Below are 113842 nucleotides of genomic sequence, written 5' to 3'. Positions count from 1 at the left end.
CTTGGTCGTGGCAACAAGATCACGCAGCGCGGTCGTTTCCGGCAGGGTCGAAAGCCAGTATTTGAGCGGCTCTTTGTCACCTTCGGGCCATTCGACAAGCAACCATTCTTCGGCGTGCGGATGTCCGAGATTATAGTCTCTGGACGCGACACGAAGACGAACAGCGGTAAAGCGCGACGCAAGATCGGTATTGCTGCCCTCCCGCCATATGACGGTCTGCCACGCGTCTATCGGCAGACTTTCCGCAAGCGCCTTGGCTGAAAGAGGTTGATGATCCGCGCTTCGTTGCATCAGCGACGGCGGCCGACCCTTTCCGCTCCAGGTCTTGGGCGGTAGCGGTCCTTCGCCTGGGCGCCAAACACTGAGCGTCGGCTGGACACCCACGACATAGCTGAGGCCCAGCTCGGTCAATCCTCGGCGGAACCCGCCGTCTGCGCCGTAACCGGCGTCGGCAAGGATCACGCCCGCCGGCATCTGCGTCTCTAGCGCCGCACGTACTTGTTCAAGCGCGATCTGTGGCTTGGTTTGAAATAGGATCTCGTCCGGGATCTTCGCCTTCTTCCGGCGCTCTGGATCATTTGCCCAGATCTCAGGTAGATAAAGCTGCCAGGCAACCGGTAAGCTGGCCCCCTCATTCGCAATCGAAAGACTGACGGCAACCTGGCAATTGTCCTGCTTGCCGAGCTGGCCGCAATATTGGCGTGCGACACCGACGGAATGCTTCCCCTTCTTTGGAAAGCCAGTGTCGTCGACAATCCAGGCGGTGATCGCACCGCCACGCTCGATCATGCGCGGCAAGGCCCAATCACGAACGCGCGCCAGCAGTGCGTCATCCGACCAAGGCGCTTGTCCCACGAAATGCAAAAGCGATTGATGCTTGGCCGAAACACGTGATGGCGCCGTAACGGCGGCCAGGGGCTCCACGCTTTTGCGCGCCACCGGCATCATCAAACCCGTACAATAATCCCGCAGCGGCTCTGCCCGATCGGCATGGCCTATGACCTCGACCAGTGCTTCCAAATACCCATCAAACGCGGCTGCTTCGCAACCGTCCTCGCTGACCATGGCGCCCATCCATCGCTGTGAATCGCCAACCTATCACAACCAGGTCGCCTACGAATCCCCCTCCGCGCGCTTTCGTGACTCAGTAAGACTAGAAAACTAGGCGGCCTCGAGGCCCTTCAGGGCCTTCGCGAAGGCGTCCTTGACCGGCTTGGAAACGTCGGCCGCCGCCCTGGCGGTGAGCGCCTGGATGTCCTTGACTTGCTCGACACCCATTTCAAGGCGCTTGCGCAGAAAGATCCTGTGCAATTCAAAAACTTCGGACAGCGACTTCACACGGACCAGAGCCTCAAGGTGCGAGAAGTCAGCTTCGGCGTTCGCGCGCAATGCCGCGATCATCTTCAGCGACAACTCGTTGCCGGCCGACTTCGCGGTTTCGGCGCTCGACTCGAGCGCCTTCTGGGTCTCTTCAGCGCCTTTGAATTTTTGAAGCACCTCGTTCGTTTGCTCCATACCCTTGTCAGCGACGGCGCGAAGTTGATCGGTAGCCTTGTCGGGATTGAATGCCGCAAATTCGGTGGCTTCGGTTGCGCTGGACTTGTCAGTGGGTTTGGACATTTCTTGAACCTCCGCTTGAAGATGGTTTCCCGCCCGCGACAGCACATTGGGGCTGATGTGTGACAGTGGTATGTGCACTGCACCAATCTGGTGCGGCGTGCCGGCTCGGCCGCTGCAGATCGGCTTCGCGCGGACGTGCCAGTGATCAAATGGGTTACGGGTAATGACGTGCCGTCATGGCGCGTGCCGACCTTCCCTTTGCCGAGAACGGTTTCAGATCGGACCGTCGCCGGCCTCGAATTTCTCGGGCGCTCTCCGGGCCCCCGCTCGATCCATGATCGAGATTGCTAGACAAGCAGGCCTTCCTCTCTGGCGGCTGCCTTGAAGGCGATGCGGGCATCGGCAGGCGTCAGCTCTCCGGCCAAGGCGGACAAACAGACGCGTACGGCCTCGTTCCATCTGGGACCGTGCTTGGTCCACTGGAGCAGCTGATCGGCTGCATCTTCGACGCTGCTGCACTCGTAGCGAATACCTGGGGTGCTGGTATTTATCACGACAGGTGGCGAAAACCTATGAAGGGACACCGGGGGCGTCATTCATGTAGATCGAAAATAACGAACGCGGCGAGAAACATGGGTCTCCAAGACGATGCGGCCAGACCCACTAAGGGCCTGCCTCATGTTCAGGCGGATACGCATACGGCACTGATTTCGCGGCCTCCCGAGGCCGTCGTGCTGACCGAGCCAGGTTCTTTCGGGAAAAATGGGCCGCCCCGAAGTGGCTCAGTTTCACGACGAGGGTTAGCGCCGCAAACAGAGATCGTCCGATCCCCAAGCCGCATGTCGACGGCCATCAGCTCACTTCGTCTCTTTAGAAAATGCGCATTGGTTTGCACTGCTCCGAATGCGGCTTGATAGAACGACGCAGCTCCCTGCTGCCCACCATGCTCCACAAAAATCGTCAGTGAGAGTGATATCCCAACACCGCAAACCGACTTTTGAGAACGTTCCCGTCTGAAATGCCATGCTGCTGAGGGACTACTTCATGGGCATTCGCTGCCGACAAATCGATCTGCCGCATGGCCAAAGCTTTTCGCAATGCTTTGGCCATGGACTGGGAACGCCGGAGAGCATCATGGTTCATCCCTTCTGTAGTCAGTGTCAGTGCTCGCGTTGCTGACGGCCACCCACGAGGGTCAAACCGTAAGGATTGTGCATTCACCATTCCAGGAGGAGCGAGCGGCAGGCTGCACAGCCTGCCAAGGCAATAGCTAGATCGTGACGTAGATCAACAACTGCTCGCGTCAATTGCGAATCAGGTTTCCCAAAAACTGCGAGAGTGCCCGCCGAGCGCCGTTTCAAACGTCAGCTACGGGCGCGATACAAAGGGCACAGGCTGAACTTCGCTGCCAGAGGCAGGGCTTGTCGACCGTTCGATCGAAAGTGCGAGATGAGGAGAAGACCCATCAGCCTGCAGAGCGGCTAGGCGCTCGGCTACCTCCCTGTCAGCCAAAGTCAGGCGATGATTTAGACGAAGGTAATCCGTCCATGTCGGAGTGCGGAATGTCTCAGTCCAAAGAGTCGGATTCTGAAGATTTCGCTGCAGCGTCCAATTGCGCGCACCGGCACGGGTCTGAACGCGCCGCCTTTCGCGCATGCAGCGCAGAAACGCCTCGATATTAGGTTCGGGGATCGAGTACTCCACCTTGACCACGATTGGACCGCTCCTCGGCCGGAGAGTAAGGGCCAGTTCTGGTGGGATGAAGTCGGCAGCCCCTTGATCCGATTCTTCCCATAGTCGTATCGGCAATACCTTTCCCGCTGCTGCAACCAGCAACAGTGCCACTGCAGCACCTTCCAAAGCCCACGTCAGGGAATAGTTCTGCGCGACAGCTCCCCAGATCCAGCTGCCGGCTGCCATACCGCCGTAGGTCAAAGCGTAATAGATCGACAGAGTGCGACCAACGACCCACCTTGGGCTTGCCAACTGCACACACACGTCGGTTCCGGTCCAGGTGACGACCCAGCCTGCGCCACCGATTGCAAGCGCGATCGCCGCCACCGTCACGGATGATGTGACGGCCAGCAAAAGGCAACACGTTGCGCAGGCAACGGACGCCAGCGTGACCAATCGCTCTTGGGTCGCAATGCGTCTCAAGTAACCATTGCTAATGCCTGCGACAAAGGCACCTGTGCCGAAGCCGGCCAACAGGACGCCGTAAACAAGTGGCCCACCCGCCAGCTGATCGCGGACGAGGAGGGGAAGGAGAGCAAGGATCGAGATGCTAGACAGCCCGAACAGGGTTGCACGCACAATCGCCACTCTGATCTCCGAGGAGATCGCGGTGAAGCGCATGCCATCATGAATGGCGGTCGCCATGCGCTCGCGCGGAAGAGGCGAAGAGCGAACCTGCCACTTGGTGCGCAGGACAGCGCTCAACGGGACCAGGTCGCTCAGCGCCGCCAATGCAAATGCTGCCAGCGGGCCAAGGAAGGCCAAAATAACACCGCCCAGTGCGGGACCTACGCTTCGGACAATATTATATCCCACCGACATCAGTGTCACCGCAGCGGGTATCTCGCGCTTTTCCAGGATATCACCGACGGAGGCGTGCCAGGCTGGATCATTCAAGGCAAAGCCGCATCCGGCCAGAAAACCCAATCCGAGGATCAACCACGGACTGACAAAGCCCAGACCGACAGCGAGAGCCAGCGTCGTGGACGCCAGTGCGATCAGGCAATGTCCGGCAAGCATCACCCCGCGGCGGCTAAAACTGTCTGCAATGGCTCCAGCAAGGATCGACAAGAAGAAGGCGGGCAGTGTAGATGCAGCCTGAACGAGTGCCACCATCAGGTCGGAGGCTGAAATCGTCGCCATGAGCCAGCCGATAGCCACGCTCTGGACGAGCCAGCCGAGGCTGGAAATCTGCGTGGCTGTCCAGATCGAGCGAAAGACCGGGTTCTGAAGAGGCATCAGTGTGGTTGCCGCAAAGGGCGGGGAATCTTCACGCCGCATGACTATCTCACCTCCACCAAGTCGTTCTTCGCTCACCTGCCGACAGCTGGGCGCTTCGCGCACAGCTGCGTCACAACCAAGCTCCGTCATCGCGCTCTCAACACAGGAGATGTCGCATCACCATGCTGATGCGCGATAAGTCCAGTTGGGTGTAAGCCGGTCGAGGTCGCGCAGCCCGATGGATGCGGTCAGTTCTGCCCTGCGACTCTCAGCTTTGGATGGTGCTAGCGCCCCGATGGCCGGCTTGTCAAACGGCCGCAGGCTGGCAGCGCCCATCGGCTGGATCCGCAGCAAGAACGGAAACCGCCTGCTGCTACGGGCGAGCCGCTTTCACCCCTTGGGACCGGACAAGGCCAGTGAGGTTCAAGGAGCAGCGTCTCGGTCGCTCAGCGCCTTCTTGATCTCTTTCAGCGTGCCGGCCCCGCTTTCGAACAGCGCCATGATCTTCGCGGCCAAGGCCTCGCGTTCGGGGCTGTCCGGCGGGAAATGGCCGCCTAGCTCCGCGAGGGCCTTGCTGAGCATTGCCAATTGCTCTGGACGAGCAAAACTGTTATGCGGCATGGCGAACCTCCCTCAACGCGCCTCTAGCCATCCACGAAGTCCCAGCAGCAGAAGTGGCCAAAACCTATGCTTGCACCTTTCCGGTGCCCGACTTGCAGGCGGCGAGCCACTGCATCGCGGAAGTTTCATCCTCCAATATGGCGACCCGTTTCGCAAAGCCAAAAAAGGCGTTGCGGGCAGCACTCACAGGCTTTCGCCCATCATAGGCATCATAGCACGTCCTAAGGGCGATCTCGTGGACTCCGTCCCTGCGATCGTCTGGCCATTCAGTGAGGAAATCGATGGCGTCCGCGAGGTCCGCAATCTCTTGTACGATGTATGTGTCACGTTTCACGAACAGCGGGGTGCCGAAAGCCTCAGCGTTCATTCTTTCCTCCCGATCTGCTGAACAGCTAATTTGTGCGAACAGATGCATCACCGGAACCCGCTCACGATAGCTGAATGTGTTGTCAAGGCGATGACGGTTCAACACGAAAGCGGCGGCTTGCGGAGTTGTGATCGAGAAGTCCGCAGGTGCAATTCGACGAATCTTACATGAGGCTGCGGAATCACGTCTGTGACCCGACGGTGCAGGGTTCGTTTGACGACGTGCTCTTGCACATATATTCTGGCCACATGGTCATTTTATGGAGACGCCGATGAAAAGCATCACCGTAGTGGAGGCGAAATCCCGCTTCTCAGCTTTGCTGGCGGAAGTCGAAGCTGGCGAAGAAATCGCCGTCACCAGGCACGGCAAGGTGATCGCGCGCCTTGTTCCCGACCATCCCCGCGTGGCGGCCGACGCCTTTCGTGATTTTTGGGCAGACGCCGATGAAATCGATCTGGTCGCGCCTGACGACAAGCAGGCTGAACATGAGACTTCGTTGGACGGTTAGATTGTGACGTCACTCTACCTTCTCGACACGAATATCCTGATAGCGGCTATGAAAGGTCGAATCGAGGTGCGTGGACGATTGGAGTCCGAGCAACTGAGCGCCATGCGGCTCTCTGCCATTGTGTGCTGGGCGAACTAGAATTCGGCGCCGAGAACAGCGCTTATGGCGACCGCAACCGCGCTCGCTTGGCCGCGCTGGCTCAACGGCTCCCGTTTGTCGGAGTCGACTACGACACAACGCGACATTATGCGAAGGTTCGAGCATTTCTGGAGCTTCAAGGAACGCCAATTGGGGCCAACGATACATGGATTGCCGCGCAAGCGTTGGCGATCGACGCCACGCCGGTCGCAGACAATGAGCGCGAGTTTTCCCTCGTGCCTGGACTGGCACTCGAAAACTGGTTGGAACATGGGCAACCGTGACCTTGTCTATCCTAGGAAACCCGACTGCAGTGACGGTTCGGGCCTCACTCACCTGCCAAGCCAATATCCGCCGGGTCGGGAACCGCCGCCTCGAAAATCTCAAGATAGCTCTTACGTCTCTGGGCTCTTGTGGAGGCGCGCTTGCGAACCTTCCCGCCGATAATTTCCTTTAGCTTCTCGGCCGTTGGCTAAGCGCCGTTCATTTTTGGCGAAACGCTTGGCGATGATCCGGGTAACCGTGGAATGGCCCAAACCGCTTCGCAATAGTTTCGCAATAGCGAGGTCGCTCGACCAATTCGGAATGATCCGGCATTGTTGGTGACGTAGCCGGTGAACTCGGTGAAATAGCCCGTGATGGGAACATGGACCAGCGAGGCGCTTCGAATGGGGCCGGAAACTGCGTACGCCACCGCCGGAAACATCCGTGCTATCGGGGTGGCAAGCTCACCCGCGCAGGGAGTCGAGGGTTTTGAGGCAGACTTGGATGCGTCAGAGACTTAAGCGGCTGCAGGTGAAGCAAACCTTTTGGAAGTGCTTTGCTTTGGCCGGACGCACACATTGTCAACGAGCCGGATGTCCCCCAGCCATGCGGCCACGAGGATGCGTGTCGATCTGTCCGCGGCGTCGAGCGGCGCGAGGTCATCGTCGGCCCGCAGTTCAAGATACTCGACTTCTTTGTAGCCGGCCGCCAGGATTGCCTGCCGCGCCTCAATGAGTACGTCGTCGGCTGTCGCCCCTGTCGCCAGCCGCTCGGCCAACGCGAACAGGATTTCCGCGAGGCTCGGCGCCGCCTGTCGCTGTACGGACGAGAGGCGAAGGTTGCGCCACGACATTGCCAGACCGTCGGCTTCGCGCACCGTCGGGCAAGCGACGATCTCGATCGGAATATCGAGATCGCGCGTCAGCCGGCGCACGACGTGCAACTGCTGGAAGTCCTTCTCTCCGAAGAAGGCCAGATCGGCGCCCGTCTGCAGAAAGAGCTTGGCTACGACAGTTGCCACGCCGTCGAAATGGCCGGGACGGTACGCACCGCACAACCCATCGCTCACCCCGCTCACCGAGACCGCGGTGGCGAAACCTTCCGGATACATTTCAGATGCATCGGGTGCGTAGAGCATATGGGCACCCAGCGGCGCGAGCTTGGCAGCGTCCTCGTGCTCCGTTCGTGGATAGGCGGCAAGGTCAGCCTCATTGTTGAACTGTCTCGGGTTGATGAAGAGTGTCACGATCACCCGATCCACGCGCTCTAGAGCGGTTTTCCCTTAATCGGAGTCGTTTGTTTGCAGTGAACGGCTTGTTCTGATTCCCTGATGGAAGTGATTTGCGGAAGGAGCAGCGGCATGGCACGAGCTTACAGCCTGGATTTGCGGACGCGTGTTATCGAGGCGATAGAGGCAGGCCTGTCGACCCGAGAAGCGGCACGGCGGTTTGCGATCGGGATATCGACGTCTGGTGCATGGTATCGGGCCTGGCGTTCGAGCGGCAATCTGGAACCTGGGCGGCAGGGCAAGCCGAAGGTATCGAAGCTGGACGCGCACGAGACTTTCATTCTCGCCTTGGTCGAGACCGATGAGCGGGACATCACGCTTGCCGAGATCGTCGATCGCCTTGCGGCAGAGCGCGGGGTCAAAGCCAGCCTGACGACGGTCCATGCGTTCTTCGCAAAGCGTGGCATCACGTACAAAAAAAGACAGCGCACGCGGCCGAACAGCAGCGACCGGATGTTTTGGCAGCGCGGGAAGAGTGGTTCGAAGGCCAACTCGATCTCGATCCGAGCCGCCTGATCTTCATCGACGAAAGTGGCCTCAATACCAAGATGGCCCGGCTACGAGGCCGCTCTGCGCGTGGACAGCGTTGCCGGGCGGCTGTTCCTCATGGGCACTGGAAATCCACGACCTTCACGGCCGGCCTGCGCCTCGACGGGATCGTCGCGCCCTGGCTCCTGGACGGCGCCATGGATGGCGAAGCATTCCTGGTCTACTTGCGCCGCGTCCTCGTGCCGACGCTTCAACCCGACGATGTCGTCGTGATGGACAACCTGCCTGCTCATAAAGTGGTCGGTGTCCGCGAAATCATCGAGGCTGCGGGGGCTTCCCTTCGCTATCTTCCGCCCTACTCCCCGGACTTTAACCCCATTGAGATGGCCTTCGCCAAGCTGAAGGCTTTACTGCGAAAGGCAGCAGCCCGGTCCATCCCGGAATTATGGGACGCCGTGGCCGTCGCCATCGATCGTTTCCACCCCAAAGAATGCGAAAACCTGTTCGCCCACGCCGGCTACGATGCCTAACCGTGATTATCCAGAAACTGCTCTAGCGCCGCCCGCACCAGGCTGAGATGGCCTTCATCCAGCGCGCCCATCGTCGGCACGACGGCAACCTTGAGGCCTTCGCGACGCCAGGCTGAAACAATGCTGCGCAATTCCGCGACGGTCCGGACGATCGGTATGCTCACGCTGCCTCTCCTCCTTTGACGGTCTTCGGCGCATCGCCGAAGACATGCTCGGCCGCAGGAAAATGGCGCTCGCGTATATCCTGCGCATAAGCCGCGATCGCCGCTTCGGCAATTTGTCCGAGCTCTGCGTAACGCTTGACGAATTTCGGGCGGAAGTCGCCGAACAGGCCAAGCATGTCGTCGACCACCAGGATCTGCCCGTCGCACGCCGGCGAGGCGCCGATTCCGATCGTCGGGACGGCCACCTCTTCGGTGATCCGCCGGGCGAGCGGCTCAAGGCACCTTTTCCAGAACGACCGAAAAAGCACCGGCCTGCGCCACTGCCTTGGCATCGCGCCGGATGCGCTCACCGTCCTCGCCCCAGCCCTGCACAGGATAGCCGCCGAAAGTATTGACCGCCTGCGGGGTCAGGCCGACATGGGCCATGACCGGTACGCCACGCGCGGCGAGAAAATGGATCGTCTGCGCCATTGCCTCGCCACCCTCGATCTTGATGGCCGCACAACCGGTCTCGGCCATCACCCGGGCTGCGTTTCGGAAAGCCTGCCCGGGACCTTCCTCATACGAGCCGAACGGCATGTCGACGACCATGAGCGCACGCTTGAGGCCACGCCGCACCGCCTTGCCGTGCAGGATCATCATGTCGAGCGTCACGCCGAGAGTCGAAGGCAGGCCGTGGAGCACCATGCCGACGCTGTCGCCCACCAGCACAACATCGCAGTGCGGATCGATGAACCGGGCGACCGGGGTCGTGTAGGCTGTCAGGCAGACGAGCGGAGCCTGGCCTTTACAGCAAGCGAATGTCCGGCGGCGTGATCGCCTTGGTCTCAGCAGATATGCTCAAGCGAAGCCTCCTTCCCTAGCGTTATCCATCGCGGGTGTCGCCTTTGGCATATTTTTGTGCAACTGCGAAGAGCAAAACGGCTACCTCTCGGGATTGGCGCCGAAAGGCATGCCCACGGACCATCGGTGCAGTCCCAGCCCCGACTGCACCCTTGCCAGGCGCATTCATTCAGCTCCAGCGCAACGATCAAGTTGGATGATAGGCGATCCCGCACTATGGCGGTACTTTCGCCGACAACCGCAGTGCCGATCAGCTTCGCCATCAACGTGATATGGGCGGGAAGCGTTGCTACCAACCGCGGTGCAGGACGAGCATCGCAATAGTCTTGCCTGGGCTTTATTGCTTTCCGCGGCAACCGCCACTATGTAGCGACGCTTCCCCGACTGTCTTTCAAGCCATCTGGAGAGTTTCATGACGGAAGAAGCCAAAAACAACATCGACACTCTCATCGAGCTCACCGCCGATGTCGTCTCAGCGTATGTGTCCAACAATCCGGTCCCGGTAGCTGATCTCCCTGCCCTGATCAGCCAGGTCTACGCGGCACTCAAAGGCACTGCCGGCGCCAGCGTTTCCGCAGAAGAAGCGGAGGCTCTCAAGCCTGCGGTATCGATCAGGAAGTCGGTGACACCGGACTACATCATCTGCCTTGAGGACGGCAAGAAATTCAAATCGCTGAAGCGCCATCTGTCGACCCATTATGGGCTGACGCCGGACGACTATCGCGCCAAATGGGGTCTGTCGGCGGATTATCCCATGGTCGCGCCGAATTACGCCGCAACGCGTTCGGCGTTGGCCAAGACGATGGGGCTCGGCCGCAAACCGAAAGAGCCGGAAACGCCGGCGCCAACGAAGCGGACCCGCAAGAAGGTCGCAGCTTGATTTCAGAAATCGAGGTTTTTCTGGAGCGCGCAAGCTGCCATCGGCACCATCTGCATCTGCCCGGAATGTGAAAAGGCGGGGTCCAGCCCCGCCTTCCCTTTCAAACAGCTTTGGCTTCCCAGCCTGGATGCACCTTGTCCATCGGCTGTTGCCAGGACGCTGGAGAAGATTCAGCCAGCTTTGCTGAGGCTGCCAGCAGAGGACTTGCCAGTGCGGCGGTCCTGTTCGATTTCATAGTTGATCTTCTGGCCATCGGCGAGGGTCGAGAGCCCCGCTCGCTCAACGGCGGAAATGTGAACGAAAACATCCTGACCGCCATTGTCAGGCTGGATAAATCCAAATCCCTTACTGCTGTTGAACCACTTCACGGTTCCAGTCGCCATATGCGTGTTCCTTTGTAACAATTGCAACGTGGGCAGGCCGTCCGGCCAGTCCCGATTCATAACCGAACTTTGGAGTTGGGCGCAGCAAAAAACGAAAAATTGCAAGGCCCGGTAGATCGGCGGCCGGCAGCTCGCTCACTGCAATGACCCTATTGTCAGCAAGCACGTCCTGCGCTCTCGCTCTCGCGCATGGCCCAGAACGACCCGCAATCTGAAGCCCGGGCGGTCTCATCGCTCCGAGGAATTGCAAATCCAGGCCTAGCGCTGCCGGGCCGACGTAGTGAATGTGGCACCGACGGCCACCGGTCCACCAAAAAGCCATCAGCACCACCAGGCCGCGGCGTGTTTTTCCATCGGCCTCTCTCCCAGACGGGGTTGGTTACGGTGTCACGACTCGCAACTTGGCTGCTTCATAATCGAACGAAACGCGGTTCCGCCCACGTTGTTTCGCTTCAAAAAGGCATCGTGCGGCAGTGCGGAGGACATCCTGAGTATCTGCACCATGAGGGATTTCCGCACCACCGATGCTGACGGTCACCTTCACGCCGTCTTGTTGCCCTTTCACGCCAGGAACCCGCTCGATATGACGACGGATCTTCTCCGCAATGGTCTTTGCATGCTCTTTGCGGATGTGACGTAGCAACACCCCAAACTCTTCCCCGCCAAGGCGACCGATCCCGTCTCCTGGGCGCGTTGTATAGATGAGCGCCTTCGCAATCCGAACCAGAGCTTCGTCACCCTTGGCATGGCCGTGCTTGTCGTTGATTGACGAGAAGTGATCGGGATCGATGAGGAGAAGGGTGTCGCATTCCCCTTCATCGCGGCTTCTATCCATCCTTGCGATGAATTCACCGCGACTAAGAAGTCCTGTCATCGGGTCATGACTGGTGACGAAGGTGAGCCTGCTATGCGTCTCTTTCAGGGCTGCATGAGACTTCTCCAACTTGTCACATGTCTCCTGGATCGTTTCCGCCTGGGTGAAAATGTAGGCACTGACCGGCATCCCGATGAGGATGGGAATGAAGGTGCATTCCACCCAGCTCAGCCAGTCGATCGGCATCTGCAGCGCAAGCCGAGCCGTAAAAGACAAACCGAAGGTTGCGACGACTGCAATTATCGTCACGACTATTGATTTGCCCAGAATACGCCTGCGACGCGGTGTCATGCGGTTCCTTTAGATACTGGCGCTGAACAAGCTCTTACGAAGTCCATTAAGATTATTTCGGACGCGAAGGGCAAGGAAGCGCAACTGTCGCCGTACAAAGGTTGATGCAGCGAGCCAGTTGCCGGCGGCGCGGCTAATTTTAGCGACGGTTAAAATTCGAGTTTTTCGAATCTGCCGGCGTTAGTTTTCGGATGCTACCCAGCCTTCACAGATGGTGAGCGTGGAATATGCGTGGTCCAGGCTGGATTAGAGATATACGGCAGGCTGAGGCTCAGCACCTGCGAGATCGAATAGCTTGGCTTGAATGCGAACTGATTTCTGCGGCCGCGTCCAAAGGCAAATCCAAGTTGCAAAACGTTGGTCACGAGCTTCGTTCGCAGAAGGTTCGACTGGTGGCACGCCTCGAACAATGCATAGCGTGTGCGGCTCTAGAGCAGTTTCTGGATAATCACGGTTAGGCATCGTAGCCGGCGTGGGCGAACAGGTTTTCGCATTCTTTGGGGTGGAAACGATCGATGGCGACGGCCACGGCGTCCCATAATTCCGGGATGGACCGGGCTGCTGCCTTTCGCAGTAAAGCCTTCAGCTTGGCGAAGGCCATCTCAATGGGGTTAAAGTCCGGGGAGTAGGGCGGAAGATAGCGAAGGGAAGCCCCCGCAGCCTCGATGATTTCGCGGACACCGACCACTTTATGAGCAGGCAGGTTGTCCATCACGACGACATCGTCGGGTTGAAGCGTCGGCACGAGGACGCGGCGCAAGTAGACCAGGAATGCTTCGCCATCCATGGCGCCGTCCAGGAGCCAGGGCGCGACGATCCCGTCGAGGCGCAGGCCGGCCGTGAAGGTCGTGGATTTCCAGTGCCCATGAGGAACAGCCGCCCGGCAACGCTGTCCACGCGCAGAGCGGCCTCGTAGCCGGGCCATCTTGGTATTGAGGCCACTTTCGTCGATGAAGATCAGGCGGCTCGGATCGAGATCGAGTTGGCCTTCGAACCACTCTTCCCGCGCTGCCAAAACATCCGGTCGCTGCTGTTCGGCCGCGTGCGCTGTCTTTTTTTGTACGTGATGCCACGCTTTGCGAAGAACGCATGGACCGTCGTCAGGCTGGCTTTGACCCCGCGCTCTGCCGCAAGGCGATCGACGATCTCGGCAAGCGTGATGTCCCGCTCATCGGTCTCGACCAAGGCGAGAATGAAAGTCTCGTGCGCGTCCAGCTTCGATACCTTCGGCTTGCCCTGCCGCCCAGGTTCCAGATTGCCGCTCGAACGCCAGGCCCGATACCATGCACCAGACGTCGATATCCCGATCGCAAACCGCCGTGCCGCTTCTCGGGTCGACAGGCCTGCCTCTATCGCCTCGATAACACGCGTCCGCAAATCCAGGCTGTAAGCTCGTGCCATGCCGCTGCTCCTTCCGCAAATCACTTCCATCAGGGAATCAGAACAAGCCGTTCACTGCAAACAAACGACTCCGATTAAGGGAAAACCGCTCTAGTGTCGCGCCCACATGCGAGGGGTAGATCCGAAGATCGCCGTTGTGGCGGGACCCCGGCTCGCGGTCCGATTATTCACACGTCGCCGCTCGCTCAACAGGGCCAACGCACTGGGCTCACTTTAGGAAACGCTCTACGGCTACGATGCGATACGCGAAACGGACGGCGCCGAGCAGGGCACGAGCTATGCGACGAATGATCTCCTGGGCGAATGGCTGTTGGACCAAGACGCTGGCGAACGGTTCGTAAGACCGAACGACCTTCCCTTACTTCTACTTGTTTATAAACAGATAATTGGCATGTTTTCTTACTTTGTGCAAGGATTTGTGTAATCAAATCTCCGCCCTTTCAGGCATCGGCTTCGGAAAATATGCTTGCCGAGCGCTTTGATGGTGGCGCAAAGCCCTCGTATTCCGCAGGAGAGATCGTGCGAAGTTTGCATGGGCGGCGGCTGGGATTCCGAGGGCTGCCAAGGCGCTGTGTTTCCGTTGTACACAGCGTGCCGATCCGGTGGAGGTGGCCGGTTGGTTACTCATCTCAAGCAATGGTTTGCCGCCTCGATTGCCTTGCCAACGCCGATCATGCAGTCTGCCGGACGAACGGGCGAACCATCCTCGAGTCGAATAGATGGACCAGACAGACGACAGCTCAGAGTGGGGCAGCATCGACACCCTAGAGTTCTTTGGCCGTCATCTCTTGGCGATTTGTGTCACCTAACGATTAGCGAACGCTTCCAAAAACGACGCACTGTCCTTTGCCGCATACAACGGAACGCTGATCGACATCGGAGGCTCGGTCTGCTTTCTAACCGCAGGCCACGTACTGGCTGACCTTAAACAAAAGCTCGCCGACGTCAGAGTAGAGATCGTAGAGGTCGTTCTGGCCGACACATTCGCGAAGCGCCGTCTCAGCGACAAACCACTTCCGTTCGATATAAGGAACGAACCATTCCTCTTTGTCGATGAGGAAGACCAGGGGCTTGATTTCGGCGCGATTCCCCTGCGCCCCTACTACGTCAATCTTCTGGCAAAGAACGGAACGGGTGTCCCTGTCCCGCTTCTGCGGCAAGGCTGCCCGACGAATGTACTCCAAGGCACTATGGGTGTTCCTGCCGGGCCGAAACCCGTAAGAGACATGCCAGAACTGTGCCTCGAAGATCGGCTCCAGAAGAATCTTGACCGCGCCTTGTACGACGCGGTCTCTGATGGTGGGGATGCCCAAGGGCCGGAATTGCCCAGGTTTCCCGGCCTTTGGAATGAACTTGCGTCTGGCCGGACTTGGCCGGTATGCGCCGCGGCGCAGATCCGCCTGGAGATCGACCAGAAAGCGATGTTCACTCCTGTTCCGAATGCGTCCCACCGTCATCCCGTCAACCCCAGCCGTGCGCCCACCTTTGTTGGAGGAAACGCGCTGCCAGGCGTGACGCAGCACACCCTGAGGTCGGTCAACCAACCCCACATGTCGCACCACTGGTCGTCGGGATTAGCCTTACTCCACTGATAGAGTTTGCTTTGAATGCCGAGTACCCAGACTTTGTCTGTCCGATGATCCATGTCCACAGATCACTCCTCCGTCGTTGCAATCCCATCGCCTTCCTGCTTCCCTTCGCCATGTGCGCGGCTTTCCCGTGCTCCGACTACTACGAAAGCTCCGCCCTTGGGGCTGTCCAATATCTGGCCGTCGCAGCGAGCCCGGCTTCCAAACCGGGCAGACAATCCAAGTTCCCGTGTTCCGACTTCCAACCTTGTGCCGTTAGGCGGTGAGCTCTACCCCGTGCAATGCGGGAGATGGGGCATAGGAGCCAGTCCCATCTCGGGTCTCTTCGAGAACCCGGCAGTAAGAATAGACGAGCCTTACCGCCTCTGATTGCTCTTTCGTGCCTCCACGCCATCACGCTAATGGAAGCGATTTCTGTGTTTCGAGGCTTCTGACGCTCGCTTCGTTGTCTCGCCATAGGCATTGCGGTAGCCCGGCCTGCGGTTGATGGCCCGCATCCGGCACACTTAAGGCCAATCTGTTTATGCAACCCAACCGACGACGCCCGGTCAGGCTTCTCGGCCCCCTTCGATCCACTGCTCCTGTAAATCGGGCGGCATCTCAGCCGCCAGTTGAAAGTCGGCAAGCTTGAGAGGTCACGCTAACTCATGCGCACCTCCCGCGCCGCACGGCGCACCATCGATCCACAGGTATGGCCAGTCGCCCTCGATGGGTCTTTCAAGGAACGCTTTGACCTTGCCGTCGATCTCTTCGCACAGCCGCGAGACCTGGCTCTTGGAGATGCCGCTCATGCCCATGGCCTTGACCAGGTCGTCGACCGAGCGGGTCGAGATACCCTGGACGTAGGCCTCCTGGATGACGGCCGTCAGCGCCTTCTCCGCCATGCGCCGCGGTTCGAGGAAGCCCGGAAAGTAGGAGCCCTTCCTGAGCTTGGGGATGCGCAGCTCGACGGTGCCGGCCCGCGTCTCCCAATCGCGATCGCGATAGCCGTTGCGCTGAGCCGTCCGCAGCGGGTTCTTCTCGCCATAGGCGGCGCCGGTGGCGGTTCCCACCTCCAGCTCCATCAGACGCTCGGCGGCAAAGCCGATCATCTCGCCAGGAGATCGCAATCAGGGCTCTTCTCCACGAGCGCGCGCAGGTTCATCATGTCGGGGGCGCGCTCGCGAGCGGCTTCGTCACCGCCGAGCTACACCACTCAGCGGGGCACGACCGAAAAATCGCCTCAGATACAAGGCATGGTCCTGCATCCATCCCCATGCTACCTATCGTTGACCCAACATAGCCTGAGAGCTATATTCGGTAAGAGAGTCGGCATTCCGATAGTTCGATAGAGCGTTCGGGATAGCACAATCGAGTTGTTGACTTACCTCGTAGCCATCGCGCGACCCCTCTCGCAAATCTAATATTTCCGTATAGACGGAAGTGCGGGCGCCAACATTACGGAGTCAATTTCATGGGACGCGGTCTCGATAGCGTCATCGCATCCTTTCCGCAAAGACCGCGGGATCGCATCGATGCGCGGTATACGGAGGAGATCCAGGAGGTAGAAGGTCTTCGGGCACTGCGCCGGATCGCAGGCAAGGCCCAAGCAGATGTTGCGGCCGCTCTGAAGATCAAACAACCGTCTGTTTCGAAGATCGAAAACCAAGTTGATATGTACGTTTCGACGCTTCGCAGCTATGTCGAAGCCGTCGGCGGAAAGCTTGAGTTGACGGTCAGGCTGCCGAAGCAGCCGACCGTGCGTATCCATGCTCTCGGAGAGATCGCTGCCACGATCTCCGAAAATCTCGCCCCTCCCAAAACTTCTCTCGCCAAGGCCGGACACCGCGGATGACCCAACCAATCCGCAACCTTCCGCGAAGCTATCGCTACAGAACGCTGAAGGACGGCCGCAATTTTGAAAGGCGTTGAATTCCATGATTGGCATCGAAACACGAACCGCAGCAGGCATTCTCACGCTCACAGCGTTGCGCGGCATCGGGCCCGCCACGGCTGAACGCCTTGCGGAACGATTTTTGCTACTTGACGCAATCATCGGCGCCGAGCCTGCGAAGCTTCGATCCGTCGTCTCGGCTGCCGTCGCCGAAAGTCTTCACGAGCCGACTGCCATCGTCAACGCCGGTGAGAAGGCGCAGCGGGTGCTCGACGAGGCTCACCGTCGTGACGTGCGTGTGCTTTCCATCTTCGACGTCGACTATCCGGACGCCCTTCGCTCGCTCTCCGATCGTCCGCCCATCCTCTTCGTCAAGGGCACTTTGCCGCCCCGTCGGAGCGTCGCCTGCATCGGTACTCGCGAGCCCTCCGAGTTCGGCGAAATCGTCAGCGACAGGATCGTGGAAACACTAGTTGCTGCGAATTGGGCGATCGTTAGCGGTCTGGCGACCGGCGTCGACACACTGAGCCACCAAGCGGCGCTGCGCCATGGCGGGCAGACCATCGCCGTATTGGCAGGCGGTCTTGACGGAATCTACCCAAAACAAAACACCAAGCTTGCCGACGAGATCCTGGAGAGGAACGGCGCACTGGTCAGTGAGCAGCCTTTCGGCGTGCCGCCTTCGCCGCGTAATCTCGTTCAGCGCGATCGCCTGCAGAGCGGGCTTTCGATCGCGACCTTCGTCATGCAAACCGACATCAAGGGCGGGTCGATGCACACCGTCCGCTTCACGATCCAGCAGAACCGCTTGCTGTTCGCGCCAGTACCGCAGGGCCGCCATGCCGCAGAACCCAAGAGTCAGGGCATTCTCGCGATGACGCGGTTTTCGGCGACCCGCTTCGCTGACGCCGCGCGCGCCGAAGGCGACTATCGGCGCATCCTAGTTGAACGATATCGCAACGACCCCGTGGCTGTGCCGCTCGCCAGCAAGGAGGATTACACCTCTATGCTAGAGCTGCTGGAAAATCGAGTGGCTGGTGATGCAGCTCAGGACGCGCCGGTTCGGCCATCGTCGCCCGCGCAGATGTCGATGCTCTGACCATGCCGAACGTCTTCCTCTTCGACCTCGATATGACGCTGGTCGACAGCTCGGCGCTTGCGCATCTGCGACGCTCGCAAATGTGGGATGCCGTTCGTCAGAATATGAATCTGATCCGACCTTTTCCGGCGCAAGGCCGGGTCGCGCCGCATGAACTTCCTGCCCTGCTGCGGGCCGACGGACAAGCAGTTGGCATCGTTACGTCGTCGCCTGAATGGTACGCGACCACTGTTCTTCAACAGTTCCGTATCCCTTATGACGTGCTGGTCAGCTACGGCGACACCGAGAATCACAAGCCCGATCCTGCGCCGATCCAGGAAGCACTCCGGCGCCTTGGCATCGCCGCAAGTCGGGACTCGCTCTACATCGGCGATGATGTCGGAGACGTAGAGGCCGCCTACCACGCCGGATTGGCCTCTGTAGCAGTCCGCTGGGGGCCCACGTCGATCTTCGAGCTTTCGTCCAGTGCGCCCGACATTTTCGTGTCGAAGGCCTCGACGCTGCTACGCCAAGACCGCATCGGTGGGCGCGGCTACATCGGCGAAGCGCTGACCAGCAATTGGCCCTTCCACAGCCATTGGGGCTCTATTCTCCATTGCGACGACGAGCCCGTCGTTTATGCACTCGGCCGCTATTTCACGGCTTCCGATCCGCGGCATGCGACGAGTGCCTTGAGCGCGGCCGTGTTGTCTTTGAAAAATAATGACAGCCAGGCGCAAGTCCTCGGCGAATGCGTTGGCCGCGCCGTCGACCTTTTCGACTGGAAACCCGACTGCATCATCCCCGTACCCATGAAGCCGTCGCAGGAGCGCAACCGCTTCAAGGAACTGCTCGAAAGCGCTGCCGACCATTTCGACGAGGATATTGAGGTCGAACTCAATGGCCTGAAAACCGTCAAGGAGGTCGAAGGCTATAAGCAGATGAACGCGCTGGAGCGTGCGGAGGCCATAAAGGGTGCCTTTGACACGGATTACACTTGGGGTGGCGCCAAGATTCTGCTGCTCGACGATGTCTACACGACCGGAGAGACGACGAGAGAGTGTGTGCGCATTCTTAACGCCAACGGGGCCGGCGAGGTCCGGGTGATGGCGATCGCCAAGGATCAGCGCGTCTTCGCGCGCAAGACCTGTTCTGCCTGCGGGCGATCGATGAAGATACGCGAGAATCACGCGACGCACGTAAAATTTTGGGGCTGTTCGGGTTATCCGCATAACTGCCAGCACACGGAAGACTTCTAACCCTATCGGGTCTGGACACCTTGTCCGGACTCTCCGCCGCCTGGTTTCAGCCACCAGCGGGCACTGGACGTTGAACGCCGGTTGTCACAGCGCCATTTGCATGGAGCCGTGGCGAATGAAATCTGACCGCTTGTCCGATCGCGGTGCATGACTAGTCAAGCTTGGTTAAACACTGCGGATTATGACAGGATAGAGCAGGCAGCGACCTTGCCGGATCGCCGAACAGCTGTCACGAGGACGGTTGCCCTTACAGGGAGCGATCTGCCTCACTTCACAAGCCGCAAATTTCCCCTTCTGGGGGTTGTCAAAGCATTTGGCGTGGATGGCACGCCCATAGTCACAAGGCCAAAAAGAAGTTTGACAACCTCTGATTCAGGAACGGACAGGTTGCTCGAAAGTCGATCCACACCGGCCCCATCCTGACGGAGATTATCAAGGACCTTCTTCCACACCTGCGACTGCTCACGGCACATCTGCATTGGTTCATCCGTTCGCCAACCCCGCCGAGAAATCTCCATAAACAACTGCTGATAGGTCCACTTCGATACCAAACCGAGTTCATGAAGCCGATACGTCATTGCGGCCACTGAAACCGACCACGCTCGCTTAAGTTCGACAACTTTTGGCAGCCCTGTGATGCGACCTACCGCCCGTAGAGGACCTTCTGGCATAAGGAAAGCCGCAGCGAATTCGTTCGCTTGTTTTTCGGCCTCAAGACCATTTGGCGCCGCGTGCTTGTGCAAGACAAGATGCCCTAACTCATGGGCAGCGTCGAAACGGCTTCGCTCGGCAGACTTTTGGGAAATGAGAAATACGTAAGGTTTTTCCCCACGCCAGACTGAAAAGGCATCAACCTCCTTTCCATCCTCGCCTAGGGAAAAGACGCCCCCCCCTTCAACTCCAGAAGGTGCACCATGTTCTTGATGGACCGGTTGCCAAGGCCCCAAAAATCACGGAGGCCGGCTGCAGCACTTTGAGGTGTGTCTTCTCGCATATCGGGCACAGCAGAGACGGGCAGATCAAACTCTGTATCCAACCAGTCAGACATCAAGAACGCAATTGCCCCTGCGGCAATCGCCCCGTCTCGCTGGCGGGCCGTCATTTTGCTCATCGATCGGAAGCTGACCCCCTCTTCGCGCGGAATGTCCAGATCATCCGACAGAAAAAAGGAAAGGGGAAATCCCAAAGTGCGAGCAAGCTTCTTGGCAACATCCTCGCTCGGAAGATACTCCCCCGCTTCATAGCCCGTGACCGTACGTGGTTCGATACCAGTCTTTGCAGCGAGTTCTTTCATCGTCAGGCCGGCCCGCTTACGAGCCACGGTAAGCCGCGATCTATTAAACATTATGCCGCCTTGCGCTTCACCGGCACATCAATCTCGACGTCTTCGATCGGGTCTTCGACCGGCACTCCACCGTCCACACCCGGCAACGGAATGAAGATGCGCTCTCCCCAGTCAGTTATAATCCGGGCCGGTGACGGCGCGAAGCTCGCTGCGCCCGTCTTTTGCCTCCAAGGTTTTCACAAGCTCGCGATGGGACAGCAGGCCGTGCTGCAGATTGATGGCAGCCAGCGGCGCTGGAAGCTGGCGCAGATAGGTGGCCGGCGCGCCGACCAGGCTGGCGAGTTGGCCAAAACTCCAATGCGTGGGTGCAACAGGGGCATGCGCATCGGGCAGCATTAGCCACAGGCGCTCCCGATCGTCGCGGCTGGCGTCGACGCGGATCAGTTCGCTTTCGACGAGGCGGGTCTTGATGCGTTCGGTTCGCCATTTCACCGAATTATGGAGATCGGTGAGAGAAAGGTAGCGCTCGTCGGCCGGCCGATTGAACCACTCCGACGACACGCGACCGATACGCTGGCCGCGGCTGACGTCGACCTTGTAACCGGCACGCGCGTTACGGACGGGCGTGTGAAATTCCATTTGTGTCATGGTTGCTGCTCCGCGGCGGACGCCGGGAGCCTCTCTCCCGGACCTTCACCCGCCGCTGCAGGCCCGCCCGCCCTCTACCTCTGCCGGCATCCCCGCCCGCCGCCAGAAGCGCCGGCATTGCAGCAGAGTTTGCGCCAGGTGGCTGGCGCACGAAGTGTGAAGGCCGGCAAGGTCTGCTGGCCCTATTCGGCCCTCGGCAATACATGTATGAAACGAGCCGACGTCATGGCAGGCGCAGACCGCACCAAGCTCGGTATTGAGGGTGTAATTGGATGTCGAGCAGGTTCGTCCGACCCGTGGTGGTGCAAGTTGGCCGACATGACCGTGAGCGCGTCATTTTCGATGTGAACGACGCGGCCACGATTCTGCTCCGGAGCTTCCATGATCAGACGAAGAAGCGGAAACTGGCTATGGATGCATGCCTTCAGGTTCTGCGTGGCGAAGCCCACCCGCTGGTTGCCAGACGGGCTTTCGTTGTGGCGGCGTTAGAAGCGAAAATTCTGCGCAGTGATTGAGTTCCAAGATTATAATAGCCTCAATTACTTCAAAACCCCCACAAGAGCAGTAACGCAGACAAATAGATCGAACGAACGCTTACTCTTGTAGCCGCGATACATAGCTGCGTATCGAGTGCTGCGCTCGTCGCGCAAGATTGATTCGTTGGATCATCCGCCAAGCTCAGGTTTGCGGCGGAGGTCTTTCCGGTTGGTGGAACGCAACCCTGTCGTCGCCGCCAGAAGGGCCGCATTGCTTCTCCGGCACGCCGTCGGCGCTGCCCCCCTTGCGGATCTCCACGACGACGGGCTCGCCGTCGATGACCTGCATGAGGGCCTCTGGAGTTGTCGAAGAAGAAGCCGCCTCACGCACAAGCCGCAGGACATCGACCGCTTCGTGCCGCACCAGGCCAATGCCCGCATTTTTGATGCCGTAGGGAAAAACCTTGGCCTTGCCGATCGTGCTGTCGTCAAGACGATCGCCGAATACGGCAATTCTTCCGCCGCGACGATCCCGCTGTCGCTGTCACTGGCCACCAGACGAAGCCATTTCGGCCTGGCGAAAAAGTTCTTCTGGCGGCGGCGGGAGCGGGCTTGAGCGGCGGCGCTGTCGTCGTTGGAATATAGCCGAGCGGTGGCCGCCCACGGGCCAAAACTGTCCGAGTGAGATGGATGGCCGGTCGACAGGCGCTTGACAAAGCGGCGCCGTCCCGTTCAACTCCAGACATTCACCAGGGGGGTCCCGACAAGGGGCTGAGATACTGCTGGCTTTCGCAGCGCAGTGACCCGTTGAACCTGATCCAGTTCATACTGGCGTAGGGACGGTGCAAGCGCTTTGCGGGAGTTTATGCCCGAAGACCTGTCTCGAGCAGGTCGGCCAAAGCGTCTTTTCATCCTTCCGGCACAGAACTGGGTCTCCAATGCAAATGAGCAAAGGAGCCTCAAATGAATGCCTTGACCCCAGCGGTTTCCACGGGACCGCTGCCTGCCTCACGAAAAATCCACAAATCCGGCGTCCTCCATCCACAGATCAGGGTGCCGATGCGCGAAATCTCCGTCCACCCGACGGCGGGCGAACCGCCCGTGACGGTCTACGATCCATCCGGCCCATACACCGATCCGACGATCGAAACGAGCATTGAGAAAGGCCTCACACGGCTGCGGCAAGACTGGATCACGGCGCGCGGCGATGTCGAGGCCTATGACGGCCGCCATGTGCAGCCGGAAGACAACGGCTTCGCCGTGGGCGAGCGTCTGACGCCGGAATTCCCCATTCGCAACAGACCGCTCAAGGCCAAGGCTGGGAAGGCGGTGACCCAGCTTGCCTATGCCCGGGCCGGCATCATCACGCCTGAAATGGAGTTCGTCGCCATCCGCGAGAACCTTGGCCGCGAGATCCTGCACGGCAAGCTGCAACGCGACGGCGAAGCCTTCGGCGCGGAGCTTCCCGATTTCGTCACGCCGGAATTCGTGCGCGACGAGCTGGCGCGCGGGCGCGCGATCATCCCCGCCAACATCAATCATCCCGAGAGCGAGCCGATGATCATCGGCCGCAATTTCCTGGTGAAGATCAATGCCAATATCGGCAATTCCGCCGTCACCTCCTCGATGGCCGAGGAAGTCGAAAAGATGGTCTGGGCGATCCGCTGGGGCGCCGACACGGTGATGGATCTGTCGACCGGCCGCAACATCCACAACATCCGCGAATGGATCGTGCGCAATTCGCCGGTGCCGATCGGCACCGTGCCGCTCTATCAGGCACTCGAAAAGGTCGGCGGCATCGCCGAGGACCTGACTTGGGAAGTCTATCGCGACACCCTGATCGAGCAGGCCGAGCAAGGCGTCGACTATTTCACCATCCATGCTGGCGTGAGGCTGCATTACATCCCGCTCACGGTGGAGCGGGTTACCGGCATCGTCAGCCGAGGCGGCTCGATCATGGCGAAGTGGTGCCTGCACCATCACAAGGAGAGCTTCCTCTACGAGCATTTCGAGGAGATCTGCGACATCTGCCGCGCCTATGACGTTTCGTTCTCGCTCGGCGATGGACTTCGCCCCGGTTCGATCGCCGACGCCAACGACGCCGCGCAATTCGCCGAACTGGAAACGCTTGGCGAACTGACGAAGATCGCATGGGCGAAGGATTGCCAGGTGATGATCGAAGGGCCTGGCCACGTCCCCATGCACAAGATCAAGCAGAACATGGACAAGCAGCTCGCAATCTGCGGTGAAGCGCCCTTCTATACGCTCGGGCCGCTGACGACGGACATAGCGCCGGGCTACGACCACATCACGTCGGGCATCGGTGCCGCGATGATCGGCTGGTTCGGCACCGCGATGCTCTGTTACGTGACGCCGAAGGAGCATCTTGGGCTGCCGGACCGCAACGACGTCAAGACCGGCGTGATCACCTACAAGATAGCCGCGCACGCCGCCGACCTCGCCAAGGGCCACCCGGCGGCGAAAGTCAGGGATGATGCCCTTTCCCGCGCGCGCTTCGAGTTCCGCTGGGAGGATCAGTTCAACCTGTCGCTCGATCCCGAAACGGCGCGCTCCTTCCACGACCAGACTTTGCCAAAGGAGGCGCACAAACTGGCGCACTTCTGCTCGATGTGCGGGCCGAAATTCTGCTCCATGCGCATCTCCCACGACATTCGTGCCGAAGCGCAGAAGGAAGGAATGGCGGCGATGGCGGAAAAATATCGCGATGGCGGCAATCTCTACATGCCGGTGAGCGACAGCGCGCCCAAAGGACCAGGGCCGTCATGAGGGTGCTGGTCAAAGGGGCCGGCGTCGCCGGCCTCACGGCGGCCTTCGAATTGGCCAGACGCGGCGCGGCGGTCACCGTCGCCGACGTCCGGCACGGCCGTGGAGGCAATGCATCGTGGTTCGCCGGCGGCATGCTGGCGCCGTGGTGCGAGCGCGAAAGCGCCGAGCAGCCGGTGCTGGATCTCGGGCGCGGCGCCGCCGACTGGTGGGAGGCGGTGCTGCCTGGTCAGGTGACGCAGGCCGGAACACTGGTTGTGGCGCCGCCGCGTGACAGCGGCGAGCTGGACCGCTTCGCCGGCCGCACCTCGGGCCATCGCTGGCTCGATGAAGCGGAAATCGCGCGGCTGGAGCCCGATCTCGCCGGGCGTTTCCGGCGTGGGCTGTTCTTCCCCGGCGAGGCGCATCTCGACCCGCGCCGGGCGATGGCGGCGCTTCACGACAAGCTTGTCGCGATGGGTGTCGACATCAGCTTCGCCACGGACGCGCGGCAGCTTCCCGGGTTCGAGCACGAGATCGACTGCACGGGAATGGCGGCGGACGACGGAAGGCTGCGCGGCGTGCGCGGCGAGATGATGATCCTGCACACGCCTGATATCGCGCTATCGCGCCCCGTGCGGCTGCTTCATCCGCGCTTTCCGCTATACACGGTACCGCGCGCCAACCATCGTTTCATGATCGGCGCGACGATGATCGAGAGCGACGGCGCTGGACCGGTCACGGTCCGCTCTATGATGGAGCTTCTGGGCACGGCCTGCGCGCTCCATCCAGCCTTCGGCGAGGCCGGTATCGTCGAGACCGGCGTCGGTGTTCGCCCGGCCTTCTCCGACAATCTGCCGCGTGTCGAAGCGCGTGGAAACACCGTCGCCATCAACGGGCTTTATCGCCATGGCTTTCTTCTCGCGCCAGCCATGGCGCGGCAGGCGGCCGAACTCGTCTTCGCTGACGAACCCATGGAGCTTGCCTGATGAAATTGACCGTAAACGGCGAAGCGCATGAGGTTGCCGCCACCACGCTGGCAGAGCTGCTTGCAGCGCTCGACTATGAGGGCGATTGGCTGGTGACGGCCGTCAACAGCGACCTCGTGCACAAAGCCCATCGGGCGGAGTTCCAGTTGAGCGACGGCGACTGGATCGAAATCCTCTCGCCGATGCAGGGAGGCTAGCATGTTCGAGCTTTTCGGGACGCCACTGTCCTCCCGGCTGCTTCTCGGCACGGCGCAATATCCTTCGCCGGCCATCCTTGCCGATGCGGTCAAGGCGTCGGGCACGTCAGTAGTGACCGTATCGTTGCGCCGTGAGATGGCGGGCGGCAGGGCCGGCGAAAAGTTCTGGTCGCTGATCCGCTCGCTCGGCACGAGAATCCTGCCCAACACTGCCGGCTGCCACTCCGTCAAGGAAGCGGTCATCACCGCGAAAATGGCGCGCGAAGTCTTCGGTACGAGCTGGATCAAACTCGAAGTGATCGGCAACCACGACACGCTGCAGCCGGATGTGTTCGGCTTGGTCGAAGCCGCCCGCATCCTGTGCGAGGACGGTTTTGCGGTATTCCCCTACACCACCGACGATCTTGTTGTGGCCGAGCGGCTGCTGGAAGCGGGCTGCAAGGTCTTGATGCCGTGGTGCGCGCCAATCGGTTCCGCCCTCGGGCCGGTCAACAGTATGGCGCTGCGTTCGATGCGCGGACATTTCCCAGGCATCCCGTTGATCGTGGATGCGGGGCTCGGACGGCCGTCGCACGCGGCAACCGTCATGGAACTCGGCTTTGACGCCGTGCTCCTGAACACGGCGGTCGCCAAGGCGGCCGATCCGGTCGGCATGGCGCGCGCTTTCGGCAAGGCGGTCGATGCCGGTCGAGAAGCCTTCAGTTCGGGAATGCTCGAACCGCGCGAGGTCGCCGTGCCATCGACGCCGACATTCGGCAGGGCGGTTTTTTCATGAAGCTCGATCCCTTCTACCTGATCGTCGACAGCGCCGCCTGGATCGAACGGCTGGTGCCGCTCGGCGTGAAGCTCGTCCAGCTTCGCATCAAGGACAGGGACGAGGACGGGCTGCGCGCCGAAATGCGCCGCGCGAACGACGTCTGCGCGGTCCATGGTTGCCAACTGATCGTCAACGATTATTGGCGACTTGCCATCGAGGAAGGCTGCGACTTCGTTCATCTCGGCCAGGAGGATTTGGCTGCGGCCGATTTGTTGGCGATCAAGTACGCCGGATTGAAGCTCGGGCTGTCGACCCACGATCATGCCGAACTGGAAACGGCGATGGCCGCCGAGCCTGACTACATCGCCCTCGGTCCCATCTATCCCACTACCCTGAAGAAGATGAAATGGGCGCCGCAGGGACTTGAACGGATCAGCGAATGGAAGTGCCAAGTCGCGCCGATTCCATTGGTCGCCATCGGCGGCCTCAATCCTGAGCGGATCGACAGCGTCTTCGAGGCCGGCGCCGACAGCGCCGCGGTGGTCACCGACATCACATTGAATGCTGATCCCGAAGCGCGCACGCGAGAATGGATCGAAAAGACGGAGCGATGGCGCTGAGGCGAGAACCGCATGTGCTTGTCATCGGCGGATCGGACTCCAGCGGGGGCGCCGGAATTGCTCGCGATATCGAGACGATCTCTGCCATCGGCGTGCGCATCTCTCTGGCTGTCACCGCGCTGACGGTGCAGACGCACGAAGCCGTCATGGACGTCCATCATCAGCAACCCGGTCTGGTCGCCGATCAGATGCGCGCTGCGTTCCAGGCCAACAAGGTGGCGGCCATCAAGATCGGCATGCTCGCGACCGCCGAGATCATCGCTGCCGCAGCCGCAGTGCTCCGTGAAAATCCGCAGGGGCCGGCAGTACTCGACCCGGTTCTCACCTCCACGTCAGGCCGGGCGCTGCTGGATGCAGGCGCCATCGCTGCCCTGAAGCGTGATCTGATGCCGCTTTGCTGTCTGGTCACACCCAATCTCATCGAGCTGGCGCTCCTTATCGGCGCCGAGCAAGCGGTCGACGAGGATGAAGCGGTCTGGCAAGGCCAGGAGCTCTTGGCCGCCGGCGCGCAGGCCATTCTGATCAAGGGCGGCCATGCAAAAGGACTTCGATCGACGGATATCCTGCTGCGCTCCGGTCAAAAACCCATTCGCTTCGATGCGCCGCGTCTTGCAGTATCGATGCGTGGCACAGGCTGCATGCTGGCCAGCGCGATTGCGGCGCATCTTGCAAAGGCAAAGCGGCTCGAAGACAGTGTGCGCGAAGGCAAGCGGTTTGTGTTCGAGCAGCTTCAGAGGAATTCAACCGAATGACCGCAGCCCGCATGCCGAGTTGAGGCCCGTCGCCAGCTCGGCCGTTTGCAATGGGGAGACCGATATCTGGCTCCTTCGGCCCCGCGAAGGAGGGTCAGGCAGCGGCTTGCTTCAACGCTTGAACCGAGCGTTGCGCCGACTCCACCTCGACATTGTCGATCAGCCGCGTCTGGCCGAGCCAGGCGGCGACGAGCAGCCGCGCCGGTCGACCCGGCGTGGCCATCAGGGCAAGATTATCGCCGGCGCGAAGTTCGAGATACTCCACCCGCGAAAAGCCCGCAGCCAGGATCGCCTGTCGAGCCTCATGCAGCAGGCGCTCTACGGGTTCTCCGGAGCTTAGCCGCCCGGCAGTTTCGAACAGGATCTCTGCCAGTCGGGGCGCGGAGGGGCGCTCGGCGGCGGACAGTCGCGTGTTGCGCGACGACATCGCCAGCCCATCCGCTTCACGCACGGTCGGACAGGCGACGATCTCGATCGGAATATCAAGGTCACGCACCAGGCGTCGCACGACTTGCAGCTGCTGAAAGTCCTTTTCACCGAAAAACGCCAGATTGGCGCCGGTCTGCAGGAACAGCTTCGTCACCACGGTCGCCACGCCGTCGAAATGGCCGGGCCGGAACGCTCCGCACAGACCCTCGCTCACTCCGGCGACCGAAACCGTTGTGGCAAAGCCTTGCGGATATATGTCGGCTGCATCGGGAGCATACAGAATATGGGTGCCGACCGACGCGAGCTTGGCGGCGTCATCGTGCTCGGTGCGCGGATAGACAGCCAGATCGCCGGCACTGTTGAACTGTTTGGGATTGACGAAGAGCGTCACGATGACCCGGTCGGCCTTTGCAAGTGCGGCACGGACCAAGCTCAGGTGACCCTCGTGCAGGGCGCCCATGGTCGGCACAACGGCGACCTTGAAGCCTTCCCGGCGCCACGCGGCGACGATGCTGCGCAGTTCGGCAACGATCCGGACAATCGGAATGCTCATGCGGCTTCTCCTCCATTGACAGGACGTGGCACGTCGCCGAAGACGTGCTCGACCGCTGGAAAGCGGCGCTCGCGCACCTCGCTCGCATACGTCGCGATTGCTGCCTCGGCGGTCCCGGCAAGCTCGGCATAGCGCTTGACGAATTTCGGCCGGAAGGTTCCAAACAGGCCCAGCATGTCATCGACAACCAGGATCTGCCCGTCACAAGCCGGCGACGCGCCGATGCCAATGGTGGGGATTGCGACTTCCTGTGTGATCTGCCGGGCAAGCGCTTCGGGTATTTTCTCAAGCACGACCGCGAAGGCGCCCGCCTCGCTCACCGTGATCGCATCGCGCACGATGTGCTCAGCATCCTCGCCTCGGCCTTGGACGCGATAGCCACCGAAAGTATTGACCGCCTGCGGCGTCAGCCCGACATGACCCATCACCGGAACACCGCGCATGGCAAGAAACCGGATCGTCCCGGCAATACTCTCGCCGCCTTCGAGCTTGATCGCAGAACAACCGGTTTCGGCCATCAGACGGACGGCATTGCGGAAGGCCTGCTCGGGACTTTCCTCATAGGAACCAAAAGGCATGTCGACCACCATCACCGCCTTTTCCAGCCCGCGCCGCACGGCCTTGCCATGCATGATCATCATCTCGAGCGTCACGCCGACTGTCGAAGGAAGCCCATGGAGAACCATGCCGACGCTGTCACCGACCAGAACCACATCGCAGTGATCGTCGACCAGCTTTGCGATTGGCGTCGTATAGGCCGTCAGGCAAACAAGTGGCATCTTGCCCTTGCGCGCCGCAATGTCCGGCGGCGTCAACGCCTTGGCCGCTCCCGTTGCGCTCACCAGGTTTCCTTCCCTTGCGTCAACCGCGATGGAAGCGTTTGCCACAAATTTGTGCAGATGCGAAGAGAAAAATTTGCATCGCACAATAAAGCCGCGCGTCCGCCTTCCCACGCATTGTCGCAACCGCCGGGCAATACAAGGACTTCGTATCGAGCAGTGACCATCCATGTGATATCCTGCTCCATGGCCATTGGTTCGAAATCGCGTCCTCGCCACCTGCCGAAAAAGAGCTTTCCAGCCTATGCGTACTTGCCCGGCAGGCAGCCGCATCCCGTGCGCGATCCCGCTGGACATAGCTACCTTGTCGAGCCGATGCCGGTCGCCACAGATGCGGCGCTTGGCTCGGATCCATTCCTCTGGGGTCTCGACCTCTTCAATCACGGTTATTACTGGGAAGCACATGAGGCTTGGGAAGGTCTCTGGCAGGTTGCGGACCGAGGCGGCCCTTCTCGCGTGTTCTTTAAAGCATTGATCCTGTTGTCGGCAGCCCGCGTGAAGATACGTGAGGGCAAAACTGCTGCAGCGGTGCGCCACTCCCGGCGCGCCGCAATGCTGTTTCGTCGACTGAACGGCCCGTCGGAACATATTGTCGAAAACGCGCTTGGCCTCCCGCCAGCCATACTCGCCGACTACGCTGAAGCAGCGACAAGGCTGCCTGCCGCGTTGCGGGCCGTGCCATTTGGTCGGCCTCAACCAGTGTTTGATTTCGTCCTCGGATCAGATTGTCAGGGCCACTAATCCGCAAACAGTTGGGATGCAAAGAATGAAAGGTAAAATCCCGGACGGGGATGGCGAGTGTTGCGGAATGGTCAAAAAGCTCTTCCAAGCAACAAAATACGGCTGTGGGTCAGCAGCTAAAGCGGCTGAGCACCACATCCAGGCGCCGCTTGGCGGCTTGGGGCCGTCTCTAGACGCTCTCGGTTTTCTCCGACCTCCTCCTCCGGCGCGCGAGCAACGAAGTCTGGGTTGTCGAGCTTTTCGGAGAGTTTTTTGATCTCAGCCTCCAGACCACTGACCTGCCTCGCCAGTCGCATCCGCTCTGCTTTAAGGTCGATAAACTCGGCCAGCTCTCGCTCTGCTTCAGGCACGATTTCGCGGAGCGCGCAGCGCGTTGGCTGCGTTCAGAGTCAGACCGCTCGTCGGTAAGTCCAGAGCTGCGCGGGCGGGATATTGCGGACGACGAAATCGTAGTGTGACACGATGTAGCGGTCCGGCATCTTGATCACTGGCGACAATGGTCCGTAGGTGATTTGCATCACTGGCCTGCCAGCAGGGATGCGGGTCAGCAAATCCTCAAGCAAGGCGAGGCGCAGCTCCATCGGGAAGCTCAACATCGGCACCGCGCTTATGACACAGTCGAACTGTTCGGCATTTCGTTCCGCCAGCACTTCACCCAGCGAAAAAGCATCGCCCAATCGAAAATCTACGCACGGAAAACGTAGGGTGAGGCGATTGTAGAAATCCTTCGAATATTCGACCGAAACCAGCTGCTGTGGCTTCACGCCCGTGTCCAGGATAGCCTTGGTGATTACCCCGGTCCCTGCCCCAAGCTCGAGAACTGGCATTCCGGACGCTGGCCTGATCACGCTAGCCATGCGGCGCGCCGCATGAACAGAAGTCGGCATGAGCGCGCCCACTCCTTTTTTGTCCCTTTGCCAGCACCGGAAGAATTGCACTTCTTCCTCAAACTTCCGGCCGAGGCGCTCCTTCAAGCGAAAGACCATGTCTACTCCCTGCTACGGCTATTCATCCGCGTCGCTTTGACGGACGGACGTTTGGACAAGTTTTTCGACATTTACAAGCCGCTGACGGCGTTGAAACGGCGCCGGAGTTTACGTCGGCCGGAACGAAGACCGGTCGTTCGACTTCATCGGGACCGCCAGCACGGTTCGCGTCTGCATTGCCAGTCCTCATCGTGGGGTTCCTGTCTACGAAGGCTGGAAGGCGAAGTCCAAGCCGGCCACACTCTGTGGCCAAGCGCGGCGTCACCAGAGCGACAATTCGCAACTGCTCGGCACCAACGCAAATGGATCGAAGCCAACTCGACGGGAATTCGCTGATGGGGAGACCCTTGTCCATTCCCGCGCTTCGTGTCTCGCTGAAAACGGTCGTTGGCGTTGGATGAGATCACCGTCGGAAAAAGAAACTTGTCGACTGATCCCGTTTGCGCGCCGCTCCGGTCGGACGCTCAATCGCAAGCTTGGTGCGGGGTGGAAGCTCTCCCACATGCAATTCAACGAGACGCTGGTCCAGCTCCTTGTCCGCCGCTGTGAGCCGATGGTTCAGGCGAAGGTAATCCATCCAGGTCGGCGTGCGGAATGTCTCTGTCCACTGGGAAGGCTCCTGGAGATCGCGCTGAAGGTTCCAGTGCCGGGCACCGACGCGGCTTTGCACTCGCCGTCGTTCGCGCATCTGTTCCAGGAAGGCTTCGACGTTCGTCTCCGGGATTGAGTACTCGATCTTGACGACGATCGGCCCGCTTCTCGACTTCAAGTCCACCGCGACCGCAAGCGTTTCGAAGCCAAGAGGATCTTGGTCAGAATCTTTCCATTGACGAATGGGCAACAGTAACCCGGTGAAGGCGACAAGCAGGAGAGCGCCAGCGGAGCTCTCCAGCGCCACGGTAAGCGAATAGTCCTCAGCCACCGCGCCCCACAGCCAGCTGCCGGCCGCGATGCCGCCCGACGAGAGGGCAGAGTAGATCGAGAGCGTGCGACCAACGACCCACCTTGGGCTTGACAGTTGCACGCTCACGTCAAGCCCCGTCCAGGTGACGACCCAGCCAGCGCCGCCGAGCGCCAAAGCAATAGCCGCCACCGCCAGTGAAGGCGTCAGGGCAAGCGAAAGACAACAAGCCGCGCAGGCGATGCAGGCCAGTGTCGTCAGACGCTCTTGGGACAGCGACCGTCGCAGGATGTTGTTGCAGATGCCGGTGCACAAGGCGCCCGTCCCGAAGCCGGCCATCAGGATACCATAAGCGATCGGTCCTCCCCCCCAGTTGATCGCGGGCGACCAGGGGCAGCAGCGCCAGTATGGAGATGCTAGTCAGGCCAAACAGAGTTCCGCGCGCGATTGCCGCCTTGATCTCTCCCGACAGGGCCGTGAAGCGCGCTCCGTCATGCATAGCTGTGGTCAATGGCTCGCGCGGAAGAGGAGTAGAGCGCACATTCCATTTGCAGCGCCCAACGGTCCACAGCAGCGTCAGATAGGTCAGCGTCGCGATGGCGAAAGCCGTCAGTGGTCCGAAGGAGGCAACGACGATGCCGCCGAACGCCGGACCGATGCTTCGCATGGCGTTGTAGCCGACCGAGATCAGTGTGACCGCGGCTGGAACATCCCGCTTTCGCAGGATGTCACCGACCGAGGCGTGCCAGGCAGGGTCGGTGAAAGCGGCGCCGCATCCGGCCAAACAGCTGAATGCGAGGATCATCCATGGATTGTAGAACCCCAGCGCCACAAGAGCAGTCAGCATCGTCGACGACAAAGCTATCACGCACCAGCCGAGCATCATCACATTGGCGGCGGCTGAAACTGTCGGCAATGGCCCCGGCGAAGATCGACAGAATGAATACGGGCAGCGTCCTCGAAGCCTGCACCAGGGCGACCATCACGTCCGAAGTCGAGATGGTTGCCATCAGCCAACTGATCGCAACGGTCTGCATCAGCCAGCCAAGACTGGATACCTGGTTCGCCAGCCAGATAGGACGAAAAGTCGGACTCTCGAGCGGCGCAAACGTTGCCGACGAAACTGGATTGGCTTCCTCGCGCGCCACCCTGCTCATGGGGCTGAGCCTCCCCCCTCCGATTGTGCTGGAGATTTTCCTCTGGGTGTGAACGGTCGTTAAAAACTGCGGTTATTCGGTGCCGAGGATTGGGAGTAAGATTTTCGGGCATGAGAAAGGGGCGTTCACCGGCGCCCAGCAACGGCACCTCGGCTATGCCGAGCGAGCTGGAGCAGGCACGTTATTCCTGGATGAAATCGGCGACATGCCGATGCCCGCTCCAAGCCAAACTTCTACGGTGATCGAGGACGGAAGCTTCAACCGAGTCGGTGGCGAGACCCCCTGCAAGTTTCGTGCACGGGTCGTCTCGGCCACGCATCGCGACCTTGGTCAGCGTGGCGGACCATCGGGCTTCCGCGAGGACCTCGATTTCGGCTTGCCGTGTTGCCGGTGACAGTCCCGCCCCTGCGCGCGAGCGCCATGAGGACATCACCTGGCTGCTCGACCGATTTCTGGAAAATGCGGTGAGCCGGTCTGACGTGCGCATCCGCGGATTCAGCGCGTTGGCGCAGGAAGCAGCTCTTGCCCATCGCTGGCCCGGAAATGTGCGGGAACTGCGGAACAGGGTCGAACGGGCCGTCGCCTTGTCAACCAGCGAATGGATCATGCCGGGCGACCTGTTCCCGGAACGTGCGGCAAAATCAGAAAATACGACCTTCGCTCCGCTGGCCGATGTTCGTGACGCGGCAGAACGACGTCAGATCGCGCGGGCGTTGGACGAAACCGGCGGCCAAATCGCGAAGGCAGCCGCACTGCTTGCAGTCTCCCGGACTACTCTTTGGGAGAAGATGACGCGGCTCGGCCCCGCCGATCGGGCGCGTTCGACTTCCTGAACCTTCGGCAGCGCAGCATGTTCGGATTTCCGGACGTGAAGCAGGAGTTTCCCGTGTTTTCTCCACGCTCTTTCGATGAAAACCAACATTTTCTGCGGTTGGCACAAGCGTTGCAGAGCTCTTGGCGAAGAAGTTCGCCCAAAGGGAGGTTTGCATGGATCGTTGCAACAAGCTGGTCGACGTCGGCCGGCGTCCGTTTCTAAGGGGCGGGGCATTCGCTGCTGCCCGGATGGCCACGGCCGTTGCACTGCCTGTGCAAGTCCAGACCAAGGCTGCCCCTGGCCTGGCTCTTGTCGAATACCCCTCCAACAAGCTGGCCAACATTGCCGACTTGAAGCCGAACGAGCCGTTCGACGTCGGCTGCCACGATGAAAATGCGCCCGGCGTGTTGCTGAAACTTGGCACCAAGGTCGACGGCGGCGCCGGCCCGGATGGCGACATTGTCGGGTTCTCGACGACCTGTCCCCATAGGGGCTTTCCGCTGAACTACAACGCGGACGATCATTCCTTCAATTGTCCCGGCCACTATTCGCGCTTCGACGCCGATGCCGGCGGCAAGCAGATCTGGGGCCAGTCGACGGCCCAATCTTCCCCAGTACGCACTTCGCATCGATGCCAAGGGCGACATCTACGCCGAGGGTGTGGACGAGCTGCTGTATGGCCGCCTAAGCAACGTACTTTAAGGGAGGATCGGATCATGGCTTACAAACGTCACGTCGCCCGTCTGCCGATCATTCCGGCCGACGCCAAGAAACAAAACGTCACCTGCCATTACTGCATCGTCGGTTGCGGCTACCATGCCTACACTTGGCCGGCGAACAAGCAGGGCGGCACAGCTGCCGCTTCGAACGCTTTCGGGGTCGACCTTCCCAGCAGCAACCTGCCGAGACCGACGCCTGGTATGCAGCCTCGATGTACAACATCGTCAAGCAGGACGGGCAGGACGTGCATATCGTCCTCAAGCCCGATTCCGAGTGCGTGGTGAACTCTGGTCTTGGTTCGGTGCGCGGCGCACGCATGGGCGAACTGCGCTACTCAACCGCCCGTGGCTCGCAGCAGCAGCGGCTGACCAGCCCGATGGTCTGGCGTTACGGGCAGATGCAGCCAACATCGTGGGACGACGCCCTGGACCTCGTGGCAAGGGTCACGGCGGCCGTCATCAAGGATCAAGGTGAGGACGGTCTGTTCATTTCCGTGCTCGATCATGGCGGCTCGGCCGGCGGCTACGAAAATACCTGGGGCACCGGCAAGCTCTATTTTGGTGCGATGAAAATCAAGAACATCCGCAGTTACAACCGGCCGGCCTACAACTCCGAAGTCCATGCCACCCGCGATATGGGTGTCGGCGAGCTCAACAATTGCTACGAGGATGCCGAACTGGCCGATACCATCGTGTCGGTCGGCAACAATCCGCTCGAAACCCAGACCAACTATTTCTTGAACCACTGGATTCCGAACCTGCGCGGAGCTTCCATGGACAAGAAGAAAGCACAGCTGCCGGGTGAATCCCACGCCAGCGGGCGGATCATTTTCGTCGATCCGCGGCGGACCGTGTCGATCAACGCCGCCGAAGCCGAGGCCGGCAAGGACAACGTCATGCACCTTGCCATCAATTCCGGCACGGACATGGTGCTCTTCAACGCCTGGCTCACCGAGATCGCCAGCAAAGGCTGGGTCGACAAAGCCTTCATTGACGCCTCCGCGAAAGATTTCGACAAGGCGGCTGCCGCCAACAAGACGTCGCTTGAGGACGCGGCGAAGATCACCGGGCTGACGGTCGACCAGATCAGGCAGTCGGCGGCCTGGATCGCCGAACCCAAGGACGGCAAGCGCCGGCGGACGATGATCGCATACGAGAAGGGCCTCATCTGGGGCAACGAGAATTACCGGACCAACGCGGCGCTGGTGAACGTGGCGCTAGCAACCGGCAATGTCGGTCGCGAGGGTGGGGGATGCGTGCGCATGGGCGGCCACCAGGAAGGCTACGTGCGGCCGTCCGACGCCCATGTCGGCCGCCCGGCCGCCTACGTCGACAAGCTGCTGATCGAAGGCAAGGGCGGGGTCCACCACATCTGGGCCTGCGATCACTACAAGACCACGCTGAACAGCCACCAGTTCAACATGGTCTTCAAGAAACGCACCGACATCGTGAAGGACGCCATGAATGCCGTGCCTTATGGCGACCGCGATGCGATGGTGAAGGCAATCACCGACGCGATCAGGGCCGGTGGGCTATTCTCCGTCGACATCGACATCATCCCATCGAAGATCGGTGCTGCCAGCCACGTCTGGTTGCCGGCGGCCGAATCCGGCGAGATGAACCTCACCTCGATGAACGGCGAGCGTCGGATGCGGCTGGTCGAACGTTACATGGACCCACCCGGCTCCGCCAAACCGGCTTGCCTGATCGCCGCAGGCCTTGCCCAGCATATGGAGAAAGTCATCCACGAGGGCGGCGACGCCAAATATGCCGACCAGTTCAAGGGCTTCGACTGGAAGACCGAGGAAGACGCGTCCATGGACGGCTACCACCAGAACGCCAAGGGTGGCGAGAACGTCACCTATGAACGATTGAGGGCCATGGGCAACAATGGCTTCCAGGAACCGTCGACCGCGTTCATCAACAACGGCCGCGCCAACCTGGTCTGGCAAAATGCCTTTCTCGACCAGGACAGCGAGTTCGTCACGGATCGGTGGCCGTATCCGTTCATCCAGATCAGCCCCGACGACATGAAGGAGCTTGGGCTAAACAACGGCGCTCTTGTCGAGTTCAACAATGAAAGTGGCTCGACACAGGCGATGGCCTATCCAACGCCAACCGCCAAGAAAGCCGAGACTTTCATGCTGTTCGAGTTCCCGACAGGCGTAGTCGGCAATGTCATCAACGCCGGCACCAACGAACTGATCCTGCCCAACTACAAACAGACCTGGGCCAACATCCGCAAGATCTCGGATGCCCCCGAAAGCGTGAAGCACCTGTCCTTCAAATCCACGGAGTATCAGGCGAGCTAAGTTCGACGCTGCCGCGAGCCGACGCCCGCGGCAGCAACCGTGCCTTCAATCCAAAATGGAGAGTTCCTGCGTGAAACACCTGCTCGTCGGCGCCACTATGATTTTGGCGTTACTGCCGCCGGTCGCCCTGGCCCAGGATATAGAGGCCGGCAAGATGGTCTTCAAAAAATGTGCCGCCTGTCACAACGCTGATACCGATGCGAATAAAGTCGGACCAACCCTGAAAGGCGTGGGTGGGCGAGTAGCCGGGACCGTACCCGGCTATTCCTATTCGAAAGCCATGAAAGATGCGGGCGCGGCCGGTCTTGTCTGGGACGAGCCTAACCTCACGGAATATCTCGCCAATCCCAAGGCGAAAGTGCCGACGAACAAAATGGGGTTTCCTGGCCTCAAGAATCCCGACGACATCAAGAACGTCATCGCTTATCTCAAAAGCCTGTCTGGCTAGACGCCCTTTGGCGGGAGTGGTGCGTGAGCAAACGCAAGGAGGAGCGATCGTGTTTCATGCCGCGAACCGCGTTTTGCCAGCCGACTGCTCCGCAGCGCAGAGCGGCAAAACCATTGCTTTTGAAGCCGCGGTGGCCAAGGCCGTGGCGCTCGCTCACACTGTCCGCTACCGGGAACATCTCTCGCTGGCCGCGTCATTGGGGCGGGTCTGCGCGGTAGCCATTCATTCCCCGATAGCGCTCCCGCCCTTCGATAATTCCGCAATGGACGGGTTTGCGGTGCGAACGTCGGATTTCAACGGGGACGGCCCCTGGACATTTCGGGTGGCAGGCCGGGTAGCAGCTGGCGATGTGCGGGCGCATGACCACCTGGATCCGCGAACGGCGCTTCGTATCTTCACGGGCGCACCCGTGCCGGCGGGGTTCGATGCCGTGGTCATGCAAGAGCAATGCGAACGCTCCAGTGACATGGTGACCGTATTCGAGCGACCGCGACGCGGCCGACATGTCCGCCTCGCCGGCGAGGACGTCGGTGCGGGATCTGAGCTCGTTACGCGGGGCAAGGCTCTGTCTGCCAGGGACTTGACCTTGCTGGCTGCCGTGGGGATCGCTGACGTCGAGGTGCTTCGAAGGATCCGCATTGGGCTTCTGTCGACAGGCTCCGAACTAAAGGAACCGGGCGAGCCCCTCGCGCACGGCCAAATCTATAATTCCAACAGGGTTATGTTGCGCTCGCTGCTGGCGGCATGCCCTTGGGCAGAAGTGGTCGACTTTGGCATTGTGCCGGACAATCCGGACCTCCTCGCCGATGCGGTCGAGCGGGCGGTCGCCTCCTGTGACGCACTGGTGACGACTGGCGGCGTCTCGGCCGGCGAAGAAGATCATATGATTGCCGCCGCGCTGCAGCACGGTGCCCGCCTCGATGTCCTTAAGGTGGCGATGCGACCAGGCAAGCCGTTGAAGGTTGGGACAATCCAGAGCAAGCTCTTTGCCGGACTACCGGGAAATCCCAATGCGGCGCTGGTCGCTTTCCGGCAAATCATTCTGCCGGCGTTACGCAGATTGGCTGGCCTCACCGAAGTCCAACCGCACTGGTTTTCCGCGGTGGCCGGTTTCACCTGCAAGAAGCGTCAGGGCCGGACCGAGTTTGCGCCTGTCCGCATTTCCGGTCGCTCCGAAACCGGTGAACCTATGCTTGAGCTGATCGAACGTGGATCCTCAGCCAACTTGATGGCAATTGCTTTGGCCGATGGCATTGCCCTCTTTCCGGCTGAAGTCGCCGAAATCACCGACAGCATGCCGCTGCGCTACGAGCCTTTCTCGAACTAGATGCCGTAATGGGCCGGCCTTCGCGAGCATAGCCAGGTTGGGTGGCTGTCCCTCAGAATGATGGTGTTGAAACGGAGTCCGGGCGATCGGCTCCAACATCATGAGAGGAACAGCCATGGAACATTATGCGGGAATCGATGTCTCTCTGGACGAGAGCAGCGTGTGCATTGTTGACGCGACCGGAACGATCATGCGCGAGGTCAAGATCGCCAGCGAGCCGGAGGCGCTGGTCCGCTATTTCGACGAACTGGAATTGTCTGTTAGTCGCATTGGGCTCGAGGCCGGGCCATTACGGCATCTAGGAAGGAATTCGAGGCACTTTTCGAGAGATCGGTCGTCGTGGGTCAAGGTGCTGGAGGAACTCGTCTGGTGGGTGGATCGCCTGAAGGAGGAGGAAGGATCCAGGCGCGTATGGCGGCTTCCAATGGGATTTCGACGGTGTGCGAAAGTTCGGCGATCAGCGCCATCACGCACGTCGGAAGGCGGGGCGGCCATGCTGGCGCCGCGGCGGCAAGGCGAGGAACGCCAGACGAGCCGACGCTATCCGAATCCCTATGCGAATCTTCCCAGGATCGTAGCGTTGCCGCCAAAGCGGCACCCGGCCATGGCGCTGGCGGCCGAGTGACCGGCGGTTTGGGCGGGCTATTCCGACATCATACCCAAGGCCCGATTTGAAGGAAGCTCCATTTGTTTCCTGCGGCTGAATCGCTTATGTTAAGGGCATGTAGGCACGAAACAGGAAATAACGGTTCATGGGAAAGATTGCCGTCAAAAATCGGTCGATGGACGATAGTCGCCTCAGCGAATCTCTGAACCCAGGGAGCTTCGGCAAGCATAGTCGTCATGAAGACATGAGGCAGATCGCGGCGATATCAGAGTTTGAGGGGTTAACCCCGTCTCCGGCGTTCAAGGCGCTTCGGGAGCGCTACATTTCTGGCGAGATTTCGATCAAGGAGTTCCGGAAGGAGATCGATTCCCGCTGGAAACGGAATGGCTGACCCATATCTCGTTCCAGGCTCTGAAGGGCTCCTTCGAAACGAGATCGGCCTGACAACGATCGAGGAACTTTGGGAAGCCGAGTACCATTATGCCGAAGTGGGGGCAGCGGAGCTGTTCGCTTCGCAGCGAAACATCCGAATCTCCATGCGTGGATGGCGAACCGTCCACAAGGTTCTCTTCCGGGATGTCTATGACTGGGCCGGCGAGTATCGCACGGTCTTCCTCATCAAGGACAACGAACGGGGCCGATCCCGTTTCTGCGAACCCTCGCGCATCGAGGCCGAAGGGACTCGAGTGCTTGATGGACTCAAGGCTACGCTTCGGCACCTCGATCATGCCCCATTCGAAAAGATCGCCGAGGAATTCGCTGGCGCCTACGTCGACCTCAACCAGGTCCATCCATTCCGTGAAGGCAACGGGCGATCCCAGAAGGTCTTCTTCTCCTTGATCGCGCGCCGTTATGGAATCCAGCTGAACTGGGCTGAGATTTTCCCGGAAGAGCATAACAAGGCCGCCGTCGACGGGTCATTCGGCGAACTTGGCCTGATTTGTCAGCATTTCAGGTCGATCGCCGAACGAAGGTCAGGGAATACGGTCACTCTCTCGTATCCTGTGCGCCAAGAGAACGATTAAGAAACTGATGCCCGGTCAATGTCCAGACCGTTTAGCAAGCAGCAATTACCTGAGACGGAACGAGACTGCCTTCCCCGAATCATGAAGCTGTAGGCAGCTGCATCCAGCCTGTTGACATTAACCAATGTTCCGCCGAATCTCCAGTAGGGAACGATACCTTCCCTATCCAATCACCCAACATCTTGCGGTCCCCTGAGCGAAAGGGATAAGCGGTTGAAAAACGTCGCGCTACCAATCTGGTGAACTAACGTATGCCGCTCTTGACCATTCCGAAATCAGTTCGGTCTCAGAAACACCCATAGGGCAGCGTGCATCGGGAGGCGGTTTCATTGAGCTTATCGAAGAGGTGTAAACCAAAGTATGCCGATTTTAGCATCCGAGAATGCTCACTTTCCCAGCGCACAATAGGAACCGGGACTGCAGCGTTGCTAAATAGTAGCGAAGGCTTCGCGAAAGCCTAACCAATAATTGGTGGCTCAACCCGGCCCGTTCTGAAGGGGACGGGGAGGCATTCCTAGCGAATATCGCCGCAAGCCGACCCCGCGAGTTTCGAGTAGGCACGGGAAAATGAGCCCCGTCAGACCATGATCTCAAGCCGTTACGGATATCAAAGAAATAAAGGAAGTCCCATCATGCTGGAGCGCCAAATTAATCTCGGCATAATAATTTGGACGACAATCATTGGCGGCTTTTTTAGCTCGCTAGTTAAATGGGGCTCTGAGGTCAATATGCCGCCTCGGATGCCGGGCGAGATCTCTCCTCCGGCAGCGCACATTGATGCGTGGCTCGGGTGGCTTGGAGTTAATTCTCATTCTCTGGATTACGTATACCAGGGAGTAAAAATACCAGGGGCAGTCACGCTATATCATTGGTTGTTCAGCTTTATGTTTGCGTTTGTATACGTTTTTGTTTCAGCCTTTTTTCCAAAAATTAGACTCTGGCATGGCGCTCTCTATGGATTGACCATCGCAATTGTCATGCATGGGTTTTTAATTCCCCTACTTGGTTTCAGAAATCCGTCCTACGCAAACGGTGCAACGGGATGGCTGTGGAATCTGAATAGATATGAGTTGTGGAGCGAGATCCTCGGGCACATTTACTGGTCGGTTTCGATCGAAGTCTGTCTGATTGCAGTCCTTGCTCACTTCTCCAGGCCGCTTAAGGGAGCGTGGGTCGACGTAAATAGGGCGTAGCTGCTCCCGCGTTGCGGTCTTAATGCTGCCCTGAGCGAGTAAGCCGTGAAGGGCTTAGCCTTCAGACCGAACTTTGTTCGTCCATACGGGTAGTCACATCACAGCGGGAAAACCCGGTGTTTCATATACATTCATGAATGTATATATGATGAAAGAGCTAGGGATGTATGTAAGAAAGGTACCTCGAAGGAAATGATTTATGAGACGCACTAAGGCCGAGGCCGAGCGGACACGTGAGGCCGTGTTGGCTGCAGCAATCGATGTTTTCCTCGATCGCGGCGTAACCCGTGCTACCCTTGAACAGATCGCTAGTGCGGCAGGGGTAACACGTGGCGCCATCTACTGGCATTTCCACAACAAGCAAGAGATATTCACGGCACTTGAGCGGCGGGCCAACGTGCCAAACGAGGAACTCGGTGAACGGCTCAAGGCCCGCCTCGCCGCCTACCCCGATCTTGATCCGCTGGCCGAATTGGCAGGCGCAATTGGCGACGGACTGCGGTCATTCGAAATCCACCTCGAACGCCCCCGCATTCTAACGATACTATGGCTCCGGTGCGAATATGCCGACGACATGCAGCCGGTTATTGCGCGCCAGCGAGATGCAGACATGGCGCTGCAGAGAATTTTTGAATCCGTCATCGGACAGGCCGCCGCGCGTGGCCTGCTTGCGCCCGCCTTGTCGCCGGAATTGGCGGCGCGCGCGCTCCTTCTACTGTGCAATGGATCGATTCTCGATTGGCTACGCGCGCCCGAAGAGTCCGACCTGACAGCCAGCACCATGCCGGTCGTGACAGGCTTCCTCGACGCTATCAGCGCATCCAAGCGCCCGCGGAGGCCCTGATGGCCTTCGGAAATGCGCCTGACGAGCAGGTCATACGGTTCCCACAACATGGGCCAGCGCCGCCACTGGCGGCTGTGCCCGCAATGCGTTTCGCACCCAGAAAGCGGCCTCGGTGATGCGACGCGTACTAACGAACAGGGAATCCGCCCGAACGATAGGACTTCTATGCAACGGAATGGCGGCCCTTCTTGTCCGGTCCACGCGGGTTCTGCTCATGTCGGCGATATTATGCGCGCTGATCGGCTGCGCGACCCGAGGGGAATATGCCTTTCATCCTCTGGCCCTTGCCGCCAGCGATGCCAGCCAAGTGGATATGCTGGTCGCGACGACGCGCAAGCAGTCTGAAAATCTCGGCCAGCTCTATACTGGCGGCCGCGGAGCCGCGATATCGCTCAACAGGATAGTCGTCTCCATTCCTCCGGATCGGAACCCCACGATTGGAAAGGTCCAGTGGCCTTTGTTCATCAAACCCGATCCGGAAAAGGATTTTGCTGTACGCGGTAAGCTGAGAAGCAGGTCTGCTGGGGAGGAGTTCAGCCCATCGAGCAGCCCGACGTTTCGTCTGCTCGACTCGACAATGGACGGGAAGGCGGCAATATTCCTGTAGGTGGGAGAGGATGTATGCGAGATTTGCCACGCGACATAGATGCCGACGTTGTGATTGAAATCAGTCGTCTTCTCGATGACGCCGCGCACACCGTGGCTGTAGCGATCCACGGTCTTGTCAAACATATCCGGGACGCAACACAAACGCGACTTTCCGATCAGGCGATCGAAGAATTGATTGTTGAAATGGCCTCGACGCGTGGTTTGTCCATGATCTTCGAGAAGCCGGCGGCCTGAGCCTCGCTTCCAGGGTTCAACATCGACCCATTGCAGACGCCTTAGTCGCCGACGCGCATCAAGATTAGCGTGGGGTTCGGCCATTGGCGGCATCGAATTTACCGAAGACGGGGGTGTGAAAATCAAGGGATTCGTGACCTTCACGTGGATGCTTTGCAGTTAAATTGATAATCGGAGCTACCACATTCTCGCAATTAGCTGCCAAACCTAACCGAAACGATCGCCTTCTCACGATTTGCTGCCAAGCGACAGGCGAGGGTCGAATTCGTGAATGATGGCGACCTCGGCGTCGTCGATCTCGTCGCCCGGTAGGACGCGTAATCGCGGGCCGATTGACAGGGTGTCGCAGGAAGTGGTCGGATTCGGGGTGGTCTGACTGCCGTCCATGACGCATTCTGGCCGGCCATTACGGTGTCAGCGCCGCCCTGAAGAAGCGCTTCACTCCCCATTAATCGCGCTGCTCCGCGAGCCAGAATTCGACCGTATCGTCGACGCTGTTGATGGCGGATCGGCTGCCGCGATCCTGAAAGATCTGTGTAGCTTCGGCCTCGCCCAAAACCCAACTGCGAACCTTCGGTACACGGGGCCTGCTTACAGGAGCGACGACGTAATAACCATCCGGTGTTGGCACAAAGGCTTTGATGGCAACGACGACCCTTCCTGAAGCGAGAGCATCGGCCACCGAAACATCCCGCACGACTGCCAGACCTTGGCTCGGCGTCGCTGCCTGTATCAGTAGCGCGTCGTCCGCATACGTAGCCGAGTGTGTCTCTCGACACCGGCCGCCTCGTGACCCGGCCCGATCATAGTTCGACACCCCTTTGGGACGGGAAGGTCCTGCTGGCCCATGACGGAAGTATTCTGGCCAATCCGGGGACAGGAACCTTGCAGGGTGCCGTTGCCAGTCCCTGATCGAGAGGATTCGTGATGCAATATCGAAATTGCATGAGACGAGCAGGCGATACCAGTTTCACTCCTTCGCAAGTGGCGCGCACATGACAGTTCTGGTCCTCCTCAATGCAAGCGCCGGCACAATCCAGCGCGCTGACTACGATGTCGAAGCATTCGTCCGAAGCGGGCTTCATGCGCGCGGATTGGAAGCCGAGGTGCGAATGGCGGGCGGGAGCCAGATCGCGGAGATGGCCCACAGCTTCGTCTGGGCGAAATCACCCGGCGACAAACCAAGGACGCTTGTGATCGGCGGCGGCGATGGCACCCTCGGTTGCGCGGCTTCGGCGGTCGCGGGAACGGATGTCGTCCTGGGCGTTCTTCCGCTCGGTACCCTCAATCATTTCGCCAGGGATCTTGGTTTGTCGAATGATCTGGGGGCGGCCATGGATACAATCACCGCGGACCATGTGAAACAGATCGACGTTGCGGAGGTGAACGGCCGGGTCTTCCTCAACAACTCATCCATCGGCATCTATCCGTTTCTTGTCGCCGAACGGACCGCCGAGCAGAAGCGGCTGGGGGTCGGAAAGCTTGCCGCGCTCGGCCCGGCGCTTATCCGCACGCTCAAGGTTTCATCGTGGAAGAGGGTCAGGATTTCTATCGGCAACGAGCGAAGCCAGAAGACGCTTTGTGTGTTCGTTGGCAACAATTTCTACGATCTGCGCGAGCTCGGCCACCGCGGCAGTCTTACGTCCGGTGAGCTGTGCGCCTACGTCGTGAAGGCGCAGTCCTGGCTGGGGCTCGCGCTGCTGCCGTTCAAGGCCGCGCTCGGGCTGATCGACCCAGTCCGCGATGTCGAACTCTTCCGGGTTCAAAGTCTGGAGGTCAAAGCGCGCCGACGACACCTGCGCATTGCGATGGACGGCGAGACCGTCGAGGCAATACCACCGTTGCATTATCGGATACGGCCGCGGTCATTGCGCGTTCTCGCGCCGCCATGAAAAACGCCGCACCTCTTTGACGAATTGAAGCGTGCCGACAGCCGCCCTCCTGTCCTGAAAATCGAGCCTGGAGCCAATTCGGACTTTAATCTGATGGAACATAGCAACCCAAAAATGATGCGGCATCTGGGGTTAGGCTTGCTGGCGACAGCCCTGCTAGTGGCATTGATCACATCGGAGCGGATCCAGACGTGGGCGGGCAGGGGCACCGTCTCACTCGGCGTCGACAAGCTGCAATCTCGTCGCGATGTACTTAGCCCACTTGCGCCAACGCGGACAGATGAACATTGACCCGCCAAGCGCCGTTTTCGGTCGACGTAGGCGCGGGACCGGCACCCCGACAGCGACCACACCCATTTCAATGAAGGCGATTGGTGGGGTCTCGGATCGGTCACCCGATCTCCGTTCCCGGGTTTGCTTCATCCAGATGTGCAAGTGGTTCGCGTTCATGTCGTGACGCCGCGCGACAACCGCCACCGGATCACCGGACTCCTGCACCTCGCGCATGATCGCCAGCTTCTGCTCGACCGTCCAGGAGCGGCGCGTCCGCTGTCGGCCCGCATCCGTCGGCAGCGGCAGAGCCGCCGGCGTGCTCGCTCAATCACAGGAATGTGAACGAGGCGCGCATGTGTATGGCAGAATACTCGGTCGCCGAAGTCCTGCGGCTCAGCGCCGTCGGCATCAGCGGAGGGACTGCGACGAAATGAATGAGCCGGTTACGCCAAAGTTACATGGAAGGAGACACCCTGATTTTGCTCGTAACCGGGGCAGATTTCCGGGCGATCAGGCTGGAGCGGCTTGGCTGACGAGATCGGGAAGCGGCAGAACGGCGGTTTGTGTGGGGATACCAAGGCGGTCGCCGAGGTAGGCGAAGAAGGAGACGCCGAGCTTGGTGCAGGTCTTCATCAGGCCGAGCAGGACATCGCGGGCATCTCTGCCTGCGTCACTGACGGTCCCGCCGGAGATCTTGCGTTTTATAACCACGGCGCGAATGTCGTTTTCCGAACCGTTGGTGTGGAGTGGGATCTCGGGGCGATCGAGAACGCGCAGGAGTTCATGCTTGCGGCGGTGAAGCCGGGTGAGCAGCCTGTCGAGCATGACGTAGCCGGTTCGTCGTTTGAACAGGCGGTCGAAGCGGGCACGCAAGGCCGCCGCGCGGCGCGGACAAGGTGACCGCTGATAGCTCTTCAGGTCGTGATAGAACCACCAGATCAACTGGCGCATGACGTCAACGGCCTGGCGCTGGTCTGGCGTCATCGGCACCAATTTGTGGACGAGCCGTTCGGCGTGGACCCAACACAGAGCATGGTCGGCGATGCGGAACTGGCCGGCGTCATCGGAGACGATAACGGCGTCGGCAAGAAAGCCATGATGGCGGATCGCCCCCCACATCGCCCCCTCAGTGGCAATCTTGACCGGGTTCGGCTCAACCGCAAGCTGGTCGAGGCCCAGTGCTGCCAGATGCGCCTGCCAGGCGGCGCTGTCGGCAAACACCTTTTGCGGGAAAGCCGCCAGCCGGTCGATCACCGGACCAGCGAGGTTGCGGCCGCGCATATAGGCCAACGCCTCGTCATTGATGACGTAATCGCCGTGCCCAGCGCGCAGCGTTGCCAGGAACGCCCCCCGTGACTTCGATCGCCCGGTGCGGAACGCGGTGAAGCGGTCATCGCCGATCTGAGCGGTGTAGCCGTCCTGGTTGGCGTGGCGCGCCGACGTATCATCGACCGTGATCCAGCGCGCCGTGGCAAGTCCGGTGCGCAACACGTCACGATCCTCTGCAACGAAGACCTCGAGGCCCTCCGAAATCAGCCGCACCACCTGACGCTTCGAGATGTCGACGCCAATGCCCGTCAAGAGTGCGGTTAATCGCTCCGTCGTCACTTGGCCCTGAATATGGCAGGCCAGGATGAAGCGGCGCAGGTTCGCGCCCCAGCCGCCGACAATCCCTGACGGCAGTGGCGCCACGATCGTCTCGCCGCTCGGGGTCACCCAGCGTTCGCGCTGGTAGCGCACCACCTCGGCCGACAACACCAGATCGCGCACCAGGATCGTCTCATACCCCTTGAAGCGGGAGCCCGCAGGGGAGCTCACCGCAACCGTCACCTCGCGGCTCACACGAGCGCTGTCGCGCTTGGCGCCGCGCCGCCGACGCTTGCCCTTGGCCGCTTTCGCCCCCGTCGCCTCTCCATCCCCGACGGTTTGGACGGCTTGATTGGCGGCCGCGGAGGCAGGTCCTTCAGACGCTTAATCTCGTCCTTCAGGCTCTGGTTGTCGGCGCGCAGCGCCTGGTTCTCCATCTGCAGGCTCTCGACCTGTCCGTGAAGACCCCGCACTTCGCCGAGCAGCGTCCCAACCAGCCCGCGGAGTTCCGCCAGCGACAGGCCTTCAAGCGAATCATTCGGCGGCAGAGTCACGCAAAGGGTGAATCACAAACCCGCCCCCCTGCAAACCCCACCTCCGCCCGGAAATCTGCCCCGGTTACATTTTGCTCCATGTAACTGATTGAAAAATATGGTGGGGCGATACCAAGGTTCGAACTTGTGACCCCTACAATGTCAAACACTCAAGACGGGCCTTCAGGACATCAACGGCGGCGGCCACGGGGAGTGTACCCATCATCGCTTGCGCGTTTTCTTTCGTGTCGACACGGGCTCGGAAACAGCAAGATTGTCACCGGATGTATCGTGATGTTTCGCCTGTTCAGGTTGAGGCCTCCGTCCATTCAGGATCAGATCAAGTTCATTCTTTCGTGCTCTGGATAGACCTGCTTCGTCCGCGAACAGTGGCCAGCGATCGACCGCAGATCGGATGCGTTCAATCACGTTCAAAGCTTCCTGCTCGGAAATGGAAGCGCCATTAGCAACGGCAAGCAAATGCTGCCGCCCTGGATTCAATCCCTCCCCTGCAATCGATGCGCTATGCTGTCCTCCCGGGCCTGCCGAGAAGGTCAGATCGTACGCCGGAGAGAGTTTCCACCGCCCATCCGATCCCATCAGGAAAGAATGGTTCTTCGAATGGTCATCTCGGTTCCGTGCATACACATTGAAAACCATGTGACCGAACATGCGGAGGACCTCCGCGCTGTCTCTAGTCATCATGTACGTCAGTTTGTGAAGCGAACCGTAGTCAAGTGATGCCTGTCGATGGTCGGCATAAAGAAGACCGCTCGCAGTATGCATATGTAGTCGTCCATGCGATGTGCGGTCAAATCGCTTGGTCGCGAAAAGACGATTTCCTTTTTTTGTCTGCAGCACCCGCGTATCAGCCATCTCCAACCCGGCGGCACGGGCCATGAGCGCATAAGCTTGCTCCTCGACACCGATATCTATTGGGTCGTCGGAGCTACGCGATTTGACCATCCAGCGTTCGAGACCAAGCTTCAATTGATGGCCGTAATCGATCACAAAGGTATTCTGATCCGGGTTCAAGCCGATCATGATCTTGGGACGCGCGCCTGCGGAGCCGCCCTGAGCTCCCTGCAGTGCGTCAATCTCGGCAGTGTCCATCTCCTTTTGCACAAGCTCAACCTGCTCAACGAACCAGTCCAAGTCGCCTGCACCATGCTTGTCATCGGGAAGTTCAGGAACGAAAGCCAATGCTCCCATTCCGGAAGTTCCCACAGCAGAAAGGCGGTCCAAAGCCGTAAGCGTATGGTAGTCCACCCCCGCTTTTTGAAGGCAGCGATCCAGCAATAGGCGTCCCCATCCATCTGGAAGGCTGTCGTTAAAGAGCCCATGCAGCCCATTGAACGGTTCATGCTGAGCTGGAAGAAGACCTCCCTTCAATCCGAGATGGAACGGTGAAATTAGCAGTGGTGCGGTTATGAATTCGGCTGCGTACTCAAAGTAAGCTCGGCGTTCCTCGGAACTCCAGGCAAGCGTTCCCAGATCTCGTTGGGAACCCTCGAGATCGAGAATCACCTTCACTTTTCTGATTGGCCTGAACTTCATTTCTTGCGGACTCTCATCCTAGCCGGATGCCCGACGACATCTTCAAGTGTCTTTGGAGGTCGTGAAGGAAACAAGCTTTCAAATTCAGCTTCTGCCTCCAAAGCGAATGCGAGCTTTACGACAGCTTCAAAGGATGCCCTGCCGGTCTCTTCAAAAACTCGCAGGGAGCCGTAGGAAACTCCAGCCTTGGAAGCCAGCTCTCGTTGGGTAAAATTGGCATCAATCCGTCGTCGCTTCATCCGTGTTGCGACACCTTCAATGATTTCCTTCGGCGATGTCATTTTAAATGTTATCATGATAGCACTTATATCCATAATCCTAATTTAAGTGCAATAATAATAGCAATTATCAAAGATGTCAAGTTTGCTCGTCCCGATCCCGTCCGGAGGTTTGGAAATACGCGGCTCAGTCGCCGTCCAAACCGAGGAGGGGCTGAGCTATGGCGATGTCCGAAAACGAACCGAAAGGCAGCATTTCCTGCTGTCGCCGGGATGCCGACACTCACCGTCATGGACTTGGCGAAGGTCCGGGAGGAGACGGCGTACAAATGGTTCAAGCGCATGTGCTGGCCGGAGACCGACGGCGAGCGGTACTGTCCGCAATGCGGGACCCCCTGCGCTGCCACTTGATGAGCCACGGCCGTTACAGGTGCTCCGACTCGGCCTCGATACGCGTGAAAATGCCGTCACGATCTGAAAAGCGCGAAGGCCAACCAGACGAGCCTCACGATTTCAGGTCGCCTGCCCTGCGCCGCTGGCGCCAGGGACTCCGAGAGCATCGATCTGGTACACATGCTACTAGCCCGCTTGATGCACGGCGATCGGCTTTCGGCGGCCTGCATGGCGAGCTGGCCGCCCTCGGAGTGCATTTTGACAAGCCTCGTCGGGCGCCGGCGATGATCCGTCGTGATGGAAGGCGGGGGTTTGCGGGTTGAGTTCGGCGGGTTTGTTTCGGGACGTCTGCGCCCCATCGTTTATGTCGCGAGTTGCGGGATGCGGCTGAGGACGATGCGCAGAATACACTGGTCGGGGCAGGATGTCGGCAGGTGCAGACGGATCTGGGTTTTCATCTCGACCACGCGGGCGGCGATCTTGATGAGGCGCAATCGCAGCGTGTCGAATTGGGCGACGGCAAAGCTCGAGCGTTTCGGCATCGCGGCGCGCAGGCCCCACATCAGCCAGTAGGCGCCGGCATGCAGGAACAGCCGGAACTGGTTGGCCGTCGCTCTTGTGCAGGAGGTGCGGTCGGCGGCGAGATGCGTCTTCCACGACTTGATGTGGTTCTCGGCAGCGCCGCGCCGGCAGTAGACATCCTCGTAGAGCGCCTTGGCCTTGCCACTTGCAAGGTTGGTGACGACGAAGCGGGTATCGGCACCTTGGGCGCCGACCTCGACGCGGGCGATGATGCGCTCTACGCGGCTCCAACTGGCGGCGCCGTCAAAAAACTCCTTGAAGCGGCGGACCTTGTTCGTCTTCGATGACACTTCAAAACGCGCCATCGTGCTGCTCTCCAGGTCCGCGACATGCTTGCGCATCTGCCCGTTGGGGTTCCCGAGAGCACGGGGCACCACTTATCGTTCATATCGAGCTGCAGATCGACGCCGGGGACCAGCCGAGCCTCGAAGTTCTTTCCGGAAAGTGAAAGCAATCTGGCAAGGTCGCCGCCTACGCCGGCCTGACCGCTGACAAATAGCGGCTGTTCGACGTGAACGCCATTGCCCGCCTGGGTCACGACAAGAGGGCCATCAGTTTTGATATCAGCATGCCAATGATAGTCGGCGCATTGGTTCGTAGTGCCAATGCTCGGAGCGGTAATTCTGGCACCTCGGCGCAAACACGCACGCCGACAACCCAGCGGCATTCGGTATGATGGTCCAAATGTCCCCCTTCAATGTGAGGAATGCCGACACATCCGATGTGACCATCTCCATGCACTGGAACGGATTGCGGTATCTTCGATTGCGCCGCTCGCACTAGAGCAGTTTCTGGATAATCACGGTTAGGCATCGTAGCCGGCGTGGGCGAACAGGTTTTCGCATTCTTTGGGGTGGAAACGATCGATGGCGACGGCCACGGCGTCCCATAATTCCGGGATGGACCGGGCTGCTGCCTTTCGCAGTAAAGCCTTCAGCTTGGCGAAGGCCATCTCAATGGGGTTAAAGTCCGGGGAGTAGGGCGGAAGATAGCGAAGGGAAGCCCCCGCAGCCTCGATGATTTCGCGGACACCGACCACTTTATGAGCAGGCAGGTTGTCCATCACGACGACATCGTCGGGTTGAAGCGTCGGCACGAGGACGCGGCGCAAGTAGACCAGGAATGCTTCGCCATCCATGGCGCCGTCCAGGAGCCAGGGCGCGACGATCCCGTCGAGGCGCAGGCCGGCCGTGAAGGTCGTGGATTTCCAGTGCCCATGAGGAACAGCCGCCCGGCAACGCTGTCCACGCGCAGAGCGGCCTCGTAGCCGGGCCATCTTGGTATTGAGGCCACTTTCGTCGATGAAGATCAGGCGGCTCGGATCGAGATCGAGTTGGCCTTCGAACCACTCTTCCCGCGCTGCCAAAACATCCGGTCGCTGCTGTTCGGCCGCGTGCGCTGTCTTTTTTTGTACGTGATGCCACGCTTTGCGAAGAACGCATGGACCGTCGTCAGGCTGGCTTTGACCCCGCGCTCTGCCGCAAGGCGATCGACGATCTCGGCAAGCGTGATGTCCCGCTCATCGGTCTCGACCAAGGCGAGAATGAAAGTCTCGTGCGCGTCCAGCTTCGATACCTTCGGCTTGCCCTGCCGCCCAGGTTCCAGATTGCCGCTCGAACGCCAGGCCCGATACCATGCACCAGACGTCGATATCCCGATCGCAAACCGCCGTGCCGCTTCTCGGGTCGACAGGCCTGCCTCTATCGCCTCGATAACACGCGTCCGCAAATCCAGGCTGTAAGCTCGTGCCATGCCGCTGCTCCTTCCGCAAATCACTTCCATCAGGGAATCAGAACAAGCCGTTCACTGCAAACAAACGACTCCGATTAAGGGAAAACCGCTCTAGCGTCTCATACGGAATTTGTGCCACCAGCGTGAGAACGCTGTCCGACGTTAGAGCCGTCGGCACATCGGCAGTGCCACCACGGGGTGGAGCCTGGAAGAGATTCTTCTCGCAGCCCGACATGCTAAGTAAAATGAGAAGGACCGGAACGAACCGGCGGGTTGCGACGGCTAAGTGAGCGACACGCAACTTCATGCCAGGTCTGGTACGCGATGCCATGGACGTCTCCCCCAAGAATGCTTTGCACCTGCTGAAGCGGCGTCGCTGAATGTCACCGCTTTGTGATCTCTACGTGATCGAATGATCTTCAGGTCCCCATGCGGAGGCCGGCGTCGAAGCTCCTGCTGCCAAAAGACAGCCGAAAAAGCGATCCCGCACGAGGAACTTAGTTGAGAACTCTATTCTTAACATTGACCATACGTTACTCTTTGTTGCATAGTGATGTAAGAGGAGGCTGGAATTTTTTAAGAAATTGACAGAGCATCATCGCGATCGAAAGGCCTTCGTGTGAAAAGTTGTTAGCCGCTTAAACATTCCGCCGCTTGAGCGTTTGTCGTATGAAGTCGAATCTCTCAATCGCCATCCTCAAACAAAGTCCATCGTCTTTCCTTATTCAGGCCGTTAGAAGGAAGGGCCTACATGGCCGCGACTAATTTATTCGACGAGCGCCGCCGCGCGGTAATGATTGCAGCGGCGAAGCGATGGAAAACGCAGCCGCCGACGCCTGCGACGACGCAAGTGACGCCATCGGAACAGGCGCGCTACGACGCTCGCCGTTCGAGCTTCGTTCAGGCGAGCGAATTGAAGGCTCAAGGCCGTCTTCCGGTGTTCGTCGAGCGCAAGATCGGCCCCACCCTTGACTGGTACACCTTGCCGCCTGACGATGCTGCTCGAGCCGCTGGCCTGCCGGTCGCGCGCATCGTGGTCAACGTCGATCCGAAGGTCGATCCTGTCGGGTTTGCGACCGGGTTCATGATTTCACCCAACGTTCTTCTGACCAACTGGCATGTGTTTCCGGATCCCGGCTCGGTTCGAGGAACAGGCGCCAACTTTCTTCACGATCAAACGGCATCGGGTGTCACTCGAGGCATTATCTTTGAGTTCGATCCGGATGCGCTTTTCTTCTCGGCGGAGGATCTCGATTTCGCGATCGTCGCGGTGAAGCCGAAGGCGGTCACTGGCGAGCTTCTTTCTTCCGTCAACTTCCTGGCGATCAATGGATCGCGGTCAAAGATCCTGCCAGGAATGCCGATCCGGATGATCGAATATCCTGATGGCGGGCCAAAGCGCTATGCGATGGAGAATTGCCGGCTGCTCGAACTGCGGGACGACGGTTTCCTCCGGTACGAGACCGACACTGAGGGTGGATCGTCGGGCTCACCCTGCTCCTCGGAAATATGGGAGGTAGTCGGTTTGCACCACGCCTCAATCCCGAAAATGCGAGGCAATACTATTCTCAATAAGGACGGTTCGGCATGGTCACCTGGCCAGCCGGATGAGGGGATAGACTGGATCGCGAATGAGGGTGTGCGCATAAGTGCGTTGGTCAAGGCCTTCGGCGGACTTGTGCCGACGACGCCCTCCTCCAAACGCCTTTTGGACGAATTGCTGGCCAACACGACCGATCCTACCGATGAGGTCGCGAAGCTAGCGACGCCTCGCGCGCCAGAAGCGCTTAATCCTCTGCTACCTGATCCCTCCAAAATTTTCGCAAACGTGAAAGGAAACGCAATGGGCGGCGTTACCATGAATTTTTCCGGACCAGTGACGATTTTCATTGGTAGCGGCGTGCCGGCATCGCAGCTTCCACTGGCGACGGCCGAGATCGCGGCAGACGAGGCGCTCGAGAAGGCACTGCGCTTCGACCCCAACTACGACGATCGAGAAGGCTACAACCCTGATTTTCTCGAAAACGATATCGCGGTGCCGCTGCCTCGCATTTCGCAGGAGCGGGACCAGGAGATGTACAAGGAAAATGGCCAGATCGTCGTGCTCAAGTACCACCACTTCAGCCTGGCGATGAACGCTTCCCGGCGCATGCAGATGTGGTCGGCGGTCAATGTCGACTACGATGCATCGAAAAGGACCTCCAGCGGCCGCGCCTTCTTCGGTCAAGATCGTTGGGTGTTTGACCCGCGAATCCCCCAGAAATTCCAGTTGGGCGATCCCGACATCTATGAGCCCGCCAAACAGATCGACCGGGGCCATATCGTGCGCAGGGAAGACAATGCCTGGGGTGATACGCCGACGGAAATCGAGTTTGCCAATTCCGACACGTTCCACTTCTCAAATTGCACGCCGCAGCACGCGGCGTTCAACCGCTCCCAACCGGGAAAGCAATGGCCGGGAGTTCAAGGTTTGTGGGGCGGTTTCGAAAACCACATTCAACGCGACTTACAATCAGGTGACACGCGCGCCTGCATCATAGCGGGACCGATCTTGGAGGCGAACGATCCGTCTGAGGATTTTGGAACCGGCGTGGTGCAGTATCCTCTCGTCTTCTGGAAGGTGGTTGCGGTCTCGGCGCGCGATACCAACGGTCGCCGGTCCCTACGCACCTACGGCTTCAGGCTTTCCCAGAAAGACGTCGTCGATCGGTTCGGAGTGGAATTCGCGCCCGGTGAATATGCACGCTATCAAGTCGCCCTGTCAGCCATTAGCCATGAGGCCGGCGTTATTTTTGACGATGTCCTCTTGCGCGCCGATACACACGCCGAGGCATAACATGACAGTCAGCGTCGCCGAGACGGCTCGCGGCCGCACGTTGCAGTGCGCTTCGGTCCAGAAGACCGAATGTCCTTTTCACAACCCATTGCTTACAAATCGATATTTCGCATTTTTTAGTTGTGTGCAAGGATTTGTGTAATGCAAACTAGTACCTCTGCACAGAGGTTATGACTCTTTGGAAGTCGGCTTGGGATAGGCTTTGGCCATCTTAAGGCGTGCGTTTTCGGTAGAGAACATCCAGTTGATGCGAGCGCCACTGGTGTTTCGCAGGTGCTCCCAGGCAGCGGTCTCCGCGACGAGGCGATCATAGCTATTGATGCGACGATCGAGGCACTGGCCGCGCAGGACGCCGATTTCGATCTCGACCATGTTGAGCCAGCTGGCGTGTTTGGGCGTGTAGTGGAATTCCAGCCGTCGAAGGACGCGTCGCGCCTCTGAAGCAGGCAGAGCCTGGTAGAGCGCGGCGGCCGAGTGGGTTGACAGATTGTCGAGCACTACCCTGACGCGTTCGGCCTGCGGGTAATGGATATCGACGAGGTCGCGCATGCAATGGGCAAAGTCTTCCGCGGCGCGCCGCTCGGTGACCTTGACTTTGCGCCAGGAGCGGTGTGCGTCGAGGAAGACGAACAGGTTGGCGGTGCCGTTGCGCTTGTACTCGCAGTCATACCGCTCAAGCCGGCCGGTTCGGCCGGGATCGGCTGTCGCACCTCGCCGATGAGTTGGGTCGGGCTTTCGTCGAAGCACACCACCGGTCGCTTCGGGTCCGGTGCCTCGGCATAGAGGTCGAGCACGTCCTCCATGCGCGCGACATACTCGGCGTCGACCTTGGGGATGCACCACATGTCCTTGCGCCAGGGCTTGAGATCGTTGTCTGCCAAGCGTCGGCGCACCGTCTCGCGCGACAGTTCCTGGTGATCGGTCAGCTTGACGAACTCACCGGCCAGCAGTTCCAGGGTCCAGCGGGCGCGGCCCGGCGGCGGACTGGAACAGGCGGTGGCCACCAGCAGGGCTTCTTCCTTGCCCGTCAGCTTGCGTTGCGCGCCTGCGCGTGGCTCTTCGCTGAGCGCCGCCTCCAGACCCATCTCCACGAAGCGGCGCTTGGTGCGATAGACAGTGGAGCCGCCGACCACCACCGTCGCGGCAATGGCCTCGTCACCCAAGCCCGCGTCGACGGCGAGCAGGATCTGCGCCCGCTTGAGCTTGCGAGCCGGCTGCTTGCCGCCTGCCAGCATCGCTGTGAGTTCATCGCGTTCGGGTTGGTCGAGATCGACACGATAGCGTAGATTCATCCAGAAAGCCTCCTCGGTTGCCAAGGGTTCCGGATGAATCGAAAATTGAATCAATTACTTGACGGGCAAACGCCTGCGGGTCCCAGCTTCACCGAAAAACAGGGCCAGTACCTCGCCTTCATCTGGGCTTATATGCAGATCAACCGCCAGCCGCCGGCCGAACGCGACATGCAACGCTATTTCGGCGTCACCCCGCCGTCCGTCCACCAGATGGTGCTAACCCTCGAACGCTCCGGCCTCATCCGCAGGCAACCAGGTGTCGCGCGCAGCATCCAACTGCTCGTCGACCACGACATCCTACCCAAACTTCAGCCGGTTCAACCCGTCATAACCTCTGTGCAGAGGTACTAGCCTCAGGCTTTGTCACGTTCGACCAGGCACGCACCATTGGGTTGAGATGATCGGTGCTCAAAGGTAATTGCTGAGGCGCATGGCGGCGCAGTCCACCCAATGGCGAGTACGGGCGTCGTGATCGAAGTCGGCCTCCCATCCAGGGGAAGACCGAACAAGACCACGATTTGGAAGGTGGTTATCCCCACGGTACAGGGATCGATAGGAGTTTGTTGGCGACTAGGTCGATGTCTGTGTACGGGTCAGACCCGTCGGCCGGATTGAATGATTCCCGAAGGTGCGTCGCACGCTGCGTAGCAGTCCCGATATTGCCCTTGGTATCATCGTAGACTGTGGCGCTGTTTTTCGCGTAGGTCGGGTAAAAGGCAGGCTTCTTCAGTTCGGCGTAAACCTCAGTTCGGTGTATGGGTGCCAGAACGCTTTTGAAATGGAGTAGCAGCCATAGCTCGAAATTCGGCACGGATGGGACGGCCGCGAAAGGGACACGGACGCCCGCCTCATTCTTATAGCTGTTGTTGAGCGCGGACGCCCGGTCCAAAGCATTGTTGTAGGTATGGTGATCGTCGCGATCGAAAACGGCATAGACTTCGTCGAACGCCCTCCCCTCGGCGAGGAATTTGTCTAGGGCATAATTCACTACGCTGAGAGGATCCGTCCCGTAATCTGACGGCAAGATTTGCACGCGTGCGCCGCTGAGACGCCGTTCGCGTCGTATCGCATTGAAATAGTTTCTCTCGGTCTTTTCGCCCTCGCAGACAATGAGAATGCGCGGCGAGCTCTTCTTGCGGCCCTGAGTGCGGCGGAGCGATGATTCAGAACGTGCTCGTCTCTCCATAGGCTAGTCCTGCAACGGTTCCAGGATCGGTATGCCACCGTAGCGTCCGCCCAGATAGCCCTTTTCCAGGGCCTCACCCTTCCGCGGCGAAAAGTCGAGGAGCGGGAAGAAATGTGAAGCCTGCCCCTGGTCCTTTTCCGCGAACCAGATCTGGTCTCTGCGCAGGTGTTTGCTGTCGAGGAGTGAGACATCGTGAGTGGTAAAGATCAGTTGGGCGCCATGCCGGTTCTGCTGAGGATCGTTAAACATTGCGACCAGTTGCTGCACCAACAACGGATGCAGGCTTCGGTCAAGTTCGTCGACCACCAGCAATCGACCGCGCTGAAGAATGTCGAGCACCGGTCCCGCCAAGCTGAAAATAATCTGAGTCCCGGATGACTCGTCCTGGAAGTCCAAGGGATAGGTCACACCGTTGGCCAAGTGACCCAGCTGCGGCATATTGAATTCCACCTCAGATGTTTCGTGCAGGCCGCTTGCCAGATTCACCTGCAACTGCTGCCCACGTCTCTTGTCAAAGGCCAAGCTGGAAACCCCAGTGTCAGCGGCAGAGAGTAACGACACCACGCGCCGCTGGCTCCCGGAATCCTGGACATAGTTGGCGGTGAAATCGGTCCCGATCGCGCCGCCTTGGAGGGAAACCGCCATATCGTCGACGAACTTCTGGTAGAGCGGGCGCAACTGTTCGTTGTTGAGATTAACCGCCGTGGTTAGGAAGAGCACTTCCTTGCGCGTGGCGCCCTCCCACACCTTTTTCTGGCCAAGGAAATAGTCACTGTAGGTGTACCTATATTTTCCCGTCTTCTCATCGCGCTTGCGATGAAACCAGACCTGCGGCTTGGCAGTCTCGTAGACTTGGAGCCATTCCTCAATGATCGCGCGACGTGTGAACTCGAAGCCGTACTGGTACCGCACCCCATCGATTAGGAACGTCATCTCCAACAGCGTCGGATAGCTCGCGGCCTCTGGACGCAGCGCGAACGGCGACAGATTGCTCTCTTGATCCGGCTGGACTTGGTTAGAGGTTGCGACCATGAGCTGCATGAATTGAAGAGCGCGCACCACATTGGTCTTGCCGCTAGCGTTGGCTCCGAAGATGGCAACCGCGTTTACCACGCGCTTGGCCTTTTCCAGTCCGGTCTCACGCGTATGGGTGGCCTGCATCGAAGTGTCGCTGCTCGCCGTCATGCGTAGAACAGCCTCGTCCCGGAACGAACGAAAGTTCTTTATCCGAAATTCCAACAACATAGCTACGACTTTCCTGTTTAAACGTGATTGTCACGTAAAACGTGCAAAAAGTAAAGATATTTCGGTTATTTATCCGATATCGCGGCACTCTCCTTCCGCGCCGCGCATTCTGCCAACGCTCCCGTATGCTGCACGAAAGCCGGAGCACCTTCACCGGCACGACATCACATACAAAAAGCGCGGCGACCTCTTCGGCGATCGCAACGAATAGATTTGCGGCTTCTTTCTGACCGCACTATCGATCGGGATTCAGACGGCGTTTAAGCCGCTCTGAAGAGGTCATTTCCCGCGGGTACATCACGGGAGAGCATGATTAGCGCGTAGCCGTCGCGTTGCAGAAGCACCTGCTCGTAAAGAGGCACAGGTCGGCGACCTCTTTCCACATGGAGCCATACGCCGGCGTCGGTTTCGTCGATTTCGCTGGGTACGCCCAGTTCATGTGTCCGGCGTCGAAGGAGGGCGTGTGCGGGGACCATTGCCCCGGCAGAGACCGCCAATTTGGGAAATTTGAGGGCGTCACGATAGTCGCGCAGCCCTTGCCGTTCTGTGTCACCACGATCGCGACAGGTTCCTCGCGGAAACGCACGTACGCTCGGCCGGCCGCCTCTTTGCCAACATCGTACTTCCTGGCGACAGCTGACAGGCGCTGAGCCCCCAGAACAAAACCGTCGAAAGAAACCGAGGCCCGACGGCCGAATGTTTCGTCCCATCGCAATAGCGTTGAAGTCGGGCATGCCAGTCACGGCCGGCGCTGGATCGCGCCGCCGCGCCAGGATGTTGATGATGACGGCGGATGAGCAGACATTCTGATCGAGCGCTTCCTGGCAGGCAGCCTCCACGGAATCGATGCCGTCGGTCAACACCGTGGCCAGGATCGATACCATCTGCCGATCGCCGTCATGCGCCTTCAATTTGCGTCGGATACGCTCCATCGCTGGTGGCAGAGCCAGTCCCGGAATGGCGCCATTGCGCAGCGCACCGGGCTTGCGGGCAAGTACAGGGACCTAATGCCAGGGATCGTAGACTGTCTCGTTGCGCCCGAAGGAGGGGGCATGTTCGGCGACGACCACGCCATCCTGGCGGATGACGATCCTGTCGGTATAGGCGTGGATCTCGACCGGGCGGCCGACGGCCGTCGACAGGACGGAGTATTTGTTGGTGTCGAAGCGAACCGTGCAGGTCTTCGACACGGAGGCCGGCACCGTGTGGAAATCCGTCGAAGGGGCCGCGATACTCGACCAGTTTGCCGCGATCTTCCTCGAACACGTTCCAGATCGTTCGTTCCGGTTGCTCGACGTGACGGTGCGCCTTGGCGTAGGGGACGCACTTGTCCTGCAGCCAGGCGTTCAGCTCCTCATAGGTCTTGAAGCGCAGCCTGGCGTGAAGAAGCGCTCGCGCACCAGCCCGACCTGGTTGTCGACCTGACCCTTCTCCCAGCCAGACGCCGGCGTGCAGGCGACCGGCTGCACCAAATAATGGCTGCACATCTGCAGGAGGCGGCGATTGTATGGGCGGTCCTTGCCAACAAAGATCGTTTCCACCGCCGTCTTCATGTTGTCGTAGTGCCGCGCGTGCAGGCGCCGCCGAAGAAGGCAAAGGCCCGATCGTGGGCGTCGAACACCATCTCCTGCGTCTCGCGCGGACAGGCCCTGACGAACAGGGACTGTCAGGAATTCCGTGTGCGGGCGGGCATACTGGGTAAAAAGGATTCCTACTATGACCCGACGCAAAGAACCTGCAATACCGAATGATCTTCTCGACCAGCTGCTGGCAGGAGGCACAGCCAGTACTGCCTTCGAACAGGGCGGCCTGCTGGATACGCTCAAGAAGGCTCTGACGGAGCGCGCGCTGAGCGCGGAGATGGACCATCATCTGGCGAGCGGCGAAGACGCTGGCAATACGCGTAACGGCTATGGCCGCAAGACGGTGACGACCGAGACCGGCAAGCTGGATATCGATGTTCCGCGCGACCGCCAGTCGAGTTTCGATCCGCAGCTGATCGCCAAGTACCAGTGCCGTTTTCCCGGATTTGATGACAAGATCGTATCGATGTACGCGCGCGGCATGAGCACCCGGGAGATCACCGGGCACCTGCGCGATCTGTACGGCATCGAAGTGTCGGCGGACCTGATCTCAACGGTGACGGACGCCGTGCTCGACGAAGTCTCCAGCTGGCAGCAAAGGCCGCTCGATCCGATTTACCCGCTGGTCTTCTTCGATGCGATCCAGGTCAAGATCCGCGATGAAGGGATGGTCCGCAACAAGGCCATCCATATCGCACTGGGCGTGCGCGCCGATGGTGCAAAGGAGGTGCTGGGCCTCTGGCTCGAGCAGAATGAAGGTGCCAAGTTCTGGCTGCGGGTGATGAACGAGCTCAAGAACCGTGGCACGGAGGATATCCTTCTGGCTGTTGTCGATGGCCTGAAAGGCTTCCCAGACGCGATCACCGCAGTGTTCCCGGAGGCGATCGTCCAGACGTGCATCGTCCACCTGTTGCGCAACTCGATGGACTTCGTGTCTTGGAAAGACCGCAAGAGCCTCGCCAGCGCACTCAAGGAAATCTACCGCGCCGTCGATGCCGATGCCGCCGAAAAGGCGCTGGCGGCGTTCGAGGCCGGCCCTTGGGGCCAGCGCTATCCCGCCATCGGCCAGAGCTGGCGGCGCGCCTGGGGCGAGGTCATTCCATTCTTCGCGTTCCCTGACGACGTCCGTCGGATCATTTACACCACGGATGAGATCGACAAGCGCTACGGATGAGATCGACAAGCGCTACGGATGAGATCGACAAGCGCTATTTTGTGACGAGCCCTGGAACCTCCCCGAGTATGTTCTTTGGTTCGACCGCATCGCTGGTGTTCTTCCGTCCCGACCGCCCCATTTCACAGCCGCCGCGCGCAGGGGCAGTCAAGGCTGGCCGCGTTTTACGCGGCCACCGCAAGGCTTGGGCCTTGATCGACCCGAGCACGGCGGCATGCTCCCGATCGGATCGGGGTGCAAGGCGCCCCCGAGGGGCTGGCGCAACTGGAAATACCCGACGCAGTCAGCTATTGTCTTCGTGCGCGGGCGACCTCGTGGCGAAGCGTGGTGCATCGGCTGAAAGCGCCGCCGGGCCGCCTTATTCGAGCCTTGCCGGACTGAGGCGCCCGCGCGCCTTTTCCTTTGGCAGGCGCGGGCGCCAAGCCTCAACGAAGTGTTCGTATCCTTTCTGGGCCTGCTCGGCGACGCGCATCTCCTGGTTCCGCAGCTCCTTGACATTGTAGGCATAGGTCGGACCGCGGCTGTTGCCCTTCTTCTGCGGCTTGCCGGCCTGCAGTTCCATGCTGCGCATCTTGTGTGCAACCAGACTGGGTCGCGCCCAGAGGTAGTCCGCCTCCTTCGTCAACATATGCCAGACGAGCACCGTCAGCTTGCGCGCCACGGCGACGGCGGCAACCTGATGGCCGCGCCGGGCCCGGATGCGGACAAAGAACGCATGGAGCGGCCCCGGCGTCTTGGCGGCCGCCCAGGCGGCTTCCACCAGCATCGCGCGGGCATGGCTGCGTCCGACCTTGCTGATCCGCCCGTGATGGGCAGCACCGAGCCCCGACTGGCGCACGCGTGGGTTCAGGCCGAAATAGCTCACCAGTTTTTGCGGGCTGGAAAAACGGCCGATGTCACCGACAGCCGCCACTAGCCCGCCGGCCACTGCGAGATTGACGCCAGTGATTGTGAGCAGCCGTTTGATCACCGCATCATCGATGCGCGCTCTCGGCAATCTCCCGGTCAAGTACGCGGAGATCGTCACCCAGCCTCTCCAGTTCCCGGATATGGCGCTCGATTGCGGCGCGCTCGTCATCTGGCACCGGCTGACGGGTGAGCCAGGCACGACCGAGGCGCCCGAACAGGTCGGCATGGGGGCACCGCGGAATCAGGTGGGCGTAGAGGATCGAATGTACCTCGTTCTTGATCCGGGTCCGATGCCGCACGACCTGGTAGCGCCGCGCGACCAGTCTGCGCATCCGCTCCGTGGCGGCATCCGGTGTCCAGATCTCCGGCAGGTAGCCGGCTGCGTACAAGCTGGCCAGCGTGCCAGCGTCGATCTTGTCGGTCTTCATATGAGCGTGCGCGATCGCTTTGACCTGCAGCGGGTTGGCGATCACCACCCGCTTCACGAATGGCGACAGCACCCGAGAGACCGCCATGCAGTTGCCGGTCGCCTCGATCACCACCTCGTCCGTCGCCAAAAGGCTCTTGCCGAAGCCTTCCAGCGCCGTCCGGGTCATGTCGACCCGGCCCACATGCCGCAGCCGACCGTCTTCCCAAATCACCACCTCGCCAAAGGTGCGGTGGGTGTCGATTCCGATTACACGTCGCATTCCTCTGTCTCCTTTCGATCAGTCAAAGGGGAGCGGCGGGCGACACGACAACTACGGATCCGCGCTCTCAGCGCAACCGGGCGAGTCGCAGAGGCGGCCATCTACTAACACGAGCTCGCAGCTCAACGTACAAGATCGGCCTGCCCGCACCTTCGTGCTCCCGGTGCCTCTGTCCCGGATGGTCGCACCATACGCCGCGATCGCGAAAACCGCAGCCGGACATCGGCACCGCCATCTTCATACCGGTTACGAACTCAATAGAGGCGTTGAACTCGAAGCTCAGGCGGGCTGTCGGGGCCAGGGGCCACTTCCCAAGCGACGATGCGGCAACCAAGTTGCTCTACCTGATCTTGAACCGATCCGAGAAAGAGTGGAAAATGCCGCCACGTAAGTGGACCATGGCCAAGGCCCAGTTCGCCGTCATCTTCGGCGAGCGCTTCATCCGGGCCATGGCGGCGTAATGTTCAACCGCCCGCCCGCACACGAAATTCCTGACAGTCCCGACGAACATCATGCGGCTGTGGCAGAGCCGGACATGGGCGACCTTCACGGTCACCGTCACGCCGTTGATCAGGACGATCTCGTGGCTCCAGTCGAACTGGTAGGCCTCGCCCGGCGCGAAGAACAGCGGCACATAGGCGTCCGCCATCGCCGACCCCTGTGCCTTCGCCCAGTTCTTCGCGTATCGACGGACGGCGTCATAGCCTCCCTCGTAGCCGAGGCTGCAAAGCTCTTCGTAAATCCGGATCAGTGTCAGCTGCTCGCGCGCCGTCTTGCCACGGTTGCCATTCAAAAACCCGTCTAGCTGATCCTGCCACGGACCGATCTTGGGCTTGGGCTGCCGCTCGCGTTCGTAGGGGAACGATGTCTCATCGGACCTGAGTATCTTGCGGACTTGTTCCGCGACACATGCAGTTCGCGGCAAATCCGCTTGAGAGACCATCCCTGCACATGGAAGGCGCGCCGAACCCGGGCAATCGTATCCACCGACTTCATCCCCACACCATCCACTCGCCACGACGAGCTGATGGTCGCAAATCAAAGCCTTCACACTTGGGCGTCCAACCTATTCATACTGACCATTATGCATAAGAGCTCTATCACCCGCTGGATCCGGCGTTGCTGAATGCTCTCGAACGCGCATGATGGCATATCCGTTTTATATGGGACGCTTCAGCACATCGCAGCTAAACAAAGAAATGCCGTTTTGCCGGCCAGGAGATAGGGAGAGTTGGGGACAGTAGTCGGCCCGGCAGGAGCGGCTGGTGAGGCGATGGGCAAGGAGTTGAAAGCCGCGTAGCCAACGCTCAACGAGGCGCGCCCGACCGGCGACGGCCATGTGGAGCTGGCGTTTGGGCCCAGCTCAGGACGAACTGGCCCGCGAGATCAAGTCGCGCTGATGCCAAGTGCTCCGGACCAAAGGCTCGAAGTTGTGAGTGAGGACACCAAGCGAAATGATGCCACAACTGGACCACTGGCTCCAACAGGTAACAGGAATAACGGGGCTGCTCCCGGAGTTACTCGGCGCGATTGCGGAAAGGCTCAGCCCGATCGATCTGCTGGCGGTGTCGCAGACAGACGGCGAGCTGCGTGCTGCTGTCCAAATGTCCGCGGCGTTGGAAGAAAGGCGCCAGATGGCAATCCGGGTTCAGGCCGTCTGGAGCAGGTTAATGGTCCCGCAGCCAGGAGTCGCGAATCCCTATGTCGGACTAATGGCTGCCGGCGCGTTGGAATCTCTGGCATCCAATTTCAATTGCCTGACCGGCGTGCAGCAGGAGCAGCTCGTTGCCATCGCCGAAGGACTTAACAACCCCGAGCACCGCGTCTTTGCCCTGCAAGCCCTCGGCGGGGGGCTGGGAGGGCTCGCGCCCACGCTTCAGCAGCGCCTCGTCGAGGTCGCCGAAGGACTTGACGACGAAGAGCACTGCGTCGATGCCCTGGCAGCCCTCAGACAAGGGGTGGGAGGGCTCGCGCCTGCGCTCCAGCAGCGTCTCATTGATCGCGCCGAGGCGCTTGACCCCGAACTTCGCTTCTCGGCCTTGGATGACCTCGGGCTGGCCGTGGGTGACTTTACGCCCATACTCCAGCAGCGTCTCATCGAACTTGCCGAGGGGGTTGGCGATCCCCAGCTTCGCGTCGCTGCCCTCGCTGGTCTGGCAATGGGTGTGGGACGGCTTGTGCCGGCGCTCCAGCAGCGTTTCGTCGATCGCGTCGAGGAGCTCAACTCGGAAGACTGCGTCTCGGTGTTGTCAGCCCTCGGGATAAGCGGGGGAGAGTTTGTGCCCGCGCTCCAGCAGCGTGTGGTCGACCTCGCAGCAGGGCTTGTCGATCCCGAGCATCGCGCTCAAGCCCTGGAGGACATCGGACCGAACCTAGGAGAGCTTGCGCCTGCACTACAGCAGCGCCTCGTCAGGCTCGCCGAGGCGTTTGTCGATCCCGAGCTTCGCGCTAAAGCCCTGCGGGGCATCGGAACGAACCTAGGATCGCTTGCGCCCGGACCACAGCAGCGCCTCGTCGTGCTCGCCGAGGGGCTCGCCCAGTACGAGCATCGCGTCACAGCTCTGCTGGGCCTCGCAGTGGGCGTCGAAGGACTTGCGCCCACGCTCCAGCGGCGCCTCGTCGACCTCGTCGTGAACCCTGACCTCGAAGATTACTCCTCGGCCCTCGCAGCCCTGAAACCAGCCGTAGGAAAGCTTGTGCCCGAGCTACAGGAGCGCCTCGTCGCGCTCGCCGAGAATCTTAACGACCAAAGCCATCGCGTCATTGCGCTGCAAAGTCTCGGAGAGAGCGCGGGATCGCTTCTGCCCGAGCTACAGGAGCGCCTCGTTGTGCTCGCCGAGAATCTTAACGACCAACGCCATCGTGTCAATGCGCTGCAAAGCTTCCGAGAGAGCGCGGGATCGCTTCTGCCCGAGCTACAGGAGCGCCTCGTTGTGCTCACCGAGAATCTCAACGACCCACACGATCGTGTCACTGCGCTGCTAAGCCTCGGAGAGAGCGCGGGATTGCTTCCGCCCGAGCTACAGGAGCGCCTGGTCACCTTCGCCGAGAGTCTTAACGACCCGGACAACCGTGTCGCGGCCGCGCGGGTCCTTGGAGCAAGCGTGGGAGCGTTTCCGCCCGCGCTACAGCAGCGTCTCGCTGCTATTGCTGAAGGTCTTGTCCATCCGTGGGCTCGGGCTGCCGCCCTGGCAGCCCTGTGTCCTAGGAACTAAACCCATTCACTTGGGGTTTTTCCGCCCAGGGTAATTCAAGTCTTGCAATCGGGCGGCCTCCGGCCGCGTTGCCGGTACGAACTGATGGAGCACGAAAGCTTGATCATGTCACCGCTGTTGGCAAATGTCTCGTGGTGTTCTCGCGTCGGTCATTCGCGTCCTGAACAGCTCGGAAATGTCTGGTCGAATGGGTCATGCCCTAGCCCGCGGCGTCCGGGCTCCGTCGAAGTCGAGAACGGTCGTCGTGCCATCAGCTCATCTTGAAATCGCCGGATGGCTCCTGTGGATCTCGATCAACTTTCTGGGAGCATAATGGGACGGGACTGAGAAGATGGACATGGTTGGACAACTTGTTAGCCTCAAAGGCCACATGCATATCTGCCCCCTGGTCGAGCCTGGACCACGGCCGCATATCGGCGGCCCCGTGATCTTGACCGGTCAGAATTTTGTCTGCGTGGAGGGCGTTCCAATCGCCACCGTGAGCGACAGATGCCTATGTTCCGGCGCGCCGACAACCTCCGACAGCATTAAAGAAGGCTCTTCAATCGCGCGGATCAACGGCAAGAGGATTGCGCGGATGGGAGATTCCTGTTCACACGGTGGGCGCTTGGTTCAAGGCGTGCCGTGGATAACGTTCGAGTAACATCGCCGGCGAACGCGCTGGCGCCGACTCGAACTTCGAGACGCCGCGGCATCGTGCAGGGCAACGCCACGCCGCCGCTCGTGCCGATGCCGGAGGCGATGAAGCGAGAGCTTGAAGAATACCCCGGGCGTATTTGCGACCAATTCTGCGGCGGAGCGGGCAACAACTCAGGATGCGGGCGGCCGAGGCCGAGCACGACTGCGAGGACCACGTGATCGTTGCGATGCGCCAGACGGTGGTCTACTCCTGTGAGCTGAAATTAGACGATCTGGAATATTCAAACAGCTTGAAGGCTGTAGCCTCCCGCATTCAGCACCGGCAGACGTGGCGGCCGCGCAACGAGGCACGCAAGCGCCGACGATACTTTAGTGGAGTGCGTACATAAATGGTCCCGTGCTCGCCACCCACGAACTGCCGTTGCAGAGAGGACGTGAAGCCGCTCCACGTTGGCACGGTGCCGTCGCCGACGTCCTCTTCCTCGATCGCGTCGGGACGCAGTTTGCCGAGATGGACCGACGTGCTTGAGACGGCATGATCCGTGTCGTCTGGCGTCACTGGGTTAACAACGTCGGACGTCTGCGCTGGAGTTTGCTTCGCGATCCAATCGGGGTGAAACAATCATGGAGGCTCGCCGCGTTGTTGGCCGCGGCGCAATGCGCTCTCCCTTTGGGTTCAATGCCCGATCGATTGTTCAGGGACGCTTCCCGCAAGGTCCAAAGCGCTCGTCGTCGGCAGGACCTTCGACGCTGGCAGCGGCTTCTCGGGCGTTGTCTCGCTGGAAGAAGGCTCCGGCGCGACCGGCACAATCGACAGCTATGTCCCCCATGTTGTCGGCGGCTTGAAATACAAAGGCGACTGGGGCGCGGTCACGGGTGTCGTCGCCTATGACAGCTCCTATGGAAGTGGCTGGCAAGGTTCGACTGGACGTCAACGTCACCAAGGAACTGACCCTGTTCATCATGGGCGGCTACGGCACGGACGATAACCTCAGCGACGATCCCGGCAATGCCATCGATGCTCATGGCCGCGGCTTCTACAAGCCGTGGGGCGGCAACTGGGCCGTCTGGGGCGGCGGCACCTACAAGTTCAATGCCAAGACCGCGTTCAACCTCCAGGCTTCGGCTGACGACGACAAGAACTACGCTCTGGCTGCGAACGTCGCCTATACCATCGTTCCGGGCTTCACGATCACGACCGAAGTCGACTGGGACCATTCGGTCACTTCGACGATGGCACTCCGTTCGGCAACTTCACCAAGGCCGACAAGAAGGATAGCGTTGGCGGCATCGTCCGTTTCCAGCGCAACTTCTGATCGAACCCCTGCCGATCAGAACGGAAAGGCCAGCGACGTCGTCGCGGGCCTTTTTGTTTTGCCGAGAGCTGCCGTACCGACGCGAATGTGCCCTCCCGTAAGAAGCAGCGCTCAGCCGGCAGGGAACGGGGCGAAGTGACCCGAGCCACGAAGCCTCGCCAGCAGGATGATGGCCGTTCCGCGGTGCTCACCCCTCGCTTGCTCACTTAGCGGCGACGCATCCCAGGCAGCCAATTCTGCCACCAAAAGGGCTGTGTCTCCGTTGATCGAGGCGCATCTAAGCTGTCCGCTCTTCTCCATTACGATTATCGCTGTGCCGGTTTCGCCATATCCAATCCCAGCCATCCGCTGAACGCAGATATCGCCGTCGACACGTACGTCGAATAGAACCGATCCTGCTGTTTTCTCCGCAGCGTCAGCCACACGATCACCGAACGGTTGATGCAGGCCCTCGCGATTGCCGAGCGACTGCTCAAACAACGCCAATTCAACATGCTCCGCCACCATGGTAGCCAGGGTGCGCGCCGGCTGGCGTAATCCGCAATAGGCCAAGGCTGACTATCCACACTCCGCAGCCTTTCGATGCTATGCCGGAGCTGCGCTCTTGGTCGACGCCACCCTCGTTGTGCGCCTAATCTCCGGCCCCGATGCCCGTTCCTTGCCGGCCGTACTAAAATGTTAAAATTTTTTCTATTTGCAGTAATGGTAAAATTCTGAAAATAATTTGGCAATGGCCGCGCGCCTGGTCAACGGGGCGTTTTGGCAAGCAATAGAGCCGAATTGAGCGCCTTACCTATGGCGAGCAAGAAGATCGAATAGCCGAAATCGCCCGGTGCTCCCCGCTGCCGATATGAAAGGAAGACCAGTGACCGATCTTTATCGCCGTGAAAGCAAATCAGTTTCGAACATGGCTCAACTTCGTTTCTTTCCTCAAGCGGTCGTTGGAGGGAAAGGATCGTATTTGCGAGGCGATGATGGTCGCCAGCTTCTTGATTTTTCGGCCTCTTGGGGAGCTGCCAGCCTGGGGCATGCTCATCCTTCGGTTCGCGAGGCCATTACGCGGGCGTTTTCAGATCAAGCTGGTGCAAGCTACCTGTCTTCCGCAAACGAACCTAGCGTGCTTCTTGCTGAGAAGCTTTTATCATTGGTTCCACCACGCAGCCGCGGCCGAGTTTGGTTGGGGCACTCTGGCTCTGATGCTAACGAAACAGTAGCTCGAATGGTCGTCGCAGCCACCGGACGCCGTCGAATATTGGCCTTCAAGGGCGCGTATCACGGCGGGACCAGCGGTTCCATGGCTGTTTCGGGTCATCCGGCGCTCAAAGGTGTGGAGAAATTCGGCGGCCTGATCTTGGTGCCTTATCCGAACAGTTACGCGGCAGGTGACCCGACAGCTGCCAGTGCCGCGGCGCTGTCCCATCTCGAGGAGGTTTTTTCGGCGGACGTTCGGCCAGAAGAAGTTGCTGCCTTCTTTATCGAACCAATACAGGGCGATGGAGGATTGCTAGTGCCGCCTGTCGGTTTCTTCGCCGAGATCGAACGGTTTTGCCGTCAGCACGGAATTCTTCTGGTGTGTGACGAAGTGAAGTTTGGCCTAGCTCGATCCGGACTTCTGCACGCCTTCGAACATTCAGGGATTGAGCCAGACATTGTGGTTTTTGGTAAAGGCCTCGGCGGAGGTTTGCCGATATCTGCGGTCGTCGGCCCCGAACCCATTATGAATCACTCCCCTACCTTTTCCTACCAAACGCTACACGGCAATCCGATCTGCGCGTCAGCGGCATTGGCGGTACTGGAGACGATCGAAAAGGACGGGTTGGTCCGAAATTCGGCAGACATCGGCTCTTACATGTTGGCCTCACTTTCGAAGCGAAGCAGAGATTGGGATTTGGTTGGCGATGTCCGGGGGAAAGGGCTTGCCATTGGGATTGAGCTTGTGGGCGATCGCGTTAGTCGCGCACCAGCGAAAATCCAGACCGCTCTCACTGTTTATAGAGCGTTCCAGCTTGGACTCGTAATGTATTATGTCGGTTCGAATTCGAACGTCCTGGAGCTTACCCCGCCGCTCATATTGAGTACAAGTGAAGCCGACGAAGGCATTTCTATTATTGGTCAAGCACTTCAAGATGTCGCCGCTGGGAAGGTTTCGCCCGACTTGATCTCATCCTTTGCCGGCTGGTGATATTCACCAAGTTGGCCCGTTTCGGCTTCGTGAATACCGAGTTAGTAAGTCAGTGCTTGCGAGGGCTGAAGAAACGCAGCCGCGAATTGTCCGAGATTCAAAGGATCTGCGCGAACGTATGCAAATTGAACCGCCAGCCTCGCGACCGTGGGCAGAATCGACTCGGCGCGGTTCGAGACCGAGTACTTCGCAGAAGGTGGAAACTGGCCAAGCTGAGGGCGGAGTGGCGGAGCGTGATGATGGGGGCTGAGATCTCAAGGATCGTCGTAGAGTGATTTCGCGGGTGCGACTGATCATGCGATCCTTTCTGAACCTAGAAAATCATTTCATCCAGAATCATTTGTACGTCAGCGGGTCGACGAACCAGTTCAACGAATTCCATCGGCTTGTGGTATCGGCGACCTTGCCAAAGGAGCGAATTGTGGGAATCGCCCTCCCCAAGCTGCACGTCGGTGACGACGCCGATCAAGATACTGTGCGAAAAACCGTCGTAGGTATGGCTAAGTTTGCAATCAAGCGCCATCGGCGCGCCAACAAGGAGCGGTGCCCCGGTTTTGCCCGCGACCCAATATTTCTTCTCGAAGCGATCTGGACCTTTTTGAGATTGAAATCGACGCGCCACATTGGACAACGCAGGAGATAGCAGATTTACGGCGAAGATACCTCGCCGTAAAATCGTGTCGTGCGAACTGGCCGACTTGTTGATGCAAACGAGAACAGACGGCGGATCGAAGGATAAACTACAAACCGCAGTGGCGATCAGGCCGCTCGGAAGGCCATCTTCTTCAGTCGTGATGATATTGACGGCCCCGGCGAAACGGCCCATCGCCTCCCTGAAGGCATCGTTCCTATCCAAGTCTGTCCTCCGTAGCAGTGACCCGTTCTGAATTGATCGCAGACCTAATTTTCAGAAGCCTGCACTCACCTGGTCAAGCTTCAGCAGCGCCCGGGCGTATATCTCGCGCCCAATGTCGCCATTAATATAGGCATGTCGCGTGCAAGTCTCCATGTCGCGCCAGATCCGCTGGACCGGATTACTGAGCATGAAAACCGACGCTCCGCCTATGTTCAGCAGCAGGTCTACGGCCTCGCGCACGCGTTTTTGCGCAACCGCCGCGTCAAGTCGGACGCGAGCTCGCTCGAGATCGGTCATGCTTGTACCGTCGCTGACGGAGCGATCGATATCGCTGGCCGCGCGCATCGTATGCAACCGTGCGGAGTCGATCAGACCACGAGCATCTGCCAGATTTAGCTGGTAGCTTGGGGACTGCCTTGCATCTGTATATAGGGACGTCACAATGGGCTTGCCGCGCTCGAGGTTCTCCAACGTGAAATCGAAAGCTGCCTCCGCCATCCCGACAGCCGCAGAACATATGCCCAACGGAAGCGCGGTTATGAGCGGTGCCCGATAGAGAGGTTCGTCAGAATGGTCCGAGCGACTGAAGCCGGAAAGCATTTCGCTGATGAGCATCGTCCGGTGTTCCGGCACGAAGATATCTTTTCCCACAAAGGTATTGCTCCCCGTCCCTGCCATCCCAGCGACATGCCATGTGTCTTCGATCTTCAGCTCGGACGTCGGCACCAGTGCAAGCCGTACGTCGATCAGAGCCCCACTGGCATCCAGGACCGCGGAGCCCACGAAGCTCCACTGCGCTTCGAAGCATCCGGACGCCCAGGGCCATTTGCCTGTCAACATCCAGCCCCCCTCGACCGCGGTGGCTTTCCCGGTGGGGGCCCATTGACCGATGACGACCGCGCGGGGATCCGAGCCAAAGACATCGTCGCGCGTCTTGTCAGGCATGAGCCCCATCAAAGATGCGCTGCTATTGGCGACCATGGCGAGCCAACCAGCAGCACTGTCGCCGCGGGCTAGTTCCTCACAAATCTCGCAGTATGTCTGGATATCAATCTCGCGACCACCGCAGCGGCGCGGCACCAAACCCTGCAGAAAGCCGCCGCTTCGCACCGCCGCAGCACTCTCCTGAGCAAGTCGTCTGTTTTTTGCTGATTCCTCCGCATTTGCACGCAAAAGCGGTCGGAGTGCGCGAGCATTGCGTACCAGCTCGGCGTTACTTAGGGTTAAATCCATCACTGTTCTCCTCCTTATTATACCGATATACCCACACCGTCGCGGCAAATTGATAATGTTGCTCAACGGGCTGAAGCCATAGCGGCGTCAGTGCTTGCTCGTTTGCCGTCGGTACTTGTTACATCCGGTCTGATTCCTACCCGCCACCAGAGCGTGCATATTCACGAGCGAAGACCCCGTACGGCTGGCAATAGACCGTCCGGCTTGACAAGCAACAAAAGAACTACCGCCAGAAGGACAAGCGCATCCCGGTATGGCGCGGTTCCAGTGGTGAGGAACGGTTCTGAACCGACCTCCAACGCGCCGAGCACAAAGCCGCCCAGCACGGCTCCCCGCAAAGAACCCAGCCCGCCGATGATCGCAGCGATGAAGGCCTTCAGGACCGGAGTAAAGCCCATGAGCGGATCTACCGAGCCACGCTGCGAAATCCACAATATCGCGGCAATACCAGCAAGAAGGCCTGATATCGCGAAGGACGTCGCAATGACTGTGTTTGCGCGCAAACCAAGCAAGCTAACCATGATGAAGTCTTCGGATGCGGCGCGCATCGCGACGCCCAAAGTGGTCTTGCGTAAGAAGATGTCGAGCCCGATTAGAGCTAGTGCCGTCAGGGCGATGGATGTCAGCGGGACCATCCCGATCTGAAAGCCTCCGAAAGTAAGAGTTCCTGACATCCATTCCGGCAGAGCGACCGCTCTTCCGCGAGCAGAAACTCCGTTTTGAAAGAAAACCTTGCAAATGGTGCTTACGCCAAAGCTGGTAATCATAAGCGTCGTCACGGACGCGGACCGCATAGGACGAAACGCTATTCGATCCATCAATACCGCAGAGAGCGCCGCTCCCAGACAGGCCACTAGAAGAACTACAGGCAACGGCAGGCCGAATGAAAGCGACAGTACTATGAGGTAGCCTGCAATCGTCATCAGTTCGCCATGTGCGAAATTTATGAGCCCAACGATCGAAAATACGATCGCCAGCCCCAGCGCCAGGAGAGCGTATATTCCACCCAGGCTAAGAATATTAACCAGGTACTGGACGAATTCCATGACGACCTCCTAGATTGCCAAATATGCCTGCCGCACAAGGTCAGAGCTGGCGAGTTCAGATGCCGTACCGCTTAGAGCAATACGGCCGTTGGCTACCACGTAGCCTCGATCGGCCACGGACAGAGCCAACTCGACATTCTGTTCAACAAGCAGAATGGTAAGCCCCTGCTTGCGCAGGTCTTCGATTAATTCGTAGACCTTGTCTATCGTTTGAGGCGCAAGGCCCAACGAAGGTTCGTCGAGCAAGAGCAGGTCGGGCTGGCTCATTAAAGATCGGGCGATCGCCAGCATCTGCTGTTCACCGCCCGACAGGCTCCCTGCCTTTTGATCGATGCGCTCAGCAAGGATGGGAAAGCGGGAGAGCATGCTATCTCGGCGAGCCCGCAGCTCATTACCTTTCGCGAACGCCGCTCCCCCTAAATGCAGGTTTTCACCAACTGTGAGATGGGCGAAAACACGGCGACCCTCAGGAGTTAGTGCTATTCCCTTTCGGCTGATGACGTCTGCGGGCAGGCCGGTGAGTGGCTGACCTTTGAGCAACACCTTGCCCTCGGCAGGTGGGATGGACCCGGCGATGCCGGCAAGAATCGAACTCTTGCCGGCGCCATTGGCGCCAATGAGTGTGACAAGTTCTCCATTTCCAACGTTTAGATCGACGCCATGGACAGCCTGGACGGCCCCGTAGCGTATTTTCATTCCCTCGACACGAAGCATTGGCGTTCCTACCAGCTTAAGGATTGGGGATTTCCTCCTTCGTCGGTCGATATACCTTCACAAAGGTCGACTTCCCCCCCTCAATTCGGATTATTGCAACGTCGCGCAGAGCAACACGCTCAGTTCCAGCATACGTCACTTTGCCGAGAACGGTCTGCACATCTTCCAGGCCAGCCAATGCGTCTCTGATTTTCGCGGGGTCCAGCGATCCTGCTTTGCGAGCTGCGGCGTCGAGCAATTGTGCCCATTCGTATCCTGATGCCTCGTATGAGGTTTCCGCGTCATGACCGGTTTCCTCCTTGAAGCGCTTGTTGAAAGCTTCCATCCCGCTGCCAGGGGTTGGAAAGCCGGCTGAGGAATGCACAACGCCATCGACCACCGAACCGAGTCCGTACACGGTCGGAGTACCGATGGCATCCGAGGCGATAACAGGAACCTTAACACCAGCACCGCGCAACTGCTTGATGAAGGCTGGGAAGTCAGGCTCGTACGCGGTCGTCATGATAACGTCAGGTTGCGGTGCTAATCGCTTGATTTGAGAAACCACCGCAGAAAAATCTGGCTGCCCCATCGAGTAGGACGCTTCACCGACAACGCTCCCACCCTTTTTCCGAAACGTTTCGCCAAAATAGTCTGGGAATTTGGACGTATAGGCGGAGTCGGGCGACTTCAGAAGAAATGCCGTCTTGTAGCCGGTTTCTGCGGCATAACTTGCTAGCGCAGCCGACTGTACAGTGTCGGATGGATAAGAAATGAACATATAGTCGCCGACAGCAGGTGTTAGGCTGGGCGAACCAGCGAGGTTGAGCATCGGAATGCCCGCTGCCTGTCCGATCTGACCCGCTGCGATCGAGGGATCGGCATCGGCCGGGGTAATGAGAAATTGAACCCCGTCTTCGATCAATTTCTGGGCCGCGTTGACGGTAGCCGCTGTGTCGGACCGGGTGTCGATAACTTCGAGAGTGACCGTCGCCATGCCCCCAATGCCGCCCTTGGCATTGAGATCTTTGATGCCTAACTTGAAGCCGGCCAGGCCGGGTTGATCGTATGGTGCCAAGGCACCAGTCAGGGCCATTGCGGCTCCAATCTTGTATTCATCCGCCGATGAGTATCCCTCGCTTGACGAGAGCGCTATCGCAGCAAGGCAAGCGAGCGCAGTTGCATATCTTAGCTTGTTCATTTTTGAGTTCCCGTGTGAGGTTTGACCAATGCTTCGTTTTCCGAAGTCTAATAGTTATTCTGTCTGCAACTCCTTTGTGCTTTTGTAACCATTAAATATCCATCAGACTGAGTAACTCAGCGATACCATCTCTAGGACGCGCTAGCGCCGATGACCTGCACCACAGAGCTTGTTTCGACCTGAGTTTTTTTCTCGCCCATCCTTTTGCTTCCGAGATAGGCTGATATCACGGCAGGGTCGGTTCTGACCGCGTCTGCCGTGCCCACGGCGATGCGCTTGCCCCGGTCGATAACGATGATGGTGTCACTAAGCGACATTATAAGGTGCAAGTCGTGCTCAACCACGAGAATGCCCACGCCTGTGTCCGCGCGCAGTGCGGCCAACCTGCCCATTAACTCTTTAGTCTCGGCCGGATTCATCCCCGCAGCAGGCTCGTCAAGAAGGAGGAACCTGGGGCCCGTGGCAAGAGCGCGGGCGATTTCTACAAGACGTCTCTGTCCGTACGGAAGGCTGCCGGCAAGCCGGTCCCCTAATGTTTCCAGGCCAAAACGCGCTAGGGCGTCATTGGTGCGCCATACAGATAGAGCCGTGTCGGCCGCACATGCCTCAGCGGCAACCAAGACATTTTCCCTTACAGTCATGTCAGCAAAGACACGAAGGTTTTGGAAAGTTCGCGCCAAACCTGCGCGGGCAATTATGTGAGGCTGCTTATTTTCTATCAAATCCGATCCAAGCGCCACATGACCTGCGCTAGGTCGTAACTGGCCAGTCAACAGATTGATCAAGGTGCTCTTCCCGGCACCATTCGGACCGATCAACCCCGTAATGAGGCCAGCTTCAGCCTTGAAGGTTACCCCGTCGACGGCCCGCACACCGCCAAAATGACGAGACAGCTGATTTGCCTCCAAAGCGTGTGCACCCTTTGGTGCCTGAAAATCTTGCGATCCTGGAAGGAGCTTGCTGTCGCGCCCCTTCAAAGGATCCCATGCTTTTGACAGCTCGAGTTCCCGGCTACCAACAAGACCAGTGGGCCTGATGAAGAGGACGAGAATCATTGCAAGCGAAGCACCAACGAGAGGCAGTCCGTACAAGGCCGGGACCGAAAATCCGAGGATATTACCCCCGCCCTCTAGCGCCCGCAGAAGCTCCGTGACTGCTGTGATTACTATCACGCCCACTAAAGCGCCCGAAACAGAACCGAGGCCTCCGACGATCAGCATCGAAATCAGCAGAAAACACGACTCGAAGTAGAAATCCTTGGGGCCGAAGGCACCTAAAAACTGAGCCGTCAACGCCCCGGCAATCGACAAAATGGTCCCGCTCAACAGCCATGCCCTAAGTCGCGCTTGGCGAACGTCCACGCCCACTGCCGCTGCGGCTACTTCGTCTTCTCGCGTGGCTCGGACGGCGCGACCAGTCCTTGTATCCCTAAATGTTCGGGCAACTGCGATCGACAGCGCCGCCACAGATAGAGCAACCACAAGCGTGGTATTGCGGGGCACACCGTAAAATGTTTGGCTGCCGCGTGTGATATCCTTTGTCGCTACCAGAACCGTGTAGACGATAATCTGCAATGCCAGAGTGGCGATGGACGCAGCCGAACCGGACAACCGCCGCATAACGATGCCGCTCACCCCAGCCAAAACCAGCCCCGTAAGGGCGGCTACAATCAACGACGACCAGACTGAAAGACCATAGCCCGCCATCCAGACCGGGAGGTGAGGAAGTGCGGTCCGTTGAACAACAGGGCTCATCGTGAGGATGCCTGCAGTGTAGGCGCCCACTCCCATGAAGGCTGCAGGACCGAATGACACGATACCTGTGTTGCCGGAAAAAACCTGCAAACCAACGCAGGCAGTGACCACGATTGACATCGATGTCGCGATCCGGGTTCCATTCGCTCCAAACAAAACACCGGCCAAGATCCCTACTGCCACTAGGATAACGGCCAAAGCCAGCGAATCCATCGTCACAGCCTTGATGCGGGGATTGACCATCCGTCTGCTCCTCTGCGGAATTACGATTATTGGACAGGTCAACCTTCATGTCAATCTCATTACATCATTCTGTCATATTAAAAATTGTGCAGAAGGCGCTACAGCCTTCCAGCTGCGGTCGTAAGATTGCTGATTGCTACCCCAGAGGCTGGAGAACTTGACCTCCCGGCGCACAATCCCCACAGAGCTGAGCAATAGCCATCGATGCCGATCGGCGCGCGCTGATCGATATTGGAGATAGTCAGACCAGAACGGGAAGGCTTTGAGGACCATCCGATCCTTATCCTGCAAGGGCGGCATCTCTGGTCTTACCTCACTGCCGAATTCCTGGTGCCCTTGTCCATCGTCGAAATCGCACATAAACAGCACCCAGGAAGTTTGATCTTCAATCCATGCCGCAATCTCCTCGCCTGGATCCTACAGGCTGCCTGCCCCTCCTCGTTGCCGACTCGTCTACTTTTCTTCCATCAGCGCCAGCCTCTGAAGAGATATTGACACGCACCTGGGCCGCAGCTACCCTCGAATAGGCTTTGAGTATGATGCCGGTTGGTCAGCCTCCAGCCGCTCATAATTTGTATTTCGAAACGAGCCTTCAGCAAATCGGCTCGTTCCGTCGCGCCCCTCAACAATCATGATCGATAAAGGTGTTCCGATGCGGTCTTCTGTTGCTCCGACTTACGAAAATCGCGTGCTCAGCGCCTATGAGGGTGAAATCTTGGGGGAAGAATTTTTTAGCGTTCTTGCCCAAAAGGCTGACAGTGAACAATCTCGCGTAAAGTTGCGCAATTTGGCCGCCATAGAGCGGCTTGTAGCAGAGGCGCTTTTGCCAGTTATCACGCGTTACAAACTTGAATCAAATAGCAAAGTATTGCTTGCTGAGAAGGGACGCGATGAAACCGTTGAGTACGCAGAGCTTGGTTGGACTCAATTTGCGGTAAAGCTCAAGAAGCTATTGGGGCCATTCGTTCGTGAATTTGAGACTCTGCTTGTCGAGGCGCCGGTTGACGACCAACCCTATATCCAGTTACTTCTTGACCACGAAATTGCGCTTTTCGCGTTCGCTCAGGCGGAAGGTGAAGACTCAAGCGATGGTCAGATTCATCTTGACAACTTTCTACAACGGCACAAAGCTCTATTGCGCAACGAAGGCTAAGAAAACCTGTCTTCAGACCAGGTCCTGCTGTATCTGAGCCACCGGGGTCGCTGGGGCGGCTTCGTCTGAGTCACGCCGCTTTGATCGGTTCCCCCTGGAGTTGGGCAGTGGCGCGTCTGATGGTTCAGAGCGTCTTCCACGCCCCCCCCAGCCGACAGAGATCCGGTCGACTTGGGAATGGACGGCGACCGGTGTGACCCTGTAGGCTGGCTCAAGGCCAAGGCAGCCGATGTTGGCCGCGACCGCCCGACAATGTGGACGGCCTTTCTGTAGTTGAAAACTAGCGTAGCCGCGCTTGCGCGCACTTTGGTGGCTTGCCATCGTGCATTATTCGGACAGCCCGCTAACATATTCACAATGAGAAATTTTGTAATATTCTCTTCAGCAATGTCAGTTGGAGGACACGATGAACGTTAGAGACATGCTGCTGCACGGGGCCATTTCGTTGACACCATCAGAAGAGCGGATCGTTCAGGTGCTCCTGACCGACTACCCGGCGGCCGGCTTAGGCACTGCCACGAGTCTCGCAAAGCGCGCCGGCGTCAGTGACCCTACTGTGGTTCGCCTTGCCATGAAGCTGGGTTTCGAAGGGTTCCCCGCCCTCCAACGGCGGTTACTTGCAGATGTTGAAGCAAGATTGCATTCGCCGCTGCTTATGATGGAAGCCAAACGGCCCGACATGGGGACGCATAGCGAACAAGGAGCTGCGATCGCCTACATGCATTCGGTGGCCAGCAACCTCAACAAAGCGCTGACATCGACCCCGCTGGCGTCATATCAACGGGCCGCCCGCCTGGTAATGGATACAAAGGGCAAGGTCGTCCTGCTCGGCGGGCGGTACAGCCGTTTTATCGCAGGCATGTTAGCAGCCTACTTGTTGCAATTTCGGCCAGACATCATGCATATCGACGCACTATCGGCGCAAAAGACGGACGTGTTAGTCGACTTGGGAAAGCGCGATCTCTTAATCGTGTTCGATTATCGCCGATATCAGCTTGACGTTGTTGCGTTCGCCCAATTAGCTGCGGCCCGCCGCGTTCGCATTCTTCTGTTTACGGACCCTTGGTTATCGCCCATTGCCGAGTTTTCAGAACTAACACTAACCTGCCCAATTGAGGTTAATTCGCCCTACGACACGATGGCGTCATCGGTGGCGCAGATCGAAGCTGTTATCGCTCAAATCCTTGCTTCCATGGAGAAGCGGACGCGCGAACGTATCGAGGAATTGGAGGAGATCCGCCTCCAGGCGAGTGCATCGCTGGATAACGCGCGTCTCCTCGAAGAGGAAAAGCCCGCGCTGGCATCCATGACGACCAAGTAGCGCGCCATGGATGCAAATGCGCTGAGGACGTTATGCGAAGCGATGCAATGAGAACTTCCTGAGCAATTCCTGACGTTGACCCAACGCCCATTGTGCGACGACTTCGCCCATGGCAGGCCCAAGCTTGAAGCCATGCCCACTTGAGCCGGTGATCACGAAAGTTCCCTTTGCGCCCGGAATCTCGTCAACTATAGGGAGGTGATCCGGGCTCATATCATATTGACAGGCGTAGCCGGGACGGATGCCCAATTCGGCAATCTCAGGAGAACGGGACATGATATGTTCAATGGCCCAGACCGATTCCTCTTGCGTGATCGTTCGGTCCAATTGGCCCGCGACCTCGAGGCGATAGTTCATGCGCGCGTGTGCTTCTTTAAGCGCGTCGTTCTCGACGCCTGTGCCGCCGCCCCCCCAGGTTCCAACCAAAATTGTATTCTCGCCTTCCGGCCGAGCATAGCAGTTCGTAGTTTCATCAACCCAACAATGCGGAAGTAACTTTCTTGCGACACCTGGTGCGTCCATTACTGCCATGAAGTGGCGTTCAATAAACGTCGGTAGGCTAACTCCAAGCTTAGCCAGGAGCGCCTTCGACCAAACACCCGTTGCAAGAATTACGCGACCGGTAGAGATGATGGTGCCATCACTTAGCGTCACCCCGGTCGTGTTTCCATTTGTTACTTGAATTTCGGTAACCGAGCGGCCGCCCATAAACTTAACGCCATTTGCGCGAGCTCGATTGACCAATTCGTTAGTTGCACCGTAAGGGTCGCAGTGTCCCGATTCGTCTTCCCAGGCGGCAAAAGTGATCCCCTCCATATTGAAATGAGGGAGAATTGCCTGCGCCTGTTCTCCGGTCAGACCCTCGATTCGGCTACCTTCATCGTCGCGGATCCGCTTAACAATCTCGCGATTTGCGGGTTCGTGCTCAGGACCGCAAACCCACAGGCAGCCAGATTGATGAAAGGCGCCGGGGAGATCCTTAAGGATCTCGATTCCCCGTTTTGCGAGCAAAGATAACTCAGGATCGCCATAGAACGCGTGGCACACCGCGGACGATGAGCCGGTCGGTCCGGAAGCCGGATGGTCGGACTCGACTTGGATAACGTTCAGATTTTGGTTCGACAGATAGTAGGCTGCCCCCGCACCCGCAATTCCGGCTCCCGCAACGAGTACGTCACAGCTGTATCTTTCGCTCATTTGATGCTCCTGTTACAAGAAAAAGCCCAACCGGCTATCCTTATCGATGCAGCCACTTCCGGTACGGCGAGTGGTGAAGGGCCAGGACGACGATTGCGACCGGCTCGCAATCAACTTTCTTCAGAGCAGAATGCCCTCTGCACAAGATCCACCCCTCCCCACCTTTGGCCAAGCAGTCCGCTGATAGGCTGGCTGAGGAGCCAAAATAATGTGGAATTTTTTTCCTGTCTACAGTTAATTGCAATGTTTGAAGAAATTCTTTCAGTCCGCGGCACTCGACCTCCTCGGCCACCTTCGACCTTCCCGCTTGCTCAACAAACCAAGCCTCATCCGATCTATCGCGAACTTGAGGCCATGGCTGAACACAAGGCCACGCCGGAAAAAATTTTCTATCTATCAAAATGATCGCATCATTGACAAATAATTTTCAGCAATTCATGCTTTGTGAGATAGCATGTTCGTTGCATGCAGGATGGACGCCGGGATCGAGGACATGCTGGCAGCCTATCAAGCATCGGAGACTAAGTGGGGTTGCCGTTCTGAGAACGGCGCCAATGTCGCGGATCGGCCGACAAAGATAGCCATTTGTTAAATTTGGAGGATAACATGGAAAAAAGAACGGCATATCATTCAATATACGAGAAGCTTGGCGCCCCCATGATTGACTTTGGAGGCTGGAAAGTCGCTTCGCACATAACTTCTTCAAACGATGAATACATGATGGTCCGCTCCAATGTCGGCTTTGCCGAGTATGATTTCCAGAGTTGTTTTGGGGTGTGCGGACCGGAATCGTTTCAATTCATACAGGAACTTATCGTAAACGACTTGGGAAAGATCACCCCTGGCGGCACTATTTACTCAAGTATCCTTGACGACAAGGCTAGTCTAATCGACGACGTTATCGTTTTTTGGATTAGCGAAGATCAGTTTATGATCCACGGTGGAATTACTCGCGACGCCTCGCGCAAGTGGATTATGGAAAAGGCAGATGGTCGAAAGGTCTGGGTCACTGAATTGTCTAACACGTTCCTTTCCATACAGGGCCCAAAGTCGATCAATGTACTTCAACAAGCCGTGGACATTGCAGATCTTGAGCACAACCGATTAGTGCATGTTGATTTCCATGGCGTTCCAACCACGATTGCACGAGTGGGCTTTTCAGGTGAACTCGGTTACGAGGTCCATTTCGGGCCTGAATATGCTCACGGCATGTGGGAAAAGTTCACTGAGTATTGCGCGAAGTACGGTGGCGGCCCGGCCGGACTGATGGCCGCCTTCCCAATCGCGGTTGATAAAGGCTTTCTGTTCGGAGCCGACTTTTATGCGGGAGGTTCCCCTCTTGAATATGGCCTTGGATGGTCCGTAGCTTTTGACAAGGGCTTTTTCCATGGCAGAGATGAGATGCTGCGCCGCAAGCAAGCAGGCCTCCGCACCAAACTCGTAGGAATAGAGGCCGACACAACGGAACCTCAGATAGCGGGAGGTTTAAAGCTGACCTGTGGTCCCAAGAAGAACGCAGGTGAAACGACGATCGGCTGGGTCAGCCCACTGCTCGAACGCAATATTGGACGAGCATGGGTCAATAGCGAATTCGCCGAGCCAGGTACGGAGTTGGAGGTTCAATCCAACGGCGGTCCCAAAAAGGTGAAAGTCACCGCCAGCTACCGATTCTTCGATCCCAAAGGCGAGCGCGTCAGGGTAAATCCCCGCGAGATGCTCAAAGTTTGATCTAGCTCAGTTAGACATCTCGCAGTCTTCCGAGCGTGGGGCCGGGCAAAGCAGCGATGCTGGCCGGCCCCAGCGGCGCCCTTGCCCGGCGAGACCTCCTTGGCGGTAAAACAAGGATACCGTCATAGGTCTGTCTCGGATGACAGTCTCACGCTCACACCAAACAAGAGCGGCCACCATCGCAACGGCATCAACAGCCTTCGTCGGACAGGTCCATCGCAAGGTCGAGTTCGAGTCATTCGACAAGGGTCTTCGGTCGACGCGCCCTCGTAGGTTTCCCTTATTCTGTGATCATGCCATTCGCCCTTGGGCTGAAAGCTGTGGAGCGGACAAACCTATTTCTGCAGAGCGCTTGCCTTTTTGAGTCGCTCGATGCGATTAAGAAATTGACATGTTGACGCAGGTCACGAGGATTTGTAATTTCCTCTTCACGAGTTCAAGGGGAACTGATTGATGCAGTTTCGAGACATGCTGCTTCAAGGCGGCTTATCGCTCACCCCGTCGGAGGAGCGCATTGTTCAGGTGTTACTCACCGATTATCCGACGGCCGGGCTAGGCACCGCAACGAGCTTGGCGAAGCGTGCTGGGGTCAGTGACCCCACTGTGGTTCGCCTGGCCATCAAGCTCGGCTTTGAAGGTTTTCCCGACTTCCAGCAGCGGTTGCTCGCCGACATCGAAGCGCGATTGCATTCGCCACTGCTTATGATGGGAGCGAAGCGGCCAGAGTTGGCCACCGACGGCGAACAAGGCGCGGCTATAGCCTACATGCATTCGGTTGCCGGGAGCCTCGACAAGGCGTTGACGACCACTCCGCTGGCTACATATGAGCGCGCAGCCCGACTTGTCATGGACTCCAAAGGTAAGGTGGTCCTGCTCGGAGGACGCTACAGTCGGCACGTCGCGGGAATGTTGGCAAGCTACTTATCGCAGTTTCGAGCCAACGTCGCCTACATCGAGACACTATCCGCTCAGCAACTGGATCTGTTGGTCGATTTAGGAAAGAGAGACGTTCTGATCGTCTTTGACTACCGCCGCTACCAACGCGACGTGGTCGCTTTTGCCGAACAAGCCGCCGCCCGTCACGTTCGCATCCTCCTGTTCACCGATCCATGGCTATCGCCGATTTCCGATTTCGCCGAAGTTACCCTTTCGTGCCCGATCGAAGTCAGTTCGCCCTATGACACGATGGCACCGGCGGTGGCGCAGATCGAAGCCGTCGTCGCTCAGATTTTTGCAGCCACCGGCGAGCGGACACGCCGCCGGATTGAGGAACTCGAACAAATCCGTCACGAGAGCAATGTGACACTTAACGAGGCCCACGCGCACAAAAATCAGAGCAACGGGAGTTCTCGTCAAAAACTCCAATAGCCGGCCCGAAGAGCATCTTCCCTTCCATTAGCCTTAGCTTTTCTTTAGTTATGACTCCCTCACTGGCTCTCTCTGATGCGAGACCGAAGTCCTCAACGAGTCCCATTTTTTTATCCGCTGGCTTGCCTGGGGCCAGTTCGCCTCGGCGACCCGGGTTATGAGCGCCTCGATCAACGCGAACGCGGCAACGTTGCTGTCAAATGCAGTCTCGTTCTCAATGTGCAGCGCTATCACTTCTGATGCATATTTGGAGATTGGAGACATCCATCGATCCGTTATCAGGATGATCTTCAGCCCGCAGTGCTTTGACACTCTTTCGGCGAACTCTTCAAGGGAACGTTGGTACCTTCGAAAATCGACGAGGACTAATACATCCCTTTGCCGCATTCGCATTATATACTCTGGCCACCAGTCATCCTCGGACGATACCTGATGAACACCAGCGCGGATTTGTTTCAAGTGCCTAGACAAATACTGCGCAACTAGATCGCTGATCCGACCACCCAAGGTAAATATATCAGATCGTGGGTCGGAAATTAGTGCCCCTACTCTTTCAAACTGGGCGGCAGTGATCGCCCCGGCGGATGCCTTTAGCAACTCGGTTGATTTTTGGATAAAATTCTCGAAAAACTCGTCCGTTATACCGCTTGTTGTTGTCCGCAAATCGAGCGGAGACTTTTGCCCTTGCTTCAGTTCCTTTATAAGTTGTTGTTGGAATTCCTGCAGACCCTGGTAGCCGAGTTTACTCACGAAGCGTGAGATAGAGGGAGCAGAGACGTTTGAGGAGGTCGCAATTACCTGGATTGGCTCAAGTCCGGCAAACGGATAATTCGACAGAATTAGCGCAGATAAGCGCCGCTCCGTGGCGGTTAAAGAATCTGCTGCTCTCCTTATCTGCTCCCTTACGGTTTCGCCCGGAATTGTGCTATCGGTCATAATCTCTCCAAAGCCGGCTACCCCGCGAACCCTTAAGCACTGCTGTTTTCAGTATGGGGGAGTGAGACCTAGCTAGCAAGCTCCAGCGCTCCGCCACGAGAAAGAGGTGCTGCTCTAACCAGCACTGGGCGTTAGCGGCTTAGGGGCGTGTTCCAGGCCTTGTATTTCGGCAATGAGCTCACGGGTCGTGACCTGACGGCAATACCCCTTAATCGCCCGTAGCGAGCTATCATGGCGTTCCCGGGTATAAGTCAGGCATGCATCTGTAACCTGTGTGACGAGATAGCCAAGGTCACAGGCATCCCTGATTGCGCCTTCTACACACTGGTCGGTAACCAACCCTGCGAGTACGAGCTGTTTAACACCGAGATTCCGCAAGATGTAATCGATATTTGTGGAAATGAAGACGGACGATGACGTCTTGGGTAGAACTATCTCATCACCCTGCACAGCTATCTGGTCGATTACCTTACCGTCCCATGACCCCTTAGGGACATGGAACCCAGTGATCTTGTAGTCGAGAGATCTGTCCCGACCATCAGCTGTCAAGCTTTCGATCGTTGTGTACATTACTTCAATACGAGACTTCCTGAAGGCGGCTTGCAAAGATTGCATGTTCGGAATGACCCGAGCCTCAAGCTCGCTGAAATACCAGCCATACTTCGCTGCAAAATCTGCTTTCGGCAGCCCTGAAAATTCGGCTCCGTCACGGTGAGCGCTGAAATTTTGGACATCGACAAAAAGCAAGGCCGATTGCTCCGGCACCAAGGGCACATTGCGAGTAAGACTCATTTCAGTTCCCATTCAAATAGTCTTCGATCGATGATGCGACGATATCGGCCCAAAGCCTCTGACCTTCAGCCGTCCGCAGATGATCATTTCGGATCTCAATCAGGCTGTTGTTCAAGCCACGTGTCTCGCAATGCCGGGGCACAAACCAATCGCTCGAGTCATTGACCTGATAGGGTTCATTCATTCCCACGCGTAAACGCGGATACCTGCGTGTAACAGAGTCTCTCAGGCGCGCTGACGTGTCCGTGTCACGACGGAATAGGAAACCGATATCCCACGGGCGCCACACGTTGTTCATGCGAGGAGTGAAACTGTGAACCGATATCGCCACTGTGTGTCGACCCTCCTCTAGACGTCGACTGATCTCTGTGTGAAAAGGCTCGAAGATCTCGGCCACGCGAGCCGCGCGATCGGCAATGTCGACTTCCTGATTGCCGGGTATTCTGATCCCATCGCTTGTTGCAGGAATAGCATCGAATGCCTCCGGCGGCCGGTTGCAATCTATGACCAGGCGGCTATACGGCTGAAAGACAGCAACAGCATCTAGCCGCCGCGCCAAAAGCCGTGCCACTTCGGCTGCCCCGATATCCCAGCCGACATGATCGTCAAGCACCTCAAGAGAAATGCCCAGATTTCCGAGCGCCGCGGGGATCGCCTGCCCCGCATGTTCACACACCAGGAGCACAGGACTTGACCCGTCGGGATTCATGACCTCAAACGGGTCCGGATCGCCCTGCCCCAGCAAGCGTAGCGTATCATAACCCTGCTTCATGCCATTCTCTGTCCTTCGAGAGATCGACGGGCTTGCCGACGCCTGAGCCACCAATGCATTGAGATTGCAAATGTCCCTGGGGACCAACTCTCTCAGGAAGCCCCGCCGCGTGCTCCCATCGTTCGTTGCAAACAGGACGAGATTTCATTTTCAATGTCAACTCAATATTTGTGATTGACAAAAAAATTTCATTGAGGCTTTGTGCACTGAAGGCAACATGGTCGTTTCGAGACAGGCTATCGCGGTGGTGGGGTTGCCTATGGCCGCGGAGCACTGGCGTACGTTATGAAACTGACTAATTTGAACCTCACGATCTTGTTCTGCTGAGCCCAACGTTTTGAAGGACACCGATGATTTCGAACCCGCTTGTCTTCGCAGCTACGTCCGATATCGCCGGGAGAACACGTGGTAAAGCATTTCCAGTGTTGGAACTGGATAAGCGCCTTAAGCGTGGAATCGGCTGGACGCCGACGAATGTAATGATTACCTGCTTCGACGCGATCGCTCCAAGCCCCTTTGGCTCGCTCGGGGATCTGCTTCTGATCCCTGATCCTGAAGCGCGCGTTGAGGTCGACTTCGCAGACGGCGGCCTGGTTGAGCATTTCATGTTGGGGGATATCACCGATCTCGACGGCCGCCCATGGGATTGTTGTACTCGCTCGATTCTCAAAGCGGCACTTGAGCGGCTCCGATCTTGCGGCGGTATCGAGCTTGTGAGCGCCTTCGAGCATGAATTCCAGATGCTCAACGCCGGCGAGGTTCTTCCCGACGCCTACAGCTTGCGCGGGTTTACTCGGCGGCGGCAGCTCGGAGAGGCTTTAATGTCGGCTCTCGCTCAGGCAGGCCTGACGCCCGATACCTTCATGAAGGAATTTGGTCCAAACCAGTACGAGGTTACCAATGGCCCCGCTCAGGGTCATCGCTCTGCCGACCAAGCGGTAATTCTTCGGGAGTTGACCCGCATGGCGGCGCAACGCTGCGGTGAGCAGGTGACGTTCGCACCAATTTTAGACCCCACCAGCGTCGGTAACGGCGTTCACATCCATATGAGCTTCCTGGATGGGAATGGCTCCCCGGCAACGTACGACGAGAACGACCCGTTCGGCATGTCCAAACTTACCGGGTCATTCATCGCCGGCGTACTCAAATATCTCGACTCCATCGTTGCGCTAACCGCGCCGTCTGACATTTCCTATCTGCGATTGACGCCAAACCGCTGGAGCGCGGCATATAACAATCTTGGCTTCCGCGATCGCGAGGCTTCAGTCCGAATCTGTCCCACTACCTCCGCAGATCCCGAGAAGATCGCCAGGCAATATAACTTTGAGTACCGTGCGGCCGATGCCGCGGCCTCGCCATATCTGGCCTTGGCATCGGTTCTCCATGCAGGTGCCCAGGGCATCGAAGACGGTCTCCCCACACCTCAGGTAACTCAGGAGAACTTATCCGTGCTGTCTGAGGCCCAGCTGTCTGATCGCGGTTACAAGCGGCTACCACAATCCCTGGAAGAGGCTTTGCTGCGTTTTGAGCAGAACGATATTGTAACGCGTTGGTTTCCGGACGGCTTTGCTTCGATTTATACTACGCACAAGCGTGCCGAAATCGCGCATCTGAGCAATCGCACCGTCAAAGAGCGCTGTGCCGCTTATTCAAAAGTGTACTGATAACAAGAAGGCACTTCGTGAGAGGCGTAGAGATGCTGAAGATGAAGGGAGCAGAACGTCTGTTCAGTCTCTATCTGGAGCCTGGATTTTCGATGCAGGCCTTTTCTTCTGCAGTCGAGGCCTTATACTAAAGGATCTGACGGCTGACTCTCTTGGGATACCGGAGTGAGCGGAACCGTGATTCCATTGGGGCGAGGAGGATTCGCGCCATGGGATCAGCGATCAAGATGCGGACGGACTATTCGGCAGCCGAGTTGCGGCGGCTGGCCAAGAGTTCGAAGGATAGCAAGCAGAGCCGTCGGCTGCTGTCGTTGGCAGCGGTTCTCGACGGGATGAGCCGTGAGGATGCGGCCCGGGTCGGCGGCATGGACCGGCAGACCCTGCGGGATTGGGTTCACCGTTTCAACGACGCTGGTCCAGACGGCCTCGAGGACGCCTGGAACGGCGGGCCGGAGCCGCGCCTGTCGGTGTCGCAGAAGGCGGAACTGGCACGGATCGTCGAGACCGGGCCGGACCGGGCCGTCGACGGCGTCGTGCGCTGGCGGCGCATTGATCTCCAGAGGCTCATCAAGGAACGCTTCGGCGTCGACTATCACGAGCGCTACGTCGGAACGCTTTTGAAGCAGCTCGGCTTCTCCCATATCAGCGCCCGGCCACTTCATCCGGGCCAGGACGGCGAGATCGTCGAGGCGTATAAAAAAACTTCCCGCGCACGCTGAGCGCCCATCTGGCCGACCTGCCCAAAGGCAAGCCGGTCGAGATCTGGTTCCAGGACGAAGCCCGCATCGGCCAGAAGAATGGCATCGTGCGGCAATGGGCCAGGCGCGGCACGCGGCCCCGTCAGCCGGCCGACCAGCGCTACAAGAGCGCCTATCTGTTCGGCGCCATCTGCCCGGCGCGTGGCATAGCAGCCGGGCTGGCGCTGCCCTTCGCCGACACGGAGGCCATGCAACTTCATCTCGACGAGATCAGCCGCCATGTTGCCAGGCGCGCTCATGCCGTTCTGCTGCTCGACCGCGCCGGCTGGCACACCACCGCCAAACTGAAAGTGCCCAAGAACATCACGCTAATCTTCCTGCCGCCCCGCGCGCCGGAGCTGAACCCCGTCGAGAACGTCTGGCAGTATCTGCGCCAGAACTGGCTCTCAAATCGCGTCTTCGAAGGCTACGACGCCATCATCGACGCCGCGTGCGGGGCCTGGCGCGAGCTCATCGAACGACCAAACACCATCACATCAATCGGAATGCGCGAATGGGCTCACGTCGGTCAATCAAATTGACCGTTGGTATTACGGCTTGCCAACGAAGTGCTCGAATCGGAGATTTACGCTTGGCGAGTTGTATCTGACGACGGACTCCCTGTGAGATCGAGTTGTGGACCTACGATCTCCGTTGATACGTCGCTCAAGGAGGAACGCGGCCTCCTTGGCAAAACGGGCTGGTCCCCTTCAGTCGCCGTAATTTGCGGGGGGAGCCACCCACTTGCCACAAATCGGGCCCTGCATGGTTGGTTGCGAGAATGCCGGGCTAGGAAACTGTGTCTGGTCGGAATCGCGAGCGGGATCTTCAGCATCGCCCAGACCGGTCTGGCGGATGGACGAAGATGTGCAGTACACTGGGAACAGTTCCCTTCGTTCGTTGAACAATTTCCACGTATCGCTGCTGTTCAAGCTGCTTATGAGATCGACGGAGACACGTACTCCTGCTCTGGCGGAGATGCTGCTTTCGACATGTTCGTGCAGTTCGTCAGAGAAGATTATGAATCCCCTACAGCCAACCGAGTGTGCGAGAAGGCGGTCGCTATGACGGTCCGTCAACCTGGAGATCGTCAGAGACTACCTCTGCATGCAGGCGCGGCCATTCACCATGACGGCCTGTTGAAGATCATCGAGCAGATGGAGAGGCATCTCGACGAGCCAGTCGCGCTCGAAGACATCGCTGCCTCCAGCCGCTTGTCTCGGCGCCAAGTTGAACGCATCTTTTCGCAACAAATAGGACGTTCGCCTGCGCGATACTATCTCGAGATGAGACTTGAGCGCGCGCACTTGTTGATCTTGAACTCGCAACTTCCAATCGTCGAGATCGCGATGGCCTGTGGTTTCATCTCGGCCTCGCACTTTTCAAAGGCATATCGCGAGAATTATGGACTGGCTCCACGTGAGGCTCGCTCGGAAGTCGTAGAACGCCGACGGAGCGGGCACGGAACCTTCGCTGCGGACGCACCCGCACCATTGCCGGTGACGAGGTCATCAATCGGGGAAATGGTGCATGCAAAGTGATTCCCGTTCCGGAAATTCGCCCGGAGGCCGCAGATAGTGTCCGACAGCAGCCTGGTATCCAGCCTTGACCTCGTCGAGCTGAACCCGTTCCTGGACGAGCGCGGCCGCACCGCGACCCGATGGTCGACCTCACCGCCAGCCTGATGGGCCGTCGCATCATGGACCACCCGACCCGCAGTCATTCCGGAAGCATCTGACCATGACCCAGCCTTCTCGCCTTGCCATCGTCCCCTTCATCAGCGTCGACCGCATGATGAAGCTGGTGCTCGCCATCGGGATCGAACGGTTTCTCACCGAGCTTGCCGGCTACATCGAAGAAGACTTCCGCCGCTGGGAGCTGTTCGACAAGACACCGCGCATCGCCTCGCATAGCCATGACGGCGTCATCGAGCTGATGCCGACCAGCGATGGCCGGCTCTACGGCTTCAAATATGTCAACGGCCATCCCAAGAACATGCGCGAGGGCCGCCAGACGGTCACCGCCTTCGGCGTGCTGGCCGATGTCGGCTCGGGCTATCCGATGCTGCTCAGTGAAATGACCATCCTGACGGCACTGCGCACCGCAGCCACCTCCGCGCTTGCGGCCAAATACCTGGCGCCCAAGGGGTCACGCGCCATGGCCATCATCGGCAACGGCGCCCAGTCCGAGTTCCAGGCCATCGCCTTCAAGGCGCTCATCGGCATCGACCGGCTGCGGCTCTACGACATTGACCGCTCGGCTTCGGAAAAATGCGCCCGCAACCTGTTCGGCAAGGGCTTTGACATCACCATTTGCACGACCGGGCAGGATGCGGTGGAAGGCGTCGACATCATCACCACGGTGACGGCCGACAAGCAATGCGCCACCATCCTGACCGACAACATGGTCGGCTCGGGCGTCCACATCAACGCCGTCGGCGGCGACTGCCTCGGCAAGACCGAACTGCATCGCGACATCCTGTTGCGATCGGATATCTTCGTCGAGTTTCCCCCACAGACCCGCATCGAAGGCGAGATCCAGCAGCTCGATGCCGACCATACGGTGACCGAGCTGTGGCAGGTGATGACCGGCCAGGCGCAAGGCCGCAAGACGCCGGAGCAGATCACGCTGTTCGATTCCGTCGGCTTCGCCACCGAGGATTTCTCTGCGCTGCGCTACGTCCGCGATCAGCTCAAGGCGACCGGCCTTTATGAAGAGCTCGACCTGCTCGCCGATCCCGACGAGCCGCGCGATCTGTTCGGCATGCTGCTCAGGGCCGCCTTGCAGCCGGCCGCCTGAGGAAACTCGCCCAAAGCGTCTGATCTTAGTGTCCCCGGCCAGTCGGACGTGCACCTTCAATCAAGCATTCTCTATCCATCAACCCACAAGCCGGTGTTGGCCAATCTCTGGGCGCCAATTTTGTTTATAACCTCGAGCTTGAAGCGGGCCTAAAGCACCGAATATAGATCGGCATTTTGATCACTCCTCTCAAACGACAAACTTGCGGCATCCAGACTGCCCTCACGACACGAACATGGTAGTGAGAAAAAAGTGACGGTGATGACTGCAGCGAAACTCGATTCGATCGATCTCAAAATCCTCGACGCCATCCAGCGCGACGGGCGCATTACCAAGCTGGCGCTGGCCGACAAGGTCGGATTGTCGCCGACGCCGTGCTGGATGCGGCTGCGCAAGCTGGAGAGGGCCGGCATCGTGTCCGGCTATCACGGCGCGATCGCCATGCGCACGATCGCGCCGGTGGCGACCGTGCTGATGGAGGTGACTTTAGCCAGCCACCGCCAGGCCGACTTCGACCGCTTCGAGCGCGTCATCCGCGATCTTCCCGAAATCGTCGCCTGCTGGTCGGTGGGCGGCGGCGTCGATTATGTGCTGAAGGTGATCGTAGTAGCGATCGCACTGACACAAGGACAGGAGATCGAGAGTGCCGGCCGGGAGGTCGGCGGTGAGCCGCTGGCGTCTTGGCGTCGAAGACATCAAGATCTTCGAAAACCGTTGGAGAATACGTGGGGCGGGTGGACGAAAGCGAGCTATCGGCCTAGACGACATTCGCAACTCTCCCGAGTCCCCGAGAGCACTATGAGGAAGCAGCGACCCTTTGTCGTCGAGATCAAACAGAAGCGTGAGCTCGTGAAGCGGCCACAATCAATCTGGGCCGGCATCGACCTGGCCGCTATCACGAATGATATCGCGGAGGCGGAAGCGATCGCTGAAGCGCCGATTTTTCCTTGTGAAGATGTTCGCTCTCGGCCCATGGCCGCCATTGATGAAGCATCCGACGCCAAGGAGGTGACCACGCCCGACGTATCGCTCCTATGCCGCCGACGTTTGGGGAAGCGAAGATTCTGGAGGCATCGAACGCACCGACTGAAGACAGACGAACTCGCAAGAAGAAGCGGTGGCAGACAGATGTTCTTCTGCGGCGAGGTGAGCGATGGAAGCGGCGCCTGCCGTGGGTGCTCCGCCAAGGCCGGCCTGAAAGGGAGGTCAACTGCACCGGGATTGAAACCGCCCTTGTCGAGAACTGTCCATGACACGCCGGGAGTGCATACAAGTAACGAAGAGGCTCGACCGTACTGTAGAAGTTGCCTGTCAAACGCTCTCGGATTCAGGTGCAAGAATGAAACCGAAAACGGGCTTAGGTTGGCCAGGCATCGGCTCTCGCAAAACGGGGAAGTTACGGCCGCTTTGGCATATACCGCAAGCGCGGCAGGTGCCATTTCGAGTGCGGCCTCAAAGTCCTCATAGGGGCCTTCTGCTCAGCCCGAGGCCGGATAACCACCCGACAACCGGCGGGTGCAGAGGACGTCCATGACCTTAAAATTCATCCTAAAGGTGAATCGTTAAAGCTGTGCCTTCCAAAACGGGGATTCTTTCGAAATGTTCAGATTTTTTGGGCGGGATCCCCTTTCCGCCTCTCGGGGAATGTTCCTGTTTGCTAAGTCCATTGCGGGATTTTCCTTCTGTATCCTCGGGACCCGGGCTGCCAGCGCCCACGTCAAATGGTTCTCTGCCTATGACGTTGCCGGCCAGCCGCGCGGCCTCGAAAACGTCCTTTGTCAGGATTTCGAGCTCCTCCTGGGCGTTGCCTTGCTCTGTATCTTTTCCGGCTGCGTGGTGGAGCGGACGTCTCTAGGCGAGATGATAACCCGCTCGCTCAACCGCTTCACGGAGGGCTTGCTGCTGCATACCGAGACGATGATCCGCGCGATCTGTGGGTTTTTCTTCATCTCGCTCTGGGCGGTCGGAGGCATCCTCTTAACCCCTGAATTGAAAACGACGTCCGCATTGGTGGGGCCTTTGCAGCTCGCCATCGCGGCCGGTCTGCTGTCACGCCGCACCACACCCCTATCCGCCGCGGGGATCGTCGTCCTGTTCGGGCTAGCCGTGCGCGATTACGGCGCGTTTCATCTGGCTGACTATCCGATCTTTCTGGGGCTTGCGGCCTATCTCGCTCTCACCGGGTTGCAAAAGAACTTATTCGGCGTTCAGCCGCTCGACGTCGTGCGCTATGCGACCGCCGTCACCTTGATGTGGGCGTCGGTCGAGAAGTGGGCCTATCCCGAATGGAGCTTCCCGCTCCTGATCGAGCACCCCGGTATCACCCTTGGCTTCAACAACGAGTTCTACATGCGGGCCGCGGGCATGGTCGAGTTCACGCTCGCCTTTGCCCTGGGTTGGACGCCGCTGGTCCGGCGCGTTGCGGCGGCCGTGTTGATTGAGATGTTCATCAGCGCGTGCTTCGAATTCGGCAAGCTGGATGTGATCGGGCACTCGGCCATCATCGTCGTCTTCGTCGCGATCCTTTCCGATCAGCGACCTAAGGAGACCGACACTCCCGCGGCCTGGCTCGCTCCGGTCGGATTATGTGCTGCGTTGACAGCAACGCTCTTCGCTTACTATGTCGGCCACGCGGCGATCTTCAACACTACGATTCTCTAGGTCCTCTACTTCGCCACGCGCATGCAAAGCCTTATCTTGGGATGAATGCTGCAACGCACGGTGTAGTCGCCAGAGCAATTCCAGGAAAAGTGCGCAGCGGTCTTGCGTCCGGAATTGCGCAAAAACAAATGCTTAGTGCGGGTCAGCGATTCTATCAAAAGCTGAACGGCTGTAGCCCGTCGCGGACCCCCGCTTCCAGCTGATTTGCGTCAAGTTCCTTTACCCATTGAGAGCGCAACTAGGACAAAGAATTGGGGCCACGCGTAGAGGTGACATAATCGGAACTGCCACTACTGTAAGCCTCCGCCTTTTTAAACTGTGATTTGAAAAAACTTTTTTGTTGCCAATGCTTCTTGTTAATCGCAATTTACATTGGAGGATCCGGGGGTTTGCAGTCTAAGAATCAAGAATGGGGGCATATGCCTCCGTGCGCGAGCTAGAGACCGCGGTCGCTGGCTCTGGCGAGATCAATGAGGCCATGCTTCCTCCGGCGACTGTCGAGCGACTGATGGTGAGGTATGGCGGCATGTGGAAACACGGTGAAGGGTGATGGCAACGGCTGAAGGAGGGTGGGGTGAACTCCGCCGTGACGTATGGCGTCGGACTACGCGACCGGCGGCGCATGCGACCTTTGTCTTTTTCTTTTTCGGCAGCGTGGTTCTGATAGGTGGCCTCGGAATCTGGGTGGAGTTGATCAATGCGGCTAAGGCGCCATCGCCCTCAGATCTTTTGCACGTACGCACTGCGATGGCGACATTTTTTCCGGCGCTAATCGGTTCGACCTGCTTCCAGATCGTGTTGGGGAAATATCTGAAGGCGTTGCGCGCAGTCGCGTTCGTTGGCTCAACCCTTATCGCCGCAGTAGGCTTTTGGTTGATCTTCGACCGCAACCTTTCTTCCCCTTTGTCACTGTCCATCGGAACTCTGGCTTCTCTTGTCTCGCTTTGGTTCTGGTGGATAGCAAACGCCGACAATCCCGATTTTTTCGACGAGCCGCTCGACCAAGCGGCAGTAGGAGGCAGCACCGACCGCCCCCTTGGTGGCGACCTTGGAGGTTTTGAAGCATGACGACGTTCCCATATCGAACCAAGGCCCTCCGCGTTCGTCAGGAACTGGCAGAATGTTGGGTAGCAGCACTGCCCGCCCGCCTGCTTCTCGATGTCTGCTTCAGCGACGTCCTTACTGCCGAGCATACCGATGACCCAAGCAGGCCATACAATCTTGGCGGCATTCAGCGTGAATATCGCGAGAAGCGGCTGCAAGAGATCGGCAAGTATATCGATCGGGACGACACCGCGTTTCCCAACTCGATCATCCTGGCGGCGAACTCGCGGCCGAGCGACGGCATGACAGAGGACGATCCGGTGGATCAGGCGGAGGAGGATGCCGAAGATGGAGAAACAGCGGACGAACTGGCAATCGCCGACGAGAATCCGAGCCTGATTGACCGGCGCTGGCGCATCGAGGTCGGTGACGACGGCTGCCATGAGCTGGTGATCCCAACCAGAGACAAGCTCGCTGCCGTGGTCGACGGCCAGCACCGTCTATTCGGTTTCGCGAAAGCAAAGATTGTTGAGCGTCTCGAGATGGAGATGATCTGTGCGATTTATCTCGATCTGCCGAAGCCGTTCCAGGCACAGATATTCGCCACGATCAACTCGAACCAGAAGCGAGTCGACAAGAGCCTGACCTATGAAATGTTCGGCTACAACATTGACGATGAGGATCCGTCCTTCTGGAGTCCAGACAAGCTCGCGGTGTTTCTGACGCGCCGTTTGGGCAGCGACGAGGCCTCGCCTCTTAAGGGACGGATCGTGATTGCTCCCAAAAAGGACGCCCAACTGGCAGCGCTCATCGGCCACAGCGGGTGGAAGGTCTCGACTGCAGTTGTTGTTGAGGGAATTGCTCGACTCCTGACAAGCAACCCGAAGACGGACGCGAACGATCTCCAGACACCCGCCAAAGTGCGGCGCGCCGACATCCAAGAGCGCAGAAAGGATCGAGCGCCTCTGCGCGCGGCATACTTCGGAGGTCAGGACATCGTGATCTACACCATGGTTCTAAACTATCTCATCGCGTGCAACGAGGTATTCTGGTCCGCTGCGCCCGCAGATTCGTTCATATTCAAGACGGTGGCCGTGCAGGCGCTCTTCGACATTTTACGTCGTCTGGCCCCCGACGCTTACGAACGGAAAGTCATCTCGGTGGAGTACTTCCGATCAATCCTTCAGCCAGCAGGCAAATTGAACTTCACCGAGGACAAGTACCGCAACGCCTCGGGATCTGGCCGCAGCATCATTCGTCGGGCGATCGAGGAGCAAATTGGACTTGTGAATTAAGTCGATCAATCGCCATCTATCTTATCTCTTTGAGGTTCAAGACAGCTGTGAACCCGTCGGCAAGTTGCCCATGGACGTCACCGCCTGATCCACAAGCTGCACATAATCACGCAGAAACTCCTCGCCTGAGTACGGTTTGGTTTCGCGCTGTTCAGATAAATAATCGTAGCCTCCGCTTGAGTAAGCGTTCATTCGGCGCATTCCTTCGTCCGTAAGTTGATTGGGACTATGTGGATCCACCAGGCGCTTGAATAGAGCGCGCACAGCAGCCCGTTCCGTGACGTCTATCCCGCTCTTCCTAAGTTCTGCAATCACGAGCAGGCCAATCAAGAAACGGCTGGCGGGCTTATATTCCTCGACGAAATGATCGACCATCTCGGTCATGGGAGCGTTCTCATTGCTTCGCCCGCTGGCGAAACCCGCCATCAGGCAGAGGTAATACTGGTCGAAATCAACCTTGAAATGTTCGAAGTCCGCAATTTGATTGAACCAGGCTCTGGCGTCATTTCGGATCCGGAAGCGAGCCATTACACGTCCTCTTCATCTGTGACGTCGAAAGACATGAAGTAGCTGCGGTCGTTGACCATGAACGCGTTATCGGTTTTGGTTACGCCGGCCGATGGCAGGGTGCGCTCCAGGCGCTTCGTTCCCTCCGTCCGGCGGAAGATAGTCAGAAACAGGCAATCGTCGCAGGCTTTCTCAAGCGCCTGAACGAATCCCGCCCGCTCCGTGTTGATTGTGAAGCCGACAAACTGGGTGCACAGTTCTGGTATAAGCTTTCCAATATTTCGCCTAACGCCCTCGTCAATCGAGTGTGCAGGGCTATCGACGACGAGTGGGAAATCGTTGTTTCCGCGATTGAGGGCGCTCATCAAGAAGGTATAACCCACGGATAGTTTCTGGCCGACACTGGCGCCAGATTGGTTGGCAAGATGAAGCGACTTGTCTACGCGATCAATCCGCAGCGGATCATTCGCAAGCACCACCTCAAGCCGCTTGTTAGAATCCCTGACGAGCTCGGATCTGATCTTGTCGCGTGCCAAAACTGATGCGTGCTTTAGAATGGCCTCAAGAACATCATTTTTGCCCTTTAGCTCCACGGTTTGGGTCAATTCAGCTATCGTTTGACCAACCTCCTTCAATTTCCTGTCGACGAGCTTGATGGAAGTCATCGACCCGCCTGTATCTTGTTCTGTCGGCGCATCGATGTCTTGCAGCACTTGCTTGCAACGGATGAGCTCATCCTCAAGGTTTGCAAGAGCTTCTTGCCACCCTTTCAGCTGCTCGTCGCCAGCATCGATTAGTTTCTTCGTCAGCGCCCGCAGGGTCTGACCTGCATCCCGTTGCTGTCTGCGGGCCGAGGTAAGGTCAATAAGCACTCTCTCAAGTTGCTTGTGAACAGGCTCCTCGCCCGGCGCAGCCACAAAGACGCTGATGTCATGCTTGAGGGCGTTGATGGTTCCAGATTCCTCTATGTCGAGATACCCCTTGGCGCGCTTTAGGATTTCGTCACGAGCGACATCGCTCATTGGACGGCCGCAAATGCAGTCGGGCTCCTGCACGAGGTCTGCGAAGAACTGCGCGGAGGTGTTTTCAGGAAGCTTCAGATGATCGAGATTCTCCTTGAGCTCAATGAGACTCTCTGAGAATTTTGGATGAACGGCGAGCGGCATGCGCAGCAGCGTCATAACCTCACCGGACGTCTTACTGACGGCTCCATTGGCGCCCTGCAGGGCCAGCTGGGCCTCGTTATGCTGAACCTGAGTTGTTTCGACGCTGCTGACCCGTGCAGCTATTTTTTTCGATAGATCGGCTGCGGTAATGGTTCCTTCATCTATCTTGCGCCTGGCACGCTCGCGGATCGTTTCAAGATCAGCTTTGCGTTTGAGCAGAACGTCGCGACGACTGTTCAGTTTCAACAGCCCGGCGGCGGTTTTTGGCCCGCCTTGACTGGTACGCCGCTTCCACTCTGATTCTGCTGTCCGACTAACAACATCGAGTAGGTCCAATTGACATAGCGCACTGATGGCTTCATCGGCGCGTCCGGCATCCTGCTTCAACAATTTGTCGGCAAACTCACCGTCAAAGATGAAGAGGTGCAAGAATTCGGGCGTGAGGAATTTGAGGATCGACGTTGGCGGTTGCCATCGGCTGACGACACCTCCGCTTCCCGGAGTTGTGGTACGATATGATGCCGTTCCATTGTCAAAATCCAAGATAAGCTCGATCGTTAAGGGGCGCTTATCCATCAGCAAGGAGACACGGAACTGACCAACGTCGCTGTCATCGCCAGGCCGTCGCAAGTCGCGGATCTGGGACGGTTTCCATTCGGCGGCAGCACCGGTTAGGGTGGCTCTGATAAGTTCAAGGGTTGTGGTCTTGCCCGTACCGTTGGGCATCTGAACCAAAGCGACTTTTGCTGGTGTCCCCGACTGCCCCGCTAAATTCACTTCAACATCGGGGCATCGCAGCCCACTGCTGGCCCACCCGCTAAGGCTAATCCGCATCGTCGATATCCTTAACCTTTATCGCCTCAAAAACATTCTCGTAGAACTGCAAGTTTTGATCCTCACTGCCTTCGCCATCACTCAAAGATTTGAGCCACGCTGTCAGTCGTTGAGCCACTGCATTGGGCTGTTGGGCAGCGGTGACTGCAGCCTGAAGGGCTTCTTCGAGTGCGGGATCAAGCGCCATGTTCATCTCCCTTTCGAACTGCAGATAACGCTGTCAGCCAAGCACAACGCTCCTGATCAGCGTTTGGGATCGTGTCCGTTGGACTGGCGGGTCTAACGAAATCAACTACCAGCGCACGTTTGTTCGGACGCAAAGGATCAATTCGAAGGCAGCGGCCGATTCGCTGTATCGTCTCCAGTTTGGCACGCGCCGATGCAAACAGCACAACCGTATTTAACGATCGGATATCAATCCCTTGGGAGATCCGGTGGCATGTAATGAGGCAATCGATCTCTCCTCGAGCGAAGGCGACAAGATGGTCACGATCGTCCTCGGCATAGTAGGTTCGGTAGAGGTGCGTGTGGTGGTGCAGCATCTCAAGGATGCGAGCTCCATATTCCTTCGTTTCAACGAAAAGGATACATCGGTCGAGAACGGAAGGATTTGCCTTGAGATAATCCTCGAAGATTGCCGGCTTCATTTCGGCCGTCTTATAAACCTTTGCAATGTCGGTCCAGATTTCCTCGTCGCTCATAGGGTTGCCGTCGGCCAGACGTGCCGCCTTCTTGGAATAGATAGCTTGAAGTCGATCCCGATCCCCGGGCGTCAGATCATAGGACAGTGGCAGATAATCGAATTCACTCAGCACACCTCGTGAGATCGCCTTTTCGAGCGGAAACTGGTACAGAACGGGACCGAGTTCAGTCCCAATGAACGCATTGCCATCCTGGTCATAGGCGCGGTCGGGCGTGGCGCTGAGACCCGCTCTGTAGGGAAAAGCCTCATGACGTCCGCGAAGAGCGTCGACCAGACTTGGTGTTCCCAAACCATGGACCTCGTCGTGAATGATCATCATGCGCGCTTTTGCGGCACCTGAAAGCCTGTCGATAAGCTTTCGAAGTTGGCCGCGCGATATCACAATTAACGCATGATGAGGGTCGAGCGCGAACTCGCCGAGCTCATGATAGCGTTCGTAGTGTCGGTAGATGAGCCAGCGAGGTCCGCCCGCGAGGTTCCATTGTTCAAGCTCGTCTGCCCATTGATCGAGGAGGTCGGTCCCATCCATCGCAACAATTGCGCCGTCGATCGATTTTGAGGCGATCAACGACGACAGGATTTTGAGCGCCGTGCGGGTTTTGCCAGTACCGGTTGCCATTTCCAGAATCCCGGTGGCGCCTTCAAGAAAGGCTGCCACTGCTTCGTCCTGATGCAGCCACCGTTTGTCGGCCGCTGGCTCCTGCTCCGGCTTTTCTTCCGCCAAGGGTGTTTTCTGGCGAGGTGCTCGCTCCCGCAGTCGGCTGAGCACCGCAGTCGATGGCGTTAAAACATCAAGACCTGCAGCCTTGTTGTTCCACGCATCGTCGAACTGTTCGGCCTTAGTAGCGACCCGCTCTTCCTCGCCCTGCACCCATGACCGGTAAACGTCGATCGACTCGTAGTTCCTGCTATGACCGCTCCGGGTTTCATTGGCAGAACCCGTGAAAGCGGCTTGAGAGCCGTTTGGGAAATCGAAAACGCCAATCTTCTCATGAAAGATACCCGGCAGGGCGACATGTTCTGCAAAGGCGAACTTTATCTGAAGACGGTCGTTTGCGACGAGCCAGGTAAAGACATGGGCGAGGCGACCAGAATCAGTCGGATCGCCAAGGAGGGCAATAATCTCGTCGAGAATCCGCTCGACGATAATGGCTTGATATTGCGCAACTCTTTCTGGAGCGTCGAGGTCCCTCAACGCCGCTGCATCCGACGGGGAAAGCTCCGGCGAGGCAACCATATGAACAACCAATTCGCCGTCCATCGCTACGCGCGACAGCGCGTCTGTCCAACTTAAAAGTGCTGAGGTGGAGAAGTATCCCACGGCTCGACGATAGAGAGTGGCAAGCCGCAGGCAGGGTCGAAAAAAATCAGCGGCCAAGTCGTCTTTGCCACTGCGGTAGTGAGACTTGAGTTCGGGCACGCCTGGCGCGTTCATATCCGCAGTACCCCTGCAAGCCCGGGGGACTTCATTCCGCAAGCAACCATTGCAGATTAGCCTCTCTTTGCCGGGCTTCACGGGACCGGCGACGCTCTGCCATCAGCCACTCGAAGGGATCATCACTTGTCTCGTCTACGAGGGCCTCAGGCTGTTGCTCAAGCATCGCAACGACAGCAGAGTGGCTGATCCAACTTTTTGGATCGGGTATCGCATGAGAGACTTGCCGTGCGAGTTGCGTGCCGGCGCCGCGGCTCCAGTCAAGCTCTCCCGTATTCGCCAGTTCCTGTGTCAACTGACGGCGCACGACATCGAGAGTGGAAGTAGCGGTGTGCCTCAGTTGCCATTGATAGCCCTGTCCGTCAGGTTCCTCCAGGACACCTAAGCAAACCAGCAGAGCGACCAAGCCGGCGCCTGCGTGAGAGTCGATGCGTCGACCCGATAGCCGGTTTGCAGCAATCCAATTCAGCCCACCTTGACTATGCGCATATACGCAGGCTGCGAGGACCCGCTCCAAGGGCGGCAGCTCGTACGCGGCATCGCGCCGAAGCGTCATTCCAATCGCAAAACGACCTTGCTGATACTTGAGGCGCTGCCAATTTGCGCGCTCAGCCGAAACGACCGGCCAGTCGTCGGGATCAGCTACAGAGAGGAGCGAGTTAAAGACGTCTGCATCGCCGGAATGGCGAGCCCACCGACATAGTTTGAACTCCGCCGTCGGCGTCCAAAATGGAAAAATCGTCCGAGGCTCTCCAGCATATCGGGCAAGAGCATAGAGACGAGCCTGATTATCATTGAAAAGGATCAGCAAATCATCTGGGAGGTAAGCAGAAATTGCCGAAACGTGCTCGGGCAATCCATAGGTGCCGGGCAGGACACGGATGAAGAGTTCGCGACGAGTGATCAGAATAGGCCCTATGCTATTGGCGGATCGACCTTGTGGAAGAATGGCGTCGGCGTCGTTGAGCAGGTCTCCCAGCCTTGTGGGGCCGCGGGCTTGGAGTGCGATTTGCAGCGCGTGTGCGATCGTCCCCGGTTCCTCTTGCTGAGGTTGCTCGGCTCGATCGGCCGGAGCCAAGCATTTCAGCGTCGTGCCGGCGGCGCCGACTGCCAACCAGCTACCCTCCTCGATCTCGAGAAACAGATGCGGTGCGGCGCTCATGACGATCTCTGCGTCACGCTCGGAGCAAAGATCATTCGCAAAATGAGCATGATAGATCGGCAGCAAGTCCTCGACGGGTCGTGCTTGACCCGCGGCAGCAAGGAGCGCGTGCAAGCCGATCAAGCGTGTCAAGCGAACTCCGACGCGCGGTGGCATCACATAACCAAGCCGAATGGGGTTCCCAAGGACAAGTTCACATGCCGCCAGCGCATCTTCGAGGTTTGCGTTCGTCAAAACGCTCAATGCTTGTGGGAGCAGAGTGCGAGCAATCTCCTGTTGCAGGTCCATCGCCACCGCTTCGACCAATGATGCGTCACCCAGGGGATGAAGCCAGCCTTCGGGCAGCGGCAGGGCGATACTGTCAATCCACCGGTCGAGCGCGATGTTGAGGATGTCCAACGCCAACGTCACATAGGCATCGACATTGCGACGACGGGAGGACAGCTGAGCTCTGGTGAGTACAGGCGCGCCTTGAGCAATCGTTAGCCACTGACCCGGCCCCTCCTGCTGGAGCATTTGCTCGATTGGGTTACGCCGAATCTGCGTCCGCAATTTACGCAATGATTTCGCTTCGATCTGACGAATTCGCTCTCGGGTCACACCGTAGTCGACGCCAATTTCCTCCAGTGTTTCCCTGCCTTGTTGCCCAATTCCATTGCGTCGCCTGAGAATCGTGGATGCACGCTGGTCGAGCTGTGACAAGAGCCAGTCAAGGCGGTCAGCCAGGCGCTCATGTTTTGGAGTGACGTCCTGGCCCAAACCAAGAGTGTCAGACGCTGTACCCAGGCTATGTTCGTCAGCACTGGCCGCCTTGTCGATTATTAGCGATACCAACCGATCCTGTCCGCCAATCCCTTCCTCTGTAAGCCGGCGACGAATGTGGCGTTCGCACAGGCGTCGGAACTCCTTGACTGATTTGCGCCCACAATTTCGCGTCTGCGCGATCCTATGGGTGGTATTCAAGAAGTTCTCCATGGCTTCCGGAAACGTCATGTCCCTGAAAGGCGGCCGAGACAGGACGGCTTCGAGCCGTGTCGACGGGACCTCTTCGCAGGCGATTGCGCCAATCGTGTCGCCGCTAAAAAGGCTGATGAGGTCCGATCTATCGGATGCACTGGCGGCAGCTGAAGTCTGTGTTCGGCTTGAAGGATCAATACCATAAGACGCACACTCGGCTCGGATTAGCGTCTCTAGTTCTTGCGCGCTCTTGCGTCCGAAATTTCGAACGTCATGCAGCATTCTGGTCTGGGCCAGCGGCCCTGCATCGAGATAGTCGCCGATCGTCGCGTAGGGCAAATTGCCGGCCTTGTCTGCCACAGTCAGAGCGTTCCCAAGCCGAACTGACACGTCATTTTCCTGAACCAGATCGACCAGTCTTCGCATGCAAATTGGATCTAAGGCGACCGAATTGGTCAACTCCGTATCTGTAGACAGATCGTTGATTGCCAATGAAATGATCTGATTCCCTATCATCTGCTAGGCAACATGTTGATCTGCCAGCTGTGCTTGCAAAAACTCTCGATATTTGCGGACCAGGTAGTAAATGCGGCTTGGCCGCCCCTTCCCTCGTCCAGCAGGGTGGTTCTCCTCGATCCTCTCGGAACATTTGGCGAGCATCGCTATCAAGATGAGATCCGCAGAACCCCGATTGAGGGCAAGCTCGGGACTGCCAGACGCCTCCAGAAATTTGTTGAATTCATCAATCCGTGCAGAGGCGACCTCTGGGTTGAGTGCCTCGGCTCCTAGAGCCTTCTCCATCTTTCCTGCTGAGGTGAGCCCTAGAAGCACAGCTTCGTCAAATGCCAGTCCAGCATTTACTGATAGATCGGCATCGGGGAAATGCTTACGCATGCGCGCGACAAAGTCATGCACATCGCCAAAATCGCCCGTCCGCACTGTCATACGCGCGTAGTTGGCAGCAAGAAGTTGCGTAATCGCGGCATCACCCGAACGCGTTAGGTGGCCAAGGGCCTCAAGCAGACCGCGCTCGGCTTCCCCAGGTCCTCCGCCCTCGGGTTTGTAGCCGATATCATGTTCGATCTCATTCCATACATGCGCCATCATCGAACAGATTTGCACTTCGCAACTTGCGCCGCGCAAATTTCCATAATCGCCAAGGAGTTCCTCTTCGCGTAAAAATACTTGACAGTGAGTGGCTCGGTAAAATTGGCAGTTGGCAGGATCGAGCTTATCCTTGTGATCGATCTCGACCGCCTCACCCTCCCGCCCGACGAAGAGCGCTTTGATTGCCTCGGTGACGCGTGGTTCGTCCTCTGGTCGATATGTCGCCACTCGAACGCCAGCGAAGTCCCCAATCTTCTCGAAAACCTCGTCTACCGACTTGAAGTTTTTATCGGACCGCTTTGCGAATCGTCGGAGCTTGCTGTCGAAACTCCGGACAGTTTTTGTGCGCGAAGTGATTTGCGCACGGATCGCGTTCCCTTCCACGATGCTGGAGCGACAGATATCTGCGACGCGCGCTGCGAGCTTGAGATACCGATCGCGTTCCCGATCATAGCGGGACACCGCAGCGTCTATCACTTCGTCAGATATTGGCATCGACCGCCCCGCTCCCGAGAGATTCGCTTGAGATTGCTCGTCTGTCTATCAGAATTGTAATAGACCCCAACATTACGAGACATGCAGGAAAATCAGTTATCGCCGTTGTTCACAGTTGCTGCATGGGATGAACACGCAGTTGAGAAGCCAACATTGCGTCATCGCCTCTCGCACCAACGGCGAGACGGTGCAGCTATCCTTCTAGCAATGGTGCCTTTTGTACGGTCAGGCGGCGAACCGGCGAAGCTCTTCAACGGCCTGGATTAGAGCGATAGTAAATTCCGCCATTTGATCCGCAGTAGAAAATCTACCTGGCGACACCCGAAAGGCCTGCCGCGCTCTCGGAGTATCGCCGAACATGGCGAGTAACACGTGGCTTGTTTTAACTTTGTCAGTCGCACAGGCACTGGATGCGGAAAAGCTAGCGACAGAGTTTAGTCGGTGCATGAGGGCTAACGGTTCGACCCCGGCAATCGACAGCGAAACGTTTCCAGCAATACGCTCCGAAGGATGACCGTTGAGGCTCACGCCGGCGATTGCGGAGGTGACCTCCTGAACGAATTTGTCGCAAAGGCCATGCAAACGCGCATCGTCAATCGTGCATTCGCGGCCAGCGATATCAAGTGCTGTTCCAAGACCGACTATGAGGGGTACATTCACGGTACCGGACCGAAGCCCACGCTCCTGTCCGCCGCCAAATGAAACAGGCACGAGCCGAGCGCGCGGCGAGCGCGATCGAACATAGAGGGCACCCACGCCCTTTGGCCCGTACGCTTTGTGCCCGGAAATGCTCGCGAGGTGGATGTGTTCGGCCATAACATCAACGCGCCTATGAACCAGCAGCTGCGCGAGATCGGCATGAAGCAGGACGCCGCGTTCCTCACAAATAGCGCCGATTTCAGCGATGGGTTGAATGGTCCCCACTTCGTTGTTGGCGCCCATGATTGATACCAAGCTCGTGTCGTCCCGGATTGCCGCGGCCACGTCGGAGGGTGATACTCGACCCTGTTGATCGACCCCGACAATTGTGACCTCGAACCCTTCGCGTACCAGCTCCCTCATCGGCTCCACGACGGCGGGATGCTCGATGGCGCTCGTTATCAAGTGCTTACGCTCCGGCCGTGCCCGCGCGGCACCAATGATCGCTATATTGTTGGCTTCGGTGCAGCTGCCGGTCAGCACGATTTCGTTCTCACGAGCGCCCAACGCTTCTGCGATCTGCGCTCGCGCACCCTCCACAGCTGCCCTAGCGCGATTGCCGTGGACATGCTCCACACTCGACGGATTTCCGAACACCTCGGTGAAAAACGGAAGCATGGCCTCCAGGACCCTGGGGTCCACCGGGGTGGTAGCGTTGTGGTCGAGGTATATAGGCTCCTCGTTCGCTTCGCGTTTCATGCGGCGAGCACCAGACGACCCAGGTCCGCCGCAGATTTGGCCCGCACTGACAAAGTACCGACGCCGCGGTGAATGTGAGCACGAAGACGCGCAACGAGATCTTCGTTCGATAGCGGGCTCGCGCCGCCCTCGTCCTCTTCAACGAAGCGCAACAGAGCGGCAATCAAGCCAGTATACTCGCCCGTAAGCGTGTAGGCGTTAAACTCCTGGCCGCCCTCATCAGGAGCTGGCGCAATCGCTGGCCCTTCCTCGAGAGAGAGCATGATCGCGGTACGGCAAAGAAGGTTGGGGGTGACCCCAGTGCGCTGACGGATCGAGCGTAGCTTGCTTGTCGCCTCTATTGAGATCTTAAGCTTGTTGTAGCGCAAACTGACCTCCTTCGTCGCCATCGCCGAAGTAGCCTGGAATGGCTCGTGTCGCGCGCTGATCGGGCTCGTAATCAAGTCTGTAGGAGTGGCTGATGCTCGGTGTGAGCTCCTTGAGCAGCTGCGCGTCAACTTCGGTATCCGTGGATAGAACGATGACCTGATGGCTTGCCTCGGGGAAATACCGTTCGACAATGGCTGTTCGGTGTTCGCTATCAAGTCGCGCCAGGGGGGTGTCGATAATCATCGGAAGCGCCCGGCCGCTGGTGCGAGCCAGTGCCCACAGCATGGCGATTGCGTAGACCTGTTTTTCCCCGGCAGATAGGCTCGACTTCGGGATCTCGGCTCCCGTCTTGTCGATCAGTGTCGCGTCAAAGGATGAACGGTCGATACGCACATCCGCGACAAATCCCCCTTTGCGAGCCAGGTGATTAAACCTGCTAACGAACTCTGTTTGGAGTTGCGCAAGCTTCATATCGAGCAGCCGCTCCTCATAGAGCTGCAACGCTCGCCCTACCCGCGTTGCGAGTGCGGCGCGCTCTTCGCCGGCCTTAGCCTCAGTCTGTGCTTTGAGCATGCGGTCGCGCTCGCGGGCCAGTCCAGAGCGTTGAAATTCCAGAGTGTGGAGTTCTTCAGTCCGCGCTCGCAACACGGTTTCGGCCGTTCCGACAGACCTTTCGGCCAAAAGGAGTTCATCCAGAACGATCCCTGCGGCGTGACCAGACGCACGCACCAGATCGGCGTCGACACGACGAAGTTTGCGCTGCAGGGAGTCTAGTTCAGAGACAGCCAGGGCTGCACGCGAAGCGGTGTTTTCACGAGCTTCGACAAGCCGTCCAACAAACCGTCGCCGTTCGCCGGCATCCAACTCCGAAACTGAGCCAACGGCGGCAATGGCCGCCGTGCCGAGCTCTGATTCTAAAAAAACGTCCAGGTCACGCCAATGACTTTCCTGCCACCGGCCAATGCGCGTTGGTGTTTCGGTTTTTCGCCACGCAGCCACACGTTCTCGAAACTCAACCATATCCACGCGCGGCTTTTCCCCAGCGTGCGCCAAGGCAGTTGCATACCGCCGGAGCAGTCTTGGAGCCGATGCGAATGGAAGCAGGCCGCCGGCGAATTCTCGAATCTCAGTTTCGCGGCGCGTGACTTGTTGGCGCAACTCATCGCGCGTCGCCTCTATTTGAGCCCGGCGGTTTGCAGCATCACCACCCTCGGCGATGAACCGTTGACGGACATTGAGGGCCACGCGGGATTGAGACGCATGGCGCGAGGTAAGTTCGGCAACGTCCTCTGCCATTTCCGCAACGCGACGATCGAGCGCTGAGATGTCGCGAACAATCGCCTCAAGTCTGACGGCCTCATCATTGCCGTCACGACGACCGTGCCTGGCAAGATAAAGTCCCAAGTCGGTGCGAAGCCGTCCAACAAGTTCAATACCCAGCAGACCACGAACAGCCTCGGCAAGCCCCTCGTCGGGATCGTCCCTGGCGATCTCGGCAATCTTTTCCCCGTCAAAGAAGAAGAGCTGCGACACGCCCGGTGGGATCATTTCTTGCAGGAAGCTGTGCCATTCGTCGCGTGGCACAGCGTCCACGGGCGCTCCGTCTTTTTCGAGCGTCAAGGTCTCAACAGTCTTCGTCCCGCGCGTCGTCCAGCGCCGCACGACCTCATACTGATGAACCACGCCACCCTCGGCATAATCGAACTGAAGCCCGACCGATCCAAAAGTCGCCGGTCGTCCATCCGATCCGACATGCAGCCGGCGACGGAGATGTTCCTCATATTCGGATTGCGCCACACGATAGCCGAGCGCGCGCCTGCCATAAAGGGCAAGCCGAACAGCTTCAAGCAAGGTCGTTTTGCCGGCGCCATTCTTGCCGCCGATCAGGACGACAGGCCGCCCTCGCGCAGGCAATAAATCGAGGCGCTGCCGACCGGCGTAAAGACCAAAATTCTCAAGCGTGATTGATCGCAGCCTCAACGCTCATCCTCGCCAACCATATCGAAGGGAAGCTCCAGATCGTCGACAAGAGCCAATGCACCGCTGCCCTCCAGTCCGAGCGTTCGCCTCCGCTCCGCGACTAGGACGTCAAGATCCCGCCATTCAAGCCGGAACGCATCCTCGATACGGGTGTGCACGGCATGCCGACGTTTCAGACCATGTGACGCTCGCTCGATATCGAGCAATTTCATCACGAGTTCGGGCGGAACGTCATTGTCCGCGCACACGGAAGCCAAGAGCTCACCGTCGTCGGCGGTGAATGCAACAGAATCCTCCGTCACCCACTCGATGTCATCGCGACCGAGCGTCTCGCGTACGATACGCGGAACGGTGTCAGCCCAGTCACCACGCTCCGTCCGCCACAGCCTGCGGATTTCATGCAATTCATTTTCATGAATCAGAATTGGCGCTTCGCCTGCAGGCGCCTCAAGCGCAACTTCTTTTTGTGTTTCGAGCAAGCGACGAAGCAGAGTTCGACAGAATTCCATGGTGTACGGGCCGGGCATAACCCGGTCAGTCTCACCGATAAAATTCACTTGACCAGACCTGCGCCGAAAGTCCCGGAATTCATGCTTGCGCTCAGGATCCTGGGTCTGCGAAAGCATGTCACGGTACTCAAGAAGCGGTGTCAGCCACTCCTCGCCTGAATCAATCATCGACTCCATTGCCTTGTCACGCTGCACCACGGTGCAAACCCAGCAGCCAAAGCGGGAGTTTCCGCAAGATGGAGTCGATGTGTCCACGACCAACGGACACTCGCCCGCGCTGGCGTTGCGGTACATTGCAACGAGATCGCGGTTGTCATTGCCCCAGGGAGATTCATTCTGAAGCAGGTAAGTCCAGACGTCGTCAGTCGAAAAATCCGCGATTGGCGCGTAGACAAAGGCGTTCATCAGCGAGGAGTGGCGCCGCAGCCGAGACCCCTCTATCTGATGCAATGACATTACCTGGGCGCGGGTCGCAGATTCTTGTGACCGGACCCCGAGAACCATGACGACTTCACCGAACTCAGCGACGCGGCTTTTGATGAAAGCATCGGCCGGCTGGATCTTGAGCCGCTCCGTGCACCACCGAAAGCGGCGTGACGGGGCTGGGTATCCCTTGCCGATCAAGCTCACCCAAAAGCTATCCTCCAGCTCCGGGACGACCTTATGCGTGACGACCGGCATGTTTTGAGCGGCAGCGGCCGATGAAATACCGTCAAGGGTGACGTCTATATAGCGCGACACCACAGGCGTTTCGACGAGCGTGTCAGAGCTGATAACATAGATCGTCTTGGTCCGCCGTTCCGACGGCAACGCAGCGATTGCCGTCCAAATAAGCTGCAAGGCGGTGGTCGAGTCTTTTCCTCCTGAATAACCAACGACCCACGGCCGAGCATCGGAAAGGTAGATGTCCCGAATGTCGTCCAATATGGACGCGATTCGGCCCGCCCCGTTGGAATCGTTATTCTTTTTACTCACGGCATTTCTCCTGAACGGAGACTAACCGACTTGCCGAGACGCGTCAGCGCCATTCGTGGTGAGTGACCAGATTTTTTCCGCTGTGAGCATCACGCTGGTTCGCGATCGATTGATGCGGCCGACCAGAAGCGCCCGCCCTTCCCAAAGGGCCATGTTTGCGCGAGCCCAGTCAACGTCTGCCAAGCGGCTGATTGCGGCTCGCCAGTCGAGCCCTGGGTCCGCAAATAACCGCGCGCCTACAATCGCGATGGCTTCCAATGCCACACCATGGGCGTGGACCTTTTCACGCCTGAGATCCGCCGGCGCCACTTGTCCATTGTGCGCAAGGCGCCAATCAGGAATTGCTTCAGCCACTGCTGCCCAAAACTCCATGACGAGCGCTTCGCCTGTTTCGCCAATCGCGCCGACTTCCGATGCAAACGCTGAAACAGCGGTGTGGAGATTGCTGAAGGCAAATAGTTTTGGCGAACCCGCGGTGAGATTGGAGCGGCTGAAGTCTGTCATGTCTCGGAAAAGCAGTATCCCGTCAACGACGGCCCGGGACAATCTTGCCCGCTCATCACGCGCGTCATACAGCAGCCTTATCGAGCGCGAGGGCTTCACTACGTGCTGGTTGAGGTCGACAAACATTTGTCGTGAGCGCTCCAGTCCGTGGTCAGGGAACAAAGTAACTGCGACTGTCTCGTGAGCGAAATGGGGACGCTCGCGAAGCACCTCGATAATTGCTGCGCGTCGATGCTGGCCATCGTTCACAAGGATCGTCGCAGTCATGTCGACCGACAACGTTCCGACCGATCTTAAGGCTCCCTCCGTGTCGCTCGATTCAAAATGGAATCCACCGTCGATCGTTGCCGTCAGGGCGGACAGCACGTACTGTTTTGGATTGGACGTGATGTAACGAGCAATCGCTGGTACCCGGCTTTTATTCAAGCGACGCTGCGCACGGAGTTCGTCCGGCACTGCGTCATCGTCAAATCGCAATAGCGATCCCACTGCTCCGAGCGGCACCATCACCACGTAATAGGCTCGACCTGCCTGAACGCCCCTGATCGCAGGGAATGCATATGCATTCATGGCCAATCACTCCAAAACTAGGTTGCAATATAATACCCTCCAAAATCCGTCTGGTCAATATATGCCGGGGATATATATACCGTGGACGATTAGCACCATATCCGCAATCAAGGGAGGCATGGCAGAGCATTTGCGTGTCCAGCTTGGTGAGCAGCTCAGACGCCTTCGGGAACAGGCGGGCGTGTCTCAAGAAGGGTTTGCCTCGCAGGCAAACATTGACCGCGCAGCTTATGGGAAGCTCGAACGGGGTCAGGGAAACGTCACATTGATCACACTTGCACGGATTGCCGTCGCACATGAACTGAGCCTGGCTACCTTGCTGTCGGGAATTACACTTGATCCCGCTGAGATTCAGGCCACTCCGCGAATTGCGCGGGGGAATCGTCACGCGCTCCGATTTGCCAAGAGAGAAACCGTCAAGTGACCGCGCGAGCAAGCTGGCAGCCGCACCTTATACCAACGGTCAATTTGATTGACCGACGTGAGCCCATTCGCGCATTCCGATTGATGTGATGGTGTTTGGTCGTTCGATGAGCTCGCGCCAGGCCCCGCACGCGGCGTCGATGATGGCGTCGTAGCCTTCGAAGACGCGATTTGAGAGCCAGTTCTGGCGCAGATACTGCCAGACGTTCTCGACGGGGTTCAGCTCCGGCGCGCGGGGCGGCAGGAAGATTAGCGTGATGTTCTTGGGCACTTTCAGTTTGGCGGTGGTGTGCCAGCCGGCGCGGTCGAGCAGCAGAACGGCATGAGCGCGCCTGGCAACATGGCGGCTGATCTCGTCGAGATGAAGTTGCATGGCCTCCGTGTCGGCGAAGGGCAGCGCCAGCCCGGCTGCTATGCCACGCGCCGGGCAGATGGCGCCGAACAGATAGGCGCTCTTGTAGCGCTGGTCGGCCGGCTGACGGGGCCGCGTGCCGCGCCTGGCCCATTGCCGCACGATGCCATTCTTCTGGCCGATGCGGGCTTCGTCCTGGAACCAGATCTCGACCGGCTTGCCTTTGGGCAGGTCGGCCAGATGGGCGCTCAGCGTGCGCGGGAAGTTTTTTTATACGCCTCGACGATCTCGCCGTCCTGGCCCGGATGAAGTGGCCGGGCGCTGATATGGGAGAAGCCGAGCTGCTTCAAAAGCGTTCCGACGTAGCGCTCGTGATAGTCGACGCCGAAGCGTTCCTTGATGAGCCTCTGGAGATCAATGCGCCGCCAGCGCACGACGCCGTCGACGGCCCGGTCCGGCCCGGTCTCGACGATCCGTGCCAGTTCCGCCTTCTGCGACACCGACAGGCGCGGCTCCGGCCCGCCGTTCCAGGCGTCCTCGAGGCCGTCTGGACCAGCGTCGTTGAAACGGTGAACCCAATCCCGCAGGGTCTGCCGGTCCATGCCGCCGACCCGGGCCGCATCCTCACGGCTCATCCCGTCGAGAACCGCTGCCAACGACAGCAGCCGACGGCTCTGCTTGCTATCCTTCGAACTCTTGGCCAGCCGCCGCAACTCGGCTGCCGAATAGTCCGTCCGCATCTTGATCGCTGATCCCATGGCGCGAATCCTCCTCGCCCCAATGGAATCACGGTTCCGCTCACTCCGGTATCCCAAGAGAGTCAGCCGTCAGATCCTTTAGTATTAGTGCGCGAACCGGTGACGGACGACATTTATAGGACACTTCCTCAGCTTGTGAAGGAAGTCGTTGAAGTGCTTCATTGCCAACTCCAAGATCTCGAAGCTCGCATCAAGGTTCTCGACGCGCGCATCATGGCCTGGCATCGGCAGAGCCCGATGAGCAAACGACTCGCGACGATTCCAGGGTTGGGCCGATCATTGCGACTGCAATCATTGCGGCGGTCGCCGATCCAAAGCATTTCAAATCGGGACGCCAGTTTGCTGCATGGCTTGGCCTCGTTCCACGACAACATTCGAGCGGTGGGAAGGATCGTCTGGGCTCGATTAGCAAGCGAGGAAACCCATACTTGAGACGGCTTTTGATCATCAGAAATCGATCGAGCCTGCGCTGGGCTCGGTCGCGTCCGACCGGCACATCGGCTTGGCTCACGCAGCTTCTGGAACGCAAGCCG

General features: G+C 58.7%; 97 protein-coding genes, 21 pseudogenes and 1 riboswitch (2 of these 119 running past the window's edge). Of the genes and pseudogenes, 56 read left to right on the top strand and 62 right to left on the bottom strand.

The genetic code is table 11. From position 1 onward, the window contains the following. The 7 genes from ACFOJ9_RS03270 to ACFOJ9_RS03240 all read right to left on the bottom strand — a co-directional run. A protein-coding gene (locus ACFOJ9_RS03270) for an IS701 family transposase (RefSeq protein ID WP_378925689.1) crosses the window boundary here: on the bottom strand, positions 1–1065 show its 5' portion. It extends 276 nt beyond the left edge of the window; the window shows 1065 of its 1341 coding nt (coding positions 1–1065); the start codon lies at positions 1063–1065; the stop codon falls past the left edge of the window. Positions 1066–1161: 96 nt separating this feature from the next. Then, complete coding sequence (locus tag ACFOJ9_RS03265; protein WP_095090290.1) at positions 1162–1620, bottom strand: phasin; 459 nt, start codon at positions 1618–1620, stop codon at positions 1162–1164. Between the two features lie 287 nt (positions 1621–1907). Next, positions 1908–2156 (bottom strand): DUF982 domain-containing protein, encoded by a 249-nt coding sequence (locus tag ACFOJ9_RS03260; RefSeq protein WP_095090291.1) that lies wholly within the window; start codon positions 2154–2156, stop codon positions 1908–1910. Positions 2157–2520: 364 nt separating this feature from the next. After that, a complete protein-coding gene (locus ACFOJ9_RS03255) occupies positions 2521–2703 on the bottom strand; it encodes a glyoxalase superfamily protein (protein ID WP_378976969.1) in 183 nt (60 codons plus the stop codon). Positions 2704–2928: 225 nt separating this feature from the next. Next, positions 2929–4575 (bottom strand): MFS transporter, encoded by a 1647-nt coding sequence (locus ACFOJ9_RS03250; protein ID WP_095090523.1) that lies wholly within the window; start codon positions 4573–4575, stop codon positions 2929–2931. Between the two features lie 363 nt (positions 4576–4938). Next, positions 4939–5136: a hypothetical protein gene (locus ACFOJ9_RS03245; RefSeq protein WP_143748889.1), complete on the bottom strand. Its 198-nt coding sequence runs from the start codon at positions 5134–5136 to the stop codon at positions 4939–4941. Positions 5137–5200: 64 nt separating this feature from the next. Beyond that, a complete protein-coding gene (locus ACFOJ9_RS03240; protein WP_095090292.1) occupies positions 5201–5503 on the bottom strand; it encodes a DUF982 domain-containing protein in 303 nt (100 codons plus the stop codon). A 271-nt stretch (positions 5504–5774) separates the two neighbouring features. Between ACFOJ9_RS03240 and ACFOJ9_RS03235 the strand changes: the two genes are divergently transcribed. Continuing rightward, the gene (locus ACFOJ9_RS03235) at positions 5775–6011 is read left to right on the top strand and encodes a type II toxin-antitoxin system Phd/YefM family antitoxin (protein WP_095090524.1); all 237 of its coding nucleotides are present in this window, start codon (positions 5775–5777) and stop codon (positions 6009–6011) included. A 122-nt stretch (positions 6012–6133) separates the two neighbouring features. Next, the gene (locus tag ACFOJ9_RS03230) at positions 6134–6433 is read left to right on the top strand and encodes a PIN domain-containing protein (protein ID WP_378976967.1); all 300 of its coding nucleotides are present in this window, start codon (positions 6134–6136) and stop codon (positions 6431–6433) included. Between the two features lie 497 nt (positions 6434–6930). Here ACFOJ9_RS03230 and panC (ACFOJ9_RS03225) read toward each other — a convergent pair. Continuing rightward, positions 6931–7686, bottom strand: a pseudogene (panC, locus tag ACFOJ9_RS03225) (pantoate--beta-alanine ligase); the annotation flags it as partial. Between the two features lie 87 nt (positions 7687–7773). Between panC (ACFOJ9_RS03225) and ACFOJ9_RS03220 the strand changes: the two are divergent. Further along, a protein-coding gene (locus ACFOJ9_RS03220) for an IS630 family transposase (RefSeq protein ID WP_417568608.1) occupies positions 7774–8720 on the top strand; the annotation gives its coding sequence in 2 pieces (ribosomal slippage) (positions 7774–8115 and positions 8118–8720; 945 coding nt in all). A gap of 17 nt (positions 8721–8737) precedes the next feature. On the opposite strand, the pseudogene ACFOJ9_RS03215 reads toward ACFOJ9_RS03220, so the two are convergent. Then, a pseudogene (locus tag ACFOJ9_RS03215) lies at positions 8738–8884 on the bottom strand (pantoate--beta-alanine ligase); the annotation flags it as partial. Beyond that, a pseudogene (gene panB, locus ACFOJ9_RS03210) lies at positions 8881–9728 on the bottom strand (3-methyl-2-oxobutanoate hydroxymethyltransferase). The pseudogenes ACFOJ9_RS03215 and panB (ACFOJ9_RS03210), both read right to left, overlap by 4 nt. Before the next feature lie 411 nt (positions 9729–10139). Here panB (ACFOJ9_RS03210) and ACFOJ9_RS03205 point away from each other — a divergent pair. Then, positions 10140–10607, top strand: coding sequence for a MucR family transcriptional regulator (locus tag ACFOJ9_RS03205; protein ID WP_095090294.1), 468 nt, complete (start codon positions 10140–10142; stop codon positions 10605–10607). Positions 10608–10777: 170 nt separating this feature from the next. Here the strand turns inward: ACFOJ9_RS03205 and ACFOJ9_RS03200 are convergent, their stop codons facing one another. The 5 genes and pseudogenes from ACFOJ9_RS03200 to ACFOJ9_RS03180 all read right to left on the bottom strand — a co-directional run. Next, positions 10778–10990: a cold-shock protein gene (locus tag ACFOJ9_RS03200; RefSeq protein ID WP_095081581.1), complete on the bottom strand. Its 213-nt coding sequence runs from the start codon at positions 10988–10990 to the stop codon at positions 10778–10780. A 379-nt stretch (positions 10991–11369) separates the two neighbouring features. Further along, on the bottom strand, positions 11370–12155 hold the full coding sequence (locus ACFOJ9_RS03195; RefSeq protein WP_095090295.1) for a GGDEF domain-containing protein: 786 nt from the start codon (positions 12153–12155) through the stop codon (positions 11370–11372). Between the two features lie 454 nt (positions 12156–12609). Then, positions 12610–13556, bottom strand: a protein-coding gene (locus tag ACFOJ9_RS03190) for an IS630 family transposase (protein ID WP_417568608.1) whose coding sequence is annotated in 2 segments (ribosomal slippage) — positions 12610–13212 and positions 13215–13556 — 945 coding nt in all. Because the reading frame shifts where the segments join, the coding sequence is not laid out codon by codon here. An 896-nt stretch (positions 13557–14452) separates the two neighbouring features. Continuing rightward, on the bottom strand, positions 14453–15013 hold the full coding sequence (locus ACFOJ9_RS03185) for a reverse transcriptase domain-containing protein (RefSeq protein WP_378976962.1): 561 nt from the start codon (positions 15011–15013) through the stop codon (positions 14453–14455). An 809-nt stretch (positions 15014–15822) separates the two neighbouring features. Next, positions 15823–16292, bottom strand: a pseudogene (locus ACFOJ9_RS03180) (transposase); the annotation flags it as partial. Positions 16293–16598: 306 nt separating this feature from the next. On the opposite strand from ACFOJ9_RS03180, the gene ACFOJ9_RS03175 reads away from it, so the two are divergent. The 3 genes from ACFOJ9_RS03175 (at position 16599) to ACFOJ9_RS03165 (ending at position 19355) form a co-directional block, all read left to right on the top strand. Beyond that, entirely contained in the window at positions 16599–16979 is a 381-nt protein-coding gene (locus ACFOJ9_RS03175) for an XRE family transcriptional regulator (protein WP_095090296.1), read from the top strand. Positions 16980–17061: 82 nt separating this feature from the next. Then, the gene (locus ACFOJ9_RS03170; RefSeq protein ID WP_095090297.1) at positions 17062–18117 is read left to right on the top strand and encodes a DNA-processing protein DprA; all 1056 of its coding nucleotides are present in this window, start codon (positions 17062–17064) and stop codon (positions 18115–18117) included. 2 nt (positions 18118–18119) lie between these two features. Continuing rightward, positions 18120–19355, top strand: a complete 1236-nt coding sequence (locus ACFOJ9_RS03165; protein WP_378976960.1) for an HAD-IA family hydrolase — start codon at positions 18120–18122, stop codon at positions 19353–19355. A 266-nt stretch (positions 19356–19621) separates the two neighbouring features. On the opposite strand, the gene ACFOJ9_RS03160 is transcribed toward ACFOJ9_RS03165, so the two are convergent. The 3 genes and pseudogenes from ACFOJ9_RS03160 to ACFOJ9_RS03150 all read right to left on the bottom strand — a co-directional run. Then, positions 19622–20302: an ImmA/IrrE family metallo-endopeptidase gene (locus ACFOJ9_RS03160; protein ID WP_378976958.1), complete on the bottom strand. Its 681-nt coding sequence runs from the start codon at positions 20300–20302 to the stop codon at positions 19622–19624. Then, positions 20227–20649 (bottom strand): helix-turn-helix domain-containing protein, encoded by a 423-nt coding sequence (locus tag ACFOJ9_RS03155; RefSeq protein WP_378976956.1) that lies wholly within the window; start codon positions 20647–20649, stop codon positions 20227–20229. Before ACFOJ9_RS03155 ends, ACFOJ9_RS03160 begins: the two co-directional genes overlap by 76 nt. 168 nt (positions 20650–20817) lie before the next feature. Further along, positions 20818–21288 (bottom strand): annotated as a pseudogene (locus ACFOJ9_RS03150) (hypothetical protein); the annotation flags it as partial. Between the two features lie 272 nt (positions 21289–21560). Here ACFOJ9_RS03150 and ACFOJ9_RS03145 point away from each other — a divergent pair. The 8 genes and pseudogenes from ACFOJ9_RS03145 (at position 21561) to thiD (ending at position 27842) form a co-directional block, all read left to right on the top strand. After that, positions 21561–21803, top strand: a complete 243-nt coding sequence (locus ACFOJ9_RS03145; protein ID WP_378924779.1) for a DUF982 domain-containing protein — start codon at positions 21561–21563, stop codon at positions 21801–21803. A 352-nt stretch (positions 21804–22155) separates the two neighbouring features. After that, positions 22156–22409, top strand: a pseudogene (locus ACFOJ9_RS03140) (3-oxoacyl-[acyl-carrier-protein] synthase III C-terminal domain-containing protein); the annotation flags it as partial. 96 nt (positions 22410–22505) lie between these two features. Beyond that, positions 22506–22622, top strand: a riboswitch (TPP riboswitch). Between the two features lie 105 nt (positions 22623–22727). Then, positions 22728–24551 carry a phosphomethylpyrimidine synthase ThiC gene (thiC, locus tag ACFOJ9_RS03135; RefSeq protein ID WP_378976954.1) on the top strand — a complete coding sequence of 608 codons (1824 nt, stop codon included), beginning with the start codon at positions 22728–22730 and terminating at the stop codon, positions 24549–24551. After that, entirely contained in the window at positions 24548–25516 is a 969-nt protein-coding gene (gene thiO, locus ACFOJ9_RS03130) for a glycine oxidase ThiO (protein WP_378976952.1), read from the top strand. Before thiC ends, thiO begins: the two co-directional genes overlap by 4 nt. Beyond that, positions 25516–25713, top strand: coding sequence for a sulfur carrier protein ThiS (gene thiS, locus ACFOJ9_RS03125; protein ID WP_378976950.1), 198 nt, complete (start codon positions 25516–25518; stop codon positions 25711–25713). The genes thiO and thiS overlap by 1 nt, the downstream gene beginning before the upstream one ends. A 1-nt stretch (position 25714) precedes the next feature. Continuing rightward, a complete protein-coding gene (locus ACFOJ9_RS03120; protein ID WP_378976948.1) occupies positions 25715–26488 on the top strand; it encodes a thiazole synthase in 774 nt (257 codons plus the stop codon). Next, positions 26485–27090 carry a thiamine phosphate synthase gene (locus ACFOJ9_RS03115; RefSeq protein ID WP_095090307.1) on the top strand — a complete coding sequence of 202 codons (606 nt, stop codon included), beginning with the start codon at positions 26485–26487 and terminating at the stop codon, positions 27088–27090. The genes ACFOJ9_RS03120 and ACFOJ9_RS03115 overlap by 4 nt, the downstream gene beginning before the upstream one ends. After that, entirely contained in the window at positions 27081–27842 is a 762-nt protein-coding gene (gene thiD / locus ACFOJ9_RS03110) for a bifunctional hydroxymethylpyrimidine kinase/phosphomethylpyrimidine kinase (RefSeq protein WP_378976946.1), read from the top strand. The genes ACFOJ9_RS03115 and thiD overlap by 10 nt, the downstream gene beginning before the upstream one ends. A 94-nt stretch (positions 27843–27936) precedes the next feature. Here the strand turns inward: thiD and panC (ACFOJ9_RS03105) are convergent, their stop codons facing one another. Beyond that, positions 27937–28824 (bottom strand): pantoate--beta-alanine ligase, encoded by an 888-nt coding sequence (panC, locus tag ACFOJ9_RS03105; protein WP_095090309.1) that lies wholly within the window; start codon positions 28822–28824, stop codon positions 27937–27939. After that, entirely contained in the window at positions 28821–29666 is an 846-nt protein-coding gene (panB, locus tag ACFOJ9_RS03100; RefSeq protein ID WP_095090525.1) for a 3-methyl-2-oxobutanoate hydroxymethyltransferase, read from the bottom strand. Before panB (ACFOJ9_RS03100) ends, panC (ACFOJ9_RS03105) begins: the two co-directional genes overlap by 4 nt. A gap of 273 nt (positions 29667–29939) precedes the next feature. Between panB (ACFOJ9_RS03100) and ACFOJ9_RS03095 the strand changes: the two genes are divergently transcribed. Continuing rightward, complete coding sequence (locus ACFOJ9_RS03095) at positions 29940–30404, top strand: DUF309 domain-containing protein (protein ID WP_378976944.1); 465 nt, start codon at positions 29940–29942, stop codon at positions 30402–30404. 116 nt (positions 30405–30520) lie between these two features. Here the strand turns inward: ACFOJ9_RS03095 and ACFOJ9_RS03090 are convergent, their stop codons facing one another. The 3 genes and pseudogenes from ACFOJ9_RS03090 to ACFOJ9_RS03080 all read right to left on the bottom strand — a co-directional run bounded on the left by ACFOJ9_RS03090 (position 30521) and on the right by ACFOJ9_RS03080 (position 33448). Then, positions 30521–30754 carry a hypothetical protein gene (locus ACFOJ9_RS03090; RefSeq protein ID WP_378976942.1) on the bottom strand — a complete coding sequence of 78 codons (234 nt, stop codon included), beginning with the start codon at positions 30752–30754 and terminating at the stop codon, positions 30521–30523. A gap of 39 nt (positions 30755–30793) precedes the next feature. Beyond that, positions 30794–31390 carry a phospholipid N-methyltransferase PmtA gene (gene pmtA / locus ACFOJ9_RS03085; RefSeq protein WP_120017785.1) on the bottom strand — a complete coding sequence of 199 codons (597 nt, stop codon included), beginning with the start codon at positions 31388–31390 and terminating at the stop codon, positions 30794–30796. Between the two features lie 403 nt (positions 31391–31793). Further along, a pseudogene (locus tag ACFOJ9_RS03080) lies at positions 31794–33448 on the bottom strand (MFS transporter). Between the two features lie 79 nt (positions 33449–33527). Here ACFOJ9_RS03080 and ACFOJ9_RS03075 point away from each other — a divergent pair. The 15 genes and pseudogenes from ACFOJ9_RS03075 to ACFOJ9_RS03010 all read left to right on the top strand — a co-directional run bounded on the left by ACFOJ9_RS03075 (position 33528) and on the right by ACFOJ9_RS03010 (position 43580). Next, positions 33528–33842, top strand: a complete 315-nt coding sequence (locus ACFOJ9_RS03075; RefSeq protein WP_245331285.1) for a sigma 54-interacting transcriptional regulator — start codon at positions 33528–33530, stop codon at positions 33840–33842. Continuing rightward, the gene (locus ACFOJ9_RS03070; protein WP_378924796.1) at positions 33784–34281 is read left to right on the top strand and encodes a helix-turn-helix domain-containing protein; all 498 of its coding nucleotides are present in this window, start codon (positions 33784–33786) and stop codon (positions 34279–34281) included. Before ACFOJ9_RS03075 ends, ACFOJ9_RS03070 begins: the two co-directional genes overlap by 59 nt. 154 nt (positions 34282–34435) lie before the next feature. Then, positions 34436–34964: pseudogene (locus tag ACFOJ9_RS03065) on the top strand (arsenate reductase (azurin) small subunit). 14 nt (positions 34965–34978) lie between these two features. Then, positions 34979–36834: pseudogene (locus ACFOJ9_RS03060) on the top strand (arsenate reductase (azurin) large subunit); the annotation flags it as partial. Between the two features lie 27 nt (positions 36835–36861). Continuing rightward, positions 36862–37293 (top strand): molybdopterin dinucleotide binding domain-containing protein, encoded by a 432-nt coding sequence (locus ACFOJ9_RS03055; RefSeq protein WP_378987547.1) that lies wholly within the window; start codon positions 36862–36864, stop codon positions 37291–37293. A 97-nt stretch (positions 37294–37390) separates the two neighbouring features. Next, complete coding sequence (locus tag ACFOJ9_RS03050; RefSeq protein ID WP_167392321.1) at positions 37391–37741, top strand: c-type cytochrome; 351 nt, start codon at positions 37391–37393, stop codon at positions 37739–37741. Positions 37742–37757: 16 nt separating this feature from the next. After that, positions 37758–38786, top strand: a pseudogene (locus ACFOJ9_RS03045) (molybdopterin molybdotransferase MoeA); the annotation flags it as partial. A gap of 114 nt (positions 38787–38900) precedes the next feature. Next, positions 38901–39068: a hypothetical protein gene (locus tag ACFOJ9_RS38820; RefSeq protein ID WP_446685992.1), complete on the top strand. Its 168-nt coding sequence runs from the start codon at positions 38901–38903 to the stop codon at positions 39066–39068. A 115-nt stretch (positions 39069–39183) separates the two neighbouring features. Next, positions 39184–39360: pseudogene (locus ACFOJ9_RS03040) on the top strand (IS110 family transposase); the annotation flags it as partial. A 460-nt stretch (positions 39361–39820) separates the two neighbouring features. Then, positions 39821–40066 (top strand): antitoxin VbhA family protein, encoded by a 246-nt coding sequence (locus tag ACFOJ9_RS03035; RefSeq protein WP_378976937.1) that lies wholly within the window; start codon positions 39821–39823, stop codon positions 40064–40066. Continuing rightward, positions 40059–40700, top strand: coding sequence for a Fic/DOC family protein (locus tag ACFOJ9_RS03030; protein WP_378924461.1), 642 nt, complete (start codon positions 40059–40061; stop codon positions 40698–40700). The genes ACFOJ9_RS03035 and ACFOJ9_RS03030 overlap by 8 nt, the downstream gene beginning before the upstream one ends. 632 nt (positions 40701–41332) lie before the next feature. After that, positions 41333–41893 carry a YagU family protein gene (locus ACFOJ9_RS03025; RefSeq protein ID WP_378924459.1) on the top strand — a complete coding sequence of 187 codons (561 nt, stop codon included), beginning with the start codon at positions 41333–41335 and terminating at the stop codon, positions 41891–41893. A 199-nt stretch (positions 41894–42092) separates the two neighbouring features. Then, on the top strand, positions 42093–42737 hold the full coding sequence (locus tag ACFOJ9_RS03020) for a TetR family transcriptional regulator (protein ID WP_095090318.1): 645 nt from the start codon (positions 42093–42095) through the stop codon (positions 42735–42737). A gap of 214 nt (positions 42738–42951) precedes the next feature. Beyond that, positions 42952–43344 carry a hypothetical protein gene (locus tag ACFOJ9_RS03015; RefSeq protein WP_378924455.1) on the top strand — a complete coding sequence of 131 codons (393 nt, stop codon included), beginning with the start codon at positions 42952–42954 and terminating at the stop codon, positions 43342–43344. 14 nt (positions 43345–43358) lie between these two features. Next, the gene (locus ACFOJ9_RS03010) at positions 43359–43580 is read left to right on the top strand and encodes a hypothetical protein (RefSeq protein ID WP_378924453.1); all 222 of its coding nucleotides are present in this window, start codon (positions 43359–43361) and stop codon (positions 43578–43580) included. A 228-nt stretch (positions 43581–43808) separates the two neighbouring features. On the opposite strand, the gene ACFOJ9_RS03005 is transcribed toward ACFOJ9_RS03010, so the two are convergent. Beyond that, complete coding sequence (locus tag ACFOJ9_RS03005) at positions 43809–43967, bottom strand: hypothetical protein (RefSeq protein ID WP_167392296.1); 159 nt, start codon at positions 43965–43967, stop codon at positions 43809–43811. Between the two features lie 61 nt (positions 43968–44028). Continuing rightward, positions 44029–44262, bottom strand: coding sequence for a hypothetical protein (locus ACFOJ9_RS03000; protein ID WP_167392297.1), 234 nt, complete (start codon positions 44260–44262; stop codon positions 44029–44031). 313 nt (positions 44263–44575) lie between these two features. On the opposite strand from ACFOJ9_RS03000, the gene ACFOJ9_RS02995 reads away from it, so the two are divergent. After that, positions 44576–45472: a diacylglycerol/lipid kinase family protein gene (locus ACFOJ9_RS02995; protein WP_378976935.1), complete on the top strand. Its 897-nt coding sequence runs from the start codon at positions 44576–44578 to the stop codon at positions 45470–45472. A gap of 213 nt (positions 45473–45685) precedes the next feature. Here ACFOJ9_RS02995 and ACFOJ9_RS02990 read toward each other — a convergent pair whose 3' ends face one another. The 7 genes and pseudogenes from ACFOJ9_RS02990 to ACFOJ9_RS02960 form a co-directional block, all read right to left on the bottom strand. Then, positions 45686–46045, bottom strand: coding sequence for a transposase (locus ACFOJ9_RS02990; protein WP_280952841.1), 360 nt, complete (start codon positions 46043–46045; stop codon positions 45686–45688). 210 nt (positions 46046–46255) lie between these two features. Further along, on the bottom strand, positions 46256–47563 hold the full coding sequence (locus ACFOJ9_RS02985; RefSeq protein WP_378976933.1) for an IS66 family transposase: 1308 nt from the start codon (positions 47561–47563) through the stop codon (positions 46256–46258). A gap of 20 nt (positions 47564–47583) precedes the next feature. Then, on the bottom strand, positions 47584–47886 hold the full coding sequence (locus ACFOJ9_RS02980) for an FtsB family cell division protein (protein WP_378976931.1): 303 nt from the start codon (positions 47884–47886) through the stop codon (positions 47584–47586). 201 nt (positions 47887–48087) lie between these two features. Next, on the bottom strand, positions 48088–49422 hold the full coding sequence (locus ACFOJ9_RS02975; RefSeq protein ID WP_378924448.1) for a type II toxin-antitoxin system HipA family toxin: 1335 nt from the start codon (positions 49420–49422) through the stop codon (positions 48088–48090). Beyond that, entirely contained in the window at positions 49419–49703 is a 285-nt protein-coding gene (locus ACFOJ9_RS02970; RefSeq protein ID WP_378976929.1) for a helix-turn-helix domain-containing protein, read from the bottom strand. The genes ACFOJ9_RS02975 and ACFOJ9_RS02970 overlap by 4 nt, the downstream gene beginning before the upstream one ends. A gap of 692 nt (positions 49704–50395) precedes the next feature. Further along, positions 50396–50977 (bottom strand): annotated as a pseudogene (locus tag ACFOJ9_RS02965) (transposase); the annotation flags it as partial. 443 nt (positions 50978–51420) lie between these two features. Next, a protein-coding gene (locus ACFOJ9_RS02960; protein WP_417568608.1) for an IS630 family transposase occupies positions 51421–52367 on the bottom strand; the annotation gives its coding sequence in 2 pieces (ribosomal slippage) (positions 51421–52023 and positions 52026–52367; 945 coding nt in all). A 730-nt stretch (positions 52368–53097) separates the two neighbouring features. Between ACFOJ9_RS02960 and ACFOJ9_RS02955 the strand changes: the two genes are divergently transcribed. Further along, on the top strand, positions 53098–55182 hold the full coding sequence (locus tag ACFOJ9_RS02955; protein WP_378976927.1) for a DNA/RNA non-specific endonuclease: 2085 nt from the start codon (positions 53098–53100) through the stop codon (positions 55180–55182). 168 nt (positions 55183–55350) lie between these two features. On the opposite strand, the gene ACFOJ9_RS02950 is transcribed toward ACFOJ9_RS02955, so the two are convergent. Then, a protein-coding gene (locus tag ACFOJ9_RS02950; protein WP_378976925.1) for an IS630 family transposase occupies positions 55351–56474 on the bottom strand; the annotation gives its coding sequence in 2 pieces (ribosomal slippage) (positions 55351–55880 and positions 55880–56474; 1125 coding nt in all). 33 nt (positions 56475–56507) lie between these two features. Here ACFOJ9_RS02950 and ACFOJ9_RS02945 point away from each other — a divergent pair. Further along, positions 56508–56825 carry a LexA family protein gene (locus ACFOJ9_RS02945; protein ID WP_095081630.1) on the top strand — a complete coding sequence of 106 codons (318 nt, stop codon included), beginning with the start codon at positions 56508–56510 and terminating at the stop codon, positions 56823–56825. A 178-nt stretch (positions 56826–57003) separates the two neighbouring features. On the opposite strand, the gene ACFOJ9_RS02940 is transcribed toward ACFOJ9_RS02945, so the two are convergent. The 3 genes and pseudogenes from ACFOJ9_RS02940 to ACFOJ9_RS02930 form a co-directional block, all read right to left on the bottom strand. After that, positions 57004–57660: an RloB family protein gene (locus ACFOJ9_RS02940; RefSeq protein ID WP_378924436.1), complete on the bottom strand. Its 657-nt coding sequence runs from the start codon at positions 57658–57660 to the stop codon at positions 57004–57006. Between the two features lie 3 nt (positions 57661–57663). Beyond that, positions 57664–58905, bottom strand: coding sequence for an AAA family ATPase (locus ACFOJ9_RS02935; RefSeq protein ID WP_378976924.1), 1242 nt, complete (start codon positions 58903–58905; stop codon positions 57664–57666). Positions 58906–59642: 737 nt separating this feature from the next. After that, positions 59643–60565: pseudogene (locus ACFOJ9_RS02930) on the bottom strand (IS21/IS408/IS1162 family transposase); the annotation flags it as partial. 56 nt (positions 60566–60621) lie between these two features. Here ACFOJ9_RS02930 and ACFOJ9_RS02925 point away from each other — a divergent pair. Next, positions 60622–61647 (top strand): annotated as a pseudogene (locus ACFOJ9_RS02925) (IS256 family transposase); the annotation flags it as partial. Positions 61648–62020: 373 nt separating this feature from the next. Here ACFOJ9_RS02925 and ACFOJ9_RS02920 read toward each other — a convergent pair. Continuing rightward, positions 62021–63242, bottom strand: a pseudogene (locus tag ACFOJ9_RS02920) (IS110 family transposase). Between the two features lie 257 nt (positions 63243–63499). Between ACFOJ9_RS02920 and ACFOJ9_RS02915 the strand changes: the two are divergent. Further along, positions 63500–63721, top strand: a pseudogene (locus tag ACFOJ9_RS02915) (transposase); the annotation flags it as partial. 41 nt (positions 63722–63762) lie between these two features. On the opposite strand, the pseudogene ACFOJ9_RS02910 reads toward ACFOJ9_RS02915, so the two are convergent. Continuing rightward, a pseudogene (locus tag ACFOJ9_RS02910) lies at positions 63763–64256 on the bottom strand (IS21 family transposase); the annotation flags it as partial. Positions 64257–64714: 458 nt separating this feature from the next. On the opposite strand from ACFOJ9_RS02910, the gene ACFOJ9_RS02905 reads away from it, so the two are divergent. Both ACFOJ9_RS02905 and ACFOJ9_RS02900 read left to right on the top strand, forming a co-directional pair. After that, complete coding sequence (locus ACFOJ9_RS02905; protein ID WP_378976922.1) at positions 64715–66475, top strand: hypothetical protein; 1761 nt, start codon at positions 64715–64717, stop codon at positions 66473–66475. Between the two features lie 331 nt (positions 66476–66806). Continuing rightward, positions 66807–67118: a PAAR domain-containing protein gene (locus tag ACFOJ9_RS02900; protein ID WP_378921789.1), complete on the top strand. Its 312-nt coding sequence runs from the start codon at positions 66807–66809 to the stop codon at positions 67116–67118. A gap of 691 nt (positions 67119–67809) precedes the next feature. On the opposite strand, the pseudogene ACFOJ9_RS38815 reads toward ACFOJ9_RS02900, so the two are convergent. Next, positions 67810–67950 (bottom strand): annotated as a pseudogene (locus ACFOJ9_RS38815) (hypothetical protein); the annotation flags it as partial. Here ACFOJ9_RS38815 and ACFOJ9_RS02895 point away from each other — a divergent pair. Beyond that, positions 67894–68569: pseudogene (locus ACFOJ9_RS02895) on the top strand (porin). The pseudogenes ACFOJ9_RS38815 and ACFOJ9_RS02895 sit on opposite strands and share 57 nt — an antisense overlap. On the opposite strand, the gene ACFOJ9_RS02890 reads toward ACFOJ9_RS02895, so the two are convergent. Next, positions 68542–68937: a hypothetical protein gene (locus tag ACFOJ9_RS02890; protein ID WP_095090595.1), complete on the bottom strand. Its 396-nt coding sequence runs from the start codon at positions 68935–68937 to the stop codon at positions 68542–68544. The pseudogene ACFOJ9_RS02895 and the gene ACFOJ9_RS02890 sit on opposite strands and share 28 nt — an antisense overlap. A 358-nt stretch (positions 68938–69295) precedes the next feature. On the opposite strand from ACFOJ9_RS02890, the gene ACFOJ9_RS02885 reads away from it, so the two are divergent. Continuing rightward, a complete protein-coding gene (locus ACFOJ9_RS02885) occupies positions 69296–70612 on the top strand; it encodes an aspartate aminotransferase family protein (RefSeq protein ID WP_378976920.1) in 1317 nt (438 codons plus the stop codon). A 313-nt stretch (positions 70613–70925) separates the two neighbouring features. Here the strand turns inward: ACFOJ9_RS02885 and ACFOJ9_RS02880 are convergent, their stop codons facing one another. The 6 genes from ACFOJ9_RS02880 to ACFOJ9_RS02855 all read right to left on the bottom strand — a co-directional run bounded on the left by ACFOJ9_RS02880 (position 70926) and on the right by ACFOJ9_RS02855 (position 77638). Further along, a complete protein-coding gene (locus tag ACFOJ9_RS02880; protein ID WP_206073804.1) occupies positions 70926–71468 on the bottom strand; it encodes a flavin reductase family protein in 543 nt (180 codons plus the stop codon). A gap of 51 nt (positions 71469–71519) precedes the next feature. Beyond that, complete coding sequence (locus ACFOJ9_RS02875; RefSeq protein ID WP_378976918.1) at positions 71520–72701, bottom strand: acyl-CoA dehydrogenase family protein; 1182 nt, start codon at positions 72699–72701, stop codon at positions 71520–71522. A gap of 161 nt (positions 72702–72862) precedes the next feature. After that, a complete protein-coding gene (locus tag ACFOJ9_RS02870; protein WP_095090335.1) occupies positions 72863–73747 on the bottom strand; it encodes a branched-chain amino acid ABC transporter permease in 885 nt (294 codons plus the stop codon). A gap of 9 nt (positions 73748–73756) precedes the next feature. Next, positions 73757–74461: an ABC transporter ATP-binding protein gene (locus tag ACFOJ9_RS02865; protein ID WP_095090336.1), complete on the bottom strand. Its 705-nt coding sequence runs from the start codon at positions 74459–74461 to the stop codon at positions 73757–73759. A gap of 16 nt (positions 74462–74477) precedes the next feature. Beyond that, a complete protein-coding gene (locus ACFOJ9_RS02860) occupies positions 74478–75641 on the bottom strand; it encodes an ABC transporter substrate-binding protein (RefSeq protein WP_378924199.1) in 1164 nt (387 codons plus the stop codon). A gap of 131 nt (positions 75642–75772) precedes the next feature. Beyond that, on the bottom strand, positions 75773–77638 hold the full coding sequence (locus tag ACFOJ9_RS02855; protein WP_378976916.1) for a branched-chain amino acid ABC transporter ATP-binding protein/permease: 1866 nt from the start codon (positions 77636–77638) through the stop codon (positions 75773–75775). 688 nt (positions 77639–78326) lie between these two features. Between ACFOJ9_RS02855 and ACFOJ9_RS02850 the strand changes: the two genes are divergently transcribed. Both ACFOJ9_RS02850 and ACFOJ9_RS02845 read left to right on the top strand, forming a co-directional pair. Next, positions 78327–78791 carry a hypothetical protein gene (locus ACFOJ9_RS02850; protein WP_378976914.1) on the top strand — a complete coding sequence of 155 codons (465 nt, stop codon included), beginning with the start codon at positions 78327–78329 and terminating at the stop codon, positions 78789–78791. 406 nt (positions 78792–79197) lie between these two features. Next, a complete protein-coding gene (locus tag ACFOJ9_RS02845; RefSeq protein WP_095090531.1) occupies positions 79198–80112 on the top strand; it encodes a MurR/RpiR family transcriptional regulator in 915 nt (304 codons plus the stop codon). 30 nt (positions 80113–80142) lie between these two features. Here the strand turns inward: ACFOJ9_RS02845 and ACFOJ9_RS02840 are convergent, their stop codons facing one another. After that, the gene (locus ACFOJ9_RS02840) at positions 80143–81309 is read right to left on the bottom strand and encodes an NAD(P)/FAD-dependent oxidoreductase (protein WP_378976911.1); all 1167 of its coding nucleotides are present in this window, start codon (positions 81307–81309) and stop codon (positions 80143–80145) included. 210 nt (positions 81310–81519) lie between these two features. On the opposite strand from ACFOJ9_RS02840, the gene ACFOJ9_RS02835 reads away from it, so the two are divergent. From ACFOJ9_RS02835 to ACFOJ9_RS02825, 3 genes are all read left to right on the top strand, one after another. Further along, positions 81520–81714, top strand: a complete 195-nt coding sequence (locus ACFOJ9_RS02835; protein WP_378976909.1) for a hypothetical protein — start codon at positions 81520–81522, stop codon at positions 81712–81714. 201 nt (positions 81715–81915) lie between these two features. Next, positions 81916–83037, top strand: coding sequence for an aminomethyltransferase family protein (locus ACFOJ9_RS02830; protein WP_378976908.1), 1122 nt, complete (start codon positions 81916–81918; stop codon positions 83035–83037). Between the two features lie 453 nt (positions 83038–83490). Beyond that, positions 83491–84405, top strand: coding sequence for a MurR/RpiR family transcriptional regulator (locus tag ACFOJ9_RS02825; protein WP_378924187.1), 915 nt, complete (start codon positions 83491–83493; stop codon positions 84403–84405). Positions 84406–84453: 48 nt separating this feature from the next. Here ACFOJ9_RS02825 and ACFOJ9_RS02820 read toward each other — a convergent pair whose 3' ends face one another. The 3 genes from ACFOJ9_RS02820 to ACFOJ9_RS02810 all read right to left on the bottom strand — a co-directional run bounded on the left by ACFOJ9_RS02820 (position 84454) and on the right by ACFOJ9_RS02810 (position 86905). Then, positions 84454–85341, bottom strand: a complete 888-nt coding sequence (locus ACFOJ9_RS02820; RefSeq protein WP_378924185.1) for a MurR/RpiR family transcriptional regulator — start codon at positions 85339–85341, stop codon at positions 84454–84456. Between the two features lie 114 nt (positions 85342–85455). Further along, positions 85456–86145 (bottom strand): isochorismatase family cysteine hydrolase, encoded by a 690-nt coding sequence (locus ACFOJ9_RS02815; RefSeq protein WP_245331289.1) that lies wholly within the window; start codon positions 86143–86145, stop codon positions 85456–85458. Continuing rightward, positions 86135–86905: an N-formylglutamate amidohydrolase gene (locus tag ACFOJ9_RS02810; protein WP_378976904.1), complete on the bottom strand. Its 771-nt coding sequence runs from the start codon at positions 86903–86905 to the stop codon at positions 86135–86137. The genes ACFOJ9_RS02815 and ACFOJ9_RS02810 overlap by 11 nt, the downstream gene beginning before the upstream one ends. A gap of 350 nt (positions 86906–87255) precedes the next feature. Here ACFOJ9_RS02810 and ACFOJ9_RS02805 point away from each other — a divergent pair, with 350 nt between their 5' ends. The 9 genes and pseudogenes from ACFOJ9_RS02805 (at position 87256) to ACFOJ9_RS02765 (ending at position 97105) form a co-directional block, all read left to right on the top strand. Continuing rightward, on the top strand, positions 87256–88569 hold the full coding sequence (locus tag ACFOJ9_RS02805; protein ID WP_378976902.1) for a glutamine synthetase family protein: 1314 nt from the start codon (positions 87256–87258) through the stop codon (positions 88567–88569). Between the two features lie 209 nt (positions 88570–88778). Continuing rightward, positions 88779–89848, top strand: a protein-coding gene (locus tag ACFOJ9_RS02800; RefSeq protein ID WP_095088284.1) for an IS630 family transposase whose coding sequence is annotated in 2 segments (ribosomal slippage) — positions 88779–89265 and positions 89265–89848 — 1071 coding nt in all. Because the reading frame shifts where the segments join, the coding sequence is not laid out codon by codon here. Between the two features lie 27 nt (positions 89849–89875). Next, a complete protein-coding gene (locus ACFOJ9_RS02795; protein WP_378987543.1) occupies positions 89876–90847 on the top strand; it encodes a GlxA family transcriptional regulator in 972 nt (323 codons plus the stop codon). Between the two features lie 42 nt (positions 90848–90889). Beyond that, positions 90890–91044 (top strand): annotated as a pseudogene (locus tag ACFOJ9_RS02790) (arginase); the annotation flags it as partial. Between the two features lie 2 nt (positions 91045–91046). Beyond that, complete coding sequence (locus tag ACFOJ9_RS02785) at positions 91047–92105, top strand: ornithine cyclodeaminase (protein ID WP_378976900.1); 1059 nt, start codon at positions 91047–91049, stop codon at positions 92103–92105. Between the two features lie 261 nt (positions 92106–92366). Continuing rightward, a pseudogene (locus ACFOJ9_RS02780) lies at positions 92367–92768 on the top strand (Lrp/AsnC family transcriptional regulator); the annotation flags it as partial. A gap of 981 nt (positions 92769–93749) precedes the next feature. After that, positions 93750–94766, top strand: coding sequence for a hypothetical protein (locus tag ACFOJ9_RS02775; RefSeq protein ID WP_378987540.1), 1017 nt, complete (start codon positions 93750–93752; stop codon positions 94764–94766). A 549-nt stretch (positions 94767–95315) separates the two neighbouring features. Further along, entirely contained in the window at positions 95316–95834 is a 519-nt protein-coding gene (locus ACFOJ9_RS02770) for a hypothetical protein (protein ID WP_378976898.1), read from the top strand. Beyond that, positions 95831–97105: a DGQHR domain-containing protein gene (locus ACFOJ9_RS02765; RefSeq protein ID WP_378976896.1), complete on the top strand. Its 1275-nt coding sequence runs from the start codon at positions 95831–95833 to the stop codon at positions 97103–97105. The genes ACFOJ9_RS02770 and ACFOJ9_RS02765 overlap by 4 nt, the downstream gene beginning before the upstream one ends. Before the next feature lie 36 nt (positions 97106–97141). Here ACFOJ9_RS02765 and ACFOJ9_RS02760 read toward each other — a convergent pair whose 3' ends face one another. From ACFOJ9_RS02760 to dndB, 11 genes are all read right to left on the bottom strand, one after another. Next, a complete protein-coding gene (locus tag ACFOJ9_RS02760; protein WP_378976894.1) occupies positions 97142–97633 on the bottom strand; it encodes a hypothetical protein in 492 nt (163 codons plus the stop codon). Next, positions 97633–99612, bottom strand: a complete 1980-nt coding sequence (locus ACFOJ9_RS02755) for a hypothetical protein (RefSeq protein ID WP_378976892.1) — start codon at positions 99610–99612, stop codon at positions 97633–97635. Before ACFOJ9_RS02755 ends, ACFOJ9_RS02760 begins: the two co-directional genes overlap by 1 nt. After that, entirely contained in the window at positions 99602–99799 is a 198-nt protein-coding gene (locus tag ACFOJ9_RS02750) for a CxC ATPase DNA modification system associated small protein (protein WP_378976890.1), read from the bottom strand. Before ACFOJ9_RS02750 ends, ACFOJ9_RS02755 begins: the two co-directional genes overlap by 11 nt. After that, on the bottom strand, positions 99789–101750 hold the full coding sequence (locus tag ACFOJ9_RS02745) for a DEAD/DEAH box helicase family protein (RefSeq protein ID WP_378976888.1): 1962 nt from the start codon (positions 101748–101750) through the stop codon (positions 99789–99791). The genes ACFOJ9_RS02750 and ACFOJ9_RS02745 overlap by 11 nt, the downstream gene beginning before the upstream one ends. A 31-nt stretch (positions 101751–101781) precedes the next feature. Next, the gene (locus ACFOJ9_RS02740; protein ID WP_378976886.1) at positions 101782–104385 is read right to left on the bottom strand and encodes a sigma factor-like helix-turn-helix DNA-binding protein; all 2604 of its coding nucleotides are present in this window, start codon (positions 104383–104385) and stop codon (positions 101782–101784) included. Between the two features lie 3 nt (positions 104386–104388). Continuing rightward, positions 104389–105471 carry a GTP pyrophosphokinase gene (locus ACFOJ9_RS02735; protein ID WP_378976884.1) on the bottom strand — a complete coding sequence of 361 codons (1083 nt, stop codon included), beginning with the start codon at positions 105469–105471 and terminating at the stop codon, positions 104389–104391. A 225-nt stretch (positions 105472–105696) separates the two neighbouring features. After that, positions 105697–106869, bottom strand: coding sequence for a cysteine desulfurase family protein (locus tag ACFOJ9_RS02730; RefSeq protein WP_378976882.1), 1173 nt, complete (start codon positions 106867–106869; stop codon positions 105697–105699). Beyond that, positions 106866–107237, bottom strand: coding sequence for a DNA sulfur modification protein DndE (dndE, locus tag ACFOJ9_RS02725; RefSeq protein WP_378976880.1), 372 nt, complete (start codon positions 107235–107237; stop codon positions 106866–106868). Before dndE ends, ACFOJ9_RS02730 begins: the two co-directional genes overlap by 4 nt. Continuing rightward, positions 107218–109218: a DNA sulfur modification protein DndD gene (gene dndD / locus ACFOJ9_RS02720; RefSeq protein WP_378976878.1), complete on the bottom strand. Its 2001-nt coding sequence runs from the start codon at positions 109216–109218 to the stop codon at positions 107218–107220. The genes dndE and dndD overlap by 20 nt, the downstream gene beginning before the upstream one ends. Next, on the bottom strand, positions 109215–110702 hold the full coding sequence (dndC, locus tag ACFOJ9_RS02715; protein WP_378976876.1) for a DNA phosphorothioation system sulfurtransferase DndC: 1488 nt from the start codon (positions 110700–110702) through the stop codon (positions 109215–109217). The genes dndD and dndC overlap by 4 nt, the downstream gene beginning before the upstream one ends. A 21-nt stretch (positions 110703–110723) precedes the next feature. Then, the gene (dndB, locus tag ACFOJ9_RS02710; protein WP_378976874.1) at positions 110724–111776 is read right to left on the bottom strand and encodes a DNA sulfur modification protein DndB; all 1053 of its coding nucleotides are present in this window, start codon (positions 111774–111776) and stop codon (positions 110724–110726) included. A gap of 118 nt (positions 111777–111894) precedes the next feature. On the opposite strand from dndB, the gene ACFOJ9_RS02705 reads away from it, so the two are divergent. Next, entirely contained in the window at positions 111895–112200 is a 306-nt protein-coding gene (locus tag ACFOJ9_RS02705; RefSeq protein WP_378976872.1) for a helix-turn-helix domain-containing protein, read from the top strand. A 39-nt stretch (positions 112201–112239) separates the two neighbouring features. Here ACFOJ9_RS02705 and ACFOJ9_RS02700 read toward each other — a convergent pair. Further along, a protein-coding gene (locus ACFOJ9_RS02700) for an IS630 family transposase (RefSeq protein ID WP_095088284.1) occupies positions 112240–113309 on the bottom strand; the annotation gives its coding sequence in 2 pieces (ribosomal slippage) (positions 112240–112823 and positions 112823–113309; 1071 coding nt in all). Between the two features lie 161 nt (positions 113310–113470). Between ACFOJ9_RS02700 and ACFOJ9_RS02695 the strand changes: the two genes are divergently transcribed. After that, positions 113471–113842, top strand: partial view of a transposase gene (locus tag ACFOJ9_RS02695; RefSeq protein ID WP_378976870.1) — the 5' portion only. The gene runs 108 nt beyond the window's last position; 372 of the gene's 480 nt are visible here — the first part of the coding sequence; the start codon lies at positions 113471–113473; its stop codon lies off the right edge, out of view.

This window comes from Mesorhizobium cantuariense, from assembly GCF_042647205.1.
In the GTDB taxonomy this organism is placed as follows: Bacteria; Pseudomonadota; Alphaproteobacteria; order Rhizobiales; family Rhizobiaceae; genus Mesorhizobium; species Mesorhizobium cantuariense.
The sequence above is the reverse complement of the archived record's forward strand: the minus strand, read 5'-3'. Positions and strand labels throughout refer to the sequence as shown.

Coding starts and splice junctions, on each gene's coding strand:
- ACFOJ9_RS03265 (WP_095090290.1), bottom strand. CDS start 1,620: ATGTCCAAACCCACTGACAAGTCCAGCGCAACCGAAGCCACCGAATTT.
- ACFOJ9_RS03260 (WP_095090291.1), bottom strand. CDS start 2,156: ATGACGCCCCCGGTGTCCCTTCATAGGTTTTCGCCACCTGTCGTGATA.
- ACFOJ9_RS03255 (WP_378976969.1), bottom strand. CDS start 2,703: ATGAACCATGATGCTCTCCGGCGTTCCCAGTCCATGGCCAAAGCATTG.
- ACFOJ9_RS03250 (WP_095090523.1), bottom strand. CDS start 4,575: ATGCGGCGTGAAGATTCCCCGCCCTTTGCGGCAACCACACTGATGCCT.
- ACFOJ9_RS03245 (WP_143748889.1), bottom strand. CDS start 5,136: ATGCCGCATAACAGTTTTGCTCGTCCAGAGCAATTGGCAATGCTCAGC.
- ACFOJ9_RS03240 (WP_095090292.1), bottom strand. CDS start 5,503: ATGAACGCTGAGGCTTTCGGCACCCCGCTGTTCGTGAAACGTGACACA.
- ACFOJ9_RS03235 (WP_095090524.1), top strand. CDS start 5,775: ATGAAAAGCATCACCGTAGTGGAGGCGAAATCCCGCTTCTCAGCTTTG.
- ACFOJ9_RS03205 (WP_095090294.1), top strand. CDS start 10,140: ATGACGGAAGAAGCCAAAAACAACATCGACACTCTCATCGAGCTCACC.
- ACFOJ9_RS03200 (WP_095081581.1), bottom strand. CDS start 10,990: ATGGCGACTGGAACCGTGAAGTGGTTCAACAGCAGTAAGGGATTTGGA.
- ACFOJ9_RS03195 (WP_095090295.1), bottom strand. CDS start 12,155: ATGACACCGCGTCGCAGGCGTATTCTGGGCAAATCAATAGTCGTGACG.
- ACFOJ9_RS03185 (WP_378976962.1), bottom strand. CDS start 15,013: ATGACGGTGGGACGCATTCGGAACAGGAGTGAACATCGCTTTCTGGTC.
- ACFOJ9_RS03175 (WP_095090296.1), top strand. CDS start 16,599: ATGGGACGCGGTCTCGATAGCGTCATCGCATCCTTTCCGCAAAGACCG.
- ACFOJ9_RS03170 (WP_095090297.1), top strand. CDS start 17,062: ATGATTGGCATCGAAACACGAACCGCAGCAGGCATTCTCACGCTCACA.
- ACFOJ9_RS03165 (WP_378976960.1), top strand. CDS start 18,120: ATGCCGAACGTCTTCCTCTTCGACCTCGATATGACGCTGGTCGACAGC.
- ACFOJ9_RS03155 (WP_378976956.1), bottom strand. CDS start 20,649: ATGAAAGAACTCGCTGCAAAGACTGGTATCGAACCACGTACGGTCACG.
- ACFOJ9_RS03145 (WP_378924779.1), top strand. CDS start 21,561: ATGTCGAGCAGGTTCGTCCGACCCGTGGTGGTGCAAGTTGGCCGACAT.
- thiC (WP_378976954.1), top strand. CDS start 22,728: ATGAATGCCTTGACCCCAGCGGTTTCCACGGGACCGCTGCCTGCCTCA.
- thiO (WP_378976952.1), top strand. CDS start 24,548: ATGAGGGTGCTGGTCAAAGGGGCCGGCGTCGCCGGCCTCACGGCGGCC.
- thiS (WP_378976950.1), top strand. CDS start 25,516: ATGAAATTGACCGTAAACGGCGAAGCGCATGAGGTTGCCGCCACCACG.
- ACFOJ9_RS03120 (WP_378976948.1), top strand. CDS start 25,715: ATGTTCGAGCTTTTCGGGACGCCACTGTCCTCCCGGCTGCTTCTCGGC.
- ACFOJ9_RS03115 (WP_095090307.1), top strand. CDS start 26,485: ATGAAGCTCGATCCCTTCTACCTGATCGTCGACAGCGCCGCCTGGATC.
- thiD (WP_378976946.1), top strand. CDS start 27,081: ATGGCGCTGAGGCGAGAACCGCATGTGCTTGTCATCGGCGGATCGGAC.
- panC (WP_095090309.1), bottom strand. CDS start 28,824: ATGAGCATTCCGATTGTCCGGATCGTTGCCGAACTGCGCAGCATCGTC.
- pmtA (WP_120017785.1), bottom strand. CDS start 31,390: ATGGTCTTTCGCTTGAAGGAGCGCCTCGGCCGGAAGTTTGAGGAAGAA.
- ACFOJ9_RS03055 (WP_378987547.1), top strand. CDS start 36,862: ATGGGCAACAATGGCTTCCAGGAACCGTCGACCGCGTTCATCAACAAC.
- ACFOJ9_RS03050 (WP_167392321.1), top strand. CDS start 37,391: ATGATTTTGGCGTTACTGCCGCCGGTCGCCCTGGCCCAGGATATAGAG.
- ACFOJ9_RS03035 (WP_378976937.1), top strand. CDS start 39,821: ATGGGAAAGATTGCCGTCAAAAATCGGTCGATGGACGATAGTCGCCTC.
- ACFOJ9_RS03030 (WP_378924461.1), top strand. CDS start 40,059: ATGGCTGACCCATATCTCGTTCCAGGCTCTGAAGGGCTCCTTCGAAAC.
- ACFOJ9_RS03025 (WP_378924459.1), top strand. CDS start 41,333: ATGCTGGAGCGCCAAATTAATCTCGGCATAATAATTTGGACGACAATC.
- ACFOJ9_RS03020 (WP_095090318.1), top strand. CDS start 42,093: ATGAGACGCACTAAGGCCGAGGCCGAGCGGACACGTGAGGCCGTGTTG.
- ACFOJ9_RS03015 (WP_378924455.1), top strand. CDS start 42,952: ATGTCGGCGATATTATGCGCGCTGATCGGCTGCGCGACCCGAGGGGAA.
- ACFOJ9_RS03010 (WP_378924453.1), top strand. CDS start 43,359: ATGCGAGATTTGCCACGCGACATAGATGCCGACGTTGTGATTGAAATC.
- ACFOJ9_RS03005 (WP_167392296.1), bottom strand. CDS start 43,967: ATGGACGGCAGTCAGACCACCCCGAATCCGACCACTTCCTGCGACACC.
- ACFOJ9_RS02995 (WP_378976935.1), top strand. CDS start 44,576: ATGACAGTTCTGGTCCTCCTCAATGCAAGCGCCGGCACAATCCAGCGC.
- ACFOJ9_RS02975 (WP_378924448.1), bottom strand. CDS start 49,422: ATGAAGTTCAGGCCAATCAGAAAAGTGAAGGTGATTCTCGATCTCGAG.
- ACFOJ9_RS02970 (WP_378976929.1), bottom strand. CDS start 49,703: ATGACATCGCCGAAGGAAATCATTGAAGGTGTCGCAACACGGATGAAG.
- ACFOJ9_RS02955 (WP_378976927.1), top strand. CDS start 53,098: ATGGCCGCGACTAATTTATTCGACGAGCGCCGCCGCGCGGTAATGATT.
- ACFOJ9_RS02945 (WP_095081630.1), top strand. CDS start 56,508: ATGAATCGAAAATTGAATCAATTACTTGACGGGCAAACGCCTGCGGGT.
- ACFOJ9_RS02940 (WP_378924436.1), bottom strand. CDS start 57,660: ATGGAGAGACGAGCACGTTCTGAATCATCGCTCCGCCGCACTCAGGGC.
- ACFOJ9_RS02935 (WP_378976924.1), bottom strand. CDS start 58,905: ATGTTGTTGGAATTTCGGATAAAGAACTTTCGTTCGTTCCGGGACGAG.
- ACFOJ9_RS02905 (WP_378976922.1), top strand. CDS start 64,715: ATGATGCCACAACTGGACCACTGGCTCCAACAGGTAACAGGAATAACG.
- ACFOJ9_RS02900 (WP_378921789.1), top strand. CDS start 66,807: ATGGACATGGTTGGACAACTTGTTAGCCTCAAAGGCCACATGCATATC.
- ACFOJ9_RS02890 (WP_095090595.1), bottom strand. CDS start 68,937: ATGGTGGCGGAGCATGTTGAATTGGCGTTGTTTGAGCAGTCGCTCGGC.
- ACFOJ9_RS02875 (WP_378976918.1), bottom strand. CDS start 72,701: ATGGATTTAACCCTAAGTAACGCCGAGCTGGTACGCAATGCTCGCGCA.
- ACFOJ9_RS02870 (WP_095090335.1), bottom strand. CDS start 73,747: ATGGAATTCGTCCAGTACCTGGTTAATATTCTTAGCCTGGGTGGAATA.
- ACFOJ9_RS02865 (WP_095090336.1), bottom strand. CDS start 74,461: ATGCTTCGTGTCGAGGGAATGAAAATACGCTACGGGGCCGTCCAGGCT.
- ACFOJ9_RS02860 (WP_378924199.1), bottom strand. CDS start 75,641: ATGAACAAGCTAAGATATGCAACTGCGCTCGCTTGCCTTGCTGCGATA.
- ACFOJ9_RS02855 (WP_378976916.1), bottom strand. CDS start 77,638: ATGGTCAATCCCCGCATCAAGGCTGTGACGATGGATTCGCTGGCTTTG.
- ACFOJ9_RS02845 (WP_095090531.1), top strand. CDS start 79,198: ATGAACGTTAGAGACATGCTGCTGCACGGGGCCATTTCGTTGACACCA.
- ACFOJ9_RS02840 (WP_378976911.1), bottom strand. CDS start 81,309: ATGAGCGAAAGATACAGCTGTGACGTACTCGTTGCGGGAGCCGGAATT.
- ACFOJ9_RS02830 (WP_378976908.1), top strand. CDS start 81,916: ATGGAAAAAAGAACGGCATATCATTCAATATACGAGAAGCTTGGCGCC.
- ACFOJ9_RS02825 (WP_378924187.1), top strand. CDS start 83,491: ATGCAGTTTCGAGACATGCTGCTTCAAGGCGGCTTATCGCTCACCCCG.
- ACFOJ9_RS02820 (WP_378924185.1), bottom strand. CDS start 85,341: ATGACCGATAGCACAATTCCGGGCGAAACCGTAAGGGAGCAGATAAGG.
- ACFOJ9_RS02815 (WP_245331289.1), bottom strand. CDS start 86,145: ATGGGAACTGAAATGAGTCTTACTCGCAATGTGCCCTTGGTGCCGGAG.
- ACFOJ9_RS02810 (WP_378976904.1), bottom strand. CDS start 86,905: ATGAAGCAGGGTTATGATACGCTACGCTTGCTGGGGCAGGGCGATCCG.
- ACFOJ9_RS02805 (WP_378976902.1), top strand. CDS start 87,256: ATGATTTCGAACCCGCTTGTCTTCGCAGCTACGTCCGATATCGCCGGG.
- ACFOJ9_RS02785 (WP_378976900.1), top strand. CDS start 91,047: ATGACCCAGCCTTCTCGCCTTGCCATCGTCCCCTTCATCAGCGTCGAC.
- ACFOJ9_RS02775 (WP_378987540.1), top strand. CDS start 93,750: ATGTTCCTGTTTGCTAAGTCCATTGCGGGATTTTCCTTCTGTATCCTC.
- ACFOJ9_RS02770 (WP_378976898.1), top strand. CDS start 95,316: ATGGCAACGGCTGAAGGAGGGTGGGGTGAACTCCGCCGTGACGTATGG.
- ACFOJ9_RS02765 (WP_378976896.1), top strand. CDS start 95,831: ATGACGACGTTCCCATATCGAACCAAGGCCCTCCGCGTTCGTCAGGAA.
- ACFOJ9_RS02760 (WP_378976894.1), bottom strand. CDS start 97,633: ATGGCTCGCTTCCGGATCCGAAATGACGCCAGAGCCTGGTTCAATCAA.
- ACFOJ9_RS02755 (WP_378976892.1), bottom strand. CDS start 99,612: ATGCGGATTAGCCTTAGCGGGTGGGCCAGCAGTGGGCTGCGATGCCCC.
- ACFOJ9_RS02750 (WP_378976890.1), bottom strand. CDS start 99,799: ATGGCGCTTGATCCCGCACTCGAAGAAGCCCTTCAGGCTGCAGTCACC.
- ACFOJ9_RS02745 (WP_378976888.1), bottom strand. CDS start 101,750: ATGAACGCGCCAGGCGTGCCCGAACTCAAGTCTCACTACCGCAGTGGC.
- ACFOJ9_RS02740 (WP_378976886.1), bottom strand. CDS start 104,385: ATGATAGGGAATCAGATCATTTCATTGGCAATCAACGATCTGTCTACA.
- ACFOJ9_RS02735 (WP_378976884.1), bottom strand. CDS start 105,471: ATGCCAATATCTGACGAAGTGATAGACGCTGCGGTGTCCCGCTATGAT.
- ACFOJ9_RS02730 (WP_378976882.1), bottom strand. CDS start 106,869: ATGAAACGCGAAGCGAACGAGGAGCCTATATACCTCGACCACAACGCT.
- dndB (WP_378976874.1), bottom strand. CDS start 111,776: ATGAATGCATATGCATTCCCTGCGATCAGGGGCGTTCAGGCAGGTCGA.
- ACFOJ9_RS02705 (WP_378976872.1), top strand. CDS start 111,895: ATGGCAGAGCATTTGCGTGTCCAGCTTGGTGAGCAGCTCAGACGCCTT.